We start from the raw sequence: 115343 nt of genomic DNA on the forward strand, positions 1-115343 counted from the left end.
ACGCCTCACCGAAGACCTCAACCGCGAGTGATCAACGGCTTACCCAACACTTTCTCAGGCCAGCAGAGCTCGGGCCGCCTCCGCGTTCTCGCCAGTGCCCTCGATCTTCGGTGACAACGCTCAACGTTCGATGTCACAGGACAACGATGTCCTGACATCGAAGTTTGAGTGGCCTGGGTCACTCCCCGGCTCTTGAGTGGGTGATGCCTCGTGTGAGATCGAATAGGGCGAAGTGGTGCCCGACGGCGGATGGGCTGACCCAGGTGTCGTATTTGTCGATGAGTTCGTGCCACGCCTGTGCGGCCGTCATGCCGTTCTCGTAGAGGGCGGCGAGTCTGGTGTGGTGATCTTCTGAGATCACGAGGTGTCGGCCGACTGGTGTGCGGTTGAGGAAGCGTGGGCTGAGGATCCGCTTGGCCGCAAGCGACCGCCGAACCTGCACTCCACCCTCGAAGAACCCCAGGTCAAACGCGCCCAGGTCAGGATCTGCGTACGCATCCGCGAGCTGTCCCATCCCGCCACCCCACAGCGCCTCGTGCTGATCAAACTTCGATGACACAGGACACTCGTCCACCCGTGCCGCGGCTCCCGCGTGGTGCGCTTGACACGGAAATCGAACATCCATTCTGATGGGATTCCGGCCGGGTTTTCCCGGGCCCGGCCGTGGAGTTGTCCACAGGTCGGGAGGACGTCGAGGCCCATTGTCAGTGGCAGGGGTTAGCGTCTGTGACGTGAAGCGATCGACTCAAGCAAATCGGGTGGAACCCATGGCAGGAACCGACCGCGAGAAGGCGCTGGACGCCGCGCTCGCACAGATTGAACGACAGTTCGGCAAGGGCGCGGTGATGCGCCTCGGGGAGCGGCCGAACGAGCCCATTGAGGTCATCCCCACGGGATCGACCGCCCTCGACGTCGCCCTCGGCGTCGGCGGTCTGCCGCGCGGCCGCGTGGTGGAGGTGTACGGGCCGGAGTCCTCCGGTAAGACGACGCTGACGCTGCACGCCGTGGCGAACGCGCAGCGCCAGGGCGGCTCGGTGGCCTTCATCGACGCCGAGCACGCCCTCGACCCGGAGTACGCGAAGAAGCTCGGCGTCGACATCGACAGCCTCATCCTGTCCCAGCCGGACAACGGTGAGCAGGCGCTGGAGATCACCGACATGCTGGTGCGCTCGGGCGCACTGGACCTGATCGTCATCGACTCCGTGGCGGCCCTGGTGCCCCGTGCGGAGATCGAGGGCGAGATGGGCGACTCGCACGTGGGCCTCCAGGCCCGGCTGATGAGCCAGGCCCTCCGCAAGATCACCAGTGCGCTCAACCAGTCCAAGACCACCGCGATCTTCATCAACCAGCTCCGCGAGAAGATCGGCGTGATGTTCGGCTCTCCGGAGACCACGACCGGTGGCCGGGCGCTGAAGTTCTACGCCTCGGTGCGCCTCGACATCCGCCGGATCGAGACGCTGAAGGACGGCACCGACGCGGTCGGCAACCGCACCCGCGTCAAGGTCGTCAAGAACAAGGTCGCCCCGCCGTTCAAGCAGGCTGAGTTCGACATCCTCTACGGCCAGGGCATCAGCCGCGAGGGCGGTCTGATCGACATGGGCGTGGAGCACGGCTTCGTCCGCAAGGCCGGCGCCTGGTACACGTACGAGGGCGACCAGCTCGGCCAGGGCAAGGAGAACGCCCGCAACTTCCTCAAGGACAACCCCGACCTCGCCAACGAGATCGAGAAGAAGATCCTGGAGAAGCTGGGTGTCGGCGTCCGCCCGGACGCCGCCGCGGGCGAGCCCGGCGCAGACGCGGCACCGGCGGCCGACACGGCGGCGAAGCCCGCGACCACCGCGACCACCAAGGCCAAGCCGGCCAAGACCGCGGCGGCCAAGAGCTAGACCGTGACACGTCGTACGGAGTGGCCGGACACCCCCGCCGAGCCCAGCGGCGGTGCCGGATCCGATGACGGGGCCGTCGACGCGTCCGCTGCCGCGCGGGGGGCGGCAGCGGACGACGTCGGAATGCGGTCCGGGCGCCGGTCACGCGGTGGAGCGGGCGCCGGGAGCGGATTCGGCGAGGGAGCGGGCCGCCGTGCCCGTTCCGGCACCAGAAGCAGCGGCTCCCCTTCCTCGTCGAGGGCCGAGAAGGGGGAGCCGCGTGACCCGGTCGAGCAGGCGCGCAACATCTGTCTGCGACTGCTCACCGGGACACCGCGGACGCGCAAACAGCTCGCGGACGCCCTGCGCAAGCGGGAGATCCCGGACGAGGCGGCCGAAGAGGTGCTCGCGCGCTTCGAGGACGTCGGGCTGATCGACGACGCGGCGTTCGCCGGGGCATGGGTGGAGTCCCGGCACCACGGCCGGGGGCTCGCGCGCCGCGCCCTCGTCCGTGAACTGCGGACGAAGGGCGTGGACTCCGCCGTGATCGACGAGGCGGTCGGGCAGCTCGACTCGGACCAGGAGGAGGAGACGGCGCGCGAGCTCGTGGCCCGCAAGCTCCGCTCCACTCGGGGGCTGGACCGGGACAAGCGGCTGCGCCGCCTGGCGGGGATGCTCGCACGCAAGGGATACGGGGAGGGCATGGCCCTGCGGGTGGTGCGTCAGGCGCTGGAAGAGGAGGGCGAGGACACGGAAGGCCTGGACGAGCCTTTCTGATACCGATCCCTTGACGTGATCCCTGACGCTTGACGCGATGCCCCGACGTGAGTCCCCCACCAATCCTCTGGCGTGAGTCCTTGTCGGAGTCTTGAAGCGGGCCCTTGTCCCGTGGCTACTGTCCGGCCAAGGAAGCGCGGCGGATGGTGGCGTCCAGGAGGGCCAGGGCATCGGCGGCGGTGCGGCCGGCATGGCGGTTCCAGGGGCCGATCAGCCCTGACCACCCTTGTGCGCGCAGCTCCGTGATCAGCCAGGCGCCGGCCCGGTCCACGGTGTCGAGGGAGCCGTAGCCGAGGCGGTGCGCGGAGATCATGGCGCCGCAGACACAGCGTGCGCCACGGGCGTTCCGCAGCCGGTAGGGGGTGTTCTGCCAGCCCCACTCGGCCAGGATCTGCCGTGCGTAGCCGAGATGGGCCGAGGGACGCAGGTCGCTCTGCCCGACCCGCCGCCAGAAGTGGACGCGGTCGGGCAGCATCGCACCCAGCCGTCCGGGCAGCGGGCGCTGGTGCGGCGGCGGCGCGGGCAGGGACCGCACCGTGTCGTCGATCAGTCGGTCCACGGGGACGGACAACAGGCTCCGCCAGTCGGAGGGCCGTGCGGGTACGGGGGTGAGTACGGGGGCCGGCGCCGACTCGGGGGCGCTGTGTTCCCAGCCCGTGCTGTGCTCCCAGCCCGAGACGATCTGCTGCCATGCCTGGGTGTCGTGCAGCCGGGCTGCCTGGCCGTCGAGCTGGTCGGGGGTGAGGACAGTGGTCGTCATATGCGCTCATCTCCGTACATTTCGGTCCTCTGTGTGAGGCGAATGTCGGTCACGCGCGGCGATTGCTCCAGTGGAACGTGGCGTTCGGGTGCGGCAGCGCAGAGCCGGCGCCCGGTATCTGAGGTCAAGTGCCGGGCACCGGGGGGAGGCACCAGATCGTGGGTACGAGGGCGGGCGTCAGGCGGAGCCGACCGGGAGCCCCGCCGCGCGCCAGGCCTGGAAGCCGCCGATCAGATCGGTGGCCCGATGCAGTCCCAGCAGCCGCAGTGAGGCGACCGCGAGGCTGGAGGCGTATCCCTCGTTGCAGATGACGACGATCTGGAGGTCATGGCCGACCGCCTCGGGTGCGCGGTGACTGCCCTGCGGGTCGAGCCGCCACTCCAGCTCGTTGCGTTCGACGACCAGCGCACCGGGGATCAGTCCGTCCCGGTCGCGAAGTGCCGCGTACCGGATGTCCACCAGCAGCGCCCCGCCTTCCGCCGCAGCGGCGGCGGCGAGCGGGTCGATCCGGTCGTAGCCGGCCCTGACCCGCTCCAGCAGCTCGTCGATCCCCACCGGGCCAGGGGTGCCCGTGCTGGGGTTCTCGCTCACTGCCAGTCCTCGGGGCTCTCGGTCTGCTCCAGCCGGAGCACGGCACCGGTGCGGCTGAACCGGCGGATCCGCGGCAGCGGCGGGTAGTAGGCGTGGACGGAGATCGCGTGCGCGTCCTCGGACTCGTTGAGCACTTCGTGGACGTGGTTCCGGCCGAAGGCCCGCCCCTGACCGGTCGCCAGTTCCCTCGACCGGTCCACCCCGTCCGTCAGCTCCAGCGTCTTCCAGCCGTCGGTGGGCAGCCGCACGACGAGCGAGTGCTCCCTGAGGGCACCGGCCGCCGTCGTGAACGCGCCGATCGAGTCGGCGTGATCGTGCCAGCCCGTACCGGTGCCGGGCGGCCAGCCGATCAGCCACGACTCGCTGCCGCCCGGTCCGTCGAGCCGGATCCAGGTCCGGCCCTCCGGATCGAGGGGCAACGAGGCGATGAGCGCCTCGTCCCGGGCGGTGCGGCGGACGAACTCCAGCAGCTCCCCGCTCGTCGGCGAGGCCCCGGAAGCGGAGGTAGAGGAGGCAGCGGAGACGGGGGAGGCAGAGGAGGCAGCAGAGGAAACAGGGGAAGGAGGAGGAGACACCGAGCCGGCCGTGGCCACGGCGGAGTGAGCGGAAGACACGAGGACCGTCCTGAGAGTTCGCGCGGGACCCCGGCCGTGCGGAGAGCGGCACGGACCGGCATAGGGAGGCGATTCAGCAGGACGGGCGACACACGCAGCCCGCGTAACGGACGAGGTCCATATGGACCCTCCGCCACAGGCGCACATCGGTGTCGGTCATGATCTGGAGTACACCACGCGTGCCCGTGACGGTCAATGTTCGTCCGCGTTCGTCCGCCACGGACGCACATGTACGGACGCACATGTACGGACGCACACGTACGGACGCACATGTACGACGGACGACGGACCACCGGTCAGCGGTGCCCGGCGGTCCCGTCGGCATGGACCCGCGTCCGGGCCCCCTTCTCGTCGCTGCTCTCCCGGCTCTCCCGGCTCTCCCGGCTCTCCCGGTTCTTCCGGCTCTCGCTCTCCTCGTCCTCCGCTTCCGCGCGCTCCCGCCCAGCACGCGGCGCACCGCCCAGCGCCGCCTGGGCCGCGGTGAACAGCTCCGCCGGCCGTACGCCGCCGAAGGCCGCCACCAGATGCCCGTCCGGCCGGACCAGCAGCACGGTGTGGGCCGAGGCTCCCGGATAGCTCTCGGTGACCAGCAGTTCCGTCGTACCGGGGAGCGCCGCCACGGCGTCCGTGAGGCGGGGCATGACGCCCGCCGTCTGCCAGTGCCGCCGGTCCCAGACGCCGGTCCCCGGCGCGACCAGGATCACCAGCGGATGCCCCTGCCCGAGCCGCTCCCGCAGCCGTGTCGTCGTTCCGTCCGGCGCGGTCACCGTCACATCCACGACCGGCGCACCGGGGGGCGTACCAACAACGGTGTGCGCCTCTGCGTGCGGAGGTGAAAGGGGGGAGTGCGAGTACGAAGGGGGCGCACCCAGTGCCCCGCGGCCCAGATGTCCGTCGGCGAGCAGGGTGTCGTGACCGCGTGCGGCGCCCGGGACCAGCGTCCGCAGACCGCCTCCGCCGCGCAGTATCGGCAGCGACTGATCGGCGGCGCGCAACCGGGCGGCCACTGCGGCCCGCCGCTCCGCCTGGTAGCTGTCGAGGAGCTGCTCGGCCGGGCCGTGGTGCCAGGCGTGGGCCAGCTTCCAGGCCAGGTTCTCGGCGTCCCGGATGCCCTCGTCGAGCCCTTGTGTGCCCAGCGCCCCCAGGAGGTGCGCCGCGTCTCCCGCCAGGAAGGCGCGCTGCCTGCGCCAGCGCCGGGCGAGCCGGTGGTGGAGCGTGTGGACGCCGGTGTCCAGCAGTTCGTACGGAGGGGTCTCGCCGCACCAGCCGGCCAGCGTGTCCCGGATCCGGGTGATCACCGCTTCCGGGGTGACCAGTTCGCCGCGTGGCGGCAGCAGCCAGTCCAGCCGCCAGACGCCGTTCGGCAGCGGTCGGGCGGAGACCTCCTCACCGCCGGTCCGCCACGGCGGCTGCCGGTGCGACACGGCCTGGCCGGGCCAGGGCAGTTCGGCCCGGAGCGCGGCGACGGCATGCCGCTCCACCGCCGTACGACCGGGAAAGCGGATGTCGAGCAGCTTGCGCACGGTCGACCGGGCGCCGTCGCAGCCGACCAGATAACTCCCGCGCCACCAGGTCGACCCCGGCTCCCTGGTGTGCACGGTGATGCCGTCGCGGTCCTGCTCCAGGGTGTCGATCCGGCTCAGCGGCACCAGCCGGACCAGCGGTTCCTTGTCCACCGCCGCACGCAGCGCGGCGCTCAGCTCGTGCTGCGGCAGGTGCAGCGGTGCGGGGACGAGCCCGGGGAGCGGCTCGCCGCCCTCGTCCGGCCGGCCCCCGCGCAGCGGCATCTCCCGGACCAGCTGCTTCCGGCGCATCGAACGCCAGCCCGTCCAGCGCAGCCCGACCCGGTCCAGCTCCCGGCAGCCGAGGCGGCCCACCAGGTCGGCGGTGTCCTCGCGCAGCACGACCGTGCGGGCGGGCCGGGGCTCCTCCGCGCCGGGGCCCTCGTCGAGGAGGACCGACGGGACGCCCTGGGCGGCGAGGGCCAGCGACAGCGTCAGGCCGACGGGCCCGGCGCCGACGACGATCACCGGGTCCACAGCGCGTACCCTCCGGCCCTGACGGTCATGCGGAACGTGGCAGAGGTAGCCGGGTGCGTGATCACAGAACGTATGCAACCCACTGGTGGTACGTGCGTCAAGTGACCGAGGCAGCGACGCGTGCGCCGCTGCCTCGAATGCTCCTGCCGGGAGGGGCCCGGAAGGCCCCGGGGAGGTCAGTCCTTCGTCACTCCGGCCCCAGCGGCACCATCGACCGTCGGGCCTGCGCCCCCTGCGCCCCCCGCCCTCGGGCCGGGGATGTCCTCCGCCGTGGGGATGTCGGCGGTCTGGACGCCGGGCGCCACCTTGATGCCGGTCTTGGCCCGGCGCCCGCGCTTCTCGATCCACGTAGCCAGCGCCGAGAGCAGCAGACACATCGCGATGTAGATCGTGCCGATGACGACGATCGTCGAGACGTACGGGTACTGGCCGTTCACCTGGGTGTTGGAGGCGATCAGACGCGCGGTCTGGAGCAGCTCCGGGTACAGGATGATGAAGCCGAGCGAGGTGTCCTTGAGGGTCACCACGAGCTGGCTGATGATCGTCGGCAGCATCGACCGGATCGCCTGCGGCATCAGGACGGTCGTCATGACCTGCGTCTTGCTCATGCCGAGGGCGTACGCGGCCTCGCTCTGGCCCTTGGGCACCGAGTTGATCCCGGCGCGCAGCACCTCGGCCTGGACACAGCCGTTGTAGACGGAGAGGCCCGCGGCCAGCGCCCACATCGAGTAGTCGGTGAGGAAGCCGACCCAGATCGCGTAGATGGTGATCAGCAGCGGCAGCGAGCGGAACAGCTCGATGAAGGTGGTCGCCACCCAGCGGACCGGCTTGTGGTCGGAGAGCCGGCCCACCGCCAGGAGCACGCCGAGGACCAGCGAACCGACCGCGGCGAGACCGAACGCCTTGAGGGTGGCGAGCACCGCGTCGGCGATGTTCTGCCGGATGCCCGCGTAGTTGAAGATGTCCCACATCTCAGGGGCGAGGTGCCCCTTGTCGGCCAGCCGCAGGACGCTGACGACGAGCAGCGCCACGATGGCGAGGCTGCCGACGACGGCGTAGATCCGGTTGCGGACGACGGCCTTGGGGCCCGGGGCGTCGTAAAGAACGCTGGCGCTCATCGGGCGACCTCCATGCGACGCTCCAGCAGCCGGAAGAGGCCGCTGATGGTAAAGGTGATGATCAGGTACCCGATGGCCACCCAGATGAAGACGGGGACGATGTCGTAGCCCTTGTCACTCATGAGCTTCTGCCAGCCGAACAACTCGGCGTTGCTGAAGGCGCCGGCGATCGCGGAGTTCTTCGTCAGGGCGATGAAGATGCTGCTCAGCGGCGGGATCACCGTGCGCGTGGCCTGGGGGAGCACCACGATCTGCAGGGTCTGGGCGAACGTCATGCCGATCGAGCGCGCGGCCTCCGCCTGTCCCAGCGGCACGGTGTTGATGCCGGAGCGGACCGCCTCGCAGACGAAGGACGAGGTGTAGAAGCCGAGGGCCAGGGAGCCGAGGACGAACGGGCTCATCCCCGGGAAGAGGATCTCCGGCACCACGAAGAAGAAGATCAGGAAGAGCAGCGTCAGCGGGGTGTTGCGCATCAGCGTGACCCACGCGGTGCCGAAGTACCGCAGCGGCGGCACCGGCGAGACGCGGAATCCGGCGAGGACCACACCGAGAACCAGGGCGATAAGCGAGCTGACGGCGGTGATCGACACAGTTCCTATGAAGCCGTCGCGGAACGCTGGGAAATTGTCGAGCAGTACGTTCATGAGGTCTCCGCGTCGGCGGTCATCGGCATCGGGGCAGGGGAAGGAGCGCCCCGTACGCCCGCCGCCCCCGGGGAGAGGGGGGCGGCGTACGGGACGACTGGGTCACTCGCGGGGCGCCGTGACGGATGTCGGCGCTCGGGCACCAGGAGGTGCTGGGCACCAGGAGGTGCTGGGCACCGGGAGGTGCCGGGCGCCCGACGGTGCCGGGCGCCCGAGGGCGTCAGTAGCGCTCGATGGCCGGCGGGTCGACGTAGTCCGAACCGGACAGGCCGAGGGTGGCCTCGTAGATCTTCTTGTACGTGCCGTCCTTGACGCGGTCCTCCAGCGACTTGCTGATGGCCTCGCGCAGCACCTTGTCGTCCTTGTTCAGGCCGACGCCGTAGGGCTCGTCGGTGAACGGCTTGCCGACGACCTTGAGCTTGCCCTTGTTGGCGGCGGCGTAGCCCTTGAGGATCGAGTCGTCCGTGGTGACGGCGTCGACCTGCTTGGTCAGCAGCTGCTGCACGCAGTCGGAGTACTTGGCCAGCTCGACGACGCTCGCGCCGTACTCCGGCTTCTTGATCTCCTGCAGCGGCGTGGAGCCGACGATCGAGCAGACCTTCTTGCCCTTCACCGACTCCTTGCCGGTGATCGCCGTCTCGTCCTTGCGCACCAGCAGGTCCGCGCCGGCCTTGTAGTACGGACCGGCGAAGCCGACCTGCTTCTTGCGCTCGTCGTTGATCGTGTAGGTGCCGACGTAGTAGTCGACCTGGCCCTTGGAGATGGCCGTCTCACGGACACCGGAGTCGACGGTCTTCCACTCGATCTGCTTCTCCGAGAAGCCGAGGTCGGCGGCGACCATCTTGGCGATCTCGATGTCGAAGCCCGAGCGCTCCTTGGTCGACTGGTCCTCGAAGCCGAGGTACGGCTGGTCGGCCTTGGCGCCGATGATCAGCTTGCCGCGCTCCTTGGCCTTCTTGAAGACCGGGGAGTCGAGGTCGACACCGGTGGCCGCGGTGTAGGTGGGGAGCGCGGGGGCGTCGGAGGAACCCGGCTTCGTGCCGCCCGGCTTGTCACCGGCGGAGCCCTCCTTGCCACCGCACGCGGTCGCGGTCAGGGCGAGGACGGCGATGGCCGCCACGGCGGCGGACTTGCGGAGCTTCATGTGAACAATCCTTATGTCGTAGGTCGTTGGCGTCAGTGGTGAAGGATCTTCGACAGGAAGTCCTTGGCCCGGTCGCTGCGCGGATTGCTGAAGAACTGTTCGGGCGTCGCCTCTTCGACGATCTTCCCGTCCGCCATGAACACGACGCGGTTGGCGGCGGACCGGGCGAAGCCCATCTCGTGGGTGACGACGATCATCGTCATCCCGTCCCGGGCCAGCTGCTGCATGACTTCGAGGACCTCGTTGATCATCTCCGGGTCGAGCGCCGACGTGGGCTCGTCGAAGAGCATGACCTTCGGGTCCATCGCCAACGCCCTCGCGATCGCGACGCGTTGCTGCTGGCCACCGGAGAGCTGCGCCGGGTACTTGTCGGCCTGTACGCCGACGCCCACCCGGTCGAGCAGGGTCCGGGCCTTCTCCTCCGCGGCCTTCTTGTCGGCCTTGCGGACCTTGATCTGGCCCAGCATGACGTTCTCCAGCACCGTCTTGTGTGCGAAGAGATTGAACGACTGGAAGACCATGCCCACGTCGGCACGCAGCCTGGCCAGCTCCTTGCCCTCCTGGGGCAGAGGCTTGCCGTCGATCGAGATCGCTCCCGAATCGACCGTCTCCAAGCGGTTGATCGTGCGGCACAGCGTGGACTTGCCGGACCCGGAAGGCCCGATGACGACCACGACCTCGCCCCGGGCGATGGTCAGGTCGATGTCCTGGAGCACATGCAGCGCGCCGAAGTGCTTGTTGACGTTGCTCAGTACGACCAGGTCGTTCGCCGCGGGCGCGGCATCCTCGGCGTCCTTGGTCACTGAAACTCCGCTCATCGGCTTCTTGCTCCGTCCTCCTCGGTTGAACAAGGACCCTAATGACGCAGTGCGACCAACGTCATTACATCTGAGCGGAAATTGAGCATAACGATCCGGCGGCAACCGGACACTCCGCGTGAACAGGACGCCCGGCGCCGCCCCGGGGCGTACCGGGTGCATAACGGAAACCCCGCTGTAACCGGCAGCCTCTTGACTGGTGTGCCGTTCATCGGCGTGGATGCCTTGAGCGAGGTCGACGCGGAGCGTCGATGAACGGCAGACCGCGACACGGGTCTTCCGGATGAAGCAGGGTGAAACGCGGGACAACACCCGGTGACAGCGTGCAACGGTTGCACGGATGAGCCCGAGGGGCCGGACGGCCCCGGGAGAGACGGAGGGAGGGTCATGAGACTGCTGCTCGTCGAGGATGACGACCATGTCGCCGCGGCCCTGTCCGCCGTGCTCGCCCGGCACGGATTCAAGGTCGTGCACGCCCGCAACGGCGAAGAGGCCCTCCGCGCGCTGCTGCCCGCCGAGAAGGAGCCCTTCGGAGTGATCCTCCTCGACCTCGGCCTGCCCGACCAGGACGGCTACGAGGTGTGCGGCAAGATCCGCAAGCGCACCACGACCCCCGTGATCATGGTCACCGCCCGCGCCGACGTGCGCTCGCGCATCCACGGCCTCAACCTCGGCGCCGACGACTACGTCACCAAGCCGTACGACACCGGCGAGCTGCTCGCCCGTATCCACGCGGTCGCCCGGCGCACGTCGAGCGGCGAGGACACCGCCCCCACCCCCGTCGCCGCCCTGCGCCTCGGGCCGGTCGCCATCGAGCTGCCGACCCGCCGGGTCAGCGTCGAGGGCGAGGAAGTCCAGCTCACCCGCAAGGAGTTCGACCTGCTGGCCCTCCTCGCCCAGCGCCCCGGCGTCGTCTTCCGCCGCGAGCAGATCATCAGCGAGGTCTGGCGCACCAGCTGGGAGGGGACCGGGCGCACCCTGGAGGTCCACGTCGCCTCCCTGCGCTCCAAGCTGCGGCTGCCCACCCTCATCGAGACCGTGCGGGGCGTCGGCTACCGGCTCGTCGCGCCGTCCGCGTAACCGACCGGGTACGTTTCCCCGGTGCGCTCCCGCCTGCTCCCGCTGCTCATCGTCCTGATGGCCGCAGTCCTGGTCACCCTCGGCTTCCCGCTCGCGATCAGCGTGGCCGCCGCCGAGCAGCAGCGCCTGGTCATCGACCGGATCGACGACACGGCACGGTTCGCCGCCCTGGCCCAGTCCATCACCGACACCTCGCCGGACAGCGAGGAGCGCCGCCGCACCCTCCAGACCGATCTGGAGGTCTACGCCTCGGTCTACGACATCCGCGCCGGCGTCTTCTTCCAGGACGACCGGGCCCTGGCCAAGGCGCCCCGCTCCTGGACCCTGCCCGCGGAGGGGGAGGGGCGCACGGCCTTCGGCGAGGCGCTCCTCGGCCGCCGCTCGCACGATCCGCCGCAGGTCTGGCCCTGGCAGAACGGGCGCGTCGTCGTCGCCTCGCCCGTGGTGCGCGACGGTGACGTGGTCGCCGTGGTCGTCATCGACTCGCCCACCGGCGAGATGCGTTCCCGGATCCTGCGGACCTGGCTGCTCATCGGTCTCGGCGAGGCACTCGCCCTGCTGGTGGCGGTCGCCGCGGCGTTCCGGCTCACCGGCTGGGTCCTGCTGCCCGTACGGACCCTGGACGCGGCCACCCGCGACATCGCCGGGGGCCGCATGCGCTCCCGCGTCGCCGCCTCCGCCGGGCCGCCGGAACTCCGGCACCTGGCCCGCTCCTTCAACGAGATGGCGGACAACGTCGAGGACGTGCTGGAGCAGCAGCGCGCCTTCGTCGCCGACGCCTCGCACCAGCTGCGCAACCCGCTCGCCGCCCTGCTGCTGCGCATCGAACTGCTCGCCCTGGAGCTGCCCGAGGACAGCGAGGAGATCGCGGCCGTGCGCACCGAGGGCAAGCGGCTGGCCCGGGTCCTCGACGACCTCCTGGACCTCGCGCTGGCCGAGCACACCGAGGCGGACCTCCAGCTCATCGACCTCGTCCCGCTCACCGCCGAGCGGGTCGCCTCCTGGCGCCCGATGGCGGACCGGGAGGGCGTGCGTCTCACCCTGGAGGGCGCTGCGGCGGTCACCGCCTGGGCCGACCCCGTGGCGCTCTCCAGCGCCCTGGACGCGGTGATCGACAACGCCCTGAAGTTCACCCCGGCCGGCGAGGACGTCACCGTCACCGTCGCCGCCGGAACCCGTACGACGACCGTCGTGGTCGCCGACCGGGGCCCCGGCCTCACCGAAGCGGAACTGGAACGCGTCGGCGACCGCTTCTGGCGCAGCACCCGCCACCAGAACGTCAGCGGATCGGGGCTCGGCCTCTCCATCTCCCGGGTGCTGCTCGCGGCGGGCGGCGGCTCGATCGCGTACGAGCACCACGCACCGCACGGCCTGCGGGTGACCGTCTCGCTGCCCCGCGAACGACAGGGCGGCTGAGCCGGGCACCCCCGCGTCAGGCGGTTCCGCGCTCTCGCCGCGAGGCGGTCACGGCTTCACCGAGCGGTAGTAGTCCTTGGCCCCTTCGTGCACGTCCAGCGGATCCGTGTAGATGGCCGTCCGCAGATCCACCAGCTGCGCCGCGTGCACCTCGCGCCCGATCCGGTCCCGGCTGTTGATCACCGTCCGGGTGAAGGCCTCGGTCATGCCCGCGTCCGTACGGTCGGTCGTGACGAGCAGATTGGGGACGGCGACGGTGGGCACCGACTGGCCCTGCTGGGCCTCCGGATAGGCGTCGGCGGGCATCATGGCCGACCGGTAGAACCGGGTCGGCCCGGTCGCCGCCTGCAGCTTCGCGACCAGGGCGGCCTCCAGCGGCACCAGCCGGATGTCGAACCGCTCCGACAGCTCCTGCACGGCACCGGTGGGCAGCCCGCCCGACCAGAAGAAGGCGTCCAGCTGCCCCTGCGTCAGCCGTACGGGCATGGTGTCGATGCCCACCGGCACCGGGGTGATGTCGTCGTCCGGATCGAGCCCCGCCGCCTTCAGCAGCCGGTCTGCGACCAGCCGCACCCCGGAACCCTCCTGGCCGACCCCCACCCGCTTGCCCCGCAGATCGGAGGCGCTGCGGATGTCGGAGTCGCGGGGGACGACCAGCTGCACGTAGTCGTCGTACAGCCGGACGCAGCCGCGCAGCCGCTGGGCCCCCGGCCTGCCGTCGCGCAGATAGGTGGCCACGGCGTCGGCCGTCGCGATGGTGAAGTCCGCCTCGCCCGTCGCCACCCGGGCGAGGTTCTGCTGCGACCCCTCACTGGTCCGCAGCCGTATGGCCACCTCCGGCATGTCCTTGGCGAGCGCGTCCTCCAGCCGCTCCCCGTACCGCTGGTAGACGCCGCTGGGCACTCCGGTGGAGAAGGTGAGCGGACCGTGCAGGCCCCCCTCGTCCCGCTGGGGCAGCAGCCACCACGCGAGCAGCCCGAGCACGACCGCGAGCACGGCGCCCGTCTGCAGGGTGCGCCGGCGGCCGAATCGGGACAGAGCGTGGTGCATGCGCGCGATCCTGCCAGCTCACCCGCCCCCCTGGCCAGGCTCGCCCGTGAGGCCCCGCCCCACAGCGGGCGGGGCCGGGAAGAGGGGCGGGGCACGGGGCAGGGGGGACGCCGCCCGGCAACCGCCTACCCTTGTCCCATGAGCAGCGGCAACCGGAGCGAAGCAGTGGACGTCCAGAAGAGCTACGAAGTGCGCACCTACGGGTGCCAGATGAACGTCCACGACTCCGAACGGCTGTCGGGTCTCCTGGAGGGCGCCGGCTACGTCCGCGCCCCCGAGGGCTCCGACGGCGACGCCGACGTCGTCGTCTTCAACACCTGCGCGGTGCGGGAGAACGCCGACAACAAGCTCTACGGCAACCTCGGCCGCCTCGCCCCCATGAAGACCAGGCGGCCCGGGATGCAGATCGCCGTCGGCGGCTGCCTGGCGCAGAAGGACCGCGAGACCATCGTCAAGCGCGCCCCCTGGGTCGACGTCGTCTTCGGCACGCACAACATCGGCAAGCTGCCGGTCCTCCTGGAGCGCGCCCGCGTCCAGGAAGAGGCGCAGATCGAGATCGCCGAGTCCCTGGAAGCCTTCCCCTCCACGCTCCCCACCCGCCGCGAGTCCGCCTACGCCGCGTGGGTCTCCATCTCCGTCGGCTGCAACAACACCTGCACCTTCTGCATCGTCCCGGCGCTGCGCGGCAAGGAGAAGGACCGCCGCACCGGCGACATCCTGGCGGAGATCGAGGCACTGGTCGCCGAGGGAGTCTCCGAGATCACCCTCCTCGGCCAGAACGTCAACGCGTACGGCTCCGACATCGGCGACCGCGAGGCCTTCTCCAAGCTGCTGCGCGCCTGCGGGAAGATCGAGGGCCTGGAGCGCGTCCGCTTCACCTCGCCGCACCCCCGCGACTTCACCGACGACGTCATCGCCGCCATGGCCGAGACGCCCAACGTGATGCCGCAGCTCCACATGCCGATGCAGTCCGGCTCCGACACCATCCTGAAGGCGATGCGCCGCTCCTACCGTCAGGAGCGCTTCCTCGGGATCATCGAGAAGGTGCGCGCCGCGATGCCGGACGCGGCGATCTCCACCGACATCATCGTGGGCTTCCCCGGCGAGACCGAGGAGGACTTCGAGCAGACGATGCACGCCGTCCGCGAGGCGCGGTTCGCCAACGCGTTCACCTTCCAGTACTCCAAGCGCCCCGGGACCCCGGCCGCCGACATGGACGGCCAGATCCCCAAGGAGGTCGTCCAGGAGCGGTACATGCGCCTGTCCGCCCTCCAGGAGCAGATCTCCTGGGACGAGAACAAGAAGCAGGTCGGCCGCACCCTGGACGTCATGGTCGCCGAGGGCGAGGGCCGCAAGGACGGCGCCACCCAGCGCCTCTCCGGCCGTGCCCCCGACAACCGCCTGGTCCACTTCACGCAGCCCGAGCAGGCCGTGCGCCCGGGCGACGTGGTGACCGTCGAGATCACCTACGCCGCCCCGCACCACCTGCTGGCCGAGGGCACGCCGCTCGCCGTACGGTCCACCCGCGCCGGCGACGCCTGGGAGAAGCGCACCACCGAGGCCGCCGCCAAGCCCGCCGGAGTGATGCTGGGCCTCCCCGGCATCGGCGCCCCGGACCCCCTTCCGGCCGCCACGGCGCCGGCCTGCGGCATCGGCTGACGGCTGGGGGCGGCGGGGACTGACCCAGGGTCGGGGCCGAGCGGGTCCGGGGGCCCGAGCCGACCGCCCCACGCCGCCCGTGACCACCGGCCCACGGCCCGGTCCGGGCAGGCCGCTTCCGTGCGACCGTCGGCACCGAGCGACAGGCCCGAGCGGCAGGCCCGAGCGGCCGACCGGTTCGCGACCGTCGGCACCGAGCCGCAGGCCCGAGCGGCCCGACCAACTCGCGACCGTCGGCACCGAGCGACAGGCCCGAGCGGCCCGACCGGCTCGCGACCGTCGGCAAGTACGCTGACCGGCATGCTTGTCGCCGCCGCCGTCTGCCCCTGTCCGCCGCTCCTGGTGCCCGAGGTCGCCGCCGGGGCCGCCCCCGAACTCGACGCCGCGCGTGACGCGAGCCTCGACGCCGTCGGCGTGCTCGCCGCCGCGCGCCCGGACCTGCTCGTCGTCGTGGGACCCGGAGACGAGCCGTCCGGATCGGGCGAGCACCCGACCGTCGGGCCCTACCCGCCCGGCGCGCACGGCTCCTTCCGGGGCGTCGGCGTGGACCTCGACGTGACGCTCGGCCACGCGCCCGACGGCGCCACGACAGCGGGCCGTCCGCTGCCCCTGTCCCTCGCGGTGGGCGCCTGGCTGCTGGGCCGGGCCCGCTGGACCGGCGCTCCCGTCGAAGGGCTCGCCCTCCTGCCGACCGCGGCCCCCGGGGACTGCGCGGAGGCCGGCCGTGCCGTCGCCGGACGCGCCGAGCGGGTCGCACTCCTGGTGATGGGCGACGGCAGCGCCTGCCGCACCCTCAAGGCGCCCGGCTACCTCGACGACCGGGCCGTCGCCTTCGACGCCCGGGCCACCGAGGCGCTCGGATCCGCGGACCTCGACGCCATCGCCGCGCTCGACGCCGCACTGGCCCACGAGCTCAAGGTGGCCGGACGGGCCCCCTGGCAGCTGCTCGGCGGCGCCGCGCGGGACGCCGGGCTCGCGGGACGGCTGCTGTACGAGGACGCACCGTACGGCGTCGGCTACACCGTCGCAGCCTGGTCCTGAAGGAACCGGATCCGGCCGGGCCGGTGCCGAACAGACCGGCGGCGGGCCCGGAGCGCTCGGCTCCGGACCCGCCGCCGGGGCGGGACGACGGTTGCGTCAGGACGCGGGCGGCGGCGGAGGAGGCGTGTTGCCGGGGCCGCCGGGGGTGCTTCCGGGCGTACCCGGAGCGCCGGGGGTTCCGGGCGTGCCGCCGTCCTTCTGGCCCAGCTTGTCCACGGCCTCCTTGGCCTTGCGCGTACCCGAGTCGATCTTGTCGCTGTACTTGCCCTTGGTCTTCTGGTCGACCGTGCGCGCGGCCTTGTCGAGACCCTGCTCGATCTTGCCCCCGTGCTGCTGCGCGAGGTCGCCGACCTTCTCCTTGGCCGGACCCAGCTTCGCCTTCAGGTTGTCCAGGAACCCCATTGGGTCACCTTCCGTGCAGTGTGGAGGTCTGTCGTGGCGGGAGTGTTCTCCCGTCCCCATTGTCCGTCACCTGTCCGTTCCTGCCGTTTTTACGCCTCCGATGGCGCCACCCGGCGTGTGTTCGGGAGGGCCCGGACTTTTTGGGAGACTGTCCGGGTGACCCCTCCCCACCCCGCCCCCCGCGTCATTACCGTCGTAGGCCCCACAGCGGCCGGAAAATCGGATCTGGGGGTCTTTCTCGCCCAGCGGCTCGGCGGCGAGGTGATCAACGCCGACTCCATGCAGCTGTACCGGGGGATGGACATCGGCACGGCGAAGCTGACGCTCCCCGAGCGCGACGGCGTACCGCACCATCTGCTGGACATCTGGGACGTCACCGAGACCGCCAGCGTCGCCGAGTACCAGCGCCTGGCCCGCCTGGAGATCGACCGGCTGCTCGCCGAGGGGCGCACCCCCGTCCTGGTCGGCGGCTCCGGCCTGTACGTGAAGGGCGCCATCGACGCCCTGGAGTTCCCCGGTACGGACCCCGAGGTGCGCGCCCGCCTGGAGGCGGAGCTGGCCGAGGACGGCTCCGGCGCCCTGCACGCACGCCTCGCCGCCGCCGACCCGGAAGCCGCCCGGTCCATCCTGGCGAGCAACGGCCGCCGCATCGTCCGCGCCCTCGAAGTCATCGAGATCACCGGCAAGCCCTTCACCGCCAACCTCCCCGGCGACGAGCCGGTCTACGACGCCGTCCAGATCGGCGTCGACGTGGACCGCCCGGAACTGGACGAGCGCATCGCCCTGCGCGTCGACCGGATGTGGGAGGCGGGGCTCATGGACGAGGTGCGCGCCCTGGAGGCGTCCGGGCTGCGCGAGGGACTCACCGCCTCACGGGCCCTCGGCTACCAGCAGATCCTCGCGGCGCTCGCGGGGGAGTGCACCGAGGACGAGGCGCGGGCCGAGACCGTGCGCGCCACCAAGCGCTTCGCGCGCCGCCAGGATTCGTGGTTCCGCCGCGACCCGCGTGTCGTGTGGCTCGGCGGCGGGGACCATGACCGGGGGGAACTCCCGCACCGGGCACTGACGTTGGTCGAACGGGCGGTCACAGCCTGATCACGTGATGGCATCGGGAAGCTCCGCCCGTCAATGCGGCGCCCCTGACCGTGCCATCATCGAGCATCGATCCACCAGTGGAGTCCGAGTTGGGAGGGCGCGTGGCGATGGAGGCCGGCCCTCGCGACACGGAGCAGCGCGACACAGAGCACGAGGTGCCGTCGCCGCGGGAGACCGCGGGACGGCTGAGCCCCGACGGGCCCGACGAGCAGGACGTGGCCCCCGAGGTCGAGGTGGAGCTGCGCCCCACCCGCAAGCTGCGGATCTGGCAGCTCGCCCCCATCGTCATGCTGGCCGCGGTCGGCTCGCTGATGTTCGCCTTCCCGCTCGCCTTCGAGTTCGGCGACGGCGGCGCGATCGTCGCCATGCTGGGACTCCTGATCAGCTGCTGCGCGGCCGGCTGGGGCATGATGGCGGCCCGCCGCGTGGGTCACACCTGGCCCGGACTGCCCTCCCGGGGCTCGGGCGACCGCCCGGACTGGCGGGTGATCGCGCTGTACGCCGTGACCGGCCTCGCCCTGGTCGCCCTCGCCGTCTGGCGCGTCGCCCGGCTGCGCTGACGGTCGCGGACCCGCGCGACGAGCCCTCTCGCGCGGGGGCTCCCCCGGACGCCGGGGTCCTCCGGAGCCGGTTGTCGGTGCCGCCTCGTACAGTGGGCGTGTGAGCACCTCGCAGATCGCCTTCCTCAAGGGTCACGGCACCGAGAACGACTTCGTGATCGTCCCGGACCCGGACAACGCCCTCACGCTGCCCGCCGCCCTCGTCGCCCGGCTCTGCGACCGCCGGGCCGGGATCGGCGGCGACGGACTGCTGCACGTCGTGCGGTCCGCCGCGCACCCCGAGGCGCGGTCCATGGCGGACGAGGCCGAATGGTTCATGGACTACCGCAACGCGGACGGCTCGATCGCCGAGATGTGCGGCAACGGCGTGCGGGTCTTCGCGCACTATCTCCAGCGTGCCGGCCTCGTCGAGGAGGGCGACCTGACCGTCGCCACCCGCGGCGGCGCCAAGCGCGTGCACCTCGCCAAGAACGGCGACATCACCGTCTCCATGGGACAGGCCCTGCTGCCCGAGGCGAGTGTCACGGTCAGCGTGGACGGCCGTAGCTGGCCCGCCCGCAACGTCAACATGGGCAATCCCCACGCCGTCGCGTTCGTCGACGACCTGGACCACGCGGGCGATCTGTTCACCGCCCCGCCCTTCACCCCCGAGGCGGTCTACCCGGAAGGCGTCAACGTCGAGTTCGTCGTCGACCGGGGCCCGCGCCACGTCGGCATGCGCGTCCACGAGCGCGGCTCCGGCGAGACCCGCTCCTGCGGCACCGGTGCCTGCGCGGTCGCCGTCGCCGCCGCCCGCCGGGACGGCGCCGACCCCGTCGTGACCGGGCTCCCCGTCACGTACCGGGTGGATCTCCCGGGCGGCACCCTCGTCATCACCGAGCACCCCGACGGCGCGGTCGAGATGACCGGCCCCGCCGTGATCGTCGCCGAAGGCGTCATCGACCCGGCCTGGCTCGAAACCGCCTGAGCATGGCTTGACGCTTTCCGTGCAGCGGCTCGCCGCCCTCTGAAGCGGAGCTCGCTCGAAACGGTGATCGGTCCGGGCTTCGCTCGAATGGGTGATCCGTTTCACGCTGGGCGAGAGCTGGACTGCGCCACGTGGTGGGCTCGATAGCATCAAGCACCGGCCCCGAGGCGCATCCAGCCCTCGCCCCGCCGGTCGAGTCGCCGGAGGTGCCCATGAGTGCAGAGGCCGCCGATCCGGGCGCCCCCCTTCGCAGGCGGAGCCGCCCCCGGATCGATCTGCGCAGACTGGGCCGGGTGGCACTGCGCGGCCCGGTCTCCCGCGACCGGCTGCCCGACGCCATCAGCCATGTCGCCGAGGCGCACCGCGCCCACCACCCCGACGCCGACCTGACCATCCTGCGCCGCGCCTACGTCCTCGCGGAGTCCTCGCACCGCGGCCAGATGCGCAAGAGCGGCGAGCCGTACATCACACATCCGCTGGCCGTGACGCTGATCCTCGCCGAGCTGGGCGCGGAGACCACCACCCTCACCGCCTCCCTGCTCCACGACACCGTCGAGGACACGGAGGTGACGCTCGATCAGGTCAAGGAGGAGTTCGGCGACGAGGTCTGCTATCTCGTCGACGGGGTCACCAAGCTGGAGAAGGTCGACTACGGCGCCGCCGCGGAACCGGAGACCTTCCGCAAGATGCTCGTCGCCACCGGCAACGACGTCCGGGTGATGTCCATCAAGCTCGCGGACCGGCTGCACAACATGCGCACCCTCGGGGTGATGCGCCCCGAGAAGCAGGCCCGGATCGCCAAGGTCACCCGGGACGTCCTCATCCCGCTCGCCGAACGGCTCGGCGTACAGGCGCTCAAGACCGAGCTGGAGGACCTGGTCTTCGCGATCCTGCACCCCGAGGAGTACGAGGAGACCCGCGCCCTGATCGCCGCCGCCAAGGGCCCGGACGACCCACTCGAAACCATCGCCGACAACGTGACGCACACCCTGCGCGACGCGGGCATCAGCGCCGAAGTCCTCATCAGGCCGCGCCACTTCGTCTCCGTGCACCGGGTCCGCGGGAAACGCGGCGAACTGCGCGGCACCGACTTCGGCCGACTGCTCGTCCTGGTCGGCGAGGACGCCGACTGCTATGCCGTCCTCGGTGAACTGCACACCTGCTTCACCCCGGTGATCTCCGAGTTCAAGGACTTCATCGCCGCCCCCAAGTTCAACCTCTACCAGTCGCTGCACACCGCCGTCGTCGGTCCCGAGGGGGCCGTCGCCGAAGTCCTCATCCGTACCCACCGGATGCACAAGGTCGCCGAGGCGGGCGTCGTCGCGCTTGGCAACCCGTACGCCCAGGACCCCGCCGCCGCCCCGCAGACCGAGCCGTCCGACGAGCGCGCCGACCCGACCCGGCCCGGCTGGCTCTCCCGGCTGCTGGACTGGCAGGAGTCCGCCACCGACCCCGACACCTTCTGGACCACCCTGCGCGACGACCTCGCCCAGGACCGCGAGATCACCGTCTTCCGCACCGACGGCGGCACCCTCGGGCTGCCCGCCGGGGCCAGCTGCGTCGACGCCGCCTACGCGCAGTACGGCGACCGGGCCCACACCGCCATCGGGGCCCGGGTCAACGGCCGCCTCGCCACCCTGAGCACCGTCCTCAGCGACGGCGACACCGTGCAGCCGCTGCTCGCCCAGGACACCGCCTCCGGCCCATCGCCCGACTGGCTCGACCACGCGCGCACCCCCGCCGCCCGGATCGCGATCACCGGCTGGTTCAGCGACCACCCGGACGAGGCGAAGCCCGACCCGGAGACCGCCGGGGCGACCTCTTCCGGCGCTCCGGGCGAGGCCGCCGCCGCAGCGGGCTCCTCGGCTTCCCCGGCCTCCCCGGCTTCCCCGGCTTCTTCGGATCGCGACGCTCCGGGGGGCGCAGCCCCGGCCCGCAGCCGGTCCGGGCCGCGCGCCGCGGGCGTCGTCGTCGAGGGTCCGGACGCGCCGGTGCGCCTGGCCGGGTGCTGTACGCCGGTGCCCCCCGACGAGCTGACCGGCTTCGTCGTCCGGGGCGGCGCGGTCACCGTGCACCGCCGGGAGTGCCCCGCCGTCGCCGCGATGCAGGAGATCGGCCGGGCCCCGGTCAGGGCCCACTGGGCGGACGGGGAGGGCCGGGAGTCCGACACGGGCTGCCGGGTCACCCTGGTCGCCGAATCGTTCGGCCGCCCCCGCCTCCTCGCCGACCTCACCGAGGCCATCGCCACCGCAGACGCGGCGATCGTCTCCGCCACCGTGGAACCGCCCAGCGAGCAGCGGGTCCGCCACACCTACACCCTTCGGCTCCCCGACGCGGCCGGTCTTCCCGGCCTGATGCGTGCCATGCGCGACGTCGCCGGGGTCTACGACGTCAGCCGCGCCCAGCACCCGGCCCCGACGGGCTGAGCACCCACCAGGGCCGGCCGTTCCGTCGGCCGCCCGCACCGAACGCGTCCGGCCCCGGCAGGCCGAGCGGCACCAGCAACGGCCGCCCCACCGGCCGGCCCGCCCCCAACGCGCCCAGCCGCGACGGGCCGAGCCGTCGCGCACCTCCTGTCCTCGTTCGGGTGGTGCGGCGCGCGGCTCCCCGGCCGGGCGGCCCCGCGCTGATAGCCGTAGTCCATGCCGCTCCTGACCCGCCGCCTGCGCCCCGCCCTGCTGGCGACCGCCTCGGCCGCCCTCGTCGCCGCCGCCCTGCCCGCCCCCGAGCCCCTGGGCATCGGCGACCGGCTCTTCCCCGAGCTGGGCAACCCCGGCTACGACGTCCTCGCGTACGACATCGCCCTCACGTACCACGGCAGCAACACCGAACCCCTGGACGCCGTCACCAGGATCAGGGCCCGTACCACCGCCCCGCTCGACCGGATCAACCTCGACTTCGCCCGGGGGACCGTGCGGGGCGTGGAGGTCAACGGGCAGAGCGTGGACTTCGGCAGCAAGCGAGAGGACCTCGTCCTCCAGGCCCCCCGCCGCCTCCCCGCGGGCGTACCGCTGAACATCACCGTCCGGCACACCAGCGACCCGAGCGGATCCGGGGACGACGGCGGCTGGGTGCGGACCGCCGACGGGCTCGCCATGGCCAACCAGGCCGACGCCGCCCACCGCGTCTTCCCGGGCAACGACCACCCCTCGGACAAGGCGTACTTCACCTTCCGGATCACCGCCCCGCACCGGCTGACGGCGGTCGCGGCCGGGCTGCCCGTGGCGAAGACCCGGCACGGTTCCTCGACCACCTGGACGTACCGCACCGAGCACCCCATGGCCACCGAACTGGCCCAGGTCTCCATCGGCTGCTCCGCCGTCGCGCATCGCACAGGACCGCACGGACTGCCGGTGCGCGACGTCGTCCCGGCCGCCGACCGGAAGAAGCTGGAGCCCTGGCTGGAGAAGACCCCGGCCCAGCTGGAGTGGATGGAGCGGCGGGTCGGCCGCTACCCCTTCGAGACGTACGGGGTGCTCGTCGCCGACAGCCCCATCGGGTTCGCCCTGGAGACCCAGACGCTGTCGCTGTTCGGGAAGTCCTTCTTCACCGAGCCCGCCTACCCGGAGTGGTACGTCGACTCGGTGATGGTCCACGAGCTGGCCCACCAGTGGTTCGGCAACAGCGTCACGCCCGCGAGCTGGTCCGACCTGTGGCTCAACGAGGGACACGCCAGCTGGTACGAGGCCCGGTACGCCGAGGAGAAGGGCGGCCCGACCCTGGAACGCCGGATGCGTGAGGCGTACAAGCTGTCCGACGGCTGGCGCGCGGACGGCGGTCCTCCGGCGCACCCGGACGGCCCGGCCCCCGGGCAGAAGCTCAGCCTGTTCCGCCCGGTCATGTACGACGGCAGCGCGCTGGTCCTCTACGCCCTGCGCCAGGAGATCGGCGAGAGGGCCTTCGACCGGCTGGAGCGCACCTGGGTCCGGGCGCACCGGGACTCCACGGCGACCACCGCGGACTTCACCCGGCTGGCGGCCGGTGTCGCCGGCCGTGATCTGACCGCTTTCTTCGACGGCTGGCTGTACGGGAAGAAGACTCCGCCGATGCCCGGCCACCCGGACTGGCGCAGCGCGAAACCCGCGTGACGGGCCCAGCGGGGCCGTGCCACTATCGACGCGTCGGCGCGGCGGACCGCACCGGAGTTCCTCGAAGGGAATCATCCGGGGAGATCACACGTTGTGACTGACGTACAGACTTCTATCGACGTAAGGATCCAATGACCTCCTCTTCTTCCCTTCCCCAGGACGCGCAGGACGCGCAGAGCGCCACGGAGGACACCACCGAGAGCCTCACCGAGGCCCGCCGGGCCGACGCCCTGATGGAAGAGGACGTCGCCTGGAGCCACGAGATCGACGGAGCCCGGGACGGCGACCAGCTCGACCGTTCCGAGCGTGCCGCCCTGCGGCGCGTGGCCGGTCTCTCCACGGAGCTCGAGGACGTCACCGAGGTCGAGTACCGCCAGCTGCGCCTGGAGCGCGTGGTGCTGGTGGGCGTCTGGACCTCGGGGACGGTGCACGACGCGGAGATTTCCCTCGCGGAGCTCGCCGCCCTCGCCGAGACGGCGGGCGCCCAGGTGCTGGACGCGGTGTACCAGCGGCGGGACAAGCCCGACCCGGCGACGTACATCGGTTCGGGCAAGGCGCTGGAGCTGCGCGACATCGTGCTCGAATCCGGTGCCGACACCGTCGTCTGCGACGGTGAGCTGAGCCCCGGCCAGCTGATCCACCTGGAAGACGTCGTCAAGGTCAAGGTGGTCGACCGGACCGCCCTGATCCTCGACATCTTCGCCCAGCACGCCAAGTCCCGCGAGGGCAAGGCGCAGGTCTCGCTGGCGCAGATGCAGTACATGCTGCCGAGGCTGCGCGGCTGGGGCCAGTCGCTCTCCCGGCAGATGGGCGGCGGCGGTTCCAGCGGTGGTGGCGGTATGGCCACCCGTGGTCCCGGTGAGACCAAGATCGAGACGGACCGGCGACGGATCCGCGAGAAGATGGCGAAGATGCGCCGGGAGATCGCGGAGATGAAGACCGGCCGCGAGATCAAGCGGCAGGAGCGCAAGCGCAACAAGGTGCCCTCCGTCGCCATCGCCGGATACACCAACGCGGGCAAGTCGTCCCTGCTCAACCGGCTGACCGGGGCCGGTGTCCTCGTGGAGAACGCCCTGTTCGCCACCCTGGACCCGACCGTCCGCCGGGCCGAGACGCCGAGCGGCCGGATCTACACCCTGGCCGACACCGTCGGCTTCGTCCGGCACCTGCCGCACCACCTCGTCGAGGCGTTCCGCTCCACGATGGAAGAGGTCGGCGAGTCCGATCTCATCCTCCACGTGGTGGACGGCTCCCACCCGGTGCCGGAGGAGCAGCTCGCCGCGGTTCGCGAAGTGATCCGGGACGTCGGCGCGGTGAACGTACGAGAGATCGTCGTCATCAACAAGGCGGACGCGGCGGACCCCCTGGTCCTCCAGCGCCTCCTGCGCAACGAGAAGTACGCGATCACGGTCTCGGCCCGCACGGGCGAGGGCATCGAGGAGCTGCTCGCGCTCATCGACGCCGAGCTGCCCCGGCCGTCCGTCGAGGTCGAGGTGCTCGTGCCGTACATCCAGGGGGCTCTGGTCTCCCGGGTGCACGCCGAGGGTGAGGTGCTCTCCGAGGAGCACACCGCCGAGGGCACCCTGCTCAAGGCCCAGGTCCACGAGGAGCTGGCCGCCGAGCTGGAGACCTTCGCCCTCGCCGCGCACTGACGGCCGCGGGACCGCAGACCGTACGACAGCCGAAGGCCCGGCCCGGACTCGCTGGAGAGTCCGGGCCGGGCCTTCGGCGTACGGCCGGCGTCCGTGCCTACTGACCGGCGAACTTGTCGCTCATCGTCGCGAAGGTGCGCCGGGCGTCCTCGCCGAGCCGGGGCCCGGCCAGCCAGCCCGCGGTGACCGGGCCGATCGACGTGTTGGAGACCAGCATCGACTTCCCGTCCGGTCCGGCGACGAACCAGCCGCCACCGGAGGAGCCGCCGGTCATGGTGCACCCGATCCGGTACATGGTCGGGGTCCCCGGGGCGATCGAGAGCCGCCCGGGACGGTCGACGCACTGGTGCATCAGCAGACCGTCGTACGGCGGACCCGCCGGGTAGCCCCAGGCGCCCATCCCGCTGATCTGCTGGATCTCCGGTGCGTCGAAGGAGACCGGCAGCGCGTTGCCCACCGTCTCCTCCAGCGACTTCGTCCCGTTCTGGGGCTTCACGTGCAGGACCGCGTAGTCGTACGGCGCGCCGGCGCCGCCCGTCGGACCGCCGCCCGAGATCCACTCGCCGGAGGCCGCGGCCCAGTCCGCCCAGTAGGAGCCGTACGGGGCGACCTCCTGCGGCTGCGCGGTCCGCAGCTGCGCCGCGTTCTTGCCCTGGTCGTTGTACGAGGGCACGAAGATGATGTTGCGGTACCAGCCGCCGCCCGCGCCCGCGTGCACGCAGTGCCCGGCGGTCCACACGAGGTTGGACTTCCCGGGGTTCTTCGGGTCCTTCACGACCGTGCCGGAGCACACCATGGAGCCCTTGGGGGAGTCGAAGAAGACCTTGCCGACCGGGGCGGCGTGCCGGTGGTAGGGCAGCTTCTCCGGCTTGGCCTGCACCGGGGCGGGCTCCGGGTCGCTGACGTTCTGGCCGGCGGAGAGGTCACCGGCCGTCATCGTCTTGGCGGGCTCCTCGGCGGTGGCCATCCGGTCCGGCTTCCAGAGCCCGTCGATGACCGGGTTGACGAAGTCCTCGGCCTTGCGGAGCCAGCCGTCCTTGTCCCAGTTCTTCCACCCCCCGTCCTTCCACTTCTCCGGGTCGACCCCGTGCTTCTCCAGGGCGTCACTCAGATCACCGGGCAGGCCGGCGGCGGGGCCCTTGTCGGCCGCCCCGTTCGTGGCCGACGGCTTGGCGGCCGCGGAGTCCTCCTCGGGGCCGCAGGCCGTGGCCGTCAGCGTGAGCGCCGCGACGAGGCCGGTGGCGGCCAGCAGCGGACGTATCGATCGCATGGAAGAAATCCCCCTGAACAGCTGATGCGTGCGATGGTGCGCGACCCCGCCGGGCGCGGAAGCGCGGTGATGCCCGGTGATGCGCGGTCGCGGTCGTGCATTCTGTCATGTGCTTGTCATGTGGGGCGCCGGAGCTGGGCCACGGGTTGCAGAGGCTCCTCCCGGCAGAGGGCCGCCGGTCGAACACGGCCCAGGCGGACGGCCGCCGATCGAACACGGCCCCCGGCAGACGACTGCCGGGGGCCGTGGGCCCGCAGGCCCTTGCGGGCTCTAGCGGCCCGCGTACTTCTCACTCACCGCGCGGTAGATGCCCTCGGCTTCCTTGCCGAGCCGCGGGCCGGCCAGCCAGCCCGCCGTGACCGGGCCGATCGAGGTGTTCGAGACCAGGGCGGGCTTGCCGTCCTGCCCCGCCGCGACCCAGCCGCCGCCGGAGGAACCACCGGTCATCGTGCAGCCGATGCGGTACATCGTGGGCTGCTCCCGGAAGACCGAGAGCCGCCCCGGCTTGTCCTTGCACTGGAGCAGCTTCTGACCGTCGTACGGCGGCGCCGCCGGGTAGCCCGTGGCCGTCATCCCGGCGATCTTCGGCACGGCCGGAGCGTTGAACTCGACCGGCAGCGCCGAACCGACCGTCTCCTCCAGCGACTTGCCGCCCGCGCCCTTCTCCGGCGTCACGTGGAGCACCGCGAAGTCGTAGGGCGCGCCCTGGCCGCCGGTCGCGGCGCCCTGCTCGATCCACTGCTCGGAGGTCTGGGCCCACTGACCCCACCACACACCGTAGGGAGCGATCTTCTCCTTGGGCGCGGTCTCCAGCTGGGCCAGCGACAGACCGTCGTTGTTGTACGCCGGGACGAAGGCGATGTTGCGGTACCAGCCGCCCTCCTTGCCCGCGTGCACGCAGTGCCCGGCGGTCCACACCATGTTGGACTTGCCGGGGTTCGCCGGGTCCTTCACGACGGTCGCGGAACAGACCATCGAGCCCTTCGGGCCGTCGAAGAGCAGCTTCCCGGACTCCGGGGCGTTGTCGTGGTACGGCGTCGCGACACCGGCGGCCCGGACCGGGGCCGGCGTCGGGTCCGTCACGCCGTCGTCGCCCGAGATGTCGTTGTCGACCGGGTTCTCCGGGGGCTTGTCGGCGTCCCGCATCCGGTCCGGGTCCCACAGGTCCTCGATGATCGGGTTGACGAAGTCCTTGGCCTCACGCAGCCACTTGTCCTTGTCCCAGTTCTTCCACTCCCCGTCCCGCCACTTGTCGGGGTCGATCCCGTGCTCCTTGAGCCGGTTCTTGAGGTCGTCCGGAAGGGTGACCTTGCCGTCGGACTGACCGGCCGAGGCACTGGGCGTACCGCCCGCGTTGTCCTCCTCCGGGCCGCACGCGGTGGCGGTGAGCGCCAGCACGGCGGCGACGGCGGTCGCGGCGAGCGCGGAGGAGGGCATGCGCCGTGCGCGCCTCCCGCCGCGTGCGGTATCGGTCGGGCGAATGGGTCGCATCTCGTGATCCCCCTGGGACTTCGTCACTCGGTACTCGTGCTGCATTGCGGACACGTCGGGCGCCGGAGCAGGTGCTTCCGCGCCGCTGTGCGGCCCCCCCACTATGCCGGTGCCGATGGGGACGGTACGCGGCAGGTCCACGGTTCCGTCGCCGCGAGGATGTTCCGATTTACCCGTGATCCATCGCGGACGGCGTCGTTGGTACGTGCGGGGGACACCAGGACAGCGTTCACGGCCTCGGTGCGTCCGCGCGAAATCGTACCGACGTGCAACGCAACTGTTACCGCAGGAGGATCAAGAGCCGTGTCCGTGACCGAACCCGCACCGGTGGCGCCGCCCTCCGCGCACGAGGGCATCCTCCGCCGCCAGTCCTTGCGCGAATCGGCGGCCCGCACCTACGCCCGGTCCCTGCCGATCGTCCCGGTGCGCGCCCGCGGGCTCACCATCGAGGGCGCGGACGGACGCCGGTATCTGGACTGCCTGTCGGGCGCGGGCACCCTGGCGCTCGGCCACAACCACCCGGTCGTGCTCGAAGCGATCCGCAAGGTCATCGACTCCGGCGCACCCCTGCACGTGCTGGACCTCGCCACCCCGGTCAAGGACGCCTTCACCACCGAGCTGTTCGCCACCCTGCCCCGGCAGTTCGCCGACACCGCCCGCATCCAGTTCTGCGGTCCCGCCGGAACGGACGCCGTCGAGGCCGCGTTCAAGCTGGTCCGCGCCGCGACCGGCCGCTCCGGCCTGCTGACCTTCACCGGCGCCTACCACGGCATGACCGCCGGAGCCCTGGAAGCCTCCGGCGGCGCCACCGACGTACGGGTCACCCGGCTGCCCTTCCCGCAGGACTACCGCTGCCCGTTCGGGACCGGCGGCGAACACGGCGCCACGCTCGCCGCTCGGTGGACCGAACACCTCCTGGACGACCGCAAGGGCGGGGTGCCGGCCCCCGCGGGGATGATCGTGGAACCGGTCCAGGGCGAGGGCGGCGTCAACCCCGCCCCCGACGCCTGGCTGCGCCGCATGCGCCGGATCACCGAGGAGCGGTCCATTCCGCTCATCGCCGACGAGGTCCAGACCGGGGTCGGCAGGACCGGGGCGTTCTGGGCCGTCGAGCACAGCGGCATCGTCCCCGACGTCATGGTCCTCTCCAAGGCGATCGGCGGCTCCCTGCCCCTCGCCGTGATCGTCTACCGCGCTGAGCTGGATCTTTGGCAGCCGGGTGCGCACGCGGGTACGTTTCGTGGCAACCAGCTCGCCATGGCGGCGGGCGCGGCCACGCTCGCGTACGTCAGGGAGAACCAACTGGCGGACCGCGCAGCGGCCCTGGGGGCCCGGATGCTCGCCTCGCTCAGGGAACTGAGGGCGCATCACCCGGGAATCGGTGACGTACGGGGGCGTGGACTGATGATCGGCCTGGAGCTGGTGGATCCCGAGAGCGCGCCCCTGCCCGCCGAGGCCGGCGACCCCGCCCCGGCCCCACCGCCCGACCCGGCCCTCGCCCTCGCCGTCCAGCAGGAATGCCTGCGACGCGGGCTCATCGTCGAACTCGGCGGCCGGCACGGCGCCGTGGTCCGCCTTCTGCCGCCCCTCACCCTCACCGACGAGCAGGCCACTGCCGTCGTCGACCGTCTCGCCGACGCGCTGGCAGCCGCGACAAGCTCCCCGCGCCGTCGGACCACCGCCGGGCCGACCACCTGACCCCAAAATCCCCACAAGGAAGAACGCCGTGAACCCCACCCCCGCGTCCGAGGCCGACGGCCCCGGTACCCCCCAGCACCGAGGGCAGGACGGACCGGCCGCCCCCGGCACGGTCGAGGCGACGACCGTGCCCCGCCAGAAAACCCCGCACGACCCCGCGGCCTGTGCGCCCGGGCCGGACCTCGCGGCCCGGAGCCAGGGCTGTGACGCGCTCGACGACCCGGACCCGCTGCGGGCCGCCGACGCGGCGGGCACCGAAAGCCTGCTGCGCTGCTGGACCCGGGAGAACGACCTGCCCCGCCCCGCCGGCGACACCCTGCGCATCGCCTTCCCCACCAGCGGCACCGCCCTCCTCGTCCCCGTGCACTACTGGTCCGCCACCGGGGCCCACCGCTTCGGCGCGCCCACCCTGGAGAACGCCCCCGACGGCGCCCCGCCCGCCGACGCCGCCACCGTCGCCGTCCTCATCGGCCGCGAGGGCGGCGAGAGCGGTGCGGGCGATCTGGTCGCCCGGGTCGCCGACTCCGTACGCCACACCGCCGGCTTCATCGAACAGCGGCGGCGCAGCCCGGCCGACCCCGCCGAGGCGGACCTCTTCCTCACCGCCGAACAGGCCCTGCTGCTAGGACACCCCCTCCACCCCACGCCCAAGAGCCGCGAGGGCCTCTCCGAATCGGAGTCCCGCCGCTATTCACCGGAGCTCCACGGCTCCTTCCCGCTGCACTGGTTCGCCGTCGACCGGACGCTGGCCGCCACCGACTCCGCCTGGACCGAAGGCGGCCCGACCACCGCCGAGGAGCTGCTGGCCCCGCACGCCGAAGGGCTGAAGACGCCCCCCGGCACCGTCGCCGTCCCCGTCCACCCCTGGCAGGCCGCCGACCTGCTCCACCGCCCCCAGGTCCGCGCCCTCGCCGAGACCGGTCTCCTCCACGACCTCGGCCCGCACGGCGAGCCCTGGCACCCCACCTCCTCCATCCGCACCGTGCACCGCCCCGACGCGCGGGTCATGCTCAAGCTCTCCCTCGGCGTACGCATCACCAACTCCCGCCGGGAGAACCTCCGCAAGGAGCTCCACCGGGGCGTCGAGGTCCACCGCCTCCTGTCGACCGGCCTCGCCGAGCACTGGCAGCGCCGGCACCCCGGCTTCGACATCGTCCGCGACCCCGCCTGGCTCGCCGTCGACGACCCCGAGGGCACCCCCGTCACCGGGCTCGACGTGGTGCTCCGCCACAACCCCTTCGGCCCGGGCGACGACGCCGCCTGCATCGCCGGACTCACCGCACAGCGCCCCCGGCCCGGCCGCCCCGGCATGCACTCACGGCTCGCGGAGGTCATCTCCGGCCTGTGCGCCCGCACCGGCCTCGCCGGCACCGACGTCTCCGCCGAGTGGTTCCGGCGCTATCTGGACCACGTCGTGCGCCCCGTCCTCTGGCTCGACGCCCACGGTGGCATCGCCCTCGAAGCCCACCAGCAGAACACCCTCGTCCTCCTCGACCCGGACGGCTGGCCGGTCGGCGGCCGCTACCGGGACAACCAGGGGTACTACTTCCGCGAATCCCGCCGCGACGAGCTGGACCGGCGGCTCCCCGGCATCGGCTCGGCCAGCGACACCTTCGTCTCCGACCCGGTCACCGACGAGCGGTTCGCCTACTACCTCGGCATCAACAACGTCCTCGGACTCATCGGGGCGTTCGGTGCCCAGCGCCTGGCCGATGAACAGCAACTCCTCACCGTCCTGCGCCAATTCCTCGAACAGACGGCGGAACTGGGCTCGCCCCTGCCCGCGTATCTCCTGGAGCACCGCCAACTGCGCTGCAAGGCCAACCTGCTGACCCGGCTGCACGGCCTCGACGAGCTGGTCGGACCGGTCGACACCCAGTCCGTCTACGTCACCATTGCCAACCCGCTGCACAACTGAACCGGCGCACCCGTCAGACTCCGACCGCACCCGCACCGGAGAAGCTCACCGACCGCACCCGGTCCAGAGAGGAGAGCGCCACCGTGCCTCCCGCCGACGCCTCAGCGGAACCCGGCACCGCACCCGACGGCGGGAGCACCGGAGCCGAGGACACCCTCGACCTGAAGCTCACCGAGGAGCTCCTCGCGCTGATCGCCGAGGACCGGAGCGCCGGGTCCGGGCGGGCCACCGCCTCCGGTGACCTGCTGGGCGACCCGGGCTCCTGGCAGCCCGCACGGACCGCGGCGGGGGAGTTCGCCCTCCTCCCCGTCCGGCTGGAGCGCGACCTCCCCGTCATCAGCCGCTGGATGAACGACCCCGCCGTGGCCGCCTTCTGGGAGCTCGCCGGACCCCAGTCCGTCACCGCCGACCACATCCGGCCCCAGCTCGAAGGGGACGGGCGCAGCGTCCCCTGTCTCGGCGTGCTCGACGGCACCCCCATGAGCTACTGGGAGATCTACCGGGCCGACCTCGACCCCCTGGCCCGCCACTACCCCGCGCGCCCCCACGACACCGGCGTCCACCTCCTCGTCGGGGGCGTGAAGAATCGCGGCCGGGGCGTGGGCACCACGCTGCTCCGCGCCGTCGCCGACCTCGTCCTGGACAACCTTCCCCGCTGCGCGCGGGTCGTCGCCGAACCCGACCTGCGCAACACACCGTCCGTATCCGCGTTCCTCAGCGCCGGCTTCCGCTTCTCCGCCGAAGTGGATCTCCCCGACAAACGCGCCGCGCTGATGATCCGCGACCGAACGTACCGAGCCCAGCTGTGACTTGCTCTCCGCACCGCCCAAACCGCTCGAACCTCATAGGTTCCCTCCGGAGGAGTCCCCGTGCCGATATCTCCCACGAGCCGTGATGCAGTCGAATCCCCGCAGCTGTTCAGTCCTCCGGAGCTGAACCGACAGATCTGGGACCGGGCTGCGGCGAGGCTCCTCGCCAAGATGCTCGGCGAGTTCGCCTACGAGAAGATCATTGAGCCGGTTCCGGAGCCCGGGACCGGCGGACTCCACCGACTGACCCTCGACGACGGGGAAGCGCTCACTTTCACCGCCCGGCGCGGCGTCTACGGCAGCTGGCGCGTCGACCCCGATTCGATCGGGATCACGGCGCAGCCCCCGACCACCGCCCGGGCCGACAGCTCGCCGGCAGCCCCGGCCGACGTACAGTCCAACGGCTCGCCCGCAGCCCGGGCCGACAGCTCGCCCGCAGCCCAGGCGGACGTACAGTCCAACGGCTCGGCCGCCGCCTCCCGCCCGTTCCGCGACCCGCTGACCTTCCTCACCCGGGCCCGCGACCTCCTCGGGCTCGACGGCACGACGCTGGGCCACCTCATCCGCGAGCTGACCCTGACGCTGTCCGCCGACGCCCGGCTCGACCACACCGCGCTCACCGCGGACCGGCTCGCCGCCCTGGACTACGCGGAGCTGGAAGGCCACCAGACCGGCCACCCCTGGCTGGTGGCGAACAAGGGGAGGCTCGGCTTCTCCGCCTCCGACGCCGCCCGCTTCACCCCCGAGACCCGCAGCCCGCTCCGGCTGCCGTGGATCGCGGTCAGCACCCGCATCGCGCGGTTCCGGGGCGTCGGCCGCGTCGCCACCCCCGACCAGCTGTACGCCGGAGAGCTCGACCCGGACATCCGGGACGCCTTCGCGGACGTCCTGCGGGCCCGGGGACACGAGCCGCGGAACTACTTCTACCTCCCCGTGCACCCCTGGCAGTGGGACGAGTGGATCGTGCCGCTCTTCGCCCCGGCCATCGCCGACGGCGACATCGTGGCCCTGCACACCGACGGCGACGCCCGCCTCCCGCAGCAGTCCATCCGCACGTTCGCCAACGTGGACCGGCCCGAACGCCACACGGTGAAGCTCCCGCTCTCCATCCTCAACACCCTCGTCTGGCGTGGCCTGCCGACCGAACGGACCCTCGCCGCCCCCGCCGTCACCGCCTGGGTCCAAGGGCTGTGCGAGGGCGACCCCTTCCTGCGCGACACCTGCCGGGTCATCCTCCTCGGCGAGGTCGCCTCCGTCGCCGTCGAGCATCCGCTGTACGACCACCTCCCCGAAGCGCCCTACCAGTACAAGGAACTCCTCGGCACGATCTGGCGGGAGCCCCTGCCGCCCCGCCTCGCCCCGGGCGAACGCGCCCGCACGCTCGCCTCCCTCCTCCATACGGACCCGACGGGCCGCGCGTTCACCGCGGAGCTGGTCGAGCGCTCCGGCCTCGCCCCGGAGACCTGGCTGAAGCGGCTCTTCGCCGCCCTGCTGCCGCCTCTGCTGCACTTCCTCTACCGCTACGGCACCGTCTTCTCCCCGCACGGCGAGAACGCCATCGTCGTCTTCGACGAGAACGACGTGCCCGTACGGCTCGCCATCAAGGACTTCGTCGACGACGTCAACGTCAGCGCCCGCCCGCTGCCGGAACACGACACCATGCCCGACGAGGTGCGCGCCGTCCTGCTCACCGAGGAACCGTCCTTCCTCACCCAGTTCATCCACTCCGGCCTCTTCGTCGGCGTCTTCCGCTATCTGTCGCCCCTGTGCGAGGAGCAGCTCGGCGTCTCCGAGGACACCTTCTGGTCACTCGTCCGGGCGGAGATCGTGCGCCACCACGCCCGCTTCCCGGAGCTGAAGGAGCGGTTCGAGCTCTTCGACATGCTCACCCCCGAGATCGAACGCCTCTGCCTCAACCGCAACCGCCTGCATGTCGACGGCTATCGGGACCGGGCCAGCCGCCCGCACGCGGCGATCCACGGCACCGTTCGCAACCCGTTGCACCCCTCCGCCCCCGCCCGGGAGTGACCGTCATTGTCAGTCGTGCGCCGTAGGCTGGTCGGGCTATGACGAAGCCATCCCTCCCCGAGCTCCTGCACGCCGCCGTCACCGCCGTCGGCGGCACGGAACGGCCCGGCCAGGTCACCATGGCCGAGGCCGTCGCCGAGGCGGTCGACGACCAATCCCACCTGCTCGTCCAGGCCGGCACCGGTACGGGCAAGTCGCTCGGCTATCTGGTGCCCGCCCTGGCGCACGGGGAGCGGGTCGTCGTCGCCACGGCCACCCTCGCCCTCCAGCGCCAGCTCGTGGAGCGGGACCTTCCGCGTACGGTCGAGTCCCTGCATCCGCTGCTGCGCCGACGACCGCAGTTCGCCATGCTCAAGGGCCGGTCGAACTACCTCTGCCTGCACCGGCTGCATGAAGGGGTGCCGCAGGACGAGGAGGAGGGGCTCTTCGACCAGTTCGAGGCGGCGGCCCCGTCCAGCAAGCTGGGGCAGGACCTGCTGCGGCTGCGGGACTGGTCGGACGAGACGGAGACGGGTGACCGGGACGACCTCACGCCCGGCGTCTCCGACCGGGCCTGGGGCCAGGTCTCCGTCTCCTCCCGGGAGTGCCTCGGCGCCACGAAGTGCGCGTACGGCGCGGAGTGCTTCGCCGAGGCGGCCCGCGAGCGGGCGAAGCTCGCGGATGTCGTCGTCACCAACCACGCACTGCTCGCGATCGACGCCATCGAGGGCGCGCCGGTGCTGCCGTCCCACGAGGTGCTGATCGTCGACGAGGCCCACGAGCTGGTCTCCCGGGTCACCGGCGTCGCCACCGGCGAGCTGACCCCCGCCCAGGTCAACCGCGCCGTCCGCCGTGCGGCGAAGCTGGTCAACGAGAAGGCGGCCGACGCCCTCCAGACCGCGGCCGAGGGGTTCGAGCGGGTCATGGAGCTGGCGCTGCCCGGACGCCTCGAAGAGGTGCCCGAGGACCTCGGATACGCCCTGATGGCGCTGCGCGACGCGGCGCGCACGGTGATCTCCGCGATCGGCGCCACCCGGGACAAGTCGGTCGAGGACGAGAACGCCGTACGCAAGCAGGCACTGGCCTCGGTGGAGTCGATCCACGGCGTCGCGGAGCGCATCACCCAGGGCTCGGAGTACGACGTCGTCTGGTACGAGCAGCACGACCGCTTTGGCGCCTCCGTCCGGGTCGCCCCGCTCTCCGTGTCGGGGCTGCTGCGCGAGAAGCTGTTCGCCGAGCGGTCCGTGGTGCTGACCTCGGCCACCCTCAAGCTCGGCGGCGATTTCAACGGCGTGGGCGCGTCCCTCGGGCTGGCCCCCGAGGGCACGGCGGGCGAGGACGTCCCGCAGTGGAAGGGGCTGGACGTCGGCTCCCCGTTCGACTACCCGAAGCAGGGCATCCTCTATGTCGCCCGGCATCTGAACACCCCGGGGCGCGAGGGATCGCGTACGGACATGCTGGACGAGCTCGCCGAGCTGGTGGAGGCGGCCGGCGGCCGTACGCTGGGGTTGTTCTCCTCCATGCGGGGAGCCAAGGCGGCGGCCGAGGAACTGCGGGGGCGCCTGGACAAGCCGATCCTGCTCCAGGGCGAGGAGACACTCGGCGAGCTGATCAAGAACTTCGCGGCCGACCCCGAGACCTGCCTCTTCGGCACGCTCTCGCTCTGGCAGGGCGTGGATGTCCCGGGGCCGAGCTGTCAGCTGGTGGTCATGGACCGGATTCCGTTCCCCCGGCCCGACGATCCGCTGATGAGCGCCCGGCAGAAGGCGGTCGAGGAGGCGGGCGGCAACGGCTTCATGGCCGTCGCGGCGACGCACGCCGCCCTGCTGATGGCCCAGGGCGCGGGCCGACTGGTCCGGGCGACGGGCGACAAGGGCGTCGTCGCCGTGTTGGACCCGAGGCTTGCCAACGCGCGGTACGGAAGCTATCTGCGCGCCTCGCTGCCGGACTTCTGGTACACCACCGACCGGAACCAGGCGCGCCGCTCGCTGGCCGCCATCGACGCGAAGGCCAAGGCGGACGGGGCATAAAAGGGGCTTTCCGGGGGCTGTGCCGTCCGTCGGTTGCGCCGTCCCGGGAGAAGGCAGAGCCCCGGGACCGACGTCACGATCGACGTCCTAGGGAGTCCCGGGGCCAACAAGCTCTGACCGACAGCCGCGCCGTCTCCTCAGACCCGGCGCAGCACCGCCACCACCTTGCCCAGAATGGTCGCCTCGTCGCCGGGGATCGGCTGGTACGCGGCGTTGTGAGGCAGCAGCCATACGTGACCGTCCTCCCGGCGGAAGCGCTTGACCGTGGCCTCGCCGTCGAGCATGGCGGCGACGATGTCCCCGTTCTCCGCGACGGGCTGGCGGCGGACGGTGACCCAGTCGCCGTCACAGATCGCGGCCTCGATCATCGAGTCGCCGACGACCTTCAGGACGAACAGCTCACCGTCGCCGACGAGCTGGCGGGGCAGCGGGAAGACGTCCTCGACGGACTCCTCGGCGAGGATCGGGCCACCGGCGGCGATCCGGCCCACCAGCGGCACATAGGACGCGGCGGGCTTGCCCGTCGTGTCGGTCGGCTGGGTGCTGGGCTGGTCCGATCCGCGCACCTCGTACGCGCGGGGGCGGTGCGGGTCCCGGCGGAGGAAGCCCTTGCGCTCCAGGGCCATCAGCTGGTGGGCCACGGACGAGGTGCTGGAGAGGCCCACCGCCTGACCGATCTCCCGCATGGAGGGCGGGTAACCCCGTCGCTGCACGGAGTCGCGGATGACCTCGATGACCCGCCGCTGCCGGTCCGTGAGCCCTGAGCTGTCCGCCCGGATACCGGGGGGCCTGCCGGGCATGGAACGTCCGGGGCGCGCGGGCTCGGGCCCGTCCGTGTTCGTGACTGAGTCATTCATGGCATGCACCGGCTCAAGTCGGCTCTGGGAGCGGTGGTCCCGGGCGGTGATGGTGGCGCTGTCTGCGGTGGTGGTCACGTCGGCCCCTCTCGAATGTTCTCCCTAGCTGGACAACGGTAGTAGCTTTCGAAAGGTTGCGCCAAACACACGTTCGAGTGAAAAACGAATAAAGGGGTGCCGTGGTACTGCCGACGGGTGTATGGGTGCCGCGGTGAAGGTCGTTCGCCCTCCGTGGCGGCCCTGCCGCGGGCCCCGGCCAAGTCTGTCACCCGGACCTGTGTGCGGAGTCTTTCATCCGGCCCGGACGCCGAAGCCCCGGCGGCTCGGCGGCCCCCGCGTTTCCCGTACCCTCTTCTCTGGCCCACGCTCCCCGGGCGGCCTCACGGCGGTCTCGCGGCGGCGTTCCGGTGACGCCCGACGCGCGACACGCGATGGGGTCCAAAGCGCGACCCAACCCTAGATCTAGTGGTTGGATTGCCTCAGTCACCCAGAAGTTGTGGTCTCGGTTCAACCGTGCCGTGGTCATCGCCTATGCTGGAGACTGCTTCCAGGGGCCCGGACAAGGCCCTGAAGAGGCTATTCGGTCGTGCGCGTGAAGGAGGGTTGGGAGCCATGCACTGCCCCTTCTGCCGGCACCCCGACAGCAGAGTCGTCGACAGTCGCACCACCGACGACGGGACGTCGATCCGTCGCCGCCGCCAGTGCCCCGACTGCTCCCGCCGCTTCACCACGGTGGAGACCTGCTCGCTGATGGTGGTCAAGCGCAGCGGCGTGACCGAACCCTTCAGCCGCACCAAGGTCATCTCCGGCGTCCGCAAGGCATGCCAGGGGCGGCCCGTCACGGAGGACGCCCTCGCCAAACTCGGCCAGCGGGTCGAGGAGGCGGTGCGCGCCACCGGCAGCGCCGAACTGACCACCCACGACGTGGGACTGGCCATCCTCGGCCCCCTGCAGGAACTCGACCTCGTCGCGTACCTGCGCTTCGCGTCCGTGTACCGGGCGTTCGATTCCCTGGAAGGCTTCGAGGCCGCCATCGTGGAACTGCGTGCGCAGCGGCCTTCCGCGGAGGACTGCGGGAACGGCGAGACCCCCGAGGTCCCCGCCCCCGCCATTGCCGCCGACTGAGCGGTAAGCGCCCGTCACGGTCCGGAGTCACCTCCGCCGACCGGTGGCCGGGCGAATCAAGACCTGTTCCCGTGGCCGAGTGCGGCCCACGGGGCAACGGACACACACTGTGCCTGGGAAGATCTGGGCACTTCAGGGCGTTTTCGCCCACATATGGGAGGCGGCATGACAGAGACGGCGAGCGGCCCGGCACGAGGTTCCCGCACCAAGGGCGCCAAGGTGAGCAAGGGTCTGCGTATCGAGCGCATCCACACCAACCCCGGCGTGCACCCGTACGACGAGGTGACGTGGGAGCGCCGTGACGTCGTCATGACCAACTGGCGCGACGGCTCGGTCAATTTCGAGCAGCGTGGCGTCGAGTTCCCCGACTTCTGGTCGGTGAACGCGGTCAACATCGTCACCAGCAAGTATTTCCGCGGCGCCGTCGGCACGCCGCAGCGCGAGACCGGCCTCAAGCAGCTGATCGACCGGATCGTGAAGACGTACCGGAAGGCCGGCGAGGACTACAACTACTTCGCCTCTCCCGCGGACGCCGAGATCTTCGAGCACGAGCTGGCCTACGCCCTCCTGCACCAGATCTTCAGCTTCAACTCGCCGGTCTGGTTCAACGTCGGCACGCCCCAGCCCCAGCAGGTCTCCGCCTGCTTCATCCTGGCCGTCGACGACTCCATGGAGTCGATCCTCGACTGGTACAAGGAAGAGGGCATGATCTTCAAGGGCGGCTCCGGCGCCGGCCTGAACCTCTCCCGTATCCGTTCCTCCAAGGAGCTCCTCTCCTCCGGCGGCAACGCCTCCGGACCGGTCTCGTTCATGCGCGGCGCCGACGCCTCCGCCGGAACGATCAAGTCCGGTGGCGCGACCCGCCGCGCGGCCAAGATGGTCATCCTCGACGTCGACCACCCCGACATCGAGAACTTCATCGAGACCAAGGTGAAGGAGGAGGAGAAGATCCGCGCGCTGCGCGACGCGGGCTTCGACATGGACCTGGGCGGCGACGACATCACGTCCGTCCAGTACCAGAACGCCAACAACTCGGTCCGGGTGAACGACGAGTTCATGAAGGCCGTCGAGTCGGGCGGCAAGTTCGGGCTGCGCGCCCGGATGACCGGCGACGTCATCGAAGAGGTCGAGGCCAAGTCCCTCTTCCGCAAGATGGCCGAGGCCGCCTGGGCCTGCGCCGACCCGGGCATCCAGTACGACGACACCATCAACGCCTGGCACACCTGCCCGGAGTCCGGCCGGATCAACGGCTCGAACCCGTGCAGCGAGTACATGCACCTGGACAACACCTCGTGCAACCTCGCCTCGCTGAACCTGATGAAGTTCCTCAAGGACGACGGTCTGGGCAACCAGTCCTTCGAGTCCGAGCGCTTCGCCAAGGTCGTCGAGCTGGTCATCACCGCGATGGACATCTCGATCTGCTTCGCCGACTTCCCCACCCAGAAGATCGGCGAGAACACCCGCGCCTTCCGCCAGCTGGGCATCGGTTACGCCAACCTCGGCGCCCTCCTGATGGCGACCGGTCACGCGTACGACAGCGACGGCGGCCGCGCGCTCGCCGGCGCCATCACCTCGCTGATGACCGGCACCTCGTACAAGCGCTCCGCCGAACTGGCCGCGGTCGTCGGCCCGTACGACGGCTACGCCCGCAACGCCGAGCCGCACCAGCGCGTCATGAAGCAGCACGCCGACGCCAACGCCAAGGCCGTCCACATCGACGACCTCGACTCCCCGGTCTGGGCCGCCGCCACGGAGGCCTGGCAGGACGTGATCCGGCTCGGCGCGAAGAACGGCTTCCGCAACGCGCAGGCCTCGGTCATCGCGCCCACCGGCACCATCGGTCTCGCGATGTCCTGCGACACCACCGGCCTGGAGCCCGACCTCGCCCTGGTCAAGTTCAAGAAGCTGGTCGGCGGCGGCTCGATGCAGATCGTCAACGGCACGGTGCCGCAGGCGCTGCGCCGCCTCGGCTACCAGCCCGAACAGATCGAGGCGATCGTCGCCCACATCGCCGACCACGGCAACGTGGTCGACGCACCCGGCCTGAAGACCGAGCACTACGAGGTCTTCGACTGCGCGATGGGCGAGCGGTCCATCTCCGCGATGGGCCACGTCCGGATGATGGCGGCCATCCAGCCGTGGATCTCCGGCGCGCTCTCCAAGACGGTGAACCTCCCCGAGAGCGCCACCGTCGAAGACGTCGAAGAGGTCTACTTCGAGGCGTGGAAGATGGGCGTCAAGGCGCTCGCGATCTACCGCGACAACTGCAAGGTCGGCCAGCCCCTCTCCGCCAAGACCAAGGAGAAGGAGAAGGAGGAGGTCACCGCCAAGGCCGAGGAGACCATCCGCGAGGCGGTCGAGAAGGTCGTCGAGTACCGCCCGGTCCGCAAGCGTCTCCCCAAGGGCCGTCCCGGCATCACCACCTCCTTCACGGTGGGCGGCGCCGAGGGCTACATGACCGCCAACTCCTACCCGGACGACGGTCTCGGCGAGGTCTTCCTGAAGATGTCCAAGCAGGGCTCGACCCTCGCGGGCATGATGGACGCCTTCTCCATCGCCGTCTCGGTCGGTCTGCAGTACGGCGTCCCGCTGGAGACGTACGTCTCGAAGTTCACCAACATGCGCTTCGAGCCGGCCGGCATGACGGACGACCCGGACGTGCGGATGGCGCAGTCGATCGTCGACTACATCTTCCGCCGCCTGGCGCTGGACTTCCTGCCCTTCGAGACCCGTTCGGCCCTCGGCATCCACTCCGCCGAGGAGCGCCAGCGCCACCTGGACACCGGCAGCTACGAGCCGTCGTTCGAGGCGGACGGCCTGGACGCGGACAGCCTGGCCCAGTCGGCCCCGGTCCACGCCGAGCCCCTGAAGGCGGTCCCGGCTCCCGCGGAGTCCGCGGTGAAGGCGGCGCCGAAGACCGCGCACACCTCGGCCGAACTGGTCGAGATGCAGCTCGGCATCAGCGCCGACGCCCCGCTCTGCTTCTCCTGCGGCACGAAGATGCAGCGCGCCGGCTCCTGCTACATCTGCGAGGGCTGCGGCTCGACCAGCGGTTGCAGCTGACCGGACGCCTGAGCGCGTGCGGAACCGCGTAGGGCTCAGCTGACCCGCGGCTCACGAAGGGGACCGGCCACCGGCCGGTCCCCTTCGGCATGCCACCCCGGGTTGTCCGGAACTGACCGTCGTCAGCCGTCAGCCGTCAGCCGTCAGCCGTCAGCCCTCGGCGGGCCGGCTTCCCATCGCGGCGGCGAAAGCGTCGGGGTCGCCGTCGTAACCGCGCACGGCCGACCGGAAGCCCCAGGGGCCCGAGCCGTCCCGGGTGAACTCCCCGACGACCGCCGCGGTCGCCCAGGCCACGCCGGAGAAGTCGTCCGCCGCCAGCTTCGTGTAGCCCTCGGCGATCTCCATCGCCGTGCTCCCTATGGCGCCGAAGGTCTTGTGGCCGTCGCGCTGCTGGATGGCGACACCGACCACCACCCGCCCGTACCGCTCGGCCAGCCGGTTCAGCTCGATGGTCATGACCTCGTCGAAGCCGAAGCCCTGGCCGGTCCGGCTGTCCCGGTTCAGCGTGATGGTGCCGTCCGGGGAGCGGCTGTCGAAGTGGACCAGGTAGGCGGGGGCGCCGTAGGGATCATCGGCCGGGTACGTCGCCGCGATGATGTCGAGGTCGTTGGCCGCCGCCCCGTGCGGGCTGGGGTCCCATTTGACCCGTACCTCGACCTTCTCGATGTCCTTGTTCGGAGTGCTCAAGAAACTCCCCTCCCGGCCGACGGCCCACGGGCCGTTCTCCTCACCCGATACACGACTGACCCGATCATGTACGGAACCGGCCGCCGAACCAACTGCCCCGGAATCGGACGGCGGATTCGGGCCATTCGACGTCCGTGGCCGCATTCTCAGTGGGGGATCCTGCGCGGCGGGCGCTGCCGGACCTGCTCGTGGAACGACCGGTTCGGGTGCACTCCCGGGGACCGTGACGCGTGCCACGTTCCGCGCCGTACGATGGCGCGGTGCTGGTGAAGTGGATTCGCTGTTCGGTGGTGGACCGTCACGGTTTCGAACGGGGGCAGCGGAAGTGGGCGGGGTTGGTCGGTGAGCCGGGGTTCCGGGGACAGAGCGGCGGGTGGAGCCGGACGCGCCCCGAAGTCGCCCATGTCTTCGCGTTCTGGGAGAACCGCGTCTTCTACGACTCCTTCATGGCCCGCGGTCACGACCGGCTGGCGGCCGGGCAGTCGGGCATGTTCCGCGACATGCAGGTCACGCTCTTCGAGCGTCGCTTCGACGTGAAGACGGGCTTCGAGCCCCACTTCGCGGAGGCGGACGTCGCCAGGGTCGCGCACAGCCGGGTGCACGAGGACCGGGCCGAGCACTTCGTGCTGATGCAGCAGCAGGTCTGGAATCCCGCCATGGCCGGATCGCCCGGCATGCTGCGCGGCGTGTTCGGCGAGGCACCGGGCAACGAGTTCCTCGCGCTGTCCCTGTGGAAGTCGAGCGCCGAGCGCGGCAAGTACCGCGCGGCCGGGGCCGAGCGGCTGGCGGCCCGCGCGCAGATCGAGACGGACGTGATCGAGCTGACGGGCGACGTCGTGGAACTGGAACCGTCCTGGACGGTGTGACCCCGGGCGGTCTGCTCATGGGCGGTGCGACCCGCGCCGCGCCCTCCTGCCGCCCCGACCGGTCGTGCGGGTCCGATCCGTTCTAGGCTCGGGACATGGCACGACCGCAGCGCATTGTCCTCGTCCGGCACGGTGAGTCCGAGGGCAACGCCGACGACACGGTGTACGAGCGGGAGCCCGACCACGCGCTCCGGCTCACCGCCACCGGTCTGCGGCAGGCCCGGGAGACCGGGGAGGAACTGCGCGAGCGGTTCGGCGACGAGCGGGTGAGCGTCTACATCTCGCCCTACCGCCGCACCCACGAGACGTTCCGGGCCTTCGACCTCGATCCGGCGCGCGTCCGGGTCCGCGAGGAGCCCCGGCTGCGCGAGCAGGACTGGGGCAACTGGCAGGACCGGGACGACGTACGGCTGCAGAAGGCCTACCGGGACGCCTACGGGCACTTCTTCTACCGCTTCGCCCAGGGCGAGTCCGGCGCCGACGTCTACGACCGGGTGGGGGCGTTCCTGGAGAGCCTGCACCGGAGCTTCGAGGAGACGGACCACCCGGAGAACGTCCTGCTGGTCACCCACGGACTGACGATGCGGCTGTTCTGCATGCGCTGGTTCCACTGGTCGGTCGCGGAGTTCGAGTCGCTGTCCAATCCGGGCAACGGCGAGACGCGGACGCTGCTGCTGGGCAAGAACGGCCGCTACACCCTCGACCGGCCCTTTCAGCGCTGGCGGAACCCTGAACCGTACGGCCGCACCGGTTAGAGTGGCTGTGCGATGACCGCTGATTCTGCTTCCGCGCGGCGCTTCGAACGCGCCCTGGCCAGCCTGCGTGGGCTGTCCGTGGGAGACGCCCTGGGCTCCCAGTTCTTCGTTCCGGCCAACTACCCCCTGCTGAAACAGCGGGCCCTGCCGCCCGGGCCCTGGCAGTGGACCGACGACACCGAGATGGCCTGCTCGGTCCTCGCCGTGCTCGCCGACCACGGCCGTATCGACCAGGACGCGCTCGCCCGCTCCTTCGCCGAACACCACGACTTCGACCGCGGCTACGGCCCCGCCGTCAACCGGCTCCTCCGGCTCGTACGGGAGGGCGGCGACTGGCGGGAACTGTCGTCGTCGCTGTTCAAGGGCCAGGGCTCCTGGGGCAACGGTTCGGCGATGCGCATCGCCCCGCTCGGCGCCTGGTACGCGGACGATCCGGAGCAGGCGACGCACCAGGCGGAGATCTCGTCGTACCCCACCCACCAGCACCGTGAGGCCGTCGTGGGGGCGATGGCCGTGGCCGCCGCAGCGTCGCTCGCCGCCGCTCCCGGCGGACAGCCCAGCCCCGAGGACCTCCTCGACGGCGTCATCGCGCTCGTGCCCCGCAGCGCCGTCGGCGCGGGGCTGCGCCGGGCCCGCGACATGCTGGACTACCAGGACGCGGGGACGGTCGCCGCGGTCCTCGGCAACGGCCGCCGGACCAGCGCCCACGACACCGTGCCGTTCGCACTCTGGTCGGCCGCCAGGAGCCTCGGGAACTACGAGGAGGCGTTCTGGGTGACGGCCCAGGCGGGCGGCGACGTCGACACGACGTGCGCCATCGTCGGCGGTGTCGTCGCGTCGGGCGAGACCGGAGCACCGCCCTCCGGCTGGCTGGCGCAGACCGAGGAGCCACCGGCGTGGATGGCCCCGTCCCCGCGCTGAGCCATCCGCTCCTCTGCCGAGGACCCCTCTGTCACGGTCCTGCCACAGGATCACTCTGCGTATCCGCGAACGCGGGTTCGGGACTACTCTTTCGGCCACGCCGCCCCTGGTTGATCTTGAGGGCGCGCGCCGAATGAGACACCGGGCCGGGCGTACGGCCGTGGGCCGCGCCCGGAACCGGTGGGGGAGGGGTCCCATGTCCGATCAGCCGTCCGAGGCGTCCAGACCGCCGGAACAGCCGGCGGAAGCCGGCACACCACCGGAGCCGCGACCGGAACCGCAAGCACCGGCGTCCACAGAGAACGCCGGAACCACCGCGCCCGCCAGCACCACAGCGACCGCCGAGACCACCAGGACGACAGCGACCGCCACGACCGCCGAGGCCGCCAAAACCACCGCGCCCGCCGAGGCCACCGCGCACCCCGGCACGCCGGCAGGCGCGGGCACGCCGGCTGCCGGGCCCGGCAACCCCTGGCAGTACGGTGCGGGGTCGCCCGGAGCCAAGAACAGCACGGGCGACGGTGTGACCGCCCGGCTCCGGCCACCCGCTCCGCCCCTGATGCGCTCCGCCGTGCTCTGGTCGGCTCTGGCCACCGCCGTCCTGAGCGCGCTCTTCCTGGGCGACGGGCTCGGGGTGAACCTGCTGATCGTGGCCGTGCCCGCCGCGCTGGCGGCGTTCTTCGCCGCGCGGTCGGCGGGCCGTCGGCTGCGGCCCTGGACCGTGACCTGGGCGGTCGGTGGCCTCGCGCTGCTCGCCGTGCCCGCGCTCCGTGACGCGGGCTGGCCCACCTTCCTGGCCGTGGTCTCCGCCTTCGCGCTCGGCTCGCTGGCGCTGCACGGCAGCCGGAGCTGGCTGGGGGTCATGATCGGCTCGCTGGGCCTGTTCGACGCGGTCGTCCCCGGCATCATCTGGGGCGTACGCGGGGTACGCGCCCGCGCCGACGGCTCCCGGGCGCGCTGGGGCACGGCCCTGCGCACCACGGCGGTGGCCGTCGTGCTGCTGGTGGTCTTCGGGACGCTCTTCGCGAGCGCGGACGCCGCCTTCGCCGACCTGCTGGGCAACCTCACGCCCGACGTCTCGCTCGGCGAGGGCCCCTGGCGGATCTTCCTCTTCGCGCTCGGTCTGGCTGGTGCGCTCGCCGCCGCCCACACCGCGGCCGCCCCGGTGCGCTGGGACGGGATCACCGTTTCCCCCGGCAAACCCCGGGGACGGATTGAGTGGGCCCTCCCGCTGATCGTGCTCAACCTGCTCTTCGCCGCGTTCATCGCCCTCCAGCTCGTCGTCCTCCTCGGGGGTTACGAGAAGGTGCGGGCGGAGACCGGGCTCGACCACGCCGAGTACGCCCGCCAGGGCTTCTGGCAGCTGCTGTGGGCCACCCTGCTCACCCTTCTCGTCATCGCCCTCGCTCTGCGCTGGGCCCCGCGCGGCGGCAGCCGGGACCGGACCCTGGTGCGCGCCGTCCTCGGCACCCTCTGCGTGCTCACCCTCGTCGTCGTCGCCTCGGCGCTGCGCCGCATGGACCTGTACGTCGACGAGTACGGACTCACCAGGCTCCGGATATCCGTGGCCGCGATGGAGCTCTGGCTCGGGGTGGTGCTGGTCCTGATCCTGGCGGCCGGGGTCTTCGGGGCACGGTTCCTGCCCCGGGCCATCGCGGTGAGCGCGGCGGCCGGGGTCCTGGCCTTCGGACTGCTCTCGCCGGACGGACTGATCGCCGAGCAGAACGTCCAGCGCTTCGAGGCCCGCGAGTCCGCCGGCATCGACATCGACTACGTCAAGGACCTCTCCGCCGACGCCGTACCGGCCCTGGACCGACTGCCCGAACCGGAACGCTCCTGTGCGCTGCGGATCATCCAGCGCGAGGTTCTCCACGACGACACCCCCTGGTACGCGACCAGCTGGGGCGAGGCGCGGGCGAGGGAGATCCTGAACAAGCGCCCGGTGCAGGGCGACGGCCGGGACTGCTACCGCCTCGGCACCAACGGGGTACGCGACGGCTACGAGCCGGACGACGACGGCTACGACCCGTACTGAGCGACGGCTTCGAGAGCGGCGCCGCCGCTCCGGACCGCCGCGGCCTCTGAGCCCACGGGCCCCTCTGACTCCCCTGTTTGCCCTGGGGTCGGAGGGCCCGCAGGCCCTCTGACCCCGCCCTCGATGGCTGATTCGCAGTAAGCACGGTGCCCCGGGGTGTTGCTGCCGTGGCTCTCGGCGTACGCTGGCTGGCGCCATGCCGTACGAACCACCCACGCACACCGTCGAGCGCTCGATTCGCGCTACCACCGGTGCCAGGACCGTCGCCGGTGTCGATGAGGTCGGACGCGGCGCTTGGGCCGGACCCGTCACCGTGTGCGCGGCGATCACCGGTCTGCGCCGACCGCCCGAAGGTCTCACCGATTCCAAGCTGTTGACCCCGCGGCGGCGTGCCGAGCTCGAACCCGTGCTGCGGAGCTGGGTCACCGCCTATGCCCTGGGCGACGCCTCGCCGCAGGAGATCGACGACCTCGGGATGACCGCCGCTCTCCGGCTCGCCGCCGTGCGCGCCCTGGAAGGGCTGCCGGTCCGTCCCGACGCGGTGATACTCGACGGCAAGCATGACTACCTGGGCGTTCCCTGGAAGGTCCGCACCGTGATCAAGGGCGATCAGTCCTGTATCGCGGTCGCGGCGGCCTCGGTGATCGCCAAGGTGCACCGTGACCGGATGATGGCCGAGCTCGGTGCCGCGTCCGAGGACTGCGTCGACTTCGCCTTCGACGCCAACGCGGGATATCCCTCGCCCGTGCACCGGGCCGCGCTGGAGGAGCGGGGGCCGACGGCCCATCACCGCCTCTCCTGGTCGTACCTGGACGCGCTGCCCCGGTGGCAGCACCTGAAGAAGGTCCGTATTTCCGCCGAGGCGGCCGCACTCGAAAGCGGGGGCCAGCTCGGCTTCGAATTCTGATCGCGCGCACGCGCCCCTTTTACCGGCGCCGACGACCTCGGCGTCCGACACCACCCAGACCACCGTCATGCCTCTGATCTCCGAGGAGCCTCAGATTCCCGAGAGCGCCCAGGGTCCCCGCGTCACTCCGGCCGCCGGCCGCACCGCGCCGACCCCTCGTCCCGTACCCGGCCCGCGTTCAGCGGCCACCCCGCGTCCCGGCCGCCCGGGCCCCGGCCCCGCGCGTCCCGCGCCCCCGGCGCAGCGCGCCCACCCCGCCCCCGCGGCTCCGGTACCGGCCCCCGCCCGTCCGAAGCCGACAGAGAATGGTTCCGCACCGCAGATCCAGCTGATCCCGGCCCCGGCGGCCGGTGCGCTCGACGCCGCCGAGGAAGCGGTCGACCTGCTGCTGGAGTCCGGTCGCGCACCGGGCGACATCCTGGTCCTCACCACCGGCGAACAGCACCCGTGGGCCGCCCACGAGCTGTCCTTCGGCGAAGCCGCGTACTGGGCCCAGCACGACGCCGGCGACGACGTCTTCTTCGCCGACGTATCCGCGGCCGACCGGGCGGCGTCCCGGCCCGTGGTCGTCGTCGCGGTCAACGGCGACGCCGACCGGACCGTGGCGCGCACCCTGCCCGTCGCCCGTGACCGCGCGGGCGCGCTGCTGATCGTCTGCGGGGACCCGCAGACGATCAACTCCGCACTCGGCGCCGGGGTCTGAGGCCCATCCCGCCGGTGCTCCGGCCGCCCACGAGCGGGCGGCCGGAGCACCGGCGGGGGCGGTCAGCGGGCCGCCGTGCGACGCAGCGCCTCCACGGCTCCGCCGCCCGACCGGGTCGGTGCGGTCCGGTGGTCGCCGACGGAGACGGTGTCGGCCAGGAGCGAGGGCTCCGACAGCGAACTGGGCCGCCGCCCGCCCCTTCCCTCGCCGAGCACCTGCCAGCCTCCGCGGGTCAGCGTGATGTACGCGCCGCAGCGCAGCCCGTGCAGGGTGCAGGCGTCCCGCAGGCCCCACATCCACGCGCCGTCCTCCTCGGTCCACCGTTCGTCGCCGTCACGGCAGTACAGAAGTACCGCCGTACGGACCGGAGCGCGGCGGCGCAGATCGTGCGGGATGACCCGCCGCAACTGCACCAGCAGGGCGTTGCGGAACTCCCAGCCGTCCGCGGCCACCGTCGGCCGTCGGGCGAACGAGGCGCTCGCGGTGAGCCGTTCCTCATGGTCCAGGACCGCGACCACCGCGGTGGCCGGAGCCGGATGGTGCCGGGAGTGCAGCCCGCTGACCACTTCCCGGGGATTGCGCAGCAGAGGGATGCCCGCCGAGGCCCACTCCGCCGGCTCCAGCATCCGGGCAAGATGATTGGCGGAGCCGGCGGGAACCGAGGCCGATGTCGACGTGGCTGAGGACGGGGCGAATCCGAAGGTCACGGTCCTCCCTTCGCTACGCGCCCACGGTGCGGGCAGGGTCGAGTGAGGGCGCGCCGCGGCACAGCCCTTCCGGGCCCGGCGAGAACTGTGCGGGGGCGCTTCCCATCCTCCCTGGCCTACCGGCAGGCGGCAACGAGCAATTGCTGAGGCTGACGGGTATCAGCCGGAATGACACTGATATCCCTGCCCAGACCCGTCCGGGATGACGCCCCTGTCACCCCTGAACCGCGAGGACCAGCGGAAACACCCCCTGAGCCCCGGCCCGCCGCAGCAGGCGTCCGGCCACGGCCAGGGTCCAGCCGGTGTCCGACAGATCGTCCACCAGCAGAACGGGGCCGTCCGCCGCCGCCAACGCCGCCGCCAGATCCGGCTCCACGACCAGCGTCTCGTGCAACGCCCGCACGCGCTGCGCGCTGTTGGTCCGGGACATCGGCACCTCATCGGAGCCCGGCGCGTAGGAGACCGTCCCGAGCAGGGGCATCCGGCCGATCTCGGAGATGCGCCGGCCTAGCGACTGGACCAGCTGCGGCCTGTGGCGTGAGGCGACGGTCACCACACCGACCGGCCGGGGAGCCGCGTCCGCCGAGCCGGAGGCCCAACCGCCCGGCCCCTTCGCCCAGTCGGCGAGCACGGTGACCACGGCGTCCGTGACATCGTCCGGCACCGGAGCGTCCGGAGCCTGCGCCGCCAGCATGGGGCGCAGCCGGTTGCCCCAGCCGATGTCGGAGAGCCGGCCCAGCGCCCGTCCGGCGAAGGACAGTTCGCCCGCGGGGATACGCCCCTTGAGATCGACGCCCACCGAGGGCAGGCCGGTGGGCCACATCCTGCGGGGATCCACCTCGACACCGGGCCGGCCCAGCTCGTGGCGGGCCCCGTCCAGGGCGGCGGTGGAGACCTTGTCGTCGAAGCGGGCGCCCGCGCAATTGTCACAGCGTCCGCAGGGTGCGGCCGCTTCGTCGTCCAGGCGCAGCCGCAGGAACTCCATCCGGCACGCCGTCGTCGAGGCGTAGTCGCGCATCGCCTGCTGCTCGGCCTCCCGCTGCCGGGCGACCCAGGCGTAACGCTCGGCGTCGTAGACCCAGGGGGCGCCCGTGGAGATCCAGCCGCCCTTGACGCGTTTCACGGCACCGTCGACGTCCAGCACCTTGAGCATCGTCTCCAGCCGGGTCCGGCGCAGATCGACCAGGGGCTCCAGCGCCGGGAGCGAGACCGGACGCCCCGCGTGGGCCAGCACGTCCAGGGTGCGCCGCACCTGCTCCTCGGGAGGGAAGGCGACGGAGGCGAAATACTGCCAGATCGCCTCGTCCTCCTTGCCGGGGAGCAGCAGCACCTCGGCGTGCTTCACACCGCGCCCCGCACGCCCGACCTGCTGGTAGTAGGCGATGGGGGAGGAGGGCGAGCCCAGATGCACGACGAAGCCGAGGTCGGGCTTGTCGAATCCCATGCCCAGCGCGGACGTGGCGACCAGGGCCTTGACCCGGTTCGCCAGCAGATCGTCCTCGGCCTGCTGCCGGTCGGCGTTCTCGGTCCGCCCAGTGTACGAGGCGACCGCGTGCCCGTTCTGGCGCAGATAGGCGGTGATCTCCTCGGCCGCCGCCACGGTCAGCGTGTAGATGATTCCGGAGCCGGGAAGCTCGCCGAGATGGTCGCCCAGCCAGGCCAGCCGGTGCGCGGCATTGGGCAGCCGCAGCACGCTCAGGCTCAGGCTCTCCCGGTCCAGGGGCCCCCGCAGGACCAGCGCGTCCGTGCCGGCGCCGGTGCCCAGCTGCTCCGCGACGTCCGCCGTCACCCGGGCGTTGGCCGTGGCGGTCGTGGCGAGCACCGGGACGCCGGCCGGCAGGTGGGCGAGCATCGTCCGCAACCGCCGGTAGTCGGGCCGGAAGTCGTGTCCCCAGTCGGAGATGCAGTGGGCCTCGTCGACCACCAGGAGCCCGGTCGCCGCGGCCAGCTTCGGCAGCACCTGGTCGCGGAAGTCCGGGTTGTTGAGCCGCTCCGGGCTCACCAGCAGCACGTCGACCTCGCCCGCCGCCACCTCGGCCTGGACGCTCTCCCACTCCTCGGTGTTGGAGGAATTGATCGTGCGGGCGCTGATCCCGGCCCGGGCCGCCGCCGCGACCTGGTTGCGCATCAGCGCCAGCAGCGGTGAGACGATGACGGTCGGGCCGCCGCCCTGCGCGCGGAGCAGCGAGGTCGCCACGAAGTAGACGGCGGACTTGCCCCAGCCGGTGCGCTGCACCACCAGAGCCCTGCGCTTGTCGGCGACGAGTGCCTCGATGGCCACCCACTGGTCCTCGCGCAGCACGGCCGTACCGCTGTCGTCGCCCACCAGGCGGGCGAGAACGGAATCGGCCGAAGCCCTGAGCGCTGCACGGTCTGCGTTGGTCATGCCCCCATGCAACCCGATGACTACGACAAACCGCGAACGGCGGCGCGACCCCTGTGGATAACTTTATCCACAGGGGTCGCGGGATTCGGTGGCTCGGGGGACCGTCGAGCCATGAACAAGCACCACGAATCCACCGGCCCCGCCGGGGAGCAGCAGATCACCCTGCGCGGTCCCGCCGACCTCGCCGACGCCCTCCCGTATCTCATGGGCTTCTATCCCAACGACAGCGTCGTGATGGTGGCCCTGCACGGCGGCCAGGGCCGGTTCGGCGGCCGGCTCCGCCTCGGGATTCCGCAGGCGCCCGGCGAATGGGGCCCGGTCGCCGACCAGTTGGCCGAGTGCCTGGTCTCGGGGAGCGAGCGTCGCGAAGGCAGGCCCGACGCGATCGTGATCTTCCTCTGCCAGGACTCACCGGACGGTTCGAGCGGTCGGCTGACCATGGAGCGGCTCAGGCCGTTCGCGCAACGTCTGCGTACGGCGTGCGGAGCGCTCGACGTCCCCGTCCTCGAAGCGCTCTGCCTCTCCGACGGCCGTTACTGGTCCTACTGCTGCCCCGACCCGCGGTGCTGCCCCGACCAGGGAAACCCCCTGGCCATGCCCGGGACGACGGTGATGGCCGCGGCCGCCACCTACGCGGGCGTCCACGTCCGGGGCACGCTGCGCGACATGGAGGCACGCCTCCAGCCCTGGCGGACCCCGGCAGCCGTGCGGGCGCAGGAGAAGGCTTTGGACACGGCCGGACCGGCGCTGCTGCCGAGGCTTCTCGACGAGCGGGCCAGGCGGGAGGTCACGGCGGAGACCCTCCGGCTGGCGCGCAGGCTCATGGACCGGATCGAGGACGCGCAGCCCGCGCCACCCGCGCTCGCGGACGCCGGGGACGACCAGCTGATCGGTTCCGACGAGGCCGCCGCCGTCATCCTCGGGCTCCAGGACCGCGAGACCCGGGACAGGGCCGCCGCCTGGATGGAGGGGCCGGAAGCCCAGTCCGCCCTGCGGTTGTGGCGGACGTTGGCACGGCGCTGCGTCGGACCGTACGGGGAGCATGCCGCCGCCCCGCTCACCCTGGCCGGCTGGGTCTCCTGGTCCACCGGCGACGAGCCGGGCGCCCGGGTCGCCCTGTCGCTGGCGCTGCGCGCCGATCCGGACTACACGTTCGCGCAACTGCTGCACCGGGCCTGCAACGAAGGGCTCGATCCGGAGGCCTTGCGCCGGTGTCTGCGCGAGGCGGCCGACGCCGATGCCGATGAGGAGGAAGCGGGCGCCGACACCGAAGCGGTGGAGGCGGCAACGGGGCCCGGCACCGAAGCGGTGGAGGCGGCAACGGGGCCCGGCACCGACCGGGGTGCAACCCCCCTGCACGTCCGCAAGGTCCGCGCGTCGCCCGACGGGGGGCGGCGGCGGGCGCGCGCTCCGCGCCCTCCGGGCACCGGGCGGCCCAGGGCGTCATCCGGCTCGACGCGTCCCCGGGTCCCGGCGGCCGGGCGGCGGACGCGCGATGCCCGGCGGTACGGCCGACGCGGCAGCAGGGCGCGGCGGCATGACTGACCGTCTCCTCGACCGCGCGCCCCGACCGCACCGTGGTGCCGCACACCCCGGCGCATCCGAAGCCGTGGCACCCGGACTGATCACGAGCATGCCGAAGGGAGTGTTTATCGTCAGGCAGACGACTATGATCGCGGCATGCCGCCCTACGACCCGTCGACCTTCCCGCCCTTCGCAGTCACCGTCGACCTGGTCGTGCTCACGGTGCGCCGTCACGCGCTCTGCGCGCTGGTCGTCCGACGCGGAGAGACCCCGTTCCAGGGCCGGTGGGCGCTGCCCGGCGGTTTCGTCAGGCTGGACGAGGATCTGGCCTCCGCGGCGGCGCGCGAGCTCGTCGAGGAGACCGGCCTCTGTGCGCACGATCCGGCGAAACCGGCCGTGGGCAACGGGGCACATCTGGAGCAGCTGGCCACCTACGGGGATCCGGCGCGCGACCCCCGGATGCGCGTGGTCAGCGTCGCCCATCTCGCCCTCGCGCCCGACCTGCCCGCGCCCCGGGCGGGCGGCGACGCCAACAGCGCGCGCTGGGCGCCGGTCGAGGATCTGCTGCATCCCGGCCCCGGGCGGGAGGGCGAACAGGCGGCGCCGCTGGCCTTCGATCACGCGCGGATCCTGGCCGACGGGGTGGAACGGGCCCGCTCCAAGATCGAGTACTCCTCGCTGGCCACGGCCTTCTGCCCGCCCGAGTTCACCGTCGGCGAGCTGCGCCGGGTGTACGAAGCGGTGTGGGGCGTCGTCCTCGACCCCCGTAACTTCCACCGCAAGGTCACCGGGACGCCGGGATTCCTGGTGCCGTCCGGCGGGACGACCACGCGCCAGGGCGGACGGCCCGCGCAGCTCTTCCGGGCCGGGGCGGCCACGGTGCTCAATCCGCCGATGCTGCGACCCGAGGTCTGAGCCGCCGGGCGTTTCCCCGGGCCGGTCCCACGGAACGCCCGTCGATCCGCCCCTGCGCCAAAAGTCTGAAATGTCGCGTTATCTTGCTGCGGTACCCCCTTGCCGCCGAGCGGTCTCACCGTCCGCGAGAGACGCGAGAGAAGCGATGCTCCAGGCCATCGGACTGACCAGCGCCCCCCGTCGCGACGGACCGCCCGCCGTGAACGATCTGACCTTCGAGGCCCCTCCCGGCCGGGTCACGGCCCTGCTGGGCGCCCCCGGCTCGGGTCGGACCACGGCCCTGCGGCTGATGCTCGAACTGGACGCCGGGCGGGGCGTCGCCTACTTCAAGGGGCGGCCACTGCACCGCATCGCCCACCCGGCACGGGAGGTGGGCGTGCTGCTCGGCGACGTGCCCGGCCACCCCTCCCGGACCGTCCGGGGGCAGCTCCGGATGCTCTGCGCGGCCGCGGGCGTACCCGCCGCCCGGGCCGACGAGGTGCTGGAGGTCGTCGGCCTCGCCGGACTCGGGGACCAGCGTCTGGGGACCCTGTCGGTGGGGATGGACCGGCGGCTCGGGCTCGCATCCGCGCTGCTGGGAGACCCGCACACCCTGATCCTGGACGAGCCGGCGGACGGGTTGTCGCCGCGCGAGAACAGCTGGCTGTACGGGCTGCTGCGCGCGCACGCGGCCCAGGGCGGCACGGTCCTCCACACCACCGGCGACCCCAAGGAGGCGGCCCGCACCGCCGATCGCGTCATCACCATCGGCGGCGGACGCCTCGTCGCCGACCAGGACGTCGCCGACTTCGCCCGCACCCGGCTCCGGGCCCGCGTCGCCGTGCGCACCCCGCACGCCGCCCGGCTGGCGGCCGTGGTCAGCCGGGAGGCCCGGGCCGCGCGGCGCTCGGTCGAGGTGGTCGAGGAGGCGGGTGGCCGGCTGACGGTGTACGGCAGCAACTGCGCGGAGATCGGTGACACCGCCTACCGGCACGGCGTCCCCGTGCACCAACTCGCCGACGAGATCGGCGACACCGGCCCCGCCGAACCGGCGGCCGGGGGAGTGGAGCGGGACGACGCGGCTGTCGCCCTCTCCGAGCTGCCGCCCCCGATCCGGGTGCGGCCCGCGCGCGGCCCCCTGCGCCCGCTCCGCTACGAACTGCGGCGCTCCCTCGGCGTCCGGACAACGACCATGATCATGGCGGCCGTTCTGGTCGTGTCGGCCGCGATGTCCGTCCTGCTCGCCCGCACCGACGGCACCGCCCTCCCCCGCGTGCTGGCCGCCTGGCCGGCGCTGCTGCCGCTGCCTCCCGCCGCCCTCGGCGCCGGTCTGCTCGGGGCGCTGTCCTTCGGGGACGAGTTCCGCTATCCCGCGCTCGCCGCCGCTCGCGGCACCGTGCCCCGGCGGCTCGGGCTGTTGCTGGCCAAGCTCACCGTGACGGCGGGCTTCGCCCTGTTGCTCGCCGCGCTCACCGTGGTGGGCGGAGCGCAGAGTCTCCGGCTCGTGTACGGACCGGACTTGATCGACGTCCCCTCGGACGCCTTTGCATGGGGGGCGAGTTGGGCCGGTCTGACGGTTGGCTGCGCCTGGGCGGGTCTGCTGGCCGCCGGAGTCTTCCGGGTGGCCGGGGCGGGTATCGCCGCCGTACTGGCCGTACCGGTGCTCGTCGTTCCGCTGGTGCAAAAGGTGTTCGCGGTACCGTCCGCGCGTTCGGTCGCCGGGCTCCCGGGCCGCCTGCGCGAACTGGCCGGGTGGCAGCTGCCGCAGCAGGCGGACCACTGGATCCTCGGCGTCGCACGGGTGGTGGCGCAGCCCGTCGGGACCGCGCTCGCCCTGTCGCTGGCAGCCCTGATCTGCGCGTATCTGTTCACCGGCCTGAGGGGAAAGGCGCGTTGGTGATCGCCGCAGCGTCACGTCGAGGGGAGGAGCCCGCAACTCCCTGAAAAATGACCGCTTTGTGCGGATATGGCGTCAATTGCGGAGTGAGCGCCGATCACCCTTTCGTGTGCTTTTCACCAAAGACCTCAAGGGGTGAGCGAGCCGCGCCGACAAAGGATGCGTGAGTACCCTTGCGCACACCATGATGACCGCCGCCCGCACCGCCGATTCCGGCCTGGCCGGCTCGGGCGAACTCGACCGCTATCCCTATCCGGAGGCGCCGGCCGGCGAGCGTGCCGCGACCCGGTCCTGGGGAGGCGCCGATTCCGAGCTGGGACGGGCGAGCCGACGGGGCTCGGCCAGCCGGGGGCGCGGTCTCCACGGCCAACTCGTCCAGCAGCTGGGTCAGATGATCGTCTCCGGTGACCTCGGCGCGGACCGCCCCCTCGTACCCGAGGAGATCGGTCAGCGTTTCGAGGTCTCCCGTACCGTCGTCCGGGAATCCCTGCGCGTCCTCGAAGCCAAGGGGCTGGTCAGTGCGCGTCCCAATGTGGGGACGCGGGTCCGCCCGGTCAGCGACTGGAACCTGCTCGATCCCGACATCATCGAATGGCGCGCCTTCGGTCCGCAGCGGGACGACCAGCGCCGTGAGCTGGCCGAGCTCCGCTGGACCATCGAGCCGCTCGCGGCCCGCCTCGCCGCCGGGCACGGTCGGGACGACATCCAGCAGCGGCTCGCCGACATGGTCGAGATCATGGGGCACGCGATGGGGCAGGGCGACACGATCACCTTCTCCCGCGCCGACGCCGAGTTCCACGCCCTGCTCATCCAGGCCGCGGGCAACCGCATGCTCGAACACCTTTCCGGCATCGTCTCGGCCGCCCTTCATGTCTCCGGTGGCCCCGTCACCGGCTGTGACCGTCCCGGCGAGGCGTCGCTCGCCCACCACGCCCGGATCGCCGATGCCCTGGCATCGGGTGACGCCGGGGCCGCCGAGACCGCCATGCGTCAACTGCTCGTCGTCCATCCCGACGTCGAACGAGTGGTTCCCGCGCCGCGCGAGCACTGACCGGGGCGGCGGTACCGCGGGCCCGGTGCCGCCGGACCGTACGGGTCCGGCGGCACAATGGAAGGGGATGCAGCCTTTGGTCCCGTATGCCGCAAATGGGGTGTGACTCGGGCCACGCGGATTGGCCGTAACACTCCTCGAAGCAGCGCGATGACCTAAGAGGTGAGCGCAGCGGAAGGAATACAGCAGCCCTGGGGCGCGCTGTTTCAGTTCTGAGGCCAAACCCGCGCCGTCGACGACATCCCCAGTCGGCGGTCGTCGGTTCCAGCCCCCTCCAGGGCAGGGCCGGAAGCCGTTTCCATCGTTCCGAGAGGTTGTTCGTGTCGGCCAGCACATCCCGTACGCTCCCGCCGGAGATCGCCGAGTCCGAATCTGTGATGGCGCTCATCGAGCGGGGAAAGGCTGATGGGCAGATCGCCGGCGATGACGTGCGTCGGGCCTTCGAGGCTGACCAGATTCCGCCAACCCAGTGGAAGAACGTTCTGCGCAGCCTCAACCAGATCCTCGAGGAAGAGGGTGTGACGCTGATGGTCAGTGCCGCGGAGTCGCCGAAGCGCGCCCGCAAGAGCGTCGCAGCGAAGAGCCCGGTCAAGCGCACCGCCACCAAGACTGTCGCGGCGAAGACCACCGTGACCAGGACCGTCGCGGCCACCGCCGCCCCGGCGGCCGAGAGCGCGGACGCGGTGGCCGACGACGCCGTCGCGGCCGCTCCGGCAAAGAAGGCGGCGGCCAAGAAGACCGCTGCCAAGAAGACAGCCGTGAAGAAGACGGCGGCCAAGAAGACCGCCGCGAAGAAGTCCGGCAAGCAGGACGACGAGCTCCTCGACGGCGACGAGCCGGTCGAGGAGGTCAAGGCCGGCAAGGGCGAGGAAGAGGAGGGCGAGGGCGAGAACAAGGGCTTCGTCCTCTCCGACGACGACGAGGACGACGCACCTGCGCAGCAGGTCGCCGTCGCCGGCGCCACCGCCGACCCGGTCAAGGACTACCTGAAGCAGATCGGCAAGGTCCCCCTCCTCAACGCGGAGCAGGAGGTCGAGCTCGCCAAGCGCATCGAGGCCGGTCTCTTCGCCGAGGACAAGCTGGCGAACGCCGACAAGCTCGCGCCGAAGCTCAAGCGCGAGCTGGAGATCATCGCCGAGGACGGCCGCCGGGCCAAGAACCACCTCCTGGAGGCCAACCTCCGTCTGGTGGTCTCCCTGGCCAAGCGCTACACCGGCCGCGGCATGCTCTTCCTGGACCTGATCCAGGAGGGCAACCTCGGTCTGATCCGCGCGGTCGAGAAGTTCGACTACACCAAGGGCTACAAGTTCTCCACGTACGCCACCTGGTGGATCCGTCAGGCGATCACCCGCGCGATGGCCGACCAGGCCCGCACCATCCGTATTCCGGTGCACATGGTCGAGGTCATCAACAAGCTCGCGCGTGTGCAGCGTCAGATGCTCCAGGACCTGGGCCGCGAGCCCACCCCGGAGGAGCTGGCCAAGGAGCTCGACATGACCCCGGAGAAGGTCATCGAGGTCCAGAAGTACGGCCGCGAGCCGATCTCGCTGCACACCCCGCTCGGCGAGGACGGCGACAGCGAGTTCGGTGACCTCATCGAGGACTCCGAGGCCGTCGTCCCGGCGGACGCGGTCAGCTTCACGCTCCTCCAGGAGCAGCTGCACTCCGTGCTCGACACGCTCTCCGAGCGTGAGGCCGGCGTGGTCTCGATGCGCTTCGGTCTCACCGACGGTCAGCCGAAGACGCTCGACGAGATCGGCAAGGTCTACGGCGTGACGCGTGAGCGCATCCGTCAGATCGAGTCGAAGACGATGTCGAAGCTCCGGCACCCGTCCCGCTCCCAGGTGCTCCGCGACTACCTGGACTAGAGCGCGGAAGGCGGCCGCCGAAGGGCGGAACGCCGAGTATTCACCGGCCGAGGGCCCGGAACCCCCCCAGGGGATCCGGGCCCTCCGGCGTGTCTCCGGGGCCTGACACGGACTGCCTGGATCACGCTGGGTGAAACGGTTTATCGCCTCAGTGTCAGGAGCCTCCATGCCCCGTCCCCTCGTCCGTGCCCTGACCGGGGCGCTCGCCCTGACCGCCGCCTCGGCCGTGCTGCCCCTCGCCGCCCCCTCCCCGGCGGCCGCGGAGAGCATCATCATCGGCGGGCGCCCCGCCCCCGTGGCGGACAGCCCCTGGGTCGTGGCGCTGTCGAGCCGGGACCGGTTCGGCGACACGCGCTCCGGGCAGTTCTGCGGCGGTGTGGCCGTGGCGCCCACGAAGATCCTGACGGCCGCCCACTGTCTGAGTGACGAGGCGCTCGGCGGACCGGCGAAGCGGGTGAAGGACCTGCTCGTCATCGCCGGCCGGGAGCGGCTGAGCGATTCCGGCGGCCGGGAGGTCCCGGTCCGGCGCATCTGGGTGAACCCGGCCTACGACCCGGTCTCCAACGCGGGCGACCTCGCGGTCCTGACCCTGTCCCGCGCCCTGCCGAGGGGCGCGACCATTCCGATGGCCAGGAGCGGGGACGCCGCCTACCGGGCCGGGACCGCCGCTGACGTCTACGGGTGGGGCGATACGACGGGCAGCGGCACGTACGCCTCCGTGCTTCGCTCCGCCCGGGTCCAGGTCCTGCCGGACGGCGACTGCGCGCGCGCCTACCCGGGCGGCCGGGAGGGTACGTACAAGGCCTCGGCGATGCTCTGTGCGGGTGAGCCCGCGGGGGGCCGGGACGCGTGCCAGGGCGACAGCGGCGGGCCGCTGGTGGCCCGTGGGCGGCTCATCGGCCTGGTGTCCTGGGGCAGCGGCTGCGGGCGGCCGGGCAGCCCCGGGGTGTACACCCGGGTCTCCGCCGCGCTGGACTGGGCCGCGGGCCGCATCTGAGCCGCGCCGTGCCGCCTCGGAGCCGTACGGCTTCGTGACCGGGGTCTCGGGGGCCGCAACCGCCTTCGAGGCGGCACGGGTGTACCGAGGCCCCGCAGGGCACGGGCCACCGGAGGCCACGTGCAGCTCCGGACGCCCCGGAGGCTCGTACAGCCCCAGAGGCCCCCGGAGGCCACACACAGCCCGGAGGTGCCAGAGGCCACGGGCAGCTCCAGAGGCCCCAGAGGCCACGTACAGCCCCGGAGGCCCCAGAGGCCACGTGCAGCCCCTCGGGCCTCCCCTGCGGCCCGCAACACCGGCAGCGCACCGAACGAGAACGGGCGGCTCCCCCAGTGGGGGAGCCGCCCGTCGGCCGGTCCTGGACCGGCCCCTGGCTCGTCGTGGATGCGAGGTGTCAGTGTTGGTCCTCGTCGGCAGCAGCCGTCTGTACGGCGGTCAGCCGATCCGTCTCATCCTGTATTTCCGCGGCGATCTTCTTGAGTTCCGGCTCGAACTTGCGCCCGTGGTGGGCGCAGAAGAGCAGTTCACCGCCGCTGATCAGGACGACGCGCAGATAGGCCTGGGCGCCGCAACGGTCACAGCGGTCTGCTGCGGTCAGCGGGCTCGCGGGGGTCAGAACAGTAGTCACGTCGCCTCTTCTCTAGCTCGACGAGCTGTCGTACCAGGGTCAACATCCAACCAGGCCGAAAACGTTCCCGCTCGTGGCTTTTCTTCGAAACTTCTTCTCGGTGTGGCTGTCTGTTGCCGGTTGGCGGCGAATGTGCCGTATGCGGAGCGCTACGGTTTCGCATTGCTTGTCTAGGGGGTGGGTCCCGCCGGCCGGCTTGCCGGTTTGTTCATGAGGACGTGCCCGGAGCCTAAATGGTTCATGCGTCGAAGGGAACGTGATGTGCACGTCACTCCAACGAATGATCGAACATCCATGCGAGCTCGGATAGAGCTCGACTAGCATGAGGATTCCCCGAGGGTGGCGTTACAACCGCTCTACCAGGCCTCTGTAGGCTCTCAGCGGCAACCGACGCCCAGCCCGATACCCACGGGGGCCCCAGATGAAATTCAGCGAGGAGCGAACCGCGTGACCGCCGAAACGTCCGTGCCGTCCACCGCGATGCTGGCCGCAGCAGGAGGCGACCGGGACAGCTCCAACTACACCGCGCGGCACCTCCTCGTCCTCGAAGGGCTGGAGGCGGTCCGCAAGCGTCCCGGCATGTACATCGGGTCCACCGACAGCCGTGGCCTGATGCACTGCCTCTGGGAGATCATCGACAACTCCGTCGACGAGGCCCTCGGCGGCTACTGCGACCAGATCGAGGTCATCCTCCACGACGACGCCTCCGTCGAGGTCCGGGACAACGGCCGGGGCATCCCGGTGGACGTCGAGCCCAAGACGGGCCTCTCCGGCGTCGAGGTCGTCATGACCAAGCTGCACGCCGGAGGCAAGTTCGGCGGCGGCTCCTACGCGGCCTCGGGCGGTCTCCACGGCGTCGGCGCCTCCGTGGTCAACGCCCTCTCCTCCCGCCTGGACGTCGAGGTCGACCGCAACAGCGCGACCCACTCCATCAGCTTCCGGCGCGGCGTCCCCGGCATGTTCACCGAACAGGGGCCGGACAGCCCGTTCGATCCGGCCAACGGCCTGCACAAGGGCAAGCGCGTCCCCAAGACCCGTACCGGTACCCGGGTGCGGTACTGGGCGGACCGGCAGATCTTCCTCAAGGACGCCAAGCTCAACCTGGAGACGCTCTACCAGCGGGCCCGCCAGACGGCCTTCCTCGTCCCCGGCCTCACGATCATCGTCCGCGACGAGCGGGGGCTCGACGGCGAGGGCAAGACGGAGGAGACGTTCCGCTTCGACGGCGGCATCAGCGAGTTCTGCGAGTACCTGGCCCAGGACAAGGCCGTCTGCGACGTCCAGCGCCTGAGCGGGACGGGCACCTTCAAGGAGACCGTCCCGGTCCTCGACGACCGCGGCCACATGACCGCCACCGAGGTCACCCGCGAACTCGGCGTCGACATCGCCCTGCGCTGGGGCACCGGCTACGACACGACCGTACGGTCGTTCGTGAACATCATCGCCACCCCCAAGGGCGGCACCCACGTCACCGGGTTCGAGCGCTCCCTGACCAAGACGGTGAACGAGGCGCTGCGCTCCGCCAAGATGCTGCGGGTCGCCGAGGACGACATCGTCAAGGACGACGCCCTCGAAGGGCTCACCGCCGTCGTCACCGTACGGCTCGCCGAGCCGCAGTTCGAGGGGCAGACCAAGGAGGTGCTCGGCACTTCGGCGGCCAACCGGATCGTCGCCAATGTCGTCGCCAAGGAGCTGAAGTCCTTCCTGACCTCGACGAAGCGGGATGCCAAGGCGCAGGCCCGGTCGGTGCTGGAGAAGGCCGTGGCCGCCGCCCGCACCCGGATCGCGGCCCGGCAGCACAAGGACGCCCAGCGCCGCAAGACCGCGCTGGAGTCCTCCTCGCTGCCCGCCAAGCTCGCCGACTGCCGCAGCGACGACGTCGACCGCAGCGAGCTGTTCATCGTCGAGGGGGACTCGGCGCTCGGCACCGCCAAGCTGGCCCGGAACAGCGAGTTCCAGGCGCTGCTGCCGATCCGGGGCAAGATCCTCAACGTCCAGAAGTCGTCCGTCTCCGACATGCTGAAGAACGCCGAGTGCGGCGCGATCATCCAGGTCATAGGAGCCGGGTCCGGGCGGACCTTCGACATCGACGCCGCGCGCTACGGGAAGATCGTTCTGCTGGTGGACGCCGACGTCGACGGCGCCCACATCCGCTGCCTGCTGCTGACCCTCTTCCAGCGCTACATGCGCCCGATGGTCGAGGCGGGCCGGGTCTTCGCCGCGGTGCCGCCGCTGCACCGGATCGAGCTGGTCCAGCCCAAGAAGGGCCAGGACAAGTACGTCTACACCTACTCCGACAGCGAACTGCGCCAGACCCTCCTGGAGTTCCAGCGCAAGAACATCCGGATCAAGGAGTCGATCCAGCGCTACAAGGGCCTCGGTGAGATGGACGCCGACCAGCTGGCCGAGACGACGATGGACCCGCGCCACCGCACGCTGCGGCGCATCAACATCGGCGACCTGGAATCCTCCGAGCAGGTCTTCGACCTGCTGATGGGCAACGAGGTCGCGCCCCGCAAGGAGTTCATCACGAGCTCCGCGGCCACCCTGGACCGCTCGCGCATCGACGCCTGATCCCCGGATCCCGTCGCACGGCCCCCGCCCCGGTTCCGCCGGAGCGGGGGCCGCGTGCGTTTCCCGGGGGTCCCACCGGGGAAACGCGCAGCAGTCCCGGATATCTGTCACCTGAAGGGGTGAAGTCGGGCGAATGACGCGCCCGGGACCCCACCGAACCGCCCAAGGTTGACCGTGCGGCCGAAAAGGTCCGCGAATCAGGGGAGTTGTTCGGTGGAGAAGGAAGCAGGGCCTCAGACCGCGGGAGTGCGGCTCGACGACCCGTGGGACGACGTACCGGCGCCCGGCCGGGGCGACCAGGACGGTACGGGAGGCGCCGCGGCCCTCGACGCGTCCGGTGCGGCGGAGCCGGACCCCCGGCCCAGCGCGGCCGACATCTATCTGGAAGTGCACCGCAGCGACGCGTTCCGCGAGGTGCGCCGCCGCTACCGCCGCTTCGTGGCCCCCGCCGCCCTCGCCTTCCTGCTCTGGTATCTCGCCTACGTGGTCGCCGCGACCACCGCCCCCGCCCTGATGGCCCGCCCGGTCGCCGGAGCGGTCAACGTCGCGATGGTGGCGGGGCTCGGCCAGTTCCTCACCACGTTCCTGCTCACCTGGGCGTACGCACGGCACGCGCGGCTGCGCAGGGACCGGGCGGCGCTCGATCTGCGCTGGGACACCCAGGAGATGACGAGAGGGCTCGGACGGTGAAAGGAGACCACCAGACCCTCGCCCTGCTGCTGTTCAGCGCGTTCATCGCGGTGACGCTCTTCATCACCACCTGGGTCGGCCGCAACCGGCAGGGCTCCGCCGAGGAGTTCTACGCCGGCGGACGCCTCTTCACGCCCATGGAGAACGGATTCGCCATCGCCGGCGACTACATGTCTGCGGCCTCCTTCCTCGGCATCTCCGGGCTGATCGCCCTCTTCGGCTACGACGGCATGCTCTACTCCGTCGGCTTCCTCGTCGCCTGGCTGGTCGTTCTGCTGCTCGTCGCCGAACTCGTCCGCAACTGCGGCCGGTTCACGCTGGCCGACGTGGTCGCCGCACGGATGGCGGAGCGCCCGGTGCGTACCGCCGTCGGCACCTCGTCCGTCACCGTCTCCGTGCTGTATCTGGTCGCCCAGATGGTCGGCGCGGGCAGCCTGGTGGCCCTCCTGCTCGGCGGCACGAGCGACGCGGCCCGGTCCTGGACCGTGGTCGGGGTCGGCGCGCTGATGGTGATCTACGTGTCCTTCGGCGGCATGCGCGCCACCACCTGGATCCAGATCGTCAAGGCCGTCCTGCTGATGGCCGGAGCCCTCGCGCTGACCGTGCTCGTCCTGGTCCACTTCCACGGGAACATCAACAGCCTGCTCAACACGGCGGCCGAACGCAGCGGGCACGGCAAGGACTTCCTCGCCCCCGGACTGCGGTACGGCGGGGACTGGACCTCGCGCTTCGACTTCATCAGCCTGGGCGTGGCCCTGGTCCTCGGTACGGCGGGGCTGCCGCACATCCTGTCGCGCTTCTACACCGTGCCCACCGCCCGCGCCGCGCGCCGCTCCGTCGTCTGGTCCATCGGCCTGATCGGCAGCTTCTACCTGATGACGATCGTGCTCGGGTTCGGCGCCGCCGCACTCGTCGGCTCCGCCGAGGTCCGCGCGTCGAACGCCGCGGGCAACACCGCGATCCCCCTGCTGGCGCTCGATCTCGGCGGCGGCGGGGGCTCCACCGGTGGAACGATTCTCTTCGCCGTGGTCGCCGCCATCGCCTTCGCCACCATCCTGGCCGTCGTCGCGGGCATCACGCTCGCCTCGTCCGCCTCGGTCGCCCACGACCTCTACGCCTCGCTCCGCCGCCCCGGACGCAAGAAGCGCAGCGAGGTCGCCGTGGCGCGCATCGCCGCCGCCGGGATCGGCGCGGTCGCGATCGGTCTCGGGCTGCTCGCCCAGGACCTCAACGTCGCCTTCCTGGTGGGCCTCGCCTTCGCCGTGGCCGCCTCCGCGAACCTCCCGGTCCTGCTCTACTCGCTGTTCTGGCGCAACTTCACCACCCGGGGCGCGGTCTGGTCGGTGTACGGCGGTCTGGTCCCGGCGGTCGTCCTGGTGCTGGTCTCGCCCGTCGTCTCGGGCAGCCCGACGTCCCTGCTCCCCGGCGTCGACTTCCAGCTCTTCCCGCTGGAGAACCCGGGCCTGGTCTCGATCCCGCTCGGCTTCCTGGCCGGCTGGATCGGTACGGTCACCTCGCCCGAGCCGCCCGACGAGGCCAGGCACGCCGAGGCCGAGGTGCGGGCGCTGACGGGGGCCGGGGCGGCGTAGGGCGTGGCGGGGCCCCGGGCGGCTCAGCCCGCGGCCCAGGCGTACCGGTGTTCCGGCCGGCCCGTCTCGCCGTACCGCAGGGTCAACCGGACCTTGCCGGTGCGCTCGAGCAGCTTCAGATAGCGCTGGGCGGTCTGCCGGCTCATCCCCGCGCTGTCGGCGATCTCCTGCGCGGAGAGCGGACCGTCGGCACCGCGCAGGGCCCGCCGGACGAGGTCGGCGGTGGTGGGGGAGTGGCCCTTGGGGAGGGCCGGCTCGCCCGCCGCCCACAGCGCGCCGAACAGCCGGTCCACCTCCGCCTGCTCGGCCTCCCCGCCTCCGTCGAGCGTCCGCCGCAGCGCCGCGTACGCCTCCAGCTTCGTGCGCAGACCCGCGTACGTGAACGGCTTCACCAGGTACTGGAGCGCGCCGTGCCGCATCGCGTCCTGCACGGTCGCGACATCCCGGGCGGCCGTCACCATCACCACGTCGACCTGTCGGCCGAGGCGGCGCAGCTCCCGTACGACGGCGAGGCCGTTGCGGTCGGGCAGATAGTGGTCCAGCAGGATCAGGTCGACCGGGACCTCCTCGACGGCCGTCAGCGCCTCGGCCGCCGAGTGAGCCTGCGCGGCCACCCGGAAGCCGGGGACCTTGGCGACGTACGCCGCGTTGATCTGCGCCACCCGCACGTCGTCGTCGACGATCAGGACCTCGATCACCGCTGCTCTCCCGTCGCCGGACGCGAGGGGTGGCGCGGACCGTCCAGGGAACCCGCGGCGGGCTCCGCCAGCGCCTCCGGCAGCACGACCGTGAACACCGCGCCGCCGCCGTCCGCCCCGGACACCGTCACACTGCCTCCCTGACGCTCCGCGAGCCTGCGTACGAGGGCGAGACCGAGGCCGCGCTTGCCGTGCGCGGGGACGTCCTTGGTGGACCAGCCCTCGGTGAAGATCGACGCGTGCTGGTCCTGCGGGACGCCGGGGCCGCTGTCGCACACGTTCAGGACCACCGTACGGCCCTCGGTCCGCAGGCCGACCTCGATCCGCGCCCCGTCCGATCCGGCCGCCGCGTCCGTGGCGTTGTCGACGAGGTTGCCCACCACCGTCACCAGGCCCCGGGGATCGACCACCCGGTCCGGCAGCAGCGTGCCCGGAGCCAGCCGCAACGAGACACCGCGCTCGGCGGCGACCGTCGTCTTGCCGACGAGGAGGGCGGCCAGCAGCGGATCCTGGACCTTCTCCGTGACCTGCTCGGCCGTCGCCCGGTGCACGCCGACCACCTCGGTGACGAACTCCATCGCGTCCTCGTGCATCTCCAGCTCCAGCAGCCCCAGCAGGGTGTGCAGCCGGTTCGCGTGCTCGTGGTCCTGGGCGCGCAGGGCGTCGATCAGCCCCGTGGTGGAGTCGAGTTCGCGGCCCAGGTGCTCCAGCTCGGTCCGGTCGCGCAGGGTCACCACGGCTCCGCCGTCGTCCGTGGGCATCCGGTTGGCCAGCAGCACCCGGCTGCCCCGTACCGCCAGCAGATCGTCGCCGACCACCCGCCCCGCCAGCACGTCCGTGGTCCTCCCGTCGCCCAGCACCTCTTCCAGCGGGCGGCCCGCCGCCTCCGGGCCCAGCCCCAGCAGCCGCTGCGCCTCGTCGTTCAGCAGCCGGACGCGGCCCGCCCCGTCGAGGGCCACGACCCCTTCGCGGATGCCGTGCAGCATGGCCTCGCGTTCGGTCAGCAGCGCGGAGATATCGGAGAAGGCCAGGTCATGGGTCTGCCGCTGCAAGCGCCGGGAGATCAGATACGCGGCGAGCGCCCCGACGGCCAGGGCCCCGCCCGCGTACGCCAACAGCCCCGGGATCGCCGCGAGGAGCCGGGCGCGGACGCTGTCGTACGCGATACCCACCGACACCGCGCCGATCACCTCGCCGGACGGGCCGAACAACGGCACCTTGCCCCGGGCCGAGCGGCCGAGGGTGCCGCTGTCGATCTCCATCACCTCACGCCCGCGCAGCGCCTGCCCGGGGTCGGTGGAGACGACCGCGCCGATCCGGTGGGTGTCGGGATGCGACCAGCGCACCCCGCGCTGGTTCATGACGACGACGTACTTCGCGCCGGTCGCCCGCCTGACCCGCTCGGCGGCCGACTGGACCGGGCCCCCGTCCGACGGGTCCGTGCTGCTCAGATTCTCCACGATGTCCGGGTCGGCGGCGGTGGACTGGGCGATGGCCAGGGCGCGGCGCATCGCCTGGTCGTCCAGCTGCTCGCTGAGCGGGGCCAGGAAGAGGCCGGTGACCAGGATCGTCACACCGGTGATGATGGCCAGCTGCATCAGCAGGACCTGGGAGAAGACCCGCTGGGGCCAGCCGAACCGGCGCGGTCCCCGGCCGGGGGTCGGTGGGGCGTTCATCGTAGAGACGGTAAGGGCCGGGCGGCCGGGGCGGAAATCTTGTCGCGCGGAGCCCTGGAACACAGGCGTCCGCTCCGTGTACCTCTCACCTCCCTCATGCCTCCCTCTTGCTTACGGCCGCCGCGTCTGTGAGCGTTTCAGCGCTGCCCCCGCGAGTGTTCCGAGGGAGTTCACCATCAACGCAATCTGCTTGCGTTTCTTGCGCTAATCTTGCGTTCATGACGCGACGACTTGCTCAAGTGGCCCAGAAAGTGGGAGTCAGCGAGGCGACGGTCAGCCGGGTGCTGAACGGCAAGCCGGGCGTCTCCGACGCCACCCGGCAGGCCGTCCTCTCCGCGCTGGACGTCCTCGGCTACGAACGCCCGACCCAGCTGCGCGGCGAGCGCGCGCGGCTGGTCGGGCTCGTCCTGCCCGAGCTCCAGAACCCGATCTTCCCGGCCTTCGCCGAAGTGGTCGGCGGCGCGCTCGCCCAGCAGGGGCTGACCCCGGTGCTCTGCACCCAGACCAAGGGCGGCGTCTCCGAGGCCGACTACGTCGAGCTGCTCCTCCAGCAGCAGGTCTCCGGCGTGGTCTTCGCGGGTGGCCTCTACCACCAGGCGGATGCCCCGCACGACCACTACAAGGTGCTCGCCGACCGCAAGATCCCCGTCGTTCTGATCAACGCGGCCATCGAGCACCTCGGCTTCCCCGGCGTCTCCTGCGACGACTCCGTCGCCGTCGAGCAGGCCTGGCGTCACCTCGTCTCGCTCGGCCACGAGCGCATCGGACTCGTGCTCGGGCCGTCCGACCACGTGCCCTCGCAGCGCAAGCTCGCCGCCGCCCGGGTGCTCGCCGAGGAGACCGGTACGAGCATCCCCGACGAGTGGGTGGCCCGGGCCATGTTCTCGCTGGAGGGCGGGCAGGCCGCCGCGACGCGGCTGCTGGAGCGGGGCGTCACGGGCATCATCTGCGCCAGCGACCCGCTCGCGCTGGGCGCCGTGCGTGCCGTTCGCCGCCGGGGGCTCTCGGTGCCCGGCGACGTGTCCGTCGTCGGCTACGACGACTCGGCCTTCATGAACTGCACCGAGCCGCCCCTGACCACCGTCCGCCAGCCCATCGAGGCCATGGGGCGCGCGGCCGTGGAGCTGCTCTCGGTGCAGATCGGCGGGCGGGCCGTGCCCTCGGACGAGCTGCTCTTCGAGCCCGAGCTGGTGGTGCGCGGATCCACCGCGCAGCCGCCGCGCGAGAATTCCCTGTGATCCGTAGCTAATTTGCGCTCCCGAGGGCCCTTGGTCCGGACCTGCGGCCCGGGGCCCTGGTCAGGGGAGCGGCTGGGGCGGCCGGGGGCCGGTGTACTGCCCGCTCGGCCGGATGCGGAGCGGGCGCTCCCCGTACTCCTCCAGCGCGTGGGCGATCCAGCCCGCCGTGCGGGACACCGCGAACACGGTCTCGCCCGCGTCCGCCGCCATGCCCTGGGAGACCGACAGGACCGCCAGCGCCAGGTCGATGTTGGCGTGCAGCGGAGTGTGCCGCGCCGTCGTGGCCACCACCTCACGGGCCGCCGCCAGCGCCCCGGCCGCCTGCGGCACCTCCGCCAGCAGGTCGAACAGGACGGCCGCCCGGGGGTCCTCGCCCCGGTACAGCCGGTGGCCCAGGCCCGGCACCCGCCGCCCGGTCCGCAGATGGTCGGCGACCACGGGGACCGCGCTGCCCCGGTCCAGCGCTTCCCGGAGCAGCCGGTGCGCCAGGCCGCTCGCCGCACCGTGCAGCGGCCCCTCCAGCACGCCGAGGCCCGCCGAGACCACGGCGTACGGATGGGCCCGCGCGGAGGCGGCGACCCGGGCGGCCAGGGTGGAGGCCGCCAGGTCGTGGTCGATCAGCAGCGCCAGGGCCGCGTCCAGCACGGCGAGGGACGGTGCGTCGGCCGGCTCCGCCGTGAGCCGTGACCACAGGTCCGCCGCCAGCCGACCCCCTTCGGCCGCCGGACCGCCCAGCACCGGCAACGCGCCGACCAGCGTCGGGATGAGGCCGCGCGCACTGTTCAGCACCGCCTCCGGCGCCAGGTCGAACCGCAGCGGATCGGTGGCCGCGGCAGCCGTCACCGCCACCCGCAGCCGGTCCGTCGACCCGCTGTGCGCGGGCAGCGCCTCGACCGCCCTGCGGGCCGCCGCGAGGGTCCCGGCGGGTGCGGCGAAGCGGGCGCCCGGCCGCGGCTCACCCGTCCACAGCCACTCGGCGACCTCCTCGTAGCCGTAGTGCCGGGCCAGTTCCGTCGCGTCGACCCCGCGGAAGTAGCAGCGGTCGTCCTCGATGAGCGTGATGCCCGTCCGGAAGGCCAGGTCGCCACTGGCCGGGGACGGGTCCCGGCGCCCCGAACGCCGCGCCAGCGCCCGGACCTCCTCGGCGTCGAACGTGCTGCCCCGGCCCCCGGCGGCCCGCACGCTGCTCAGCTGGCCCCGGCTGACGTAGGCGTACACCGTCTCCGGCTTCACGCCCAGCAGCTCGGCCGCCTGCCGGGTGGTGAGCCGGGGTGCGTCGTGCCGCTCGTGCCCTGGTTGATCCGTCATGGAAACCACCGTATCCACTCCGCTCATGCATTGATTCAATCAACATTGACAGATCTTCCGTCAAGCATGGACAGTCGAATCAATGTTGCATGCACGAAGGAGAGAGAGCAGCCATGACCAGCACACCTGTCGCCCCCGCCGCCCCCCGTGGCCTCGCCGGTGTCGTCGTCACCGACACCGCCCTCGGTGACGTCCGTGGCCGCGAAGGCTTCTACCACTACCGCCAGTACTCGGCGATCGAGCTGGCGCGGACCCGCGGCTTCGAGGACGTGTGGTACCTGATGTTCCACGGGGAGCTGCCCGACCGGACCGCGGCCGCCGACTTCGCGGCCCGTACGGCGAGCCTGCGCACGCTCCCCGCCGATGTGACCGAGGCCCTGCCCGCCATCGCCCGCGCGAGCGCCGTCTCGGGCCCCCTCGCCGGGCTCCGCACCGCGCTCTCCCTGCTCGGCGCCTCGGCCGGCTTCCGCCCGGTGTACGACATCGGCGCCGGGCGCCGACGCGAGGACGCGCTCGCCGTCAGCGCGGCCGTGCCCACGATCCTGACCGCCCTCCACCGCCTCGGCCAGGGGCTGGAGCCGGTCGCACCCCGCGCGGACCTGCCGCACGCCGCGAACTACCTGTACATGCTGACCGGTTCGGAGCCCCGGCCCGAGCAGGTACGGGCGATCGAGCAGTACCTCGTCTCGACCGTCGACCACGGCTTCAACGCCTCCACCTTCACCGCCCGCGTCGTCGCCTCCACCGGAGCCGACCTGGCAGCCTGCCTGGTGGCGGCGGTCGGCGCGCTCTCCGGGCCGCTGCACGGCGGAGCGCCCAGCCGGGCCCTGGACACCCTGGACGCCATCGGCACCCCCGACCGGATCGACGGCTGGATCCGCGAACAGGTCCTCTCCGGCCGCCGCATCATGGGCTTCGGCCACCCCGTCTACCGCACCGAGGACCCGCGCTCCCGGATGCTCAAGTCGATCGCCCAGGGCTTCGGCGGCCCGCTCGTCGACTTCGCCGTGGAGGTGGAGGCCCAGGTCGAGGCGATCCTCGCCGAACTCAAGCCGGGCCGGGAGCTGCACACCAACGTGGAGTTCTACGCCGGGGTGGTCATGGAGCTGTGCGGGCTGCCCCGCGCGATGTTCACCCCCACCTTCTGCGCGGCGCGGGTGATCGGCTGGAGCGCCAATATCCTGGAGCAGGCGGAGGACTCGAAGATCATCCGCCCGGCGGCCCGCTACGTCGGCGCACCCCCGCCGCAGCCGGTCCCGGCACCCTGACGACGCCCCCAGGAAGGTTCCCGTTGACTCCGCCCCGTACCCCGCAGATCCCGGTCGTCGTCCTGGCGGGCTTTCTCGGCTCCGGCAAGACCACGCTCCTGAACCATCTGCTCCGCAACCGGGCGGGCACCCGGATCGGCGTGATCGTCAACGACTTCGGGGCCATCGAGATCGACGCCATGACCGTCTCGGGCCAGGTCGGCTCCACGGTCTCGCTCGGCAACGGCTGCCTGTGCTGCGCCGTGGACGCGAGCGAACTCGACACCTTCCTGGAGACGCTGACCCGGCCGTCCGCGCGGCTGGACGTGATCGTCATCGAGGCGAGCGGACTGGCCGAACCCCAGGAACTCGTCCGCATGCTGCTGGCCAGCGACAACCCGCACATCCTGTACGGGGGCCTGGTCGAGGTCGTCGACGCGGCCGAGTTCGACGCCACCCGGCAGCGGCACCCCGAGCTGGACCGCCATCTGGCCGTCGCCGACCTCGTCGTCCTGAACAAGACCGACCGGGTGGAGGAGGCCGAACGCGAGCGGCTGCGGGCGACGGTCTCGGAGCTGAGCGGCCCCGCCGCCGTGATCTCCGCAGAGCACGGCAGGATCGATCCCGAGCTGCTCTTCGACCCCGCGCTGCGGCCCGACGGCGCGGAGACGGCGGGTCAGCTGAGCTTCGAGGACCTGCTGCACCAGGAGGAGTGCGACGAACACGAGGAGTGCGAGGGGCACGGACACGCCGACCACCTCCACGCGGCGTACAAGAGCGTCGACTTCACCGCCGACGTGCCGATGGACCCGCGCCGCTTCATGGCGTTCCTCGACTCCCGGCCCGAAGGGCTCTACCGGATCAAGGGGTTCGTCGACTTCGGCGCGGGGGACCGGGACAACACCTACGCGCTGCACGCGGTCGGCCGGTTCCTGCGCTTCGTCCCCCGGCCGTGGGCGCGCGGCGAACAGCGCCTCACCCAGCTCGTCATGATCGGCGCGGGCATCGACGCCGACGCGCTGACGGCCGGACTCGCCGCCTGCCGGGCGGAGCCGGAGACGCGGCCCGACGCCTCCGACACCGAGCGCGCCATGTGGGGCGTGCTCCGCTACGTACCGGAGCCCGCCCGCGAGGGGGACGCGGAGGCCGGGGCGGAGGCCGGGATGCAGGAAGCAGCCGCGGAGGCGTAAAGCCTCGCGGCCGCTCCTGACGGTGAGACTGCGTCAGTACAGCGGCGGGCCCGCGATCACGGCCACCTTCTCCAGCAGCGGCGTGCCCGAACCGTCCCGCCTCGGGTCCGGAGCCGGCAGCTTCGCCGGGGTGCCGTTCTTCTGGGCGGCGCGGGCCGGGACGGGACCCGCCCAGGCGAAGACCAGGACGTCCTCGCCCTTCAGGAACCGCTGGCAGCGCACGCCGCCGGTCGCCCGGCCCTTGCGCGGATACTGGTCGAACGGGGTGAGCTTGGACGTCAGCACCGAGTCGTCCAGCGTGCCGTGCGAACCGGCCACCGTGAACACGACCGCATCGGCCGCCGGGTCCACCGCCGTGAAGGACAGCACCTCGGCCCCGGCCGCAAGCTTGACGCCCGCCATGCCTCCGGCGGGCCGTCCCTGCGGGCGTACCGAAGCCGCCGGATAGCGGAGCAACTGGGCGTCGGAGGTGATGAACACCAGATCCTCCTCGCCCGTCCGCAGCTCGGTCGCGCCCACGATGCGGTCACCGTCCTTGAGGGTGATGACCTCCAGCTCGTCCTTGTTGGCCGGATAGTCCGGCACGACGCGCTTCACCACGCCCTGGAGCGTGCCGAGCGCGAGACCCGGCGAGTCCTCCGCCAGCGTCGTGAGGCAGATCAGCTCCTCGTTAGCCTCCAGCGTGAGGAACTCGGAGATCTGCGCCCCGCCCGAGAGGTTCGGCTCCGCGTGCGTGTCCGGCAGCTGCGGCAGGTCGATCACGGACAGCCGCAGCAGCCGGCCGGCCGACGTGACCGCCCCGACGTCGCCCCGGGCCGTCGCCGCCACCGCCGACACGATCACGTCGTGCTTGGTCCGCCGCGCGTCCTCGGAGATCTCGACGGGCTCCGCGTTCGCCGTGCGGGCCAGCAGGCCCGTCGAGGAGAGCAGCACCCGGCACGGGTCGTCCGCCACCTCCAGCGGTACGGACGCGATCTGCGAACCGGCCGACTCCAGCAGCACGGTGCGCCGGTCCGTGCCGAACTTCTTCGCCACGGCCGCCAGCTCCGAGGAGACCAGCTTGCGCAGCTCCGCGTCCGACTCCAGGATCGCGGTCAGCGCGTCGATCTCGCCGTTCAGCTTGTCGCGCTCGCTCTCCAGCTCGATCCGGTCGAAGCGGGTGAGCCGGCGCAGCGGGGTGTCCAGGATGTACTGCGTCTGGATCTCGCTCAGCGAGAAGCGCTCCATCAGGCGCTCCTTCGCCTGCGCGGAGTTGTCGCTGTCCCGGATGATCCGGATGACCTCGTCGATGTCGAGGAGGGCGACGATCAGACCCTCGACCAGGTGCAGCCGGTCGCGCCGCTTCGTACGGCGGAACTCGCTGCGCCGGCGCACGACCTCGAAGCGGTGGTCGAGATAGACCTCCAGCAGCTCCTTGAGGCCCAGGGTGAGCGGCTGGCCGTCGACCAGCGCCACGTTGTTGATGCCGAAGGACTCCTCCATCGGCGTCAGTTTGTAGAGCTGCTCCAGCACCGCCTCCGGCACGAAGCCGTTCTTCACCTCGATGACCAGGCGCAGGCCGTGCGCCCGGTCGGTGAGGTCCTTGACATCGGCGATGCCCTGGAGCTTCTTCGCCGAGACCAGGTCCTTGATCTTGGCGATCACCTTCTCCGGGCCGACGGTGAAGGGCAGTTCGGTGACGACGAGGCCCTTGCGGCGGGCGGTCACGTTCTCCACGGAGACGGTGGCGCGGATCTTGAACGAGCCACGGCCCGCCGTGTAGGCGTCCTTGATGCCGGAGAGCCCGACGATGCGGCCGCCGGTGGGCAGGTCGGGGCCCGGCACGAAGCGCATCAGCGTCTCGACGTCGGCGCCCGGGTGCTTGATCAGGTGCCGCGCGGCGGCGATGACCTCGCCCAGATTGTGCGGGGGCATGTTGGTGGCCATGCCCACGGCGATCCCGGAGACCCCGTTGACCAGGAGGTTGGGGTAGGCGGCGGGGAGGACGACCGGCTCGCGCTCCTGGCCGTCGTAGTTCGACTGGAAGTCGACGGTGTCCTCGTCGATCGCCTCGGTCATCAACGACGTGGCGTCGGCCATCCGGCACTCGGTGTACCGCATGGCGGCCGGCGGGTCGTCGTTGCCGAGGGAGCCGAAGTTGCCGTGGCCGTCGACCAGGGGGAGACGCATCGAGAACGGCTGCGCCATGCGCACCAGGGCGTCGTAGATCGAGGCGTCGCCGTGCGGGTGCAGCTTGCCCATGACCTCGCCGACGACGCGGGCGCACTTCACATAGCCGCGGTCGGGGCGCAGTCCCATCTCGTTCATCTGGGACACGATGCGGCGGTGCACCGGCTTCATGCCGTCGCGGGCGTCGGGCAGGGCCCTGGAGTAGATCACCGAGTACGCGTACTCGAGGAAGGAGCCCTGCATTTCGTCGACGACGTCGATGTCGAGGATCTTCTCCTCGAAGTCGTCCGGAGGCGGGGTCTTCGTGCTACGGCGGGCCATCGCGGCTGCGACTCCTTCACGGATTCTGTTCGGGCGACCTGAGTTTGTTCGGGACAACACGAGCTGCTGACGCGGTCCATTGTGGACCGCCCCACTGACAACGCCGACCTCGACCCGTCCGAAGGCCTCTTCGGAGGACGGAAGGAAGCCGCCCGGGCGGTACCCCTTCGACGGTGTTCGCGACACCATCGACGGAAACATCCGCCGAACGGGAACTTCGCCAGGTGCCGGTGCGCTTGCTTAGAGTGGCAGGTCTGGCAGGGAGTACCGGTCAGGAAGTCCAGTATCGCGATCGAAGGGACGTACATGCCCATGGGTCACACGGCCACCGCACAGGCCGGCTCCGGCGGCTTGACAGCAACCGAGCACCGCCTGGCCAACGGCCTGCGTGTGGTGCTCTCCGAGGACCATCTGACCCCGGTCGCCGCGGTCTGCCTCTGGTACGACGTCGGCTCGCGCCACGAGGTCAAGGGACGCACCGGCCTGGCTCACCTCTTCGAGCACCTGATGTTCCAGGGCTCGGGCCAGGTCAAGGGGAACGGCCACTTCGAGCACGTCCAGGGGGCCGGCGGCTCGCTCAACGGAACGACCAGCTTCGAGCGGACCAACTATTTCGAGACCATGCCCGCCCACCAGGTGGAGCTCGCGCTGTGGCTCGAAGCCGACCGGATGGGCTCCCTCCTCGTCGCGCTCGACGAGGAGTCCATGGAGAACCAGCGCGACGTCGTCAAGAACGAGCGCCGCCAGCGTTACGACAACGTGCCCTACGGCACCGCGTTCGAGAAGCTGACCGCCCTCTCCTACCCCGAGGGCCACCCCTACCACCACACCCCGATCGGCTCCATGGCCGACCTGGACGCGGCAACGCTGGAGGACGCCCGCGCGTTCTTCCGCACGTACTACGCGCCCAACAACGCGGTGCTCTCGGTGGTCGGCGACATCGACCCCGAGCAGACCCTCGCCTGGATCGAGAAGTACTTCGGCTCCATCCCCTCCCACGACGGCAAGCAGCCGCCGCGCGACGGGACGCTGCCCGAGATCATCGGCGAGCAGCTGCGCGAGGTGGTCCACGAGGAGGTTCCGGCGCGCGCCCTGATGGCCGCCTACCGCCTCCCGCACGACGGCACCCGCGCCTGCGACGCCGCGGACCTGGCGCTGACCGTGCTGGGCGGCGGCGAGTCCTCCCGGCTGCACAACCGCCTGGTCCGCCGCGACCGTACGGCCGTGGCGGCGGGCTTCGGCCTGCTGCGGCTGGCCGGGGCGCCCTCGCTGGGCTGGCTGGACGTGAAGACCTCCGGCGGTGTCGAGGTGGAGACGATCGAGGCCGCCGTCGACGAGGAGCTGGCCCGGTTCGCCGCCGAGGGGCCCACCCCGGAGGAAATGGAGCGGGCCCAGGCGCAGTTGGAGCGCGAGTGGCTCGACCGGCTCGGCACGGTCGCCGGCCGCGCCGACGAACTGTGCCGTTACGCCGTCCTGTTCGGTGACCCGCAGCTCGCCCTGACCGCGGTGAGCCGTGTCCTGGACGTCACCGCCGAGGAGGTGCGCGCGGCGGCCGAGGCGGCCCTGCGCCCCGACAACCGGGCGGTGCTCGTCTACGAGCCCATCGAGCCGGCCGGTGAGGCCGCCGAGGGCGAAGAGGGCGGGGACGGCACCGAGGGGACCGACGCGCACGAGGGGGCGGCCAAGTGAGCGACGCCGCCGTGACTGGAGTAGCCATGGAGTTCCACCCGCAGCCCACGCCCGGCACGGCCCGCCCCTGGGCCTTCCCGGCGCCCGAACGCGGCGCCCTGCCCAACGGGCTGACCGTGCTGCGCTGCCACCGCCCCGGCCAGCAGGTCGTCGCCGTGGAGATCTTCCTGGACGCGCCGCTCGAGGCCGAGCCCGAGGGCTTGGACGGTGTGGCCACGATCATGTCGCGGGCGCTCTCCGAGGGCACCGACAAGCACAGCGCCGAGGAGTTCGCCGCCGAGCTGGAGCGGTGCGGCGCCACGCTCGACGCGCACGCCGACCACCCCGGTGTCCGGGTCTCCCTGGAGGTCCCGGCCTCCCGGCTGGCCAAGGCGCTCGGACTGGTCGCCGAGGCGCTGCGGGCCCCCGCCTTCGCCGAGAGCGAGATCGAGCGCCTGGTGGGCAACCGCCTCGACGAGATCCCGCACGAGCACGCCAACCCGTCCCGGCGCGCCGCCAAGCAGCTCTCCAAGGAGCTGTTCCCGGCCACCGCCCGGATGTCCCGTCCCCGCCTGGGCACCGAGGAGACGGTCCGGCGGATCGACGCGGCCGCCGTGCGCGCCTTCTTCGACGCCCACATCCGCCCGTCCACCGCGACCGCCGTGATCGTCGGCGATCTGACCGGCATCGACCTGGACGCGCTGCTGGCGGAGACCCTCGGCGACTGGTCGGGCAACGCCGCCCAGGCCCGTCCGGTGCCGCCCATCACCGCGGACGACACCGGCCGCGTGGTGATCGTGGACCGCCCCGGCGCGGTCCAGACCCAGCTGCTGATCGGCCGCATCGGCGCCGACCGGCACGAGCGGGTGTGGCCCGCCCAGGTGCTCGGCACGTACTGCCTGGGCGGCACCCTCACCTCCCGGCTGGACCGGGTGCTGCGCGAGGAGAAGGGCTACACCTACGGCGTGCGCGCCTTCGCCCAGGTGCTGCGCTCCTCCGGCCCCGACTCGGGCGGCGCGGCGATGCTCGCGATCAGCGGCTCGGTGGACACCGAGTCCACCGGCCCGGCCCTGGACGACCTCTGGAAGGTCCTGCGGACGCTGGCCGCCGAGGGGCTGACCGACGCCGAGCGCGAGACGGCCGTGCAGAACCTGGTGGGCGTCGCCCCGCTGAAGTTCGAGACCGCCGCCTCCGTCGCGAGCACGCTGGCCGACCAGGTCGAGCAGCACCTCCCCGACGACTACCAGGCCCACCTCTACGCCCGGCTCGCCGAGACGGGCACCGTGGAGGCGACCGCCGCCGTGGTCAACGCCTTCCCGGCCGACCGGCTGGTCACGGTCCTCGTCGGGGACGCCGCCCGGATCGCGGAGCCGGTGAAGGCCCTCGGCATCGGAGAGGTGACCGTCGTCACCGGCTGACACCACCACGGCGCACGGCCGCCCGCTGTGCGGCCACTGCCGTGAACAGGACCCCGACGGAAGGGATTTCGTCGGGGTCCTTGCCTTTTGCCTCATTAGTCCGCTTCACCCCTATTTGGGGGAGTGGTTGCCTTTCTGCCCTGTGGGATACGCGACAAATCCCCTTGTCCGTTTGGTGATGGGAAGTCGCCCCGCCTAGCGTCGGCCCGGCTGTCCGCCACCCGTATGCCGCAGCCGCGGCGCCGGGCAGTCATCGCCGAGTCCCCGTCAGGCGCGAGCCTGGGGAGCCGGGGACCCACGCAGTCCCTGGGGTGAATCGGAGGCCCGTGCCGTGAACCCGGCGCGGGGATCCGTAGGAGACCTTCCTGCTCCGAACCCGTCAGCTAACCCGGTAGGCGAGAAGGAAGGAAAGGAACCAGCTCCTCCATGGCGTTCACCCGTGCCACCGGGAAGCACCGTGCCCCGAGCCGCCTCACGCGCCGGAGCGCCCAGGCCGCCGGCATCGCGGCCCTGGCCACCACCGGAGTCCTCGGCTCGCTGTCCTCCCCGGCCCTCGCCGCGGACTCCGAGGCCGCCAAGGTCGCCGACACCGGCCTCACCCAGGCCCTCTCCCTCGACACCACTCTCGCCGAGCAGATCGACGCCCAGGCCCACGCCCAGCAGCGGCAGGCCGACGCGGTCGCGAAGGCGAAGGCCAAGGCCGCCGCCGAGGCCCGCGAGAAGGCCGCCAAGGCCAAGGCGAAGGCCGAGGCCGAGCGCAAGGCCGAGGCCCGCGCCAAGGAGATCCGCGAGGAGAAGGCCCGTGCCGCCCGCGCCGCCGAGCGCGCCCGGCTCAATGCCTTCCACCTCCCGGTCGCCGGCTCCCACGTCACCACCGGCTACAACGCCGGCGGCTCGCTCTGGTCCTCCGGCAGCCACTCCGGCGTGGACTTCCGGGCCGCCTCCGGCAGTTCCGTCGTCGCGGTCGGCGCCGGCACGGTCGTCGAGGCCGGCTGGGGCGGCGCGTACGGCAACAACATCGTGCTCCGGATGGCCGACGGCACCTACACCCAGTACGGCCACCTCTCCTCGATCGGCGTCTCCGTCGGCCAGAGCGTCTCCTCCGGCCAGCAGATCGGCCTCTCCGGCTCCACGGGCAACTCCACCGGCCCGCACCTGCACTTCGAGGCCCGCACCACCCCCGACTACGGCTCCGACATGGACCCCGTCGCCTACCTGCGCTCCCACGGTCTGAACGTCTGACCCCACCCCGCGCGCCCCACCGCCCGAAGGCCCCGGCACCCGCCGGGGCCTTCGGCAATTCCCGGCAGAAGATATCCCTGGATTCCGGCCCGCCATCGGAAATTCCGACGGATTGTCATAGAGTCACGGAACAGACGTCGGGCGGCCGCGTTTCGCGGGGATCAAGGCGGAGGTTCGGATATGCGCATTCCCGCGCATTCGGTATGCACGGCGATCCGTGACGACATCGTCTCCGGTGTCTACGAGCGCGGCAGCCGCCTCACCGAGGAGTTGCTGGCACGCCGCTACGGGGTCTCCCGCGTCCCGGTCCGCGAGGCGCTGCGCACGCTGGAGTCCGAGGGGTTCGTGGTCACCCGCAGGCACGCCGGCGCCTGTGTCGCCGAGCCCACCGTGCAGGAGGCGGCCGACCTCCTGGAGGTGCGGATGCTCCTGGAACCGCTGGGCGCGGCCCGAGCCGCCCAGCGCCGCACCGAGGCCCATCTGAAGGTGCTCCGCGGTCTGGTCAGGCTGGGCCAGGAGCGGGCCCGCCGGGGCGAGGGCGAGGATCTGCGCTCGCTGGGCGGCTGGTTCCACGAGACCCTGGCCCAGGCCTCCGGAAGCCCCGGGCTGATCGCGCTGCTCACCCAGCTCCGGCACAAGATCGCCTGGATGTACGCGGTCGAGCAGCCCGCCCGCCCGGTCGACTCCTGGGCCGAGCGCGGCGCGATCGTGGACGCGGTGGCGCGCGGCGACGCGGAGCGGGCGAGGGCCCTCACCGCCCAGCACGCGGAACGCTCCACCGCCGAGCACCGGCTCCGCCGCCCGGATCTCTCGGGGCGCCGCACCGCCCCCGGCCGCCCGGTGAGAAGTTCGCAACACGGCGTAAACACTGCGGGTGTCCGGCATTAACAAAAGCGCCGTATACAAAGAGGAGATATTTCGCAGCGGCTATTTCGCGCTGCCCGCATTATCGGGATGCGGCTCTCTCTCGAAAACGAAAAAGCCGTGATCCCTCGACGGAATCACGGCTTTCGCGCGGGTCGCATCCGGACGGACCGGAGGCGGAGGGGTCAGACGGTCTCCGGAAGCTCTTCCAGGCCCTCGGCGACCAGCTTCGCCAGCCGGTCCAGAGCGGCCTCGGCGTCGTCGGCGTCGGACGCGAGCACGATCTCCTCGCCACCCTGCGCGCCCAGACCGAGCACGGCCAGCATGGAGGCGGCGTTGACCGGGTTGCCGTCGGCCTTGGCGATCGTCACGGGGACGCCGGAGGCCGTGGCGGCACGGACGAAGATGGAAGCGGGGCGGGCGTGCAGGCCCTCGGCCCAACCGACGTTTACGCGGCGCTCAGCCATGGTTCTGCCCTTCACATATCAACGGTTGTCTAGACCAGTCTCTCATGCAGTGCGTGGTGCTGTGCCCGGCCTCCCGTCCGGCCGTAGGCTTTGGCCATGGAGCCCACGCCGGAACAGAGTCCGCATCACGCGTACCCCGACCACTGGGAAGCGGACGTGGTGCTCCGCGACGGGGGCACCGCGCGCATCAGGCCGATCACCACGGACGACGCCGAGCGACTGGTCAGCTTCTACGAGCAGGTGTCCGACGAGTCGAAGTACTACCGCTTCTTCGCCCCGTATCCCCGCCTATCCGACCGGGACGTGCACCGCTTCACCCATCACGACTACGTCGACCGGGTCGGACTGGCGGTCACGATCGGCGGCGAGTTCATCGGGACCGTCCGCTACGACCGCATCGACGACACGGGCCGCCCCGCCTCCGCCCCCGCCGACGAGGCCGAGGTCGCCTTCCTCGTCCAGGACGCCCACCAGGGCCGCGGAGTCGCATCCGCGCTGCTCGAACACATCGCCGCGGTCGCCCGTGAGCGCGGCATCCGGCGCTTCGCCGCCGAGGTGCTCCCCGCCAACAACAAAATGATCAAGGTGTTCCGGGACGGCGGATACACCCAGCGCCGCAGCTTCGAGGACGGCTCCGTCCACCTCACCCTCGACCTCGAACCCACCGAGAAGTCCCTCGCCGTCCAGCGCGGCCGGGAACAGCGCGCCGAGGCCCGGTCGGTGCAGCGCCTGCTCGCCCCCGGCTCCGTCGCGGTCATCGGCACCGGCCGCACCCCCGGCGGGGTGGGCCGCACGGTCCTGCGCAACCTCCTCGCCGCCGGCTACACCGGCCGCACCTACGCCGTGAACCGCGCCTTCGACGAGGGCCCGGCCACCCTCGACGGGGTCCCCGCCCACCGCTCCCTCGGCGAGATCGACGAACAGGTCGACCTCGCCGTCATCGCCGTCCCCGCCCACCGCGTCCCCGAGGCCGTCGCCGACTGCGGCGAGCACGGCGTCCAGGGCCTGGTCGTCCTCTCCGCCGGTTACGCCGAGCGGGGCGCCGAGGGCCGCGAGCTCCAGCGCGAACTGGTCCGCCAGGCCCGCTCGTACGGCATGCGGATCATCGGCCCGAACGCCTTCGGCATCATCAACACCGCCGAGACCGTCCGGCTCAACGCCTCCCTGGCCCCCGAGTCACCCGCCCGCGGCCGGATCGGCCTGTTCACCCAGTCCGGCGCGATCGGCATCGCCCTGCTCTCCGGCCTCCACCGGCGCGGCGCGGGCCTGTCCTCGTTCATCTCGGCGGGCAACCGGGCCGACGTCTCCGGCAACGACTTCCTCCAGTACTCCTTCGAGGACCCGGACACCGACGTCGCGCTCCTCTACCTCGAATCGCTCGGCAACCCCCGCAAGTTCACCCGCCTCGCCCGCCGTACCGCCGCCGTGAAGCCCGTCGTCGTCGTGAAGGGCGCCCGGCACAGCGGCACCAACCCGCCCGGCCACGCCGTCCCGGTCAGCCGCATCCCCGACACCACGGTCTCCGCGCTGATGCGGCAGGCCGGCGTCATCCGGGTCGACACCGTGACCGAGATGGTCGACGCCGGGCTCCTGCTGGCGGGCCAGCCCCTCCCGGCCGGCCCCCGGGTCGCCATCCTCGGCAACTCCGAGTCCCTCGGCCTGCTGACGTACGACGCCTGCCTCGCCGAGGGGCTGCGCCCGCGCCCGCCGATCGACCTCACCACCGCCGCCTCTCCGCAGGACTTCCGCGACGCGCTGGCCGAGGCGCTGGCGGACGGGACCTGCGACGCCGTGATCGTCACCGCCATCCCGTGGGTGGGGGAGAACGGGGAGGCCGAGACCGGTGACGGCCAGGTGCTGGCCGAGGCCCTGACCAAGGCGGTGGCCGGGGGCTCGGCCAAGCCGGTGGCCGTCGTCCACGTCGAGATCGGCGGCCTCGCCGAGGCCCTGGCCGCCGCGAGCAGCACGGCAGCCCCGCGTCACCGTACGGTGACCCCCGCCGCGCAGACGCGAGCGGCCACCCCGGCCCGGGCCAGGACCGCCGGCCCGCCCGAAGCCCGGGAAGCCACCACCGCCTCGGCCGCGCCCGCCACCCCCGAAGCGGCCACCGGCCCCGAAGCGACCACCACCCCCGAAGCGGCCACCGGCCCCGGAGCGGCCACCACCCCCGGAGCGACCACCGGTCCCGAAGCGGCCACCGGTCCCGAAGCCCCCGCCCGCCCCGGCCGTATCCCCGCCTACCCCGCCGCCGAACGGGCCGTACGCGCCCTCGCCGAGGCCGTGAAGTACGCCCAGTGGCGGCGGCAGGCGGCCGTGCCCGGCAAGATCCCCGAGTTCCTCGACGACACCATCGACGAGGCCGGGGCCGCCGCCCTGATCGAGGCGCAGCTCACCACCGCCCCCGACCCGCGCGGGCGCCCGCTCAGCCACGACGAGGCCCGCGAACTGCTCGGCCACTACGGCATCGACGTACGCCCCACCCTGCCCGCCCCCGACCCCGAGGCGGCCGTCGCCGCGGCGGCCCGGCTCGGCTACCCGGTCGCCCTCAAGACCACCGCGCCCCATCTGCGCCACCGAGCCGACCTCGGCGGCGTCCGCCTCGACGTCGCCGACGAGGAGGCGCTGCGCCGGGCGTACGGAGAACTCACCGACCTCCTCGGCAAGCCCGCCGAACTGCTCCCCGTCGTCCAGGCGATGGCCCCGCGCGGCGTGGACACCGTCGTGCGGGCCTCCATCGACGCGGCCGCCGGGGCGATCCTCTCCTTCGGCCTCGCGGGCGCGCCTTCCGAACTGCTCGGCGACACCGCGCACCGGCTGGTCCCCGCCACCGACCGGGACGCCGCCGAGCTGATCCGGTCCATCAGGGCGGCCCCGGTGCTCTTCGGCTGGCGCGGCTCGGCCCCGGTCGACACCGCCGCGCTCGAAGAGCTGCTGCTGCGGCTGTCCCGGCTGGTCGACGACCACCCGGAGGTGGTCTCCGTCGCCCTCGAACCCGTCGTCGTCGCCCCGCAGGGACTCACCGTGCTGGGCGCGAGCGTCCGGCTGGCCCCGCCGCCCGCCCGGAGCGACGTCGGCCCCCGCCGCCTGCCGAACTACTGAGACCCACCGGCCGGTGGCCCCCGGGGCGTCCCCGGCAGTCACCGGCCCGCCGTAGGATGGTGCTCATGGCAAAGACCGGTACGACGACCAAGGGGCTGCGCGCGGCGATCGAGCGCAGCGGCTACTACCCGGCCCTCGTGGCCGAGGCGGTGGAGGCCGCCGTCGGCGGGGAGCCGGTCGCTTCGTACCTGGTCCACCAGGAGACGACGTTCGACTCCAACGAGGTCCGCCGCCATGTGACGGTCCTCGTCCTGACCGAGCACCGGTTCATCGTCAGCCACACCGACGAGCAGGCCGCCGACACCAGCTCCCCGACGCCGTACGCCACCACCTCCACCGAGTCGGTGAAGCTGGAGCGGATCTCCTCCGTCGTCGTCAGCCGGGTGGTGGCCAACCCGGAGAAGTACGTCCCGGGCACCCTGCCCCGCGAGGTCGTCCTGACCATCGGCTGGGGTGCGGTCTCCCGTATCGACCTGGAGCCCGCCGCCTGTGGCGACACCAACTGCGAGGCCGACCACGGCTACACCGGCAGCTCCACCGCCGACGACCTGAGCCTGCGGGTCAGCGAGGCCGGTGACGGCCCCGACGCCGTGCGCCAGACCCTCGCCTTCGCCCAGGCGCTCTCCGAGGCCACGGCCGCCACCGCGGCGAGTGGCCGCTGATGGCCCAGTCCGCCTGGCAGGACCCCGAGCCGCTGGCCCTCGACACCGCGCCCGTACCGGAGTACGGCAGCGGCTCGCTCGCGGACCTGCTGCCGACGCTCGCCGCCGGACTGGAGGTGCCGGGCTTCACCGCCGCGATCCCCGAGCTGGCCCCGGCGAGCCGCAACTGCGTCTTCCTGATCGACGGCCTCGGCTGGGAGCAGCTCAAGGCCCACCCGGACGAGGCCCCCTTCCTGCACTCCCTGCTCCCCACCTCGCGCGGCTCCACCGGCCGCCCGCTCACCGCGGGTTTCCCGTCCACCACCGCGACCTCGCTCGCCTCCGTCGGTACGGGGCTGCCGCCCGGCGAGCACGGCCTTCCCGGCTACACCGCGCGCAACCCGCGGACCGGCGAGCTGATGAACCAGCTCCGCTGGAAGCCCTGGACCGAACCGAAGGCCTGGCAGCCGTACCCCACGGTCTTCCAGCTCGCCGACGCCGCGGGCGTGCACACCGCGCAGGTCTCCGCGCCGATGTTCGAGCAGACCCCCCTCACCAAGATCGCCCTCAGTGGCGGATCCTTCCTCGGCCGGCTCTCCGGCGAGGACCGGATGGACGTCGCCGCACAGCGCCTCGCCGCGGGTGACCGCTCGCTCGTCTACACGTACTACAGCGAGGTCGACGGCAAGGGCCACCGCTTCGGTACCGACTCCGACGCCTGGCGCGGCCAGTTGATGTACGTCGACGGGCTCGCCCGGCGCCTCGCCGAGCAGCTCCCGCCGCGCTCCGCGCTCTACATCACCGCCGATCACGGCATGATCGACATCCCGTTCGACGAACAGTCCCGGATCGACTTCGACGAGGACTGGGAGCTGAGCGCGGGCGTCGCCCTCCTCGGCGGCGAGGGCCGCGCCCGCCACGTCTACGCGGTGCCCGGCGCCCAGGCCGATGTCCTGGCCGTCTGGCGCGAGGTCCTCGGCGAGCAGTTCTGGATCGCGAGCCGGGACGAGGCCATCGCGGCCGGATGGTTCGGCCCGAGCATCGACGAGCGGGTGTACGGGCGGATCGGCGACGTGGTCGCCGCCGCCCACGACGACGTGATCATCACGGCCTCCGTCAACGAACCGCACGAGTCCGCCATGGCGGGCGTGCACGGCTCCCTGACCCCCGTGGAACAGCTCGTCCCGCTCCTCGAAGTACGCTCGTAACCCCTCCCGACCCACCGCCCCCTCCGAAAGGTGCTCGACCTCTCATGCCCGAGCTGGTGTTCTTCTCCGGAACCATGGACTGCGGAAAGAGCACGCTGGCCCTGCAGATCGGTCACAACCGCTCGGCCCGCGGCCTCCAGGGCGTGATCTTCACCCGGGACGACCGCGCGGGCGAGGGCAAACTCTCCTCCCGGCTCGGCCTGGTGACGGACGCCGTCGAGGCCGAGGAGGGCATGGACCTGTACGCGAACATCGTGGACCGGGTCAGCCGGGGCGGCCGGGTCGACTACGTGATCGTGGACGAGGCCCAGTTCCTCGCCCCGGACCAGATCGACCAACTGGCCCGCGTGGTCGACGATCTGAAGCTCGACGTCTTCGCCTTCGGCATCACCACGGACTTCCGCACCAAGCTGTTCCCGGGCTCCCAGCGGCTCATCGAACTGGCCGACCGCATAGAGGCCCTCCAGGTCGAGGCGCTCTGCTGGTGCGGGGACCGCGCCACCCACAACGCCCGGACGGTCGGCGGGGTCATGGTGGTCGAGGGGGAGCAGGTCGTCGTCGGGGACGTCGACCGGCCGGCCACGGAGATCGGCTACGAGGTGCTCTGCCGCCGTCACCACCGTCGCCGGATGACGAGCGCCGCCGCGCACGCCGGCGCGCTGTCACCGGACGTGCTGCCGGTCTCCGCCGGGTGATTCCCCGCGGAGACCGACAGCACATCAGACGGCGAATGCCGGCCCCGGAGTCGCTCCGGGGGCTTTCGTCGCCCGTCATGAGCTGCGGATAGCGTGTCCAGAGTTCTTGCTCAAGGTGCTCCGGCCGCTGATGCCCAGCTTCTTGCAGGCACGGGTCAGGTGTTGCTCGACCGTACTGGCGGTGAGTGGAGGAACGACGGTTACGTCAGCGCCCGCGGGCGCTGACGTAACCGTCGACCCCGTCGAGCAGGCGCTGCAGCCCGAACTCGAGGCTGGGCATGATGTCGTTGTACTCCCCGTCGCCGGGCTCGAACGTTCCTGCCGCGACCATCTTGGACAGCACGGGGAGATGGGCCTCGCCCACGAGGTCCTGCATCGCCCGGGCGTAATCCTGTGCCATCTCCTCCGCGGGCACCCCGGACTGCTGCGGGCCCTGCGCCAGCTCACTGGACGTCCTGGCGAGATCGCGTACGGCGCAGGTCACGAAGATGACGAGGTGGAGGACCTCTTCCTCGTCCAGACCGATCCCGGACACGTGGTGCAGCAGGGCCTCGAACCAGGCGAGCTGGTTGGGCCCCAGCGGGGGCGAGTTCGTCGTGACCCGCAGCAGCCACGGGTGCGCCTTGTAGACACCGAGCATCCCCCACACCCAGTCGTGGACCCCCGCGCGCCAGTCACCGGACTCCGGGGCGGGGCGGGGGAGGCCGAGGGCGGTGTCGTAGATGACGTCGACGAGCTGTTCCTTGCCCGAGACATAGCGGTAGAGGGACATCGTCGTGTAGGCAAGCCGGCTTGCGACGGACTGCATGGAGAGGCCTTCGAGCCCCTCCTCGTCGGCGATCTCGATGGCGGCCTTGGCGATGACCTCCAGGGACAGGCCGGGCCGCGGACCCCGGGTCGGCTTGTTCCTGGCACCCCACAGCAGCTCGACGCTGGTCGGCTGGGGTGCCTTCGCCTTTCGCTCAGGCGTCATGTGTCTCCCATGTTCGGCGCTTGACGACCACCCTAAAACTGTGTATCACTTAAGCTCGGTATATGGGGTACACAATTTGGTGGAGGGAAGTGTGGTTGGTGACGGGTAACTACGCGATTGAGGCCCGGGGGCTCCGTAAGACGTTCGGCGACCTGACCGTTCTCGACTCGGTCGACCTCCGGGTCGAGAGCGGCACCATGCTCGGTGTGCTGGGTCCCAACGGCGCGGGGAAGACCACGTGCGTCCGTATCCTCAGCACTCTGCTCGGTGCCGACGGAGGCGCCGCCACCATCGCCGGCCACGACGTGATGAAGGAACCCCGCGCGGTGCGCAGGGTCATCGGCCTCACGGGCCAGGACACCGCCGTGGACGAGTTGCTCACCGGCGAGGAGAACCTCGTGATGATGGGGCAGCTCTTCCGCCTGGGCGGCGCCGCCTCCCGGCGGCGAGCCGCCGAGCTGCTCGGCCGGTTCGACCTCACCGACGCCGCCCGCCGCCCCGTGAAGACGTACTCCGGCGGTATGCGCCGCAGGCTCGACCTCGCCGTCAGCCTGATCAACTCGCCGCCCGTGCTCTTCCTCGACGAGCCGACGACCGGCCTGGACCCCACGAGCCGGACGGTCATGTGGGAGACGATACGCAGCCTCATGGCCGCGGGGACCACGGTCCTGCTGACCACGCAGTATCTGGAAGAGGCCGATCAGCTGGCCGACCGCGTCGCCGTCATCGACGGTGGCCGCGTCGTGGCGGAGGGAACGGCCGGCGAGCTGAAGCGCGAGGTCGGCTCGGAGCGGGTCGAGCTGACGTTCGACGGCGAGGACCTCGCGAGGGCCCGCACCCTGTTCGACGGCGAGCACGTCGGCGTGCAGACCCTCAGCATGCCGATCGAGAGCCCCTCGGACGTACGCGGCCTGCTGAACCTCGCCGCCTCCCAGAACCTCGATGTGAAGGGCTTCGCCCTGCACGAGCCCACCCTCGACGACGTGTTCCGTACGCTCACCGGCGCCGGCTCCCGGACAGGGGCCGCCACCGCTGCCGACGCCGACGGTGCCACGGGAGCCGGGGCTTGTGCGGGAGCCGGTGCCATCACAGGAGAGACCGCATGAACCAGGCCGTCGCGCCCAAGGCGCGCCCGGAGTTCGTCCTCGCCGTCGGCGACTGCGTCGTACTCATCCGCAGGAGCCTGCGCCACCTCACCAGGAACGTGGACGAGGTCATCCAGTCCGTGGTCCTGCCGGTCATGCTTCTGCTGCTGTTCCGCTACCTCTTCGGCGGCGCGATCCAGACGGGAGGACCCAGCTATGTGAACTACGTGATCGCCGGGGTCATCGTCGTGAGCATCGCCTTCAGCGCCTCCGCCACCGCCGTCGGCGTCGCCGACGACCTGCGGAACGGGATCGTCGAACGGTTCCGCACCATGCCGATGTTCAGCTCGGCCATGCTCGTCGGGCACGTCGTCTCGGCCGTCCTGCGGAACGTGCTCGCGGTGACCCTGGTCGTCCTCGTCGGCCTGCTCGTCGGCTTCCGCCCCTCGGCGAGCCTGGGCGACTGGCTCGTCGCGTGCGGCCTCCTGCTGCTCTTCAGCACCGCGATCTCCTGGCTGGCCACCCTGCTCGGCCTGCTCGCGGGCGGTGTCGAGGCCGCCGGCGGGTACGCGATGATCCTCGTCTTCTTCCCCTACGCCAGCAGCGCCCTGGTGCCCTCCGAGAGCATGCCCTCGGCCCTGCGCGCCTTCGTGGAGAACCAGCCGTTCACGCCCATCGTCAATGCGGTCCGCGGGCTGCTGATCGGCACGCCCACCGGCAACAGCGTCATGCTCTCCGTCGTCTGGTGGCTCCCCGTACTCGCCCTCACCGTCATCTTCACCGTCAGGTACTTCCGTCGGCACACGGGTGAATGACGGCGCCGCAGGAGTCGCAGGATGTCCCGCGCGCGGGCGGTGTCGACGGTGCGGCTTCCGACTCCCTTGTTGTCAACAGCGTTGCACAGCAAGGCCGATGGGGGCGGAGTGAGTGCTGTCGCCTTTCGCCGAGTTCCCCTCGCTATACTCGGCCGCGGTAAGTTCGATCACGCCGGAGAGTCCGCCGAGGACCCGGATGTTCGAATTCTGGATCTTCCTTTCGATGCGGTCCGGAAATGGTTGTGCGCGGTAGTGGTGGAGGTGGTTTCGGTGTTGATGACGGGGAAAATTCTCCGGTTCGACGAGGTTCGCGGGTATGGGTTCATCGCCCCCGACGAGGGCGACGAGGACGTGTTCATGCACGCCAACGACCTTCTTGAGGAGAAGTACCTGTACCAGGCCGGCCGACGGGTCGAGTACTTCCTGGAATCGGGCGACAAGGGCCCCAAGGCCGGCGAGATCCGCCTGGTGCGGCAGGCCGGCGCACCGGTGTCCCGGGCGCCCAGGAGCAGCGCGGTGGCCCCGCAGATGGAGCACGACGAGGAGGCCGACTGCGACATCCTCACCGCGCTGGACTTCCAGAGCGAGGTGACCGAGGCGCTCATCGAGGCGGACGGCACCCTGACCGCCGCGCAGGTGCAGCACGTGCGGCAGCGTCTGCTCCGGCTGGCCCAGGCGCACGGCTGGGTCGACTCGGTCTGACCCTCCGCATCGCCGATGTGGTGACGGCGGGCCGCCCCTCGCGGGTGGCCCGCCGGACGGTGTGACGGCCCGCCGGACGGTGTGACGGGCCGTCGGACGGCGGACGTCAGCCTCCCGTGGACCGGATGACCGTGAAGACGGCCCCCTCCGGGTCCGCGACCGTCGCCAGCCTGCCGCTCGCCCCCTCGCGCGGCGGCTGGAGGACCCGCCCGCCCAGCTCCACCACCCGGGCCGCGGCCCGGTCGGTGTCGGCGACCTCGAAGTACGTCATCCAGTGCGGCCCCCGGTCGCGCGGCAGCGCGTGGCCGACCCCGTGGAGGGCCGCCACCGCCACGTTGTCCAGGTGCAGCGTCTGGTAGTCGAAGTCGGCCGAGAGCACCGCCTCCGTCTCGTAGCCGAAGACCGTCTGGTAGAACTTCGCGACCATCGAGGTCTCCCGCGTCACCAGCTCGTTCCAGACGGGCGTCCCGGGGGTGCCCGTCGTCGTCGCGCCGATGTGGCGCAGGCCCTGCCAGATGCCGAAGACCGCCCCGCCCGGGTCGGAGGCGATCGCCAGCCGCCCCGCGTCCCCCGCGTCCAGCGGCCCCACCGCGACCGTCCCGCCGCAGGAGCGGATGGCCTCCGCGGTGGCGTCGGCGTCGTCCGTGGCGAGGTAGGTGGTCCAGGCGATCGGCAGATGCCGGTCGGGCGGCAGCTGGCCGATGCCCGCGACCTGCTCGCCGTGCAGCAGCCCGCGGACATAGGGGCCCAGCTGTTCGGGGCCCGGCCGGAACTCCCAGTCGAACAGGGTGCCGTAGAACTCCTGGGTCGCGGTCAGGCCGTGCACGATCAGACTCACCCAGCAAGGTGTTCCGGGCGTGCGCCGTGCGGGGGCCTCGGTCATCGTCTTCTCTCTCCTCGGACCGTTGTGGTGGCCGTGCGGGGGAACGGGACAGGAACGCGGCCCCGGGTCAGGACGTGGTTCGTGTGCCCCGTGCAGATGCTTGCACCCCTCGGCGCGGGAGGCGCACCGGCCGCGCCGCGTCGTCCCGGTTCTCGACGAAGGACGGCCGGATTCCCGCCGGCCGTCCCGTCCGATGCTGTTACGGGTGCCCGCCCCGCTGCGCGAGGATGGCACCCATGAAGCCCATCATCACCGCATCCGCATGCGCGAGCGAGTCGGCCGGGCCCCGGCCGCCGGTGCTCCTGGACGTCCGCTGGCAGCTCGGCGGCCCGAACGGCCGCCCCGACTACGAGGCCGGCCATCTGCCCGGCGCGGTCTACGTCGACCTCGACGAGGAGCTGGCCGGACCGGCGGGCGACGGCGGCCGCCACCCCCTCCCGGACCCGGAGGCCTTCGGGGCCGTGATGCGCCGGGCCGGGGTCGGCCAGGACACCCCCGTCGTGGTGTACGACGGCGGGCAGGGGTGGGCGGCGGCCCGCGCCTGGTGGCTGCTGCGCTGGACCGGGCACACAGACGTACGGGTCCTGGACGGTGGGCTCGCCGCCTGGACCGGTGACCTCTCCACGGAGATCCCGCACCCCGACGAGGGCGATTTCCGGCCGAAGCCGGGGGCCCTGCCCACCCTGGACGCGGAGAGCGCGGCGGCGTTCGCCCGGTCGGGTCTGCTGCTGGACGCGCGGGCGGCCGAACGCTATCGGGGCGACGTGGAGCCGATCGACCGCGTCGGCGGACATATCCCCGGGGCGGTCTCCGCGCCGACCACCGAGAACGTCGACGCGGACGGCCGCTACCTCCCGGCCGACCGGCTGGCCGCACGGTTCGCCGACCTGGGGGCGGAGGCCGGCACCGAAGGCGTGGGCGTCTACTGCGGATCCGGAGTCTCCGGCGCGCACGAGGTGCTGGCCCTGGAGATCGCCGGCTTCACCGGTGTCCTCTACCCGGGCTCCTGGTCCGAGTGGTCCTCGGACCCCTCCCGGCCGGTCGCCACGGGGCCCGAGCCCCAGTAAGCCGGCGGCGCCGGACGACGGCGAAGAAGCGGGGCCCGTACGCGATCGCGTACGGGCCCCGCTCCCACCGGCGGTCATCCCCGGTCAGTCCTGCTTCTTGCGCCGGGTGCCGAAGACGATCTCGTCCCAGCTCGGCACGGCGGCCCGGCGGCCCGGCCGGACCCCGTCCGCCTCCGCCTGACGGTCCGTCGTCCCGGTCAGCCGGTCGCGATGACCGGCCACCGCCCGGGGCATCAGCACATCCGCGTACGCGGACCCCGCTCCGGCCGAAGCGGCGGCGGCCGGCTCGTCCGCCTCCGCCTCCTCCGCCGGTTCCAGCGCGGGCGGCTCGGGCTGCGTGGGCCGCTCCGGCACGACCATGTCGCCCCGGAAGCTCGGCACCGCCTCCAGCAGGCTGGTCAGCGAGTCGCGCTCACCGGCCGAGGCGCTGCTCACGTACTCCTCGGGCTCGGCGACCGGCGCGGGCCGCTCGATCTGCCGGTCCAGGGCCCGGTCCAGCGGGCGCTCGCGGTCGGCCTGCCGGTCGAGGCTCCGGTCCAGCGGCCGGTCGCGCGGCAGCCGGGCGATGCGGGGCACGAACGGGAAGCTGGGCTCCGGCGCGGCGACGTCGTCGCTCTCGCCGATCAGCGAGCGCGCCTCGTCGTCCAGCGCCTGGACCAGCCGCCTCGGCGGGTCGTACGACCAGCTCGCCGAGTGCGGTTCGCCCGCGACCCGGTAGACCAGGAGGACTTCCCAGGTGCCGTCGTCACGGCGCCACGAGTCCCACTGGACGGTTTCCTTGTCGGCGCCGCGCAACAGGAGACGTTCCTGCACCGCCTCGCCGAGCTGGGGGCCGGTGTTCTCGCCGGGACGGCGCACAGGAGTCTTCCGGGCCCGCTCGGCCATGAAGGCGCGCTCCGCGAGCACGGGGCCCTCGAAGCGGCGTACACGGTCGACGGGGATGCCCGCGAACTGGGCGACCTCCTCCGCGGAGGCGCCGGCCCGTATACGGGCCTGGATGTCGCGCGGCCGGAGGTGGCTCTCCACCTCGATCTCGATCTGGCCGAGCCGGGCGCGGTCGTTGCGCACGGCGGCGCGCAGCCGCTCATCGATCGGAAGCGTGTACTCCGTGCTGTCCGCAGCCTTGAGCACCAGTCGTGTGCCGTCGTTGGAGACGGCCACGACACGCAGTTCGGGCATGGGGACCTCCCGGGTGGTGCCTGCCGACGTCACGTGCGTCGCTGCTTCCGCTAGTCGAGTGTGACCTGCCCGGGTGCAGCCTGCCACAACCTTGCCAAAATGCCCGGCGTGTCGGGCGCTCGCCCGGGTGCGCCCGCCTAGGGTGCCGCCGTCGGCCCCCTCCGGTAGCTGCGGAATCCCACGTCGGAGTCCGCCCCAGGGCTCGTCACAGTACTCCATTCGGGCCACCGGGGTGGACCGGCGCGCCGCCGAAGTTCTCGCGGGCTGCGGGAGTTGAGGTACCCAGTTCTCCGCAAAATGCCCCTGATGCGTGGTGTGCTTCACACAATCACCAGAATCGGAACTATCCACTTCGCTCATTTGTCCCTCATTGGTGCAGGGTGGGAGAGATGTCAAGCAGGGGCTGGTAATGGTTCAGAAGGCGGAAAGTGATGTGGAACCCAAGGAAAAGCGCATAGATCTGAGTCTCCCGCAGGTCGCCGGGAGCGCCGTGGCGGCTGTCGCGGCGGCGGTGCTGGCCTCGCAGTTGGGCGTGTACGGCACGATCGCCGGCGCGGGTGTGATGAGCGTCGTCGCCACCTGCGGCGGCTCGGTCTTCCAGCACTTCTTCCGCCGCACGGGCGAGCAGATCCGCGAGGTGACGGTCCAGGTGACCCACCCGGAGGGCCGTCAGGTGACGGTGCACACCAAGGAGACGACGCCCGCCGGGCGCAGAGCCGCGGCGCAGCGGACGGAGCCGGAGCCGACGGGGCCGGAGTCGGCGGGAGACGCCACCACGGTGCTTCCCACGGTCGGCCCGGGCACGGTCCCGCACGTCGTCCCGGACGCGGAGAGCACACAGCTGCTCAGGCCGGCCGATCCGGACCGGACGCAGCTGCTGAACCTCGGCGACGAACGGACCCGGATGCTCCGCGTCCCGCCGGCCGGAGGGCCCGGAGGCCCGGAAGCCCTCGGCGCCGGAGCCGACGCCGACCGTACGCGCATGCTCCCGCGCGCCCACGACCGTACGCGGATGATCCCGCGGACCGCAGCGCACCAGGCCGCCGACCCCGCCGCCGTCCCCGACGACGCGTTCGGCGAGGGAGTCACCCACGGCACCCGGCTGCGCGGCTGGAAGCGCCCCGCGCTCGCGGCCGCCGCGGTCTTCGCGGTCGCCATGGCCGGGATCACCGCGTTCGAGCTGATCTCCGGCAACGACCTCAGCGGCGGCCAGGGCACCACCCTCAGCTCCGTCGTGCGCGGCGGCGACCGGGACTCCGGACCCGCGGACCACGCCCCCTCCGGGGACACCGGCACGGACGGGGGAGCGGACGAGCAGAGCCCGGCCCCGGGTGACGGCACCGGATCCGCCCCCGCCACGGACGGCGACGGCGGTACCACGAGCCCGGACCCCGGCAACGGCACGGGCGGTGAGAACCCGACCACCGGGCCCACCCCCACCCCGACGCCCTCCGGTTCCGCCGCGGAGCCCACGCCCGAGCCGACGGAGCCCGCCCCGTCGGGCTCCGGCGACCCCGGTACCGGCGAACCCTCGACCGGCACGGGCGTCACCCCCGGCCAGGGCGAGCAGGACCCGCCCGGCGCCGACGCCGAGTGACGGACGGACCGGCTGGAACACTTCGGCCCCGGCCTCCCTCGTGAGCGAGCGGAGGCCGGGGCCGACGTCGTACCGGAGGCCGGGGCCGTCCGGACTCCGACGTGGTGCCGGAGGCCCAGGCCGCCCGGACTCAGTCGCCGAGCACGCGCCGCAGATAGTCGTTGCCGAACAGACGGTCCGGGTCCAGCCGGTCGCGCAGCGCGGTGAACTCACCGAAGCGCGGATAGACCTCCGACAGGTAGGCCGCGTCCCGGGTGTGGATCTTGCCCCAGTGGGGCCGGCCCGCGTGCGCCGTCATGATCCGCTCGACCGCGGTGAAGTACGAGCGGTGAGGCGTGCCCTTGTAGAGGTGCACGGCGATGTACGCGCTGTCCCGGCCCGACGCGGTCGACAGCGCCATGTCGTCGGCCGGGGCGGTGCGCACCTCGACCGGGAAGCTGATCTTCAGCGGCGACCGCTCGACCATGGCCTTCAGCTCCCGCAGCACCGTCACCGCCTGATCGCGCGGAACGGCGTACTCCATCTCCACGAACCGCACTCGGCGAGGGCTGGTGAACACCTTGTACGGGATGTCGGTGTACGCACGTGCCGACAGCGCCCGGCTGGAGAGCCTGGCGATCGAGGGGATCGTCGCCGGAACCGCGCGGCCGAGCGAGCAGGCCACCTGGAACACTCCGTTGGACAGCAGCTCGTCGTCGATCCAGCTGCTCACCCGGCCGGGCGGGGCGGCCGGACCGGCGCTGCGGTTGTTGCGCTTGGTGTTGCAGTTCCCGGTGTGCGGGAACCAGTAGAACTCGAAGTGCTCGTTCTCGGCGACGAGCTGGTCGAAGTCCGAGGTGACCCGGTCGAAGCCCATCGGCTCCTCACGGGCCGTCAGCAGGAAGATCGGCTCCACCGCGAGGGTGACGGCGGTGATCACCCCGAGGGCGCCGATCCCCACCCGGGCCGCGGCGAAGACCTCGGGGTTCTCCTCCGCCGAGCAGACCATGACCGTGCCGTCGGCGGTGACCAGCTCCAGCGCCCGGATCTGGGCGGATATGGACGCCGATTCGCGGCCCGTGCCGTGGGTGCCGGTGGAGGTCGCCCCGGCGATCGTCTGCTCCATGATGTCGCCCATGTTCGTGAGCGACAGACCCTCGCGGGCGAGTGCGGTGTTGAGCCGCTTGAGCGGAGTGCCCGCCTCCACCGTCACGGTCATCGCCTCACGGTCGATGTCCCGGATCCCCGTGAGCAGATCGGGGTGGATCAGCACCCCGTCGGTGGCGGCCGCCGCCGTGAAGGAGTGGCCCGAACCCACCGGCTTCACCCTCAGGCCGTCCGCGTGCGCCCGGCGTACCACGTCCGCGAGTTCGTCCACGGACGCGGGCGACTCGGTGCGGGCCGGCCGGGCGGTGACGGTGCCCGCCCAGTTACGCCACGCGCTCGCCGTCCGTGCGTAGGTCTCGGTCATCTTCCCCGCGCCCTCCCGTCGCAGCCGGCCCGGCCAGCCGGCGATATCCCAGGAACGCCACCGCCGCCGCGAGCGCTCCCGCCACGGCGGGCACCGCGTACCCCGCCTTCGCCCCGGCGGCGTCGACCACCCAGCCGGCGGCCGAGGAGCCGAGCGCCACTCCGACCGCGAGCCCGGTACTGGTCCAGGTCATGCCCTCGGTCAGCTTGGTGCGCGGTACGTGCGCTTCGACGAGGGCCATGGTGGTGACCATCGTCGGTGCGATGGCGAGGCCCGCGACAAAGAGCGCCACGGCCAGCAACGGAAGGTTCCCGGCCAGTAGGAGGGGGATCATACTCACGGCCATCGCGCCGACACCCACCAGCCACCTGGTCGCGGGGTTCCCCTTCAGGTGCAGCAGCCCGAACACGGCCCCCGCGAGACACGAGCCGAGTGCGTAGACGGCCAGCACCAGGGAGGCCGCGGCCTTGTGCCCGCGCTCCTCGGCGAAGGCCACGGTCACCACGTCCACGCCCCCGAAGATGGCGCCGGTCGCGACGAAGGTGGCCACCAGGACCTGGAGCCCCCGCGAGCGCAGCGCCGAGCCCCCGGTGTGCTGCGACTTCGGGTGCGGCACCGGCTCGGTGGCGCGCTGCGCGGTCAGCCAGAAGACGCCGACCAGCAGGAAGGCGGCGGCGATCAGCGGCCCCGCCTCCGGGAACCACGCGGTCGAGAGACCGATGGAGATGATCGGGCCGAAGATGAAGCACACCTCGTCGACGATCGACTCCCACGCATACGCGGTGTGCAGATCCCGGGCGGAGCCCCGGTGGATCTCCGCCCAGCGGGACCGGACCATCGACCCCACGCTCGGCACACAGCCCGCACCCACCGAGAAGACGAACAGCGTCCACTCCGGCGCCCCCTGCTGGGCGCAGACCAGCAGACCCGCCACCGCCGCCACGGCGACCAGCGTGACCGGGCGCAGTACCCGGCGCTGCCCGTAGCGGTCGACCAGCCGGGAGACCTGGGGGCCACAGACCGCCGCCGACATCGCCAGGGTCGCCGACAGCGCCCCGGCCAGTCCGTAGCGCCCGGTGAGCTGGGAGATCATCGTGACGACGCCGATGCCCATCATGGACAGCGGCATCCGGCCGAGGAAGCCCGCGGCGGAGAACCCCTTGGTGCCGGGGGTGGAGAAGATGGCGCGGTAGGGGCTGGGCAAGGGGTACTCCGGTCATGCCTGTCAGGCGTATAGCTGGCCCATACAGCTTACGGGGGGGCGGAGGCCCCGGACACCGGATTCCGGACGCCCTGAACACCGGATTCCGGGCGGACCGGGAAGCGGCTCCCGGCGGGTGCGGCACCGGCCGTTCCCCCCTTTCCCGACGGACCGTCGGATGTCGGTTGCCGCCCTGTCGGAGGCGGGTGGCAGGATCGAGGCATGTCCGATCTGCGCGATCCCGCTCCCTACGACGCCCTGCTGCTGCTCTCCTTCGGCGGCCCCGAGGGCCCGGACGACGTGGTCCCGTTCCTGGCGAACGTGACCCGCGGCCGCGGCATCCCCGAGGAACGCCTCAAGGAGGTCGGCAAGCACTACTTCCTGTTCGGCGGGGTCAGCCCGATCAACGCGCAGAACCGCGCCCTGCTCGACGCGCTGCGCAAGGACTTCGCCGACCACGGCCTGGACCTCCCGGTCTACTGGGGCAACCGCAACTGGGCCCCGTATCTGACCGACGTCCTGCGCCAGATGACCGCCGACGGACACCGCCGGATCGCCGTCCTCGCCACCAGCGCCTACGCCTCCTACTCGGGCTGCCGCCAGTACCGCGAGAACCTCGCCGACGCGCTGGCCGCCCTGGAGGCAGAGGGCCTCGATGTGCCCCGGGTCGACAAGCTCCGCCACTACTTCAACCACTCCGGCTTCGTCGAGCCCATGGCCGACGGCGTGCTCGCCTCCCTCGCCGACCTCCCCGAGGACCTCCGCCCGGGCGCGCACATCGCGTTCACCACCCACTCCATCCCGACCTCCGCCGCCGACGCCTCGGGCCCCGTGGAGGCACACGGCGAGGGCGGCGCGTACGTGGCCGAGCACCTCGACGTGGCCCGGCTGATCATCGAGGCGGTGCGGGCGGAGACCGGCGTCGAGCACCCCTGGCAGCTCGTCTACCAGTCCCGCAGCGGCGCCCCGCACATCCCGTGGCTGGAGCCCGACATCTGCGACCACCTGGAGACCCTGCACGGCGACGGCGTCCCGGCGGTCGTGATGGCGCCCATCGGCTTCGTCTCGGACCACATGGAGGTGCTGTACGACCTCGACACCGAGGCCACCGCCAAGGCCGCCGAGCTCGGGCTGCCGGTCCGCCGCTCCGCCACGGTGGGCGACGACCCGCGTTTCGCCGCCGCCGTACGGGACCTGCTCCTGGAGCGTGCCGCGGTCGAGCGCGGCCGGGAGGTCGAGCGCTGCGCCCTGGGGTCGCTGGGGGCCTCCCACGACCTCTGCCCCGTCGGCTGCTGCCCCGCCAGGGCCCCGAAGCCCGCCGCCGCGGGCGCCGACAGCCCGTACGCCTAGCCCGTACGACCACCCGGCCGTGCGCACCGATCACCTGGGAGCACCGTGACCGACCCCGCCCTGTCCGAACTGCTCGACCTCGCCCTGGAGGCCGCCCGCCGCGCCGGAGCCCTGCTGCGCGACGGCCGCCCCGCCGACCTGGGGGTGGCCGCGACCAAGTCCAGCCCCATCGACGTGGTCACCGAGATGGACATCGCCGCCGAGAAGCTGATCACCGGCTACCTCACCGACTTCCGCCCCGACGACGGCTTCCTCGGCGAGGAGGGCGCCAGCTCGCCGGGCTCCACCGGCATCCGCTGGGTCATCGACCCGCTCGACGGCACGGTGAACTACCTCTACGGCCTGCCCACCTGGGCGGTCTCGATCGCCGCCGAGCGGGACGGTGAGCGGGTCGTGGGCGTCGTCGAGGCCCCGATGCGCCGGGAGACGTATCACGCGGTCCTCGGCGGCGGTGCGTTCGCGAACGGTGAAGCGCTGCGGTGCCGCCCCACCGCGCCGCTGGACCAGGCCCTCGTCTCGACCGGCTTCAACTATGTCGCCCACGTCCGCGCCCACCAGGCGGACGTCGCCCAGCGGCTGATCCCCAGGCTCCGCGACATCCGCCGCAGCGGCTCTGCCGCCGTCGACCTCTGCGACGTGGCGGCGGGCCGTCTCGACGGCTACTACGAGCGCGGGCTGCACCCCTGGGACCTGGCCGCGGGCGACCTCATCGCCCGGGAGGCGGGCGCGCTGACCGGCGGCCGCCCGGGGCTGCCCGCCGACGGCGACCTGACGGTGGCCGCCACCCCGGGCGTCTTCGAGCCGTTGCAGAGCGCCCTCGACGAGCTGGGCGCCTGGCACGACTGAGCGCAAGCCCCTGCCGGGGCCCTGAGAGCCCGGCGGCACAGCACAGGGCCCCGGATGCCTGGACAGCATCCGGGGCCCTGTGGCGTACGGCTCAGGCGGTGGTGGCGCCGATCTCCACGCCGTGCTCGGCGGCGAGACGGCGCAGATCGTCCAGCTCGCCCTGCTCGACGTCCGCGAGGAAGTCGTCGCCGTCCTCGCGTGCCCGCGTGAGGTCGGACTCGGTCGTTTTGATGCGTTGCAGCAGACCTGCGGTGAAAGCGTCCATGATGCGCCCCCTCATCGTGGGTCGGTGGCACGGGGGTGTGCCCGGGATACCTCCGGCCGGGGAGCCGGAGGAGCGGGTGATCGCGCCGCCGCTCCGGGAAAAAGGGGCGGACCGTGGCATGCCACGGGACAGGCGTGATCGCGGGTGTGAACCCCTCTTCCCCACCCCGTGGCTCAGAGAAACCTCAACTGGCCCGGAAAGCCACCGGATTCCCGGCACAAGACCGCGGGAGGCTCCGGCCCGTCGCCGTCTTACCGCCGGTTTATGCGTGTTGAGGGCAGGATGGAGGCACACGGTCGGCCTGGCTGCCCGTGTCCGAGCGGTCCCGCGTGGGCCGCTCGCTCTGTGAACCCGACGAAGGACCGAAGGAAGGACTGCGCCGTGCGCGTACTCGTCGTCGAGGACGAGCAACTGCTCGCCGATGCGGTGGCCACCGGACTGCGCCGGGAGGCCATGGCCGTCGACGTCGTCTACGACGGTGCCGCGGCCCTGGAGCGCATCGGGGTCAACGACTACGACGTCGTGGTCCTGGACCGGGACCTCCCGCTGGTGCACGGGGACGACGTCTGCCGCAAGATCGTCGAACTCGGCATGCCCACCCGGGTGCTCATGCTCACCGCATCCGGCGACGTCAGCGACCGGGTCGAGGGCCTGGAGCTGGGCGCCGACGACTATCTGCCCAAGCCCTTCGCCTTCAGCGAGCTGACCGCCCGGGTGCGCGCGCTGGGCCGCCGTACGACGGTGGCGCTGCCGCCCGTCCTGGAGCGCGCCGGCATCAAGCTCGACCCCAACCGCCGCGAGGTCTTCCGCGACGAGGTGGAGATCCAGCTCGCCCCGAAGGAGTTCGCGGTGCTGGAGGTCCTGATGCGCAGCGAGGGCGCGGTCGTCTCGGCGGAGCAGCTGCTGGAGAAGGCCTGGGACGAGAACACCGACCCCTTCACCAATGTGGTGCGGGTCACCGTGATGACGCTCCGCCGCAAGCTCGGCGAACCGCCCGTCATCGTCACCGTGCCGGGCTCCGGATACCGGATCTGAGGACCATGGCCACCACCCCGGAGCCGCCCGCGGCGCCACCGAAGCCCACCTGGGAGCCCAAGCAGCCGGACCCCCCGTACCCCTGGCTGCGCCCGACCATCCGGATACGGCTCACGCTGCTGTACGGCGGGATGTTCCTGATCGCGGGCATCGTGCTGCTGTCGATCATCTACATGCTGGCCGCGCAGGCGCTCCACGTCGGCAGCGAACTGCCGTTCGAGATCGTCAGCGGCAAGGTCACCAGCGAGATCTGCAGCCTGCCCGCGAACGCCAGTCCGGACGCCTTCAACGCCGCGATGAACGCCTGCGTCAACGACCAGCGCAAGGCGGCCCTGGACACCCTGCTCAACCGCTCGCTCCTCGCCCTGCTCGGCCTCAGCGTCATCGCCTTCGCCTTCGGCTACGCCATGGCCGGACGCGTGCTGTCCCCGCTCGGCCGGATCACCCGGACCGCGCGCCGGGTGGCCGGCACCGACCTCACTCGGCGGATCGAGCTGGACGGCCCGGACGACGAGCTGAAGGAGCTGGCGGACACCTTCGACGACATGCTGGACCGGCTGGAGCGGGCCTTCACCGCCCAGCAGCGGTTCGTCGGCAACGCCTCGCACGAGCTGCGCACCCCGCTGGCGATCAACCGCACCCTGCTGGAGGTCCATCTCTCCGACCCGGGGGCCCCGCCGGAGCTCCATCAGCTCGGCAAGACCCTCCTGGCCACCAACGAGCGCAGCGAGCAGCTGGTCGAGGGCCTGCTGCTGCTGGCCCGCAGCGACAACCAGATCGTCGAGCGCAAACCGGTGGACCTGGCGGAGGTCGCCGAGCGCGCCATCGACCAGACCCGGGCGGAGGCGCTGGCCAGGAAGGTCGAGGTCCGCGGCGACCGGGAGACGGCCACGGTGCAGGGCAACGGGGTCCTGCTGGAGCGGATCGCGCTGAACCTCGTACAGAACGCCGTGCGCTACAACGTGCCCGAGGACGGCTGGGTGGAGGTCGCCACCGAGGTGCGGGACGGACAGGCCCTGCTGGTCGTCTCGAACACCGGCCCGGTGGTCCCGGCGTACGAGATCGACAACCTCTTCGAGCCCTTCAGACGGCTGCGTACGGAGCGCACGGGCAGCGACAAGGGGGTCGGGCTCGGCCTGTCGATCGCCCGGTCCGTCGCTCGGGCCCACGGAGGCCGTATCATCGCGGAGCCCCGCGAGGGCGGCGGTCTCGTGATGCGCGTCACCCTGCCGCTCTGAGAGGCTGCGCGATGTGACTCTGCACCGAATCTCCATGTTCGCTTTAGGCGGAATTTTCAGGACCCGTTCCCGGGCGGGTCGTGTGTGATCGATCACAGAGCTGATTTTCCGGTTATCCACTCTCTGTGATCGCGACTCTGTCGAAAAGCCGGTAATCGTCCGGGTTTTCGGGGATCGTTATCACGGGAAGTACACGGGGTGGCTCCCGTGAACTGCACAGTCGGGACCGTGTACGGTCCCCATCGCCACCCAAGCCGAGCCTCGCCGAGGCGGCCGGTTGGGTGTCGATTGAGTAACAGACCTTGATGTGAGGCAAAATCTCCGCCTCAGGTCGGGCACAAGTCCGGCCTCTCACGCGTTACGTGCGCTGAGACACCTAGACACCCAAGAGGGGGAGAGCGACATGGCAACGGATTACGACACCCCACGCAAGACCGACGACGACGTCGACCAGGACAGCCTCGAAGAGCTCAAGGCGCGTCGGAGCGACAAGACGGCCTCCGCCGTCGACGTCGACGAGTTCGACGCCGCCGAGGGCCTGGAGCTGCCCGGCGCGGACCTCTCCAACGAGGAGCTGGCCGTCCGGGTGCTGCCCAAGCAGGCGGACGAGTTCACCTGCATGAGCTGCTTCCTGGTGCACCACCGCAGCCAGCTGGCCCGCGAGAAGAACGGTCAGCCCATCTGCCGCGACTGCGACTGAGGTCGAGTCGGCCGTGGCAGGCGAGACACCGTTCGGGAAGCGGCGCCCCTGGCGTCGGCACGGCCATGAGGCGCAGCAGGACGGTATCGGCGGCACAGGTCCGGCAGAAGGCGGTCACGCGTCTGCCGAGCGGTCCGCCGTCCCGCCGGACCACTCCGGCGGTTCCGACGACGAGCGAGGCCGAACGGCCTCGCTCGAAGTGGCCGGGGCGGCAGCACTGCCGGACCTGGCCGGGCAGCGGGAAGAGCAGGACCGGGCGGATCCCACGACCGGGGGCCGCCTGCACGCAGTGAAACGGGGCGTACGCAAGAGCGGGGAGAGCGCCAGGGCACTGGCCGCACAGCTGGCCGACCGCATCATCGACACGGCCCCGCGCGTGCCGGTGCGCGACCTCGCCACCCTGCGCAGGCAGTTCCCCGGGCTCGGTCCCGAGGAGCTGGCCGACAAGCTGGTCACGGGAGCCTGCCGGGGCACCGCGACCGTCGGCGCCGGTATCGGCGCCGCCGCGATGATGCCCGTACCCCCCGCGATGCTCGCCGAGCTGGCGGCGGAGGTGACCGGCGTCGCCGCGATCGAGATGAAGCTCGTCGCCGAGCTCCACGAGGTCTACGGCCTTCGCCCCCCGGGCAATCTCGGACAGCGCAGCACCGCGTATCTGACGTCGTGGACGGAGGAGCGCGGCATCGACGTCACCCGGCCCACCACACTCAACGCCGCCCTCGGCGGCCAGATGAAGCGTGAGCTGCGCCAGCAGATCATGAAGCGCATGGCGCGCAATCTGCCCAACCTGATCCCGTTCATGATCGGCGCCGCCGTCGGCGCCACGATGAACCGCCGCGACACCCGCAAGCTCGCCGACCGGATCAGGAACGACCTGCGCAAGCAGCAGATCCCCTGGGACCGGCTGCCCGCGCTGCCGCCGCTGGAGCAGCCGCTGAACCCGGCCGAGCTGCCCAAGGAGATCGAGGGCCCCTGAGGGCCCCTGAGCCGGTCCGGCGAAGGCTCAGGCGGTCGTGACGGCGCTCAGCGCCGCCGCCAGACCCCGCGGATCCCGGGTCGAGAGATAGATGTACGGAGTCGGGTCCTCCGGGTCCGTGACCTCCACCCGGACCGCCGTCTCCACATAGCCGCGCAGCAGCATGAAGGCCCGGGCGTCCGCCTTGTGCGTGCGCCAGGCCCGCGCCTCCTCGGCGTCCAGCACCTCGGGCTCGCCGAGCGCCGACAGCGGAATCCGGGCGTCGCCGGCGACCAGGGACCCCGCCACCACCCGGATCCGGGCCGAGCCGTAACCGCTCACCGCCAGGGCCGCCGCGGCCGTACCGCCGACCAGCCCCGCGAGCAGCGGCAACGTGCCCAGCGGCAGCAGCATCAAGCCGCAGGCGACCCCGATCCCGAAGGCGATGAACCACCAGGAGCGGGGCGCGGTGAGACGTTCGTCGAAGGGCGGTGCGGAAGGCTGCATGGCACCAAGCTTGGCACGGCGCGACCGGCACACCGCCGCGCGGGTAAGGTCTGCGCCTGTGAGTGGAACATCAGCAGCTCTGACACCCCCGGCCGACGCCGTCGCGCCGGTCCGGCACCCCGACGCGCCCGCCCCCGGCGAGCTCCTCGGGGCGCACTACGAACACTGCTTCGGCTGCGGCGGGGGACAGCCCCACGGACTGCACCTGATGGCGCGCGCCGGTGAGGGCGTGAGCGTCACCGCCGAGTTCACCGTGCAGCCCGCCCACCAGGGCGCCCCCGGACTGGCCCACGGCGGCGTGCTCGCCACGGCGCTGGACGAGACCCTCGGCTCGCTGAACTGGCTGCTGCGCACGATCGCGGTGACCGGACGGCTGGAGACCGACTTCGTCCGCCCCGTCCCCGTGGACACCGTGCTGCACCTCGACGCCCGGATCACCGCCGTGCACGGGCGGAAGATCTACTCCACCGCCACCGGCCGGATCGGCGGCCCCGAAGGCCCCGTCGCGGTCCGCGCCGACGCCCTCTTCATCGAGGTCAAGGTCGACCACTTCATCGACAACGGCCGGCCCGCCGAGATCCGGGCGGCCATGTCCGACCCCGACCAGGTCCGGCGCGCCCGCGCCTTCGAGGTGAACCCGTGACCCGCAGCCCCGTCGACGTACTGATCCGCCTGACCGACCCGGACGTGCCGATTCCGGCGTACGGCCACCCGGGCGACGCCGGTGCCGATCTGGTGACCACCGAGGCCGCCGAACTCGCCCCCGGCGAGCGCGTGGTGCTGCCCACCGGGGTCTCGATCGCCCTGCCCGACGGGTACGCCGCGTTCGTGCACCCGCGCTCCGGCCTCGCAGCCCGCTGCGGAGTGGCCCTCGTGAATGCCCCAGGGACGGTTGATGCCGGGTACCGTGGGGAGATCAAGGTGATCGTGGTCAACCTCGATCCACGCGAGAGCGTGCGATTCGAACGGTTCGACCGGATTGCCCAACTGGTTGTCCAGCAGGTCGAGAAGGTCCGCTTCCACGAGGTGGCGGAACTTCCCGGCTCGGCGCGGGCCGAAGGGGGCTTCGGGTCCACCGGCGGCCACGCGTCGGTGGACGGCGCCGAGGGCCAGATCACCCACGGTGGGAACAGCTACGCTTCGGTCGTATCCGACCGGGAAGGACAGTGACGTGTTCGGACGTCGCAAGAAGAGTGGTTCCGCCGAGGACACGGCGGACGAGGTGCGCGAGGCCGAGCAGGTCGCCGACGAGTCAGGCGCATCCGACGAGGCCGGCACCGGCACGCGTCGGGTGAATCTTCCGCCGGCCCCCCGGCCGGACGGACCCTGGGACAGCTCCGAGGTCTCCCAGCCCGGCGAGGGCCGGGTCGACCTGGGCGGCATCTTCGTCCCCGGGGTCGAGGGCATGGAACTGCGCGTCGAGGTGGCCGGGGACGCGATCGTCGCCGCCACCGTGGTGCTGCGCGACAGCGCGATCCAGCTCCAGGCCTTCGCCGCCCCCAAGAAGGAGGGCATCTGGGGCGAGGTCCGCGAGGAGATCGCCTCGGGCATCACCCAGCAGGGCGGCATCATCGACGAGGTCGAGGGCCCGCTGGGCTGGGAGCTGCGCGCGCAGGTCCCCGTACAGCTCCCGGACGGCACGGGCGGGGTGCAGCTCGTGCGCTTCGTCGGCGTCGACGGCCCCCGCTGGTTCCTGCGCGGAGTGATCTCCGGCCAGGGCGCCGTCCAGCCGGAGGCCGCCGGACTGCTGGAGACGATCTTCCGGGACACCGTGGTCGTCCGCGGCGACGGCCCGATGGCCCCCCGCGACCCGATCGTCCTCAAGCTCCCCGACGACGCCCAGATGGTCCCCGAGGGCGTGCAGCAGGAGGACCAGGAGAGCTCCCGGTTCTCCGGTGGCATGGGCCAGCTCCAGCGCGGCCCCGAGATCACCGAGGTCCGCTAGCGGACCTCGCGGTACCCATGGCGACGGCCGGTGGGCCGCACCCCTTCCCGGGTGCGGCCCACCGGCCGTCGTGCGTACCGGCCCCGGCCATTGCCCGGCCGTGTGCCGTACACACATACTTGGCGGGCGACGACGCGGGCACGTGAACACGACGGGGGAGCAGCATGACCGAGAGCACCAGCGGGCAGTCCGGCACGGCCCTCGCCGAGGACCCGGCCCGCAGCGCCATGGTCACGGTCGAGGAGCTGCACCGGTCGTACGGCAGCGGAGCGGCGGCCGTCCACGCCCTGCGCGGCGTCTCGTTCGAGATCCCGCGCGGCGAGCTGGTCGCGCTCAAGGGCCGCTCCGGCTCCGGCAAGACCACCCTGCTCAACCTGGTCGGCGGACTGGACACCCCCGACAGCGGCCGGATCACCGTCGACGGCACCGAGCTGGCCGGCCTCGGCGAGAAGGGCCTGCTGGAGCTGCGCCGGGACCGGGTCGGCTTCATCTTCCAGTCCTTCGGCCTCATCCCGATCCTGACCGCCGCGGAGAACGTCGGCGTACCGCTGCGGCTGCGCAGGGCCGACCCGGCCGAGCGCGACGAGAGGGTCGCCCTGCTGCTCTCCCTCGTCGGCCTCGCCGACCACGCCGAGCAGCGCCCCGGCGAGCTCTCCGGCGGCCAGCAGCAGCGCGTCGCCATCGCCCGCGCCCTCGCGAACCGCCCCGCCCTCCTGATCGCCGACGAACCCACCGGACAGCTCGACGCCGAGACCGGACTCGCCGTGATGGAACTGCTCCGCGCGGTCGTCCGCGGCGAGAACGTCACCGCCCTCGTCGCCACCCACGACCCCCAGCTGCTGGGCCTCGCCGACCGGGTCCTGGAGCTGAGCGACGGCCATATCGTCGAACAGGTCTGAGCCCGCGGCCTCGCCCTCCGGGCCCTTCGGGCGGGCATCAGAGTTCCGTCAATACGCCCCTCACCTGCACTCCCGGGACCGGACCACGGCCCGCGGCGGAGTAGCGTCGATGGCGGCAGCCGCACCGGGCGCGCCACCGGCCCTGCGCACGACCGGGCCGGACGGAAGAAGACAATGGGGCCATGGGACGCGGCACACTCCGGATCTACCTGGGCGCGGCACCGGGCGTCGGCAAGACGTACGCGATGCTCTCCGAGGCGCACCGCAGGGTCGCGCGCGGCACCGACTGCGTGGTGGCCTTCGTGGAGCACCACGCCCGGCCGCGCACCGAAGTGCTGCTGCACGGTCTCGAACAGATCCACCGCAGCGAGATCAACCACCGCGGCGCCCTCTTCACCGAGATGGACGTCGACGCCGTCCTGGAACGCGCCCCGGCCGTGGCCCTGGTCGACGAACTGGCCCACACCAACGTCCCCGGCTCCCGCAACGCCAAGCGCTGGCAGGACGTCGAAGAGCTGCTCAAGGCCGGGATCGACGTCATATCCACGGTCAACATCCAGCACCTGGAATCGCTCGGCGACGTCGTCGAGTCGATCACCGGCGTCCGGCAGCGCGAGACCGTCCCCGACGAGGTGGTCCGCCGGGCCGACCAGATCGAGCTGGTCGACATGTCGCCCCAGGCACTGCGCCGCCGCATGGCGCACGGCAACATCTACCAGCCCGACAAGATGGACGCCGCCCTCTCCAACTACTTCCGCCCCGGCAACCTCACCGCCCTGCGCGAGCTGGCCCTGCTGTGGACCGCCGACCGGGTCGACGAGTACCTCCAGCAGTACCGGGGCGAGCACAACATCCGCTCCACCTGGCAGGCCCGCGAACGCATCGTCGTCGGGCTGACCGGGGGGCCCGAGGGCCGCACCCTCATCCGCCGCGCCTCCCGGATGGCCGCCAAGGGCTCCGGCAGCGAGATCCTCGCCGTCTACATCGCCCGCAGCGACGGCCTGACCGCCGCCTCCCCCAAGGAGCTGGCCGTCCAGCGCACCCTGGTCGAGGACCTCGGCGGCACCTTCCACCACGTCATCGGCGACGACATCCCGGCCGCCCTGCTGGAGTTCGCCCGCGGCGTCAACGCCACCCAGATCGTGCTGGGCTCCAGCCGCCGCAAGACCTGGCAGTACATCTACGGCCCCGGGGTCGGTGTGACCGTCGCCCGTGATTCCGGCCCCGATCTCGACGTCCACATCGTCACCCATGAAGAGGTCGCCAAGGGGCGCGGTCTGCCCCTCGCCCGCGGTGCCCGGCTCGGCCGCGCCCGGATCATCTGGGGCTGGCTCGTCGGCGTCGTCGGCCCCGTGCTGCTCGCGGTCGTCCTGCGCTCCATGGAGGACGCCCCGGGGCTCGCCAACGACGTCCTGCTCTTCCTCTTCCTGACGGTGGCCGCCGCCCTGCTCGGCGGGCTGCGGCCCGCGCTCGCCTCGGTGGCAGTCGGCAGCCTGCTGCTGAACTACTGGTTCACCCCGCCCACCCACACCCTGACCGTCCAGGACCCGGAGAACCTCGTCGCCATCGTGATCTTCTTCGCGGTGGCGGTGGCGGTCTCCTCCGTGGTCGACCTCGCGGCCCGGCGCACCCACCAGGCCGCCCGGCTGCGCGCCGAATCGGAGATCCTCTCCTTCCTCGCCGGCAGCGTGCTGCGCGGCGAGACCGCGCTGCACGCCCTGCTGGAACGGGTCCGCGAGACCTTCGCCATGGAATCCGTCGCCCTGCTGGAGCGCAGCAGCGACGTGGAGCCGTGGACCTGCGCCGGATCCGTCGGCCCCGCCCCGGTCACCCGCCCCGACGACGCCGACGTGGACATGCCGGTCGGCGACAACCTGGCCCTCGCCCTCTCCGGCCGGGTGCTGCCCGCCGAGGACCGCCGGGTGCTCGGCGCGTTCGCCGCCCAGGCCGCCGTCGTCCTGGACCGCCAACGCCTGGTCTGGGAGGCCGAGCAGGCCCGCAGGCTCGCCGAGGGCAACCGGATCAGGACCGCACTGCTCGCCGCCGTCAGCCACGATCTGCGCACCCCGCTGGCCGCCATCAAGGCCGCCGTCAGCTCGCTGCGCTCCGACGACGTCGCCTGGTCCGACGAGGACGAGGCGGAGCTCCTGGAGGGCATCGAGGACGGCGCCGACCGGCTGGACCACCTCGTCGGCAACCTGCTGGACATGTCCCGCCTCCAGACCGGCACGGTGACCCCCCTGATCCGCGAGATCGACCTCGACGAGGTGGTCCCCATGGCGCTCGGCGGTGTCCCCGAGGGCAGCGTCGACCTCGACATCCCCGAGACCCTGCCGATGGTCGCCGTCGACCCCGGGCTCCTGGAGCGGGTCGTCGCCAACATCGTCGAGAACGCCGTCAAGTACCACCCCGGCGGGGAGCCCGTCACCGTGGCCGCCAGCGCGCTCGGCGGCCGGGTCGAGCTGCGGGTGGTCGACCGGGGCCGGGGCGTGCCCGACGAGGCCAAGGACCGCATCTTCGAGCCCTTCCAGCGGTACGGGGACGCCCCGCGCGGGGCCGGAGTGGGGCTCGGCCTCGCCGTCTCCCGGGGCTTCGCCGAGGCCATGGGCGGCACGCTGGACGCCGAGGACACCCCGGGCGGCGGGCTGACCATGGTCCTGACGCTGGCCGCGGCGCCGGGCGGGGTCCGGGCCGATCCCGAGCTGCCCGCCCGGGTCACCTCGTGACCCGACTCCGGGCGCAGGCCGCCCGCTCTCACGCGCTCCCCACTCCCTCCCCGTACAGCCCGTACCGTCCGTGCAGCCCGTACAGCAGAAAGGCAGGTCCGCGATGACCAGGGTGCTTGTGGTCGACGACGAGCCGCAGATCGTCCGCGCCCTCGTGATCAACCTGAAGGCCCGCCAGTACGAGGTCGACGCCGCGCCCGACGGGGCGACCGCCCTCCAGCTCGCCGCCGCCCGCCACCCCGACGTCGTCCTCCTCGACCTCGGCCTTCCCGATATGGACGGGGTGGAGGTGATCAGGGGGCTGCGCGGCTGGACCCGGGTCCCGATCCTCGTTCTCTCCGCCCGCCAGACCTCCGACGAGAAGGTGGAGGCGCTGGACGCCGGGGCCGACGACTACGTCACCAAACCGTTCGGCATGGACGAGCTGCTGGCCCGGCTGCGCGCCTCGGTACGCCGGGCGGAACCGGTCGGCCAGGAGGCCGGCGCCGAGGGCATCGCCGTCGTCGAGACCGCCGGGTTCACCGTCGACCTGGCGGCGAAGAAGGTGCACCGGGCCGGCCGCGACGTACGCCTCACCCCCACCGAATGGCACCTGCTGGAGGTTCTCGTCCGCAACAGCGGCCGCCTGGTCAGCCAGAAGCAGCTCCTCCAGGAGGTCTGGGGCCCCTCCTACGGCACCGAGACCAACTACCTGCGGGTCTACATGGCCCAGCTGCGCCGCAAACTGGAGGCGGACCCCTCGCACCCCCGCCACTTCGTCACCGAACCGGGCATGGGCTACCGCTTCGAGCGCGACTGACCCCGCACCGGCTCACACTTTCGGGTGGTCATCGCGGTCCTGCGTGCGGCGCTCGCAGGACCGGTACCCTTCGGGTATGAGTGCTGTTCCCCGATCCGAGAAAGCCGGGAAGGCCGGGAAGGCGGCGAAGCCTTCCGGGCGCTTCCGCCGTATGCTCGACCGGCTCTCCAGCTCCCAGGAGGACCTGGAGTCCAAGGAGCTTCGGGAGGACGCGCAGGCCACCGGCTGCACCCGGATCTCCGAGTGCTCCGACCGGCAGATCGTGAAGGTGGCTGGTACGTTGCGGACCGTCACCCTCCGCCCCCGGGCCGGAGTGCCCGCCCTGGAGGCGGAGCTCTTCGACGGCACCGAGCCGCTGGACGTGGTCTGGCTCGGCCGTCGCTCCATCGCCGGCATCGAGCCCGGCCGCCGGATCATCGCCTCGGGGCGGGTCGCCATGAGCCACGGCCGCCGGGTGCTGTTCAACCCCACATACGAACTCCGACCGCTCGGCAAGGAGTAGCCGGTGACGTCTCTCGACAAGCCGACGTCCGACACGGACCAGACCCACGGCACCGACCCGCTGCACACCGGCGGGAGGCACGCCGCCCAGCAGGACGCGGAGTCGAAGGCCGTCACCGAGGCCGCCCTCTTCGAGGCCTTCGGCGGGGTGCGCGGCATGGTGGAGACAGTCCTCCCCGGGCTGCTCTTCGTCACGATCTTCACCATCAACAAGAACCTCAACGCCTCGGCCATCGCGGCCCTGGCGGTCTCCCTGGCCCTCGTCGTCGTCCGGCTGATCCGCCGGGACACCGTCAAGCACGCCTTCAGCGGCGTCTTCGGGGTGGCCTTCGGCGTCCTCTTCGCGAAGATGACGGGCGAGGCCAAGGACTTCTATCTGCCGGGCATGCTCTACACCCTCGGCCTCTCGATCGCCTACATCGCCACCGCCGCCGGCGGCGTACCCCTGATCGGTCTGATCCTCGGCCCGGTCTTCAAGGAGAACCTCTCCTGGCGGACCCGTAACCCGGGCCGGAAGAAGGCGTACACCAAGGCCAGCTACGCCTGGGGCTTCATCCTGCTGGCCAAGTGCGCGATCCTCTTCCCGCTCTACTGGTGGGCCGACACCACCCAGTTCGGCTGGGTGCTCATCGCGCTGAAGATCCCGCCGTTCCTGCTCGCGGTCTATCTGACCTGGATCTTCCTCGCGAAGGCGCCGCCGCCCATCGACGTCTTCGCCGAGATGGAGGCGGAGGAACGGGCCGAGAAGGAGCGCAAGGCCGCGGCGGCGGCCCTCCGCGACCCGGAGGCCTGACACACACCGCACGGGAAGGGGCCCGGAACCGCTCAGCGGTTCCGGGCCCCTTCGCATGGTCGCCGGCTCAGCTCTCCTCCGGACTCCGCCGGACCGACAGCAGGTCCTCCAACTGCTCCTCCCGCGCCTGGGCGGCCACGAACAGCAGCTCGTCACCGGCCTCCAGGGACTCCTCGGGGCTCGGCGTCAGCACCCGTGTACCCCGGATGATCGTCACCAGCGAGGTGTCGGAGGGCCAGGCCACGTCCCCGACGCGGATACCGGCCAGCGCCGACTCCGGCGGCAGCGTCAGCTCCACCAGGTTGGCGTCGCCGTGGCTGAAGCGCAGCAGCCGGACCAGATCGCCGACGCTCACCGCCTCCTCGACCAGGGCCGACATCAGACGCGGCGTCGAGACGGCGACGTCCACCCCCCAGGACTCGTTGAACAGCCACTCGTTCTTCGGGTTGTTCACCCGGGCCACCACACGCGGTACGCCGTACTCGGTCTTGGCGAGCAGCGAGACGACCAGGTTCACCTTGTCGTCCCCGGTCGCGGCGATCACCACGTTGCACCGCTGCAGTGCTGCCTCGTCCAGCGACGTGATCTCACAGGCGTCCGCGAGCAGCCACTCGGCCATCGGGACCCGCTCCACCGAAATGGCGGTCGGCGCCTTGTCGATCAGCAGCACCTCGTGCCCGTTCTCCAGCAGCTCGGCGGCGATGGAACGGCCCACCGCGCCCGCTCCGGCAATCGACACACGCATCAGTGACCGCCTTCCTCGGGACCCTGGGCGAAGGCCTCTTCGACCTGGGCGATCTCGTCCGTACGCATCATCACGTGGACCAGGTCGCCTTCCTGGAGAACGGTCTGCGAGGTCGGCAGTATGGCCTCGCCCAACCGGGTGAGGAAGGCCACCCGCACCCCCGTCTCCTCCTGGAGCGTGCTGATCTTGTGGCCGATCCAGGACGGCGTCGTGTGCACCTCGGCGAGCTGCACACCCCCGCTCGGATCGCGCCACAGCGGCTCCGCGCCCGACGGCAGCAGCCGCCGCAGCATCTGGTCCGCCGTCCAGCGCACCGTCGCCACCGTGGGGATGCCGAGGCGCTGGTAGACCTCGGCGCGCCGGGGGTCGTAGATGCGCGCCGCGACGTTCTCGATGGAGAACATCTCGCGGGCCACCCGGGCCGCGATGATGTTGGAGTTGTCGCCGCTGCTGACCGCGGCGAACGCCCCGGCGTCCTCGATCCCCGCCTCGCGGAGGGTGTCCTGGTCGAAACCCACCCCGGTGACCCGGCGACCGCCGAATCCGGACCCGAGACGACGGAACGCCGTCGGGTCCTGGTCGATCACCGCGACGGTGTGCCCCTGCTGTTCCAGGGTCTGTGCGAGAGCGGCACCGACGCGCCCGCAGCCCATGATGACGATGTGCACTGTGCGCCTACCCCGCCGTCCTGGTCATCCGGCTGACCTGCGAAAACACGCTGCTCACACTTCTCTCTCGGCTTGCTGGGCAAACAACGGGGCACACACCCGCGGTGTGGCCCGAGGACGAGCTTAAGCGCCGGGGAAGTCAAGCCCTCATCCGCGTCTCCGCATCCTCGCGAACTCCGGTAAAGGGAAAGCAAAACAGGGAGAACAGGCGCAAGGATCTCGTTAAAGAATACGGAGGCGCTCTCCTCCGACCGCAGGAGATTGCGGGGCCACGTCGAAAGGGCGTGCTTTCCGGCCACGGGCTCCGCTTACGATCCTCAGCGTGTCCAAACTGACCGACCTGCCCAAACGGATCCTGATCGGCCGCGCGCTGCGCAGCGACAAGCTCGGGGAGACCCTGCTCCCCAAGCGCATCGCACTGCCCGTCTTCGCGTCCGACCCGTTGTCCTCGGTGGCGTACGCACCGGGAGAAGTCCTCCTCGTGCTGTCCATCGCGGGCGTGTCGGCGTACCACTTCAGCCCCTGGATCGCCGTCGCGGTCGTCGTCCTCATGTTCACGGTCGTCGCCTCCTACCGGCAGAACGTCCGCGCCTACCCGAGCGGCGGAGGCGACTACGAGGTCGCGACCACCAACCTCGGCCCCAAGGCCGGACTGACCGTCGCCAGCGCCCTGCTCGTCGACTACGTCCTCACCGTCGCCGTGTCGATCTCCTCCGGCGTCGAGAACCTCGGCTCCGCGATCCCCTTCGTCATCGAGCACAAGACGTTCTGCGCCATAGGCGCCATCGTCCTGCTCACCCTGATGAACCTGCGCGGAGTGAAGGAGTCCGGGAGGCTCTTCGCCGTCCCCACCTATCTCTTCGTGGCCGGCGTCTTCCTCATGATCCTGTGGGGTGCCTTCCGCGGACTGATCCTCGGCGACACGATGCACGCCCCCACCTCCGACCTGGTGATCAAGCCCGAGCACGAGGGACTGGCGGGGTTCGCCCTCGTCTTCCTCCTCCTGCGGGCCTTCTCCTCGGGCTGCGCCGCGCTGACCGGGGTCGAGGCGATCAGCAACGGGGTGCCCGCCTTCCGGAAGCCGAAGAGCAGGAACGCCGCGACCACCCTGGCCATGATGGGCCTGCTCGCCGTCACCATGTTCTGCGGCATCATCGGCCTGGCCCTGGCCACCGACGTCAAGATGGCCGAGAACCCCGCCGTGGACCTGATCCGCGACGGCGTCCCGGTCGGCGCGGGCTTCACCCAGGACCCGGTCATCGCCCAGGTCGCCGAGGCGGTCTTCGGCGACGGCTCCTTCCTCTTCGTGGCCCTCGCGGCAGCCACCGCCCTGGTCCTCTTCCTGGCCGCGAACACCGCGTACAACGGCTTCCCGCTGCTCGGCTCGATCCTCGCCCAGGACCGCTACCTGCCGCGCCAGCTCCACACCCGCGGCGACCGCCTCGCCTTCTCCAACGGCATCGTGCTGCTGGCCGGAGCCGCGATCCTGCTCGTCTGGATCTACGGCGCCGACTCCACGCACCTGATCCAGCTCTACATCGTCGGGGTCTTCGTCTCCTTCACCCTCAGCCAGACCGGCATGGTGCGGCACTGGAACCGCCTGCTGGCCGACGAACGGGACCAGGCCCGGCGCCGCCACATGATCCGCTCCCGCGCCATCAACGCCTTCGGCGCCTTCTTCTGCGGTGTCGTCCTGGTGATCGTCCTCGCCACCAAGTTCACCCACGGCGCCTGGGTGGCCCTGCTCGGCATGGTCATCTTCTACGGCACGATGACCGCGATCCGGAAGCACTACGACCGGGTCGCCGACGAGATCGCCGCCGACGAGACCCCCGCCGACGAGAGCGTGCGCCCCTCCCGCGTCCACGCCATCGTCCTCGTCTCCAAGCTCCACCGCCCCACGCTCCGCGCCCTCGCCTACGCCCAGCTGATCCGTGCCGACC

General features: G+C 71.8%; 98 protein-coding genes and 1 riboswitch (1 of these 99 running past the window's edge). Of the genes, 65 read left to right on the forward strand and 33 right to left on the reverse strand.

From position 1 onward, the window contains the following. Positions 1-178: 178 nt before the first annotated feature. Positions 179-559 carry a hypothetical protein gene (locus tag IE145_RS21830; RefSeq protein WP_189527230.1) on the reverse strand — a complete coding sequence of 127 codons (381 nt, stop codon included), beginning with the start codon at positions 557-559 and terminating at the stop codon, positions 179-181. A 208-nt stretch (positions 560-767) separates the two neighbouring features. Here IE145_RS21830 and recA point away from each other — a divergent pair, with 208 nt between their 5' ends. After that, positions 768-1886: a recombinase RecA gene (gene recA, locus IE145_RS21835; protein ID WP_023608766.1), complete on the forward strand. Its 1119-nt coding sequence runs from the start codon at positions 768-770 to the stop codon at positions 1884-1886. Positions 1887-1889: 3 nt separating this feature from the next. Then, positions 1890-2642, forward strand: coding sequence for a recombination regulator RecX (recX, locus tag IE145_RS21840; protein WP_189527149.1), 753 nt, complete (start codon positions 1890-1892; stop codon positions 2640-2642). A gap of 115 nt (positions 2643-2757) precedes the next feature. Here the strand turns inward: recX and IE145_RS21845 are convergent, their stop codons facing one another. From IE145_RS21845 to IE145_RS21880, 9 genes are all read right to left on the reverse strand, one after another. After that, positions 2758-3402 (reverse strand): DUF6197 family protein, encoded by a 645-nt coding sequence (locus IE145_RS21845; RefSeq protein ID WP_189527150.1) that lies wholly within the window; start codon positions 3400-3402, stop codon positions 2758-2760. A gap of 177 nt (positions 3403-3579) precedes the next feature. Beyond that, positions 3580-3993 carry a rhodanese-like domain-containing protein gene (locus IE145_RS21850; RefSeq protein ID WP_189527151.1) on the reverse strand — a complete coding sequence of 138 codons (414 nt, stop codon included), beginning with the start codon at positions 3991-3993 and terminating at the stop codon, positions 3580-3582. After that, on the reverse strand, positions 3990-4607 hold the full coding sequence (locus IE145_RS21855) for a cupin domain-containing protein (RefSeq protein ID WP_189527152.1): 618 nt from the start codon (positions 4605-4607) through the stop codon (positions 3990-3992). The genes IE145_RS21850 and IE145_RS21855 overlap by 4 nt, the downstream gene beginning before the upstream one ends. Positions 4608-4680: 73 nt before the next feature. Continuing rightward, positions 4681-4932 (reverse strand): putative leader peptide, encoded by a 252-nt coding sequence (locus IE145_RS33970; protein ID WP_373296619.1) that lies wholly within the window; start codon positions 4930-4932, stop codon positions 4681-4683. Next, positions 4904-6646 (reverse strand): FAD-dependent monooxygenase, encoded by a 1743-nt coding sequence (locus IE145_RS21860; protein WP_189527153.1) that lies wholly within the window; start codon positions 6644-6646, stop codon positions 4904-4906. Before IE145_RS21860 ends, IE145_RS33970 begins: the two co-directional genes overlap by 29 nt. A gap of 176 nt (positions 6647-6822) precedes the next feature. Further along, entirely contained in the window at positions 6823-7764 is a 942-nt protein-coding gene (locus tag IE145_RS21865; RefSeq protein ID WP_189527154.1) for an amino acid ABC transporter permease, read from the reverse strand. Further along, positions 7761-8408 (reverse strand): amino acid ABC transporter permease, encoded by a 648-nt coding sequence (locus tag IE145_RS21870; RefSeq protein ID WP_109196136.1) that lies wholly within the window; start codon positions 8406-8408, stop codon positions 7761-7763. The genes IE145_RS21865 and IE145_RS21870 overlap by 4 nt, the downstream gene beginning before the upstream one ends. Before the next feature lie 220 nt (positions 8409-8628). Next, on the reverse strand, positions 8629-9552 hold the full coding sequence (locus tag IE145_RS21875) for a glutamate ABC transporter substrate-binding protein (RefSeq protein ID WP_069743341.1): 924 nt from the start codon (positions 9550-9552) through the stop codon (positions 8629-8631). A 32-nt stretch (positions 9553-9584) separates the two neighbouring features. Continuing rightward, a complete protein-coding gene (locus tag IE145_RS21880; protein WP_075263900.1) occupies positions 9585-10370 on the reverse strand; it encodes an amino acid ABC transporter ATP-binding protein in 786 nt (261 codons plus the stop codon). A 387-nt stretch (positions 10371-10757) separates the two neighbouring features. On the opposite strand from IE145_RS21880, the gene IE145_RS21885 reads away from it, so the two are divergent. Together IE145_RS21885 and IE145_RS21890 are read left to right on the forward strand one after the other, a co-directional pair. Further along, the gene (locus IE145_RS21885) at positions 10758-11450 is read left to right on the forward strand and encodes a response regulator transcription factor (protein ID WP_189527155.1); all 693 of its coding nucleotides are present in this window, start codon (positions 10758-10760) and stop codon (positions 11448-11450) included. Between the two features lie 21 nt (positions 11451-11471). After that, positions 11472-12866: a sensor histidine kinase gene (locus IE145_RS21890; RefSeq protein WP_189527156.1), complete on the forward strand. Its 1395-nt coding sequence runs from the start codon at positions 11472-11474 to the stop codon at positions 12864-12866. Between the two features lie 48 nt (positions 12867-12914). Here IE145_RS21890 and IE145_RS21895 read toward each other — a convergent pair whose 3' ends face one another. Continuing rightward, complete coding sequence (locus tag IE145_RS21895; RefSeq protein WP_189527157.1) at positions 12915-13916, reverse strand: TAXI family TRAP transporter solute-binding subunit; 1002 nt, start codon at positions 13914-13916, stop codon at positions 12915-12917. A 138-nt stretch (positions 13917-14054) separates the two neighbouring features. Between IE145_RS21895 and miaB the strand changes: the two genes are divergently transcribed. Both miaB and IE145_RS21905 read left to right on the forward strand, forming a co-directional pair. Next, the gene (gene miaB, locus IE145_RS21900; RefSeq protein ID WP_189527158.1) at positions 14055-15575 is read left to right on the forward strand and encodes a tRNA (N6-isopentenyl adenosine(37)-C2)-methylthiotransferase MiaB; all 1521 of its coding nucleotides are present in this window, start codon (positions 14055-14057) and stop codon (positions 15573-15575) included. A gap of 300 nt (positions 15576-15875) precedes the next feature. Beyond that, on the forward strand, positions 15876-16616 hold the full coding sequence (locus IE145_RS21905) for a class III extradiol dioxygenase subunit B-like domain-containing protein (RefSeq protein ID WP_189527159.1): 741 nt from the start codon (positions 15876-15878) through the stop codon (positions 16614-16616). Positions 16617-16712: 96 nt separating this feature from the next. Here IE145_RS21905 and IE145_RS21910 read toward each other — a convergent pair whose 3' ends face one another. Further along, entirely contained in the window at positions 16713-17018 is a 306-nt protein-coding gene (locus IE145_RS21910; RefSeq protein ID WP_069738675.1) for an antitoxin, read from the reverse strand. A gap of 156 nt (positions 17019-17174) precedes the next feature. Here IE145_RS21910 and miaA point away from each other — a divergent pair, with 156 nt between their 5' ends. The 6 genes from miaA to hflX all read left to right on the forward strand — a co-directional run bounded on the left by miaA (position 17175) and on the right by hflX (position 25380). Then, positions 17175-18113 (forward strand): tRNA (adenosine(37)-N6)-dimethylallyltransferase MiaA, encoded by a 939-nt coding sequence (gene miaA / locus IE145_RS21915; protein ID WP_189527160.1) that lies wholly within the window; start codon positions 17175-17177, stop codon positions 18111-18113. Between the two features lie 107 nt (positions 18114-18220). After that, positions 18221-18673: a hypothetical protein gene (locus IE145_RS21920; RefSeq protein ID WP_069738673.1), complete on the forward strand. Its 453-nt coding sequence runs from the start codon at positions 18221-18223 to the stop codon at positions 18671-18673. A gap of 100 nt (positions 18674-18773) precedes the next feature. Beyond that, entirely contained in the window at positions 18774-19640 is an 867-nt protein-coding gene (dapF, locus tag IE145_RS21925; RefSeq protein WP_189527161.1) for a diaminopimelate epimerase, read from the forward strand. 212 nt (positions 19641-19852) lie between these two features. After that, a complete protein-coding gene (locus IE145_RS21930) occupies positions 19853-22066 on the forward strand; it encodes a RelA/SpoT family protein (protein WP_189527162.1) in 2214 nt (737 codons plus the stop codon). 216 nt (positions 22067-22282) lie between these two features. Then, entirely contained in the window at positions 22283-23728 is a 1446-nt protein-coding gene (locus tag IE145_RS21935) for a M1 family metallopeptidase (RefSeq protein ID WP_189527163.1), read from the forward strand. Between the two features lie 131 nt (positions 23729-23859). After that, on the forward strand, positions 23860-25380 hold the full coding sequence (gene hflX / locus IE145_RS21940; RefSeq protein ID WP_189527164.1) for a GTPase HflX: 1521 nt from the start codon (positions 23860-23862) through the stop codon (positions 25378-25380). Positions 25381-25477: 97 nt separating this feature from the next. Here the strand turns inward: hflX and IE145_RS21945 are convergent, their stop codons facing one another. Beyond that, positions 25478-26650 carry a trypsin-like serine peptidase gene (locus IE145_RS21945; protein ID WP_189527165.1) on the reverse strand — a complete coding sequence of 391 codons (1173 nt, stop codon included), beginning with the start codon at positions 26648-26650 and terminating at the stop codon, positions 25478-25480. A 270-nt stretch (positions 26651-26920) separates the two neighbouring features. Then, on the reverse strand, positions 26921-28087 hold the full coding sequence (locus IE145_RS21950) for a trypsin-like serine peptidase (protein ID WP_189527166.1): 1167 nt from the start codon (positions 28085-28087) through the stop codon (positions 26921-26923). 357 nt (positions 28088-28444) lie between these two features. Between IE145_RS21950 and IE145_RS21955 the strand changes: the two genes are divergently transcribed. The 5 genes from IE145_RS21955 (at position 28445) to IE145_RS21975 (ending at position 36603) form a co-directional block, all read left to right on the forward strand. Further along, the gene (locus tag IE145_RS21955) at positions 28445-29839 is read left to right on the forward strand and encodes a diaminobutyrate--2-oxoglutarate transaminase family protein (RefSeq protein WP_189527167.1); all 1395 of its coding nucleotides are present in this window, start codon (positions 28445-28447) and stop codon (positions 29837-29839) included. A 28-nt stretch (positions 29840-29867) separates the two neighbouring features. After that, positions 29868-31757, forward strand: coding sequence for an IucA/IucC family protein (locus IE145_RS21960; protein ID WP_189527168.1), 1890 nt, complete (start codon positions 29868-29870; stop codon positions 31755-31757). An 83-nt stretch (positions 31758-31840) separates the two neighbouring features. Further along, positions 31841-32566 carry a GNAT family N-acetyltransferase gene (locus tag IE145_RS21965; RefSeq protein WP_189527169.1) on the forward strand — a complete coding sequence of 242 codons (726 nt, stop codon included), beginning with the start codon at positions 31841-31843 and terminating at the stop codon, positions 32564-32566. Positions 32567-32626: 60 nt separating this feature from the next. Next, positions 32627-34594, forward strand: a complete 1968-nt coding sequence (locus IE145_RS21970; RefSeq protein WP_189527170.1) for an IucA/IucC family protein — start codon at positions 32627-32629, stop codon at positions 34592-34594. Between the two features lie 38 nt (positions 34595-34632). After that, positions 34633-36603, forward strand: a complete 1971-nt coding sequence (locus IE145_RS21975; RefSeq protein WP_006128058.1) for an ATP-dependent DNA helicase — start codon at positions 34633-34635, stop codon at positions 36601-36603. A gap of 137 nt (positions 36604-36740) precedes the next feature. Here the strand turns inward: IE145_RS21975 and lexA are convergent, their stop codons facing one another. Continuing rightward, on the reverse strand, positions 36741-37538 hold the full coding sequence (gene lexA / locus IE145_RS21980) for a transcriptional repressor LexA (protein WP_010072358.1): 798 nt from the start codon (positions 37536-37538) through the stop codon (positions 36741-36743). A gap of 534 nt (positions 37539-38072) precedes the next feature. On the opposite strand from lexA, the gene nrdR reads away from it, so the two are divergent. Together nrdR and IE145_RS21990 are read left to right on the forward strand one after the other, a co-directional pair. Beyond that, positions 38073-38585, forward strand: coding sequence for a transcriptional regulator NrdR (gene nrdR / locus IE145_RS21985; protein WP_189527171.1), 513 nt, complete (start codon positions 38073-38075; stop codon positions 38583-38585). 165 nt (positions 38586-38750) lie between these two features. After that, positions 38751-41648, forward strand: coding sequence for a vitamin B12-dependent ribonucleotide reductase (locus tag IE145_RS21990; protein ID WP_189527172.1), 2898 nt, complete (start codon positions 38751-38753; stop codon positions 41646-41648). A 150-nt stretch (positions 41649-41798) separates the two neighbouring features. On the opposite strand, the gene IE145_RS21995 is transcribed toward IE145_RS21990, so the two are convergent. Then, positions 41799-42335, reverse strand: coding sequence for a TerD family protein (locus IE145_RS21995; protein WP_189527173.1), 537 nt, complete (start codon positions 42333-42335; stop codon positions 41799-41801). Positions 42336-42595: 260 nt separating this feature from the next. On the opposite strand from IE145_RS21995, the gene IE145_RS22000 reads away from it, so the two are divergent. From IE145_RS22000 to IE145_RS22025, 6 genes are all read left to right on the forward strand, one after another. After that, on the forward strand, positions 42596-43201 hold the full coding sequence (locus IE145_RS22000) for a YdbC family protein (protein ID WP_189527174.1): 606 nt from the start codon (positions 42596-42598) through the stop codon (positions 43199-43201). A gap of 95 nt (positions 43202-43296) precedes the next feature. Then, positions 43297-43956 (forward strand): histidine phosphatase family protein, encoded by a 660-nt coding sequence (locus IE145_RS22005; protein WP_189527175.1) that lies wholly within the window; start codon positions 43297-43299, stop codon positions 43954-43956. A 12-nt stretch (positions 43957-43968) separates the two neighbouring features. After that, positions 43969-44877, forward strand: coding sequence for an ADP-ribosylglycohydrolase family protein (locus IE145_RS22010; protein ID WP_189527176.1), 909 nt, complete (start codon positions 43969-43971; stop codon positions 44875-44877). Positions 44878-45073: 196 nt separating this feature from the next. Continuing rightward, positions 45074-46912, forward strand: coding sequence for a DUF4153 domain-containing protein (locus IE145_RS22015; RefSeq protein ID WP_189527177.1), 1839 nt, complete (start codon positions 45074-45076; stop codon positions 46910-46912). Between the two features lie 196 nt (positions 46913-47108). Next, entirely contained in the window at positions 47109-47819 is a 711-nt protein-coding gene (gene rnhB, locus IE145_RS22020; RefSeq protein ID WP_189527178.1) for a ribonuclease HII, read from the forward strand. Between the two features lie 67 nt (positions 47820-47886). Continuing rightward, positions 47887-48522 (forward strand): hypothetical protein, encoded by a 636-nt coding sequence (locus IE145_RS22025; protein ID WP_189527179.1) that lies wholly within the window; start codon positions 47887-47889, stop codon positions 48520-48522. 62 nt (positions 48523-48584) lie between these two features. Here the strand turns inward: IE145_RS22025 and IE145_RS22030 are convergent, their stop codons facing one another. Together IE145_RS22030 and IE145_RS22035 are read right to left on the reverse strand one after the other, a co-directional pair. Next, entirely contained in the window at positions 48585-49229 is a 645-nt protein-coding gene (locus tag IE145_RS22030) for a hypothetical protein (RefSeq protein WP_189527180.1), read from the reverse strand. Between the two features lie 214 nt (positions 49230-49443). After that, positions 49444-51615: a RecQ family ATP-dependent DNA helicase gene (locus IE145_RS22035; RefSeq protein WP_189527181.1), complete on the reverse strand. Its 2172-nt coding sequence runs from the start codon at positions 51613-51615 to the stop codon at positions 49444-49446. A gap of 111 nt (positions 51616-51726) precedes the next feature. Here IE145_RS22035 and IE145_RS22040 point away from each other — a divergent pair, with 111 nt between their 5' ends. From IE145_RS22040 to IE145_RS22065, 6 genes are all read left to right on the forward strand, one after another. After that, positions 51727-53160 carry a DUF4192 domain-containing protein gene (locus IE145_RS22040; protein WP_189527182.1) on the forward strand — a complete coding sequence of 478 codons (1434 nt, stop codon included), beginning with the start codon at positions 51727-51729 and terminating at the stop codon, positions 53158-53160. 135 nt (positions 53161-53295) lie between these two features. Next, positions 53296-54054, forward strand: a complete 759-nt coding sequence (locus IE145_RS22045; protein WP_189527183.1) for an NUDIX hydrolase — start codon at positions 53296-53298, stop codon at positions 54052-54054. A gap of 145 nt (positions 54055-54199) precedes the next feature. Next, positions 54200-55933, forward strand: a complete 1734-nt coding sequence (locus IE145_RS22050) for an ATP-binding cassette domain-containing protein (protein WP_189527184.1) — start codon at positions 54200-54202, stop codon at positions 55931-55933. A 160-nt stretch (positions 55934-56093) separates the two neighbouring features. Then, a complete protein-coding gene (locus tag IE145_RS22055) occupies positions 56094-56981 on the forward strand; it encodes a FadR/GntR family transcriptional regulator (RefSeq protein ID WP_189527185.1) in 888 nt (295 codons plus the stop codon). Between the two features lie 320 nt (positions 56982-57301). Next, complete coding sequence (locus IE145_RS22060; RefSeq protein ID WP_030581194.1) at positions 57302-58849, forward strand: RNA polymerase sigma factor; 1548 nt, start codon at positions 57302-57304, stop codon at positions 58847-58849. Positions 58850-59015: 166 nt separating this feature from the next. Continuing rightward, the gene (locus IE145_RS22065) at positions 59016-59846 is read left to right on the forward strand and encodes a S1 family peptidase (RefSeq protein ID WP_189527186.1); all 831 of its coding nucleotides are present in this window, start codon (positions 59016-59018) and stop codon (positions 59844-59846) included. 394 nt (positions 59847-60240) lie between these two features. Here the strand turns inward: IE145_RS22065 and IE145_RS22070 are convergent, their stop codons facing one another. Further along, positions 60241-60474, reverse strand: coding sequence for a DUF7455 domain-containing protein (locus tag IE145_RS22070; protein ID WP_006128079.1), 234 nt, complete (start codon positions 60472-60474; stop codon positions 60241-60243). Between the two features lie 447 nt (positions 60475-60921). On the opposite strand from IE145_RS22070, the gene IE145_RS22075 reads away from it, so the two are divergent. The 3 genes from IE145_RS22075 (at position 60922) to IE145_RS22085 (ending at position 65327) form a co-directional block, all read left to right on the forward strand. Beyond that, positions 60922-63048 carry a DNA gyrase/topoisomerase IV subunit B gene (locus IE145_RS22075; protein WP_189527187.1) on the forward strand — a complete coding sequence of 709 codons (2127 nt, stop codon included), beginning with the start codon at positions 60922-60924 and terminating at the stop codon, positions 63046-63048. Between the two features lie 246 nt (positions 63049-63294). Next, positions 63295-63738, forward strand: a complete 444-nt coding sequence (locus tag IE145_RS22080) for a DUF485 domain-containing protein (protein WP_030716054.1) — start codon at positions 63295-63297, stop codon at positions 63736-63738. Next, positions 63735-65327: a monocarboxylic acid transporter gene (locus IE145_RS22085; protein ID WP_189527188.1), complete on the forward strand. Its 1593-nt coding sequence runs from the start codon at positions 63735-63737 to the stop codon at positions 65325-65327. Before IE145_RS22080 ends, IE145_RS22085 begins: the two co-directional genes overlap by 4 nt. Before the next feature lie 23 nt (positions 65328-65350). On the opposite strand, the gene IE145_RS22090 is transcribed toward IE145_RS22085, so the two are convergent. Both IE145_RS22090 and IE145_RS22095 read right to left on the reverse strand, forming a co-directional pair. Then, the gene (locus tag IE145_RS22090; protein WP_189527189.1) at positions 65351-66025 is read right to left on the reverse strand and encodes a response regulator; all 675 of its coding nucleotides are present in this window, start codon (positions 66023-66025) and stop codon (positions 65351-65353) included. Continuing rightward, the gene (locus IE145_RS22095; RefSeq protein ID WP_189527190.1) at positions 66022-67701 is read right to left on the reverse strand and encodes an ATP-binding protein; all 1680 of its coding nucleotides are present in this window, start codon (positions 67699-67701) and stop codon (positions 66022-66024) included. The genes IE145_RS22090 and IE145_RS22095 overlap by 4 nt, the downstream gene beginning before the upstream one ends. Positions 67702-67919: 218 nt before the next feature. On the opposite strand from IE145_RS22095, the gene IE145_RS22100 reads away from it, so the two are divergent. After that, positions 67920-68939, forward strand: a complete 1020-nt coding sequence (locus IE145_RS22100; RefSeq protein WP_010063435.1) for a LacI family DNA-binding transcriptional regulator — start codon at positions 67920-67922, stop codon at positions 68937-68939. Between the two features lie 60 nt (positions 68940-68999). On the opposite strand, the gene IE145_RS22105 is transcribed toward IE145_RS22100, so the two are convergent. Beyond that, positions 69000-70247, reverse strand: coding sequence for a citrate synthase (locus tag IE145_RS22105; protein ID WP_189527191.1), 1248 nt, complete (start codon positions 70245-70247; stop codon positions 69000-69002). 113 nt (positions 70248-70360) lie between these two features. On the opposite strand from IE145_RS22105, the gene IE145_RS22110 reads away from it, so the two are divergent. Both IE145_RS22110 and IE145_RS22115 read left to right on the forward strand, forming a co-directional pair. Then, entirely contained in the window at positions 70361-71515 is a 1155-nt protein-coding gene (locus IE145_RS22110) for a citrate synthase/methylcitrate synthase (protein ID WP_189527192.1), read from the forward strand. 23 nt (positions 71516-71538) lie between these two features. Then, positions 71539-72684, forward strand: coding sequence for a CobW family GTP-binding protein (locus tag IE145_RS22115; RefSeq protein ID WP_189527193.1), 1146 nt, complete (start codon positions 71539-71541; stop codon positions 72682-72684). Positions 72685-72717: 33 nt separating this feature from the next. Here the strand turns inward: IE145_RS22115 and IE145_RS22120 are convergent, their stop codons facing one another. Continuing rightward, a complete protein-coding gene (locus tag IE145_RS22120; protein WP_189527194.1) occupies positions 72718-75174 on the reverse strand; it encodes a DNA gyrase/topoisomerase IV subunit A in 2457 nt (818 codons plus the stop codon). Between the two features lie 312 nt (positions 75175-75486). On the opposite strand from IE145_RS22120, the gene IE145_RS22125 reads away from it, so the two are divergent. The 4 genes from IE145_RS22125 (at position 75487) to IE145_RS22140 (ending at position 80390) form a co-directional block, all read left to right on the forward strand. Further along, complete coding sequence (locus tag IE145_RS22125) at positions 75487-76863, forward strand: M16 family metallopeptidase (protein WP_189527226.1); 1377 nt, start codon at positions 75487-75489, stop codon at positions 76861-76863. Positions 76864-76889: 26 nt separating this feature from the next. Then, a complete protein-coding gene (locus IE145_RS22130) occupies positions 76890-78260 on the forward strand; it encodes a M16 family metallopeptidase (protein ID WP_189527195.1) in 1371 nt (456 codons plus the stop codon). A 244-nt stretch (positions 78261-78504) separates the two neighbouring features. After that, a riboswitch (cyclic di-AMP (ydaO/yuaA leader) is annotated at positions 78505-78672 on the forward strand. Between the two features lie 14 nt (positions 78673-78686). Further along, positions 78687-79502, forward strand: a complete 816-nt coding sequence (locus IE145_RS22135) for a M23 family metallopeptidase (RefSeq protein ID WP_189527196.1) — start codon at positions 78687-78689, stop codon at positions 79500-79502. Between the two features lie 180 nt (positions 79503-79682). Then, the gene (locus IE145_RS22140; protein ID WP_189527197.1) at positions 79683-80390 is read left to right on the forward strand and encodes a GntR family transcriptional regulator; all 708 of its coding nucleotides are present in this window, start codon (positions 79683-79685) and stop codon (positions 80388-80390) included. Positions 80391-80551: 161 nt separating this feature from the next. Here the strand turns inward: IE145_RS22140 and IE145_RS22145 are convergent, their stop codons facing one another. After that, positions 80552-80833 carry an HPr family phosphocarrier protein gene (locus IE145_RS22145; protein WP_007449776.1) on the reverse strand — a complete coding sequence of 94 codons (282 nt, stop codon included), beginning with the start codon at positions 80831-80833 and terminating at the stop codon, positions 80552-80554. Between the two features lie 96 nt (positions 80834-80929). Here IE145_RS22145 and IE145_RS22150 point away from each other — a divergent pair, with 96 nt between their 5' ends. From IE145_RS22150 to IE145_RS22165, 4 genes are all read left to right on the forward strand, one after another. After that, positions 80930-83932, forward strand: a complete 3003-nt coding sequence (locus IE145_RS22150) for a bifunctional acetate--CoA ligase family protein/GNAT family N-acetyltransferase (protein ID WP_189527198.1) — start codon at positions 80930-80932, stop codon at positions 83930-83932. Positions 83933-83997: 65 nt separating this feature from the next. Further along, complete coding sequence (locus IE145_RS22155; protein ID WP_032767640.1) at positions 83998-84594, forward strand: DUF5998 family protein; 597 nt, start codon at positions 83998-84000, stop codon at positions 84592-84594. Beyond that, entirely contained in the window at positions 84594-85781 is a 1188-nt protein-coding gene (locus IE145_RS22160; RefSeq protein ID WP_189527199.1) for an alkaline phosphatase family protein, read from the forward strand. Before IE145_RS22155 ends, IE145_RS22160 begins: the two co-directional genes overlap by 1 nt. Before the next feature lie 44 nt (positions 85782-85825). Then, positions 85826-86476 carry a thymidine kinase gene (locus IE145_RS22165; RefSeq protein WP_189527200.1) on the forward strand — a complete coding sequence of 217 codons (651 nt, stop codon included), beginning with the start codon at positions 85826-85828 and terminating at the stop codon, positions 86474-86476. Positions 86477-86681: 205 nt separating this feature from the next. Here IE145_RS22165 and IE145_RS22170 read toward each other — a convergent pair whose 3' ends face one another. Further along, positions 86682-87449, reverse strand: coding sequence for a TetR/AcrR family transcriptional regulator (locus tag IE145_RS22170; RefSeq protein ID WP_189527201.1), 768 nt, complete (start codon positions 87447-87449; stop codon positions 86682-86684). 98 nt (positions 87450-87547) lie between these two features. On the opposite strand from IE145_RS22170, the gene IE145_RS22175 reads away from it, so the two are divergent. The 3 genes from IE145_RS22175 to IE145_RS22185 all read left to right on the forward strand — a co-directional run bounded on the left by IE145_RS22175 (position 87548) and on the right by IE145_RS22185 (position 90051). Next, positions 87548-88555, forward strand: coding sequence for an ATP-binding cassette domain-containing protein (locus IE145_RS22175; protein ID WP_189527202.1), 1008 nt, complete (start codon positions 87548-87550; stop codon positions 88553-88555). Beyond that, on the forward strand, positions 88552-89349 hold the full coding sequence (locus tag IE145_RS22180; RefSeq protein WP_189527203.1) for an ABC transporter permease: 798 nt from the start codon (positions 88552-88554) through the stop codon (positions 89347-89349). Before IE145_RS22175 ends, IE145_RS22180 begins: the two co-directional genes overlap by 4 nt. A 270-nt stretch (positions 89350-89619) precedes the next feature. Further along, on the forward strand, positions 89620-90051 hold the full coding sequence (locus IE145_RS22185) for a cold shock domain-containing protein (protein ID WP_373296620.1): 432 nt from the start codon (positions 89620-89622) through the stop codon (positions 90049-90051). 106 nt (positions 90052-90157) lie between these two features. Here the strand turns inward: IE145_RS22185 and IE145_RS22190 are convergent, their stop codons facing one another. Continuing rightward, positions 90158-90934, reverse strand: a complete 777-nt coding sequence (locus tag IE145_RS22190) for a VOC family protein (protein WP_189527205.1) — start codon at positions 90932-90934, stop codon at positions 90158-90160. A gap of 236 nt (positions 90935-91170) precedes the next feature. On the opposite strand from IE145_RS22190, the gene IE145_RS22195 reads away from it, so the two are divergent. Continuing rightward, positions 91171-92001: a sulfurtransferase gene (locus IE145_RS22195; protein WP_189527206.1), complete on the forward strand. Its 831-nt coding sequence runs from the start codon at positions 91171-91173 to the stop codon at positions 91999-92001. Positions 92002-92085: 84 nt separating this feature from the next. On the opposite strand, the gene sepH is transcribed toward IE145_RS22195, so the two are convergent. Continuing rightward, entirely contained in the window at positions 92086-93180 is a 1095-nt protein-coding gene (sepH, locus tag IE145_RS22200; protein WP_189527207.1) for a septation protein SepH, read from the reverse strand. A 409-nt stretch (positions 93181-93589) separates the two neighbouring features. Here sepH and IE145_RS22205 point away from each other — a divergent pair, with 409 nt between their 5' ends. Then, a complete protein-coding gene (locus IE145_RS22205) occupies positions 93590-94777 on the forward strand; it encodes a hypothetical protein (RefSeq protein ID WP_229825734.1) in 1188 nt (395 codons plus the stop codon). A 130-nt stretch (positions 94778-94907) separates the two neighbouring features. Here IE145_RS22205 and IE145_RS22210 read toward each other — a convergent pair whose 3' ends face one another. Next, complete coding sequence (locus IE145_RS22210; protein WP_189527208.1) at positions 94908-96227, reverse strand: D-arabinono-1,4-lactone oxidase; 1320 nt, start codon at positions 96225-96227, stop codon at positions 94908-94910. After that, positions 96187-97431: an MFS transporter gene (locus IE145_RS22215; protein WP_189527209.1), complete on the reverse strand. Its 1245-nt coding sequence runs from the start codon at positions 97429-97431 to the stop codon at positions 96187-96189. The genes IE145_RS22210 and IE145_RS22215 overlap by 41 nt, the downstream gene beginning before the upstream one ends. 219 nt (positions 97432-97650) lie before the next feature. Here IE145_RS22215 and IE145_RS22220 point away from each other — a divergent pair, with 219 nt between their 5' ends. Together IE145_RS22220 and IE145_RS22225 are read left to right on the forward strand one after the other, a co-directional pair. Continuing rightward, positions 97651-98778, forward strand: a complete 1128-nt coding sequence (locus IE145_RS22220) for a ferrochelatase (protein ID WP_189527210.1) — start codon at positions 97651-97653, stop codon at positions 98776-98778. 45 nt (positions 98779-98823) lie between these two features. After that, the gene (locus IE145_RS22225; protein ID WP_189527211.1) at positions 98824-99624 is read left to right on the forward strand and encodes an inositol monophosphatase family protein; all 801 of its coding nucleotides are present in this window, start codon (positions 98824-98826) and stop codon (positions 99622-99624) included. A gap of 91 nt (positions 99625-99715) precedes the next feature. On the opposite strand, the gene IE145_RS22230 is transcribed toward IE145_RS22225, so the two are convergent. Further along, on the reverse strand, positions 99716-99889 hold the full coding sequence (locus IE145_RS22230; RefSeq protein WP_189527212.1) for a hypothetical protein: 174 nt from the start codon (positions 99887-99889) through the stop codon (positions 99716-99718). Between the two features lie 381 nt (positions 99890-100270). Between IE145_RS22230 and IE145_RS22235 the strand changes: the two genes are divergently transcribed. From IE145_RS22235 to IE145_RS22250, 4 genes are all read left to right on the forward strand, one after another. Beyond that, a complete protein-coding gene (locus IE145_RS22235) occupies positions 100271-100924 on the forward strand; it encodes a response regulator transcription factor (protein WP_018516262.1) in 654 nt (217 codons plus the stop codon). A 5-nt stretch (positions 100925-100929) separates the two neighbouring features. Continuing rightward, positions 100930-102162, forward strand: coding sequence for a sensor histidine kinase (locus IE145_RS22240; protein ID WP_189527213.1), 1233 nt, complete (start codon positions 100930-100932; stop codon positions 102160-102162). Between the two features lie 403 nt (positions 102163-102565). Next, a complete protein-coding gene (locus tag IE145_RS22245; protein WP_003965732.1) occupies positions 102566-102862 on the forward strand; it encodes a DUF4193 domain-containing protein in 297 nt (98 codons plus the stop codon). Positions 102863-102875: 13 nt separating this feature from the next. Continuing rightward, positions 102876-103838: a hypothetical protein gene (locus tag IE145_RS22250; protein ID WP_189527214.1), complete on the forward strand. Its 963-nt coding sequence runs from the start codon at positions 102876-102878 to the stop codon at positions 103836-103838. Between the two features lie 27 nt (positions 103839-103865). Here IE145_RS22250 and IE145_RS22255 read toward each other — a convergent pair whose 3' ends face one another. Then, positions 103866-104324: a DUF3093 domain-containing protein gene (locus IE145_RS22255; RefSeq protein ID WP_189527215.1), complete on the reverse strand. Its 459-nt coding sequence runs from the start codon at positions 104322-104324 to the stop codon at positions 103866-103868. A gap of 58 nt (positions 104325-104382) precedes the next feature. Between IE145_RS22255 and IE145_RS22260 the strand changes: the two genes are divergently transcribed. The 8 genes from IE145_RS22260 (at position 104383) to IE145_RS22295 (ending at position 111987) form a co-directional block, all read left to right on the forward strand. After that, positions 104383-104967: a PaaI family thioesterase gene (locus IE145_RS22260; RefSeq protein WP_006128162.1), complete on the forward strand. Its 585-nt coding sequence runs from the start codon at positions 104383-104385 to the stop codon at positions 104965-104967. Then, positions 104964-105494 carry a dUTP diphosphatase gene (dut, locus tag IE145_RS22265; protein ID WP_065481399.1) on the forward strand — a complete coding sequence of 177 codons (531 nt, stop codon included), beginning with the start codon at positions 104964-104966 and terminating at the stop codon, positions 105492-105494. Before IE145_RS22260 ends, dut begins: the two co-directional genes overlap by 4 nt. A 1-nt stretch (position 105495) precedes the next feature. Continuing rightward, on the forward strand, positions 105496-106269 hold the full coding sequence (locus tag IE145_RS22270; RefSeq protein ID WP_189527216.1) for a DUF3710 domain-containing protein: 774 nt from the start codon (positions 105496-105498) through the stop codon (positions 106267-106269). Positions 106270-106433: 164 nt separating this feature from the next. Beyond that, on the forward strand, positions 106434-107168 hold the full coding sequence (locus tag IE145_RS22275; protein ID WP_189527217.1) for an ABC transporter ATP-binding protein: 735 nt from the start codon (positions 106434-106436) through the stop codon (positions 107166-107168). Between the two features lie 182 nt (positions 107169-107350). Beyond that, positions 107351-109894 carry a DUF4118 domain-containing protein gene (locus IE145_RS22280; protein ID WP_189527218.1) on the forward strand — a complete coding sequence of 848 codons (2544 nt, stop codon included), beginning with the start codon at positions 107351-107353 and terminating at the stop codon, positions 109892-109894. 103 nt (positions 109895-109997) lie between these two features. After that, on the forward strand, positions 109998-110693 hold the full coding sequence (locus IE145_RS22285) for a response regulator (protein WP_189527219.1): 696 nt from the start codon (positions 109998-110000) through the stop codon (positions 110691-110693). A 76-nt stretch (positions 110694-110769) separates the two neighbouring features. After that, entirely contained in the window at positions 110770-111195 is a 426-nt protein-coding gene (locus IE145_RS22290; protein ID WP_189527220.1) for an OB-fold nucleic acid binding domain-containing protein, read from the forward strand. 3 nt (positions 111196-111198) lie between these two features. Then, entirely contained in the window at positions 111199-111987 is a 789-nt protein-coding gene (locus IE145_RS22295) for a DUF3159 domain-containing protein (RefSeq protein WP_189527221.1), read from the forward strand. A gap of 67 nt (positions 111988-112054) precedes the next feature. Here the strand turns inward: IE145_RS22295 and IE145_RS22300 are convergent, their stop codons facing one another. After that, complete coding sequence (locus tag IE145_RS22300) at positions 112055-112732, reverse strand: potassium channel family protein (RefSeq protein ID WP_069736849.1); 678 nt, start codon at positions 112730-112732, stop codon at positions 112055-112057. Then, on the reverse strand, positions 112732-113400 hold the full coding sequence (locus IE145_RS22305; protein ID WP_073220605.1) for a potassium channel family protein: 669 nt from the start codon (positions 113398-113400) through the stop codon (positions 112732-112734). The genes IE145_RS22300 and IE145_RS22305 overlap by 1 nt, the downstream gene beginning before the upstream one ends. 322 nt (positions 113401-113722) lie before the next feature. Between IE145_RS22305 and IE145_RS22310 the strand changes: the two genes are divergently transcribed. Beyond that, on the forward strand, positions 113723-115343 hold the 5' portion of the coding sequence (locus IE145_RS22310) for an APC family permease (protein ID WP_189527222.1). 428 nt of this gene lie beyond the right edge of the window; the window shows 1621 of its 2049 coding nt (coding positions 1-1621); it begins with the start codon at positions 113723-113725; its stop codon lies beyond the right edge, outside the window.

Source organism: Streptomyces sindenensis (genome assembly GCF_014649035.1).
Classification (GTDB): domain Bacteria; phylum Actinomycetota; class Actinomycetes; order Streptomycetales; family Streptomycetaceae; genus Streptomyces; species Streptomyces sindenensis.

Bases quoted from the DNA above. Each gene is read 5' to 3' on its own strand.
- IE145_RS21920 (WP_069738673.1), top strand. From the start codon at position 18,221: ATGGAGGCCGGCCCTCGCGACACGGAGCAGCGCGACACAGAGCACGAG.
- IE145_RS21905 (WP_189527159.1), top strand. From the start codon at position 15,876: ATGCTTGTCGCCGCCGCCGTCTGCCCCTGTCCGCCGCTCCTGGTGCCC.
- IE145_RS22180 (WP_189527203.1), top strand. From the start codon at position 88,552: ATGAACCAGGCCGTCGCGCCCAAGGCGCGCCCGGAGTTCGTCCTCGCC.
- hflX (WP_189527164.1), top strand. From the start codon at position 23,860: ATGACCTCCTCTTCTTCCCTTCCCCAGGACGCGCAGGACGCGCAGAGC.
- IE145_RS22050 (WP_189527184.1), top strand. From the start codon at position 54,200: ATGCTCCAGGCCATCGGACTGACCAGCGCCCCCCGTCGCGACGGACCG.
- IE145_RS21950 (WP_189527166.1), bottom strand. From the start codon at position 28,087: ATGCCCTCCTCCGCGCTCGCCGCGACCGCCGTCGCCGCCGTGCTGGCG.
- IE145_RS22005 (WP_189527175.1), top strand. From the start codon at position 43,297: ATGGCACGACCGCAGCGCATTGTCCTCGTCCGGCACGGTGAGTCCGAG.
- IE145_RS33970 (WP_373296619.1), bottom strand. From the start codon at position 4,932: ATGCCGACGGGACCGCCGGGCACCGCTGACCGGTGGTCCGTCGTCCGT.
- IE145_RS22045 (WP_189527183.1), top strand. From the start codon at position 53,296: ATGCCGCCCTACGACCCGTCGACCTTCCCGCCCTTCGCAGTCACCGTC.
- IE145_RS22040 (WP_189527182.1), top strand. From the start codon at position 51,727: ATGAACAAGCACCACGAATCCACCGGCCCCGCCGGGGAGCAGCAGATC.
- IE145_RS22145 (WP_007449776.1), bottom strand. From the start codon at position 80,833: ATGGCTGAGCGCCGCGTAAACGTCGGTTGGGCCGAGGGCCTGCACGCC.
- rnhB (WP_189527178.1), top strand. From the start codon at position 47,109: ATGCCGTACGAACCACCCACGCACACCGTCGAGCGCTCGATTCGCGCT.
- IE145_RS22240 (WP_189527213.1), top strand. From the start codon at position 100,930: ATGGCCACCACCCCGGAGCCGCCCGCGGCGCCACCGAAGCCCACCTGG.
- IE145_RS22220 (WP_189527210.1), top strand. From the start codon at position 97,651: ATGTCCGATCTGCGCGATCCCGCTCCCTACGACGCCCTGCTGCTGCTC.
- IE145_RS22275 (WP_189527217.1), top strand. From the start codon at position 106,434: ATGACCGAGAGCACCAGCGGGCAGTCCGGCACGGCCCTCGCCGAGGAC.
- IE145_RS22135 (WP_189527196.1), top strand. From the start codon at position 78,687: ATGGCGTTCACCCGTGCCACCGGGAAGCACCGTGCCCCGAGCCGCCTC.
- IE145_RS21990 (WP_189527172.1), top strand. From the start codon at position 38,751: ATGACAGAGACGGCGAGCGGCCCGGCACGAGGTTCCCGCACCAAGGGC.
- sepH (WP_189527207.1), bottom strand. From the start codon at position 93,180: ATGCCCGAACTGCGTGTCGTGGCCGTCTCCAACGACGGCACACGACTG.
- IE145_RS22300 (WP_069736849.1), bottom strand. From the start codon at position 112,732: ATGCGTGTGTCGATTGCCGGAGCGGGCGCGGTGGGCCGTTCCATCGCC.
- IE145_RS22190 (WP_189527205.1), bottom strand. From the start codon at position 90,934: ATGACCGAGGCCCCCGCACGGCGCACGCCCGGAACACCTTGCTGGGTG.
- IE145_RS22025 (WP_189527179.1), top strand. From the start codon at position 47,887: ATGCCTCTGATCTCCGAGGAGCCTCAGATTCCCGAGAGCGCCCAGGGT.
- miaB (WP_189527158.1), top strand. From the start codon at position 14,055: ATGAGCAGCGGCAACCGGAGCGAAGCAGTGGACGTCCAGAAGAGCTAC.
- IE145_RS22130 (WP_189527195.1), top strand. From the start codon at position 76,890: ATGGAGTTCCACCCGCAGCCCACGCCCGGCACGGCCCGCCCCTGGGCC.
- IE145_RS22095 (WP_189527190.1), bottom strand. From the start codon at position 67,701: ATGAACGCCCCACCGACCCCCGGCCGGGGACCGCGCCGGTTCGGCTGG.
- IE145_RS21870 (WP_109196136.1), bottom strand. From the start codon at position 8,408: ATGAACGTACTGCTCGACAATTTCCCAGCGTTCCGCGACGGCTTCATA.
- IE145_RS21945 (WP_189527165.1), bottom strand. From the start codon at position 26,650: ATGCGATCGATACGTCCGCTGCTGGCCGCCACCGGCCTCGTCGCGGCG.
- IE145_RS22290 (WP_189527220.1), top strand. From the start codon at position 110,770: ATGAGTGCTGTTCCCCGATCCGAGAAAGCCGGGAAGGCCGGGAAGGCG.
- IE145_RS22155 (WP_032767640.1), top strand. From the start codon at position 83,998: ATGGCAAAGACCGGTACGACGACCAAGGGGCTGCGCGCGGCGATCGAG.
- IE145_RS21875 (WP_069743341.1), bottom strand. From the start codon at position 9,552: ATGAAGCTCCGCAAGTCCGCCGCCGTGGCGGCCATCGCCGTCCTCGCC.
- IE145_RS22120 (WP_189527194.1), bottom strand. From the start codon at position 75,174: ATGGCCCGCCGTAGCACGAAGACCCCGCCTCCGGACGACTTCGAGGAG.
- IE145_RS22165 (WP_189527200.1), top strand. From the start codon at position 85,826: ATGCCCGAGCTGGTGTTCTTCTCCGGAACCATGGACTGCGGAAAGAGC.
- IE145_RS21845 (WP_189527150.1), bottom strand. From the start codon at position 3,402: ATGACGACCACTGTCCTCACCCCCGACCAGCTCGACGGCCAGGCAGCC.
- nrdR (WP_189527171.1), top strand. From the start codon at position 38,073: ATGCACTGCCCCTTCTGCCGGCACCCCGACAGCAGAGTCGTCGACAGT.
- recA (WP_023608766.1), top strand. From the start codon at position 768: ATGGCAGGAACCGACCGCGAGAAGGCGCTGGACGCCGCGCTCGCACAG.
- IE145_RS22255 (WP_189527215.1), bottom strand. From the start codon at position 104,324: ATGCAGCCTTCCGCACCGCCCTTCGACGAACGTCTCACCGCGCCCCGC.
- IE145_RS22285 (WP_189527219.1), top strand. From the start codon at position 109,998: ATGACCAGGGTGCTTGTGGTCGACGACGAGCCGCAGATCGTCCGCGCC.
- IE145_RS22010 (WP_189527176.1), top strand. From the start codon at position 43,969: ATGACCGCTGATTCTGCTTCCGCGCGGCGCTTCGAACGCGCCCTGGCC.
- IE145_RS21895 (WP_189527157.1), bottom strand. From the start codon at position 13,916: ATGCACCACGCTCTGTCCCGATTCGGCCGCCGGCGCACCCTGCAGACG.
- IE145_RS22210 (WP_189527208.1), bottom strand. From the start codon at position 96,227: ATGACCGAGACCTACGCACGGACGGCGAGCGCGTGGCGTAACTGGGCG.
- IE145_RS22170 (WP_189527201.1), bottom strand. From the start codon at position 87,449: ATGACGCCTGAGCGAAAGGCGAAGGCACCCCAGCCGACCAGCGTCGAG.
- IE145_RS22205 (WP_229825734.1), top strand. From the start codon at position 93,590: ATGGTTCAGAAGGCGGAAAGTGATGTGGAACCCAAGGAAAAGCGCATA.
- IE145_RS22035 (WP_189527181.1), bottom strand. From the start codon at position 51,615: ATGACCAACGCAGACCGTGCAGCGCTCAGGGCTTCGGCCGATTCCGTT.
- IE145_RS21935 (WP_189527163.1), top strand. From the start codon at position 22,283: ATGCCGCTCCTGACCCGCCGCCTGCGCCCCGCCCTGCTGGCGACCGCC.
- IE145_RS21865 (WP_189527154.1), bottom strand. From the start codon at position 7,764: ATGAGCGCCAGCGTTCTTTACGACGCCCCGGGCCCCAAGGCCGTCGTC.
- IE145_RS21930 (WP_189527162.1), top strand. From the start codon at position 19,853: ATGAGTGCAGAGGCCGCCGATCCGGGCGCCCCCCTTCGCAGGCGGAGC.
- IE145_RS21880 (WP_075263900.1), bottom strand. From the start codon at position 10,370: ATGAGCGGAGTTTCAGTGACCAAGGACGCCGAGGATGCCGCGCCCGCG.
- IE145_RS22195 (WP_189527206.1), top strand. From the start codon at position 91,171: ATGAAGCCCATCATCACCGCATCCGCATGCGCGAGCGAGTCGGCCGGG.
- IE145_RS22150 (WP_189527198.1), top strand. From the start codon at position 80,930: ATGGAGCCCACGCCGGAACAGAGTCCGCATCACGCGTACCCCGACCAC.
- IE145_RS22110 (WP_189527192.1), top strand. From the start codon at position 70,361: ATGACCAGCACACCTGTCGCCCCCGCCGCCCCCCGTGGCCTCGCCGGT.
- IE145_RS22125 (WP_189527226.1), top strand. From the start codon at position 75,487: ATGGGTCACACGGCCACCGCACAGGCCGGCTCCGGCGGCTTGACAGCA.
- IE145_RS22065 (WP_189527186.1), top strand. From the start codon at position 59,016: ATGCCCCGTCCCCTCGTCCGTGCCCTGACCGGGGCGCTCGCCCTGACC.
- IE145_RS22160 (WP_189527199.1), top strand. From the start codon at position 84,594: ATGGCCCAGTCCGCCTGGCAGGACCCCGAGCCGCTGGCCCTCGACACC.
- IE145_RS22245 (WP_003965732.1), top strand. From the start codon at position 102,566: ATGGCAACGGATTACGACACCCCACGCAAGACCGACGACGACGTCGAC.
- IE145_RS22230 (WP_189527212.1), bottom strand. From the start codon at position 99,889: ATGGACGCTTTCACCGCAGGTCTGCTGCAACGCATCAAAACGACCGAG.
- IE145_RS22140 (WP_189527197.1), top strand. From the start codon at position 79,683: ATGCGCATTCCCGCGCATTCGGTATGCACGGCGATCCGTGACGACATC.
- IE145_RS21910 (WP_069738675.1), bottom strand. From the start codon at position 17,018: ATGGGGTTCCTGGACAACCTGAAGGCGAAGCTGGGTCCGGCCAAGGAG.
- IE145_RS22280 (WP_189527218.1), top strand. From the start codon at position 107,351: ATGGGACGCGGCACACTCCGGATCTACCTGGGCGCGGCACCGGGCGTC.
- IE145_RS22015 (WP_189527177.1), top strand. From the start codon at position 45,074: ATGTCCGATCAGCCGTCCGAGGCGTCCAGACCGCCGGAACAGCCGGCG.
- IE145_RS21885 (WP_189527155.1), top strand. From the start codon at position 10,758: ATGAGACTGCTGCTCGTCGAGGATGACGACCATGTCGCCGCGGCCCTG.
- IE145_RS21975 (WP_006128058.1), top strand. From the start codon at position 34,633: ATGACGAAGCCATCCCTCCCCGAGCTCCTGCACGCCGCCGTCACCGCC.
- IE145_RS22105 (WP_189527191.1), bottom strand. From the start codon at position 70,247: ATGACGGATCAACCAGGGCACGAGCGGCACGACGCACCCCGGCTCACC.
- IE145_RS22100 (WP_010063435.1), top strand. From the start codon at position 67,920: ATGACGCGACGACTTGCTCAAGTGGCCCAGAAAGTGGGAGTCAGCGAG.